Raw genomic sequence first — 81,105 nt, forward strand, 5'->3', positions numbered from 1 at the left:
GGTCGGTATCCTCGTCGACGACGCGACCGTGACGATCGAGAACATCAACTGGCATCTGGAGCAGGGCAAGGGGGTGGTCGAATCCATCCTTGATGGCGCGGCGCAGATCGTGACGCCGGCTTTCGTGTCGCTGCTGTGCATCTGTATCGTCTTCGTGCCGATGTTCTTCCTGCCGGGTGTCGCGGGCTACCTCTTCGTGCCGATGGCGCTGTCGGTGGTCTTTGCAATGATCGCATCGTTCATTCTGTCGCGCACGCTGGTGCCGACCATGGCGATGTACCTGCTCAAGCCGCATACCCCCCACGGCGAAAATCATCACAACGCAGGCGAGCCAGGATCGCGCAATGTCTTCGTGCGCTTGCAGCGCGGCTTCGAGGCGCGGTTCGAAAAGGTGAGGGCGGTCTACATAAGCCTGCTGCGCCGCGCACTGGGTTCGAGCAAGCCGTTCATGATCGGCTTCCTGGCGATCGTGCTGATTTCCTTCGGCCTGCTGCCGTTCCTGGGCAGCAACTTCTTCCCGGCCGTGGACTCCGGCCAGATCGCCATGCACGTGCGCCTGCCGTCCGGTACGCGCATCGAGACTTCTGCGGCGCAGTTCGAGAAGGTAACGCAGGAAATCCGCCGGATCATTCCGGCTGACCAGATCGGTACGATCACCGACAACATCGGCCTGCCGGTCAGCTCCATCAACACGATCTATTCCAACAGCGGCACCATCGGTCCGCAGGACGGCGACGTGCTTGTCAGCCTGACCGAAGGGCATGAGCCCACCGAACACTTCGTCGACAAGCTGCGCGCGGAACTGCCCCGCCGCTTCCCCGGCGTTACCTTCGCGTTCCTGCCGGCCGACATCACCAGCCAGATTCTGAACTTTGGCTCGCCTTCGCCGATCGATGTCCAGATCGGCGGCAAGGATCAGGACGCGGCGCGTGTCTATGCGCACAAACTGATGACCAGACTGGCGCGTATCCCCGGCATCGCCGACATGCGCCTGCAGCAGCCCGCGCGCTCTCCGCAGCTTGACGTCGAGGTCGACCGCGCGCGTATCGGCCAGTACGGCCTGAGCGAGCGTGACGTAACGACCAGCCTTGCCAATTCGCTGGCGGGCACGGCACAGACCGCGCCGGTGTTCTTCGTGAACCCCGAAAATGGCGTGTCCTACCCGGTCGTGGCGCAGGCGCCGGAATATCAGGTCGGTTCGATGAATGCGCTGTCGGATATCCCGATCTCTGGTTCCGCGGGCATCCCGACGCAGCCGCTGGGCGCGCTCGCCTCGCTCTCGCGGTCAAGCACCACGCCGATCGTATCGCACTACAACATCCAGCCGGTGATCGACATTTACGCAACGACCCAGGGGCGTGACCTTGGCGGCGTGGCGGCAGAAGTGCAGTCCGCGATCGATTCGCTGGCCAAGGAACAGCCAAAGGGCACGACGGTAACGATCCGCGGCCAGTACCAGACCATGAACACGGCGTTCTCCGGCCTTGGCTTCGGCCTGCTGGGCGCGATCTTCCTGATCTACCTGCTGATTGTCGTGAACTTCCAGAGCTGGGTCGATCCCTTCGTCATCATCACGGCGCTGCCCGCCGCGCTTGCCGGTATCGTGTGGATGCTGTTCGCGACGGGCACCACGCTTTCGGTGCCGGCCCTGACCGGCGCGATCATGTGCATGGGCGTGGCGACGGCGAACTCGATCCTTGTCGTCAGCTTCGCGCGTGAAAAGCTTGCCGAACTTGGCGATTCCACCAAGGCGGCAGTCGAGGCGGGCCTTGTCCGCTTCCGCCCCGTTTTGATGACCGCGCTGGCGATGATCATCGGCATGGCGCCGATGGCGCTCGGTCTGGGTGAGGGCGGAGAGCAGAACGCGCCGCTTGGCCGGGCCGTGATCGGCGGCCTGATCTGCGCTACTATCGCCACACTCTTCTTCGTCCCTACCGTGTTCAGCTTTGTCCACCGCCGCCGCACCCATGGCGACGAGCCGACCCGTTCGATGGAAATGCAGCCCAGCCATGCTTGACCCCGAAACCACCGAAACCGTCGCCGGATCTGAGTCCGGCCCCTCCAGCGGCACGCTCAAGAAGGTCGGCATCGGCGCGGCGGTCGTCGCGTTGGCCGTCGTGGCTTTCGGCGTCGCCAGCCGGATCAGCGCCACCAACGACCTGGAGGCCGTGGCGGCCGATGCGGCAGTTCCCACCGTCAGCATTGTCACCCCGGCGAAGGCAGAAGGCGGCGACGGGCTGGTGCTTCCCGGCAATATCCAGGCCTACAACAGCGCAGCGATCAATGCGCGGACCAACGGGTATGTGCGCCGTTGGCTTGCGGATATCGGCGATCACGTAAAGGCCGGGCAGACGCTCGCCATCCTTGACGCCCCCGAGATCGACCAGCAGCTGGCGCAGGCCAAGGCCGATTACCAGACCGCGCTGGCCAACCAGCGTCTTGCGGCGACGACGTCCAGGCGCTGGCAGTCGATGCTCGCGCAGGATGCCGTGTCGCAGCAGGAAGCCGATGAGAAGGCGGGCGACCTTGCCGCCAAGACGGCGCTGGCCAATGCCGCCCTCGCCAGCGTTCGCGAACTCAATGCCAAGCACGGCTTCACTCAGCTGGCGGCGCCGTTCAGTGGCGTGGTCACCAGCCGTTCGGCGCAGATCGGCGCGTTGGTGGTGGCGGGGAACGCTGCATCGCAGCCGCTCTTCACCGTCTCCGACGTCCATCGCATGCGTATCTACGTGCGCGTGCCGCAGGTCTATTCCTCGCAGATTCACGCCGGGATGAAGGCCAGCCTCAGCCTGCCTGAATTCGCGGGCCGGGAATTCGAGGCGTCCCTGACGCGCAGTGCCAACTCTGTCGATACACAGTCGGGGGCGATGCTTGTTGAGCTTCAGGCGGATAACTCCGACGGTGCGCTCAAGCCCGGTGCCTTTGCGCATGTGCGCTTCGCGATCGATGGCGCGGGCAATGGCCTGCGTCTGCCGGGCAGCACGATACTTGCCGCAGAAGATGGACCCAGCGTGGCGATCGTCGGCAATGATGGCAAGGTTACTCTGCGCCGCGTCACGATCGCGCGGGACGAGGGCAAGACCGTGCTGGTGTCGGTAGGTCTGAAGCCGGGTGACAAGGTGATCGACTCTCCGCCGGACTCGATCCGTACCGGCGACACCGTGCGGATCGCAGCTCCTGACGGCAAGGGTGCAAAGGGAGCCGGCGGCAATGGCTGATCGCGTGGCCTTCAGGGGAAGGGTCACGCTGGCCCGAACGCTGTCGCTGCCGATTGCTCTCTCGCTGGGGGCTTGTTCGATGGCGCCGGATTATCAGCCGCCGCAGACCGCCGCGCCCGCGCAGTTCAAGGAAATTGCTGGCTGGACAATGGCGGCACCGCGCGATGGCGAGGGCAGTGGGGCGTGGTGGAACGCCTATGCCGACCCCACGCTCGCTGATCTGGAATCCCGCGCAGCCAAGGCCAGCCCGACGCTGGCTGCAGCGCTGGCGCGCTATGACGCCGCTCGCGCTGCAGCGCGGGTAGAGCGATCTGACCTTTTCCCGCAGGTCGGGGTAAGCGGCCAGGCATCGCGTGAACGGCTGTCCGAAAATCGACCGCTCAGCACCGGCACTGCGCGCGAGTACAGCGACTATACCGTTGGCGGATCGATCGATTACGAACTCGATCTTTGGGGTCGTATTCGCAATCAGGTGAAAGCTGCGGGCGCTGAATCGGATGCCAGCCGCGCCGATCTCGCCTCTGCGCAGTTGAGCCTGCAGGCCGCGGTTGCCGATGCCTACTTCCGCTTGCGCGGACTTGATGCGCAGGCACAGGTGCTGGACCAGTCGGTGGAAGCGTTTGCGCGCGCCTATGACCTCACGTCAAAGCGGCATGATGGCGGCGTCGCTTCGGGCATCGACGTCAATCGCGCCCGCACGGTGCTTGGCAACGCCCGCGCGCAAGTTGCGACGATCGCCAACCAGCGCGCCGCAACCGAGCATGAGATCGCAGCGCTGGTCGGAGAAGTGGCTTCCGGGTTCACGCTGCCGGTCGCGGTCGATGATTTCGCGCCGCCCGCGCCACCCGCTGCGACGCCTTCCGATCTCCTGCAGCGGCGGCCGGACATCGCCGCTGCGGAGAGGCGCGTGTTTGCGGCCAATGCCCGGATCGGCGTTGCGAAAGCGGCCTTCTTCCCGTCTTTGACGCTCGGTGCGGCGGGAGGTTGGGAGACGACCAACGGGCAGCTGCTGACGACGCCGAACACGTTCTGGTCGCTGGGGCCGCTCACCAGTCTGCTGACGATCTTCGACGGTGGCCGCCGTTCGGCTCAGGTGAAGATCTCGCGCGCCGAGTACGAGGAAGTCGCCGCCAATTATCGGGAAACCGTGCTCACCGCTTTCCGGCAGGTCGAGGATGCGGTGGCGGCGATGCATCACTTGTCGTCTGCAGCCGTGGCGCAGAAAGAGGCTTCCGATGCCGCGCAGCGCACGCGCGACATTGCAATGTCGCGCTATCGCGATGGCGCTGCAGGCTACCTCGATGTGGTGACGGCGCAGACTGATGCGCTTGATGCGCAGCGGGCCTATATCTCGGTGCAAACCCAGCGGATGCAGGCAAGCGTGGCCTTCGTGAAGGCGCTTGGCGGTGGGGCCGAGGCCCCGTTGGCGGTGTCGGCGGGAGACTGAGTCCGGCTCAGTTCAGCCGCAGCTCTCCCTGGGCTCTGGACGGGGGCGCGTAGTTCGAGCGCCCCATCAGGCAACGGGCTCCGCCGACCAGCGTGTAAACCGCATGACGGCCAGCGCCCCGGTTGTGGTGATCGATGCGAAAGCCCTGATAGTGGCGCCGGATCAGTCCAGCCTGCACCAGTTCCGACACTGCGCGGCTGAGGTTCGTCTTGCCGGATTTGCGGACGCGTTCGTGCAGCTCAGCGGTGATGGCTGCCGCCGCGGCTTCGGGTTCAGATGGAGCCTTGCCCGATGCGAGCAATTCCGTGCGCACCTTTTCCGCAAGCATCAAGCGCTTGGGATCGCGCGCGCCCATGGGAGCCAGCGCGTCGCAAAGCCAGTCACGCAACAACGTCGTGCGCCCGTCGCGCTGGATGAAGGGGCCCGCGCTGCCGTCCGGCCGTGCGATCTCGGCGATCAGGCTAAGTACCATGAAGGCATAGCGCGGCCGCGAACTTGCCTGTGCCACGCGGTCCAGAAGATCCGCCATTTCGCTGGCCTGTCCGCGATGCGGAGGGAAGGGCGTGTGAAGGAACATAGCGTGGGAAAATAGAGCACATAAACGGAATCCTGAGAATCCCTTTTGCCGGCCGGGTTTTCGCTTTGTCAGTGATGACACTTTACCGAAGGGCAAAGTGTCACGGATGAGCCTTTGCAGGAGCGATCGCTTCAAGGCGATTCGGCCGCGCAAGTAATGGCGCAGACCAATTCCCGCCTTGCCCCGTGTCACTCAGAAGAAACGAATACTGGTCGGACCAATGCCGGATGCTCAAGTGCCGACGATGGCTCCGCATGCCTGCGGGCACCGGCAATTATGGCGGAATACTTTGGAAAAGTGTCATTCGCCGCACTTAACCTCGCCGTTCCGCAGGCCTGTGGGACAAATCGCTGTGGCGAATGGTGCCGCAGGCTTCATCGCGGGGAAGATGTTGGCGCTGCCTGCTTCAATACCCGTCAGCCCGCCCGTATGGTCCGCAGGCCGATAGCGGGATGGAACGTCTCGCGATTGGACGGACAGATTCCCCGGTCCAAAGGGGATCGCCGCAAGTGCCCCGCCGCAAAGGACGGGGATATCGCCAGTCGATTTTCGCGCCTTGCGGCCCTCGCCGTTGGACGTTTCGGCCGGAACGGTAAGACCAATGATGGGGATGATGTGATGAGGCTGCTTTCGTCTGTACTGCTGTGTTCCGCCAGTCTGGCTGGTCTTTCGGCGCCGGCTTTCGCGCAGGACGCGGACACTTCCGCCGACGAAGCGGTTTCCGGCAACGTCATCATCGTGCAGGCGCGTCGCCGCGATGAGGCGGTGCAGGACGTTCCGGCGGTGATCGATACGGTCACGGCGGACGATGTGGCCAAGCTCAACATCCGTGACTTCAAGGAAGTATCCACGCTGGTCCCCGGCCTTCAACTGACCACCGAGGCGAACGGCGTCGGCGGCGGCGGCCGCCTGCGCGGCGTGAACTTCGACGTATCCGCCAGCGGGACCAACCCGACGGTTGAATTCTACTTCAACGATGCTCCGATCACGGCGGGCGTGATCCTGCAGCAGATGTACGATATCGGCCAGATCGAAGTGCAGCGTGGCCCGCAGGGTACTTTGCGTGGCCGTGCTGCGCCGTCCGGTTCGATCACGATCGGCGCAAAGAAGCCCGATCTCTATTCGGTGGGCGGCTTCACCGACATGACCGCCAACGATATCGGCACGATCAACTTCAAGGGCGGCTTCAACCTTCCCATCATCGAAGGCATCGCCGCTATCCGCGTTGCCGGCGTATGGGATGAGAACGAGGCAGATCGGGTGCGCCCCATCACTTCGGGCCGCGATCCTTTCTCACGCACCAAGAGCGCACGCATTTCCGCGCTGATCCAGCCGACCGACTGGCTCAAGCTTGAAGGCATGTACCAGAAGATGGACCGCAAGGCCCGGCTGTATGACCAGGTGGCGTCGTTCAGCGAGGTGAACCCCGACGCGGTTGAGAGCCCGGTCTACATCGACAGTTCCGATCGTCGTTCGATCATGGAAGATCCGCGGCCGATCCATCAGGTCTATGATATCTACAACTGGCGTGCAGAGGCTTCGGGCTTCGGGCAGGTGCTGATCTATCAAGGGCAGCACTATACCCAGAAGATCACTGGCGTCGAAAATTCGGACGAAGCCAATTTCTTCCCCGGCACCACTGTGCAGGACACCTATTCGTCGCCGAAGGCGACGTCGCACGAACTGCGACTGCAGAATGATGCGCGCATCGCCGGCATCTTCGACTATGTCGTCGGCTTCTTCGACTACAAGAACGACAACCCGACTTCGCTCAACCGGCCGACCATTCTCGGCTTCCCGAACGGCACGATCTACGATCTGGTCAACACTCCCATCCGTCGCACCAACAACAGCCATGAACAATCGTTCTTCGGCAACCTGACCGCGCATCTGGGGGAAGGGACCGAAATCTCGGGCGGCGTGCGCCACATCTCCTACACTTCGCTTAGCGGTCTGTACGTCAACAACGCCGAAACCAATACCGTTGGGCAGGACTCCAAGAAGTGGATCTACTCGGCCTCGGTGAAGCACAATTTCTCGCCGGACTTCATGGTCTATGCCAGCACCGGCAGTTCATGGCGCCCCGGCATCAACGTGGTCGGCGATTTCAGCCAGCGCATGTCGGAACTGGAGGAAAGCTTCGTCAACCTGCCTCCGGAAAGTTCAAAGTCCTATGAACTGGGCTTCAAGAGCACGCTGATGGGCGGACGCATGCGCTTCAACGCCACCGCCTATCATCAGAAGTTCAAGAACTATCCCTATCGTACCGGTGGCCGCGGGGTCTACTTCGTCGACTACACCAATCTGAACAACCCGGTAGTCACGCAGTTCAACTTCGTCGGCGCGGTCCCGGTAGAGGTGAACGGCATCGAGGGCGACCTGTCGATCGACGTGATGCGCGGCTGGAATCTCGGCCTCGTTGCCAGCTATTCGATGGGCAAGATCAAGGGGGGCGTCATTCCCTGTACCGATCTGAACGGTGATGGCGTACCTGACACCGTGACTTCCGCCCCTTCGCTGGATGACCTTCGCGACGCGGTCGGCAGCGACAATATCGCCGCCTGCCAGGTCAACCAGCGCTCGGGCTTCCAGTCGCCGTTCAGCGCGACACTGACCAGCGAGTACAGCTTTGCCGTCAGTGACCACGTCGATGCTTATGTGCGCGGGCTGTTCAACTTCTTCGGCAATTCGCGCGTAGACCCGGTGAACATCTACGATAACGTCGGCTCTTACGGCCTCGTCAATGCCTTCACGGGTATCCGTGATGCCAAGGGGGCGTGGGAAGTCTCGCTCTTTGCCAAGAACCTGTTCGACACCACCAAGACGCTGACCCGGACCGACCCGTTGTTCACGTCCTATCGCAACGTCCAGGCGGGCGGCGCGGCGACGACATTCACCAGCACGTATACTGGTGTGACGACGACCGCTCCGCGCGAATTCGGCATCAACGTGCGCTACGCCTTCGGCAGTCGCTGACGGTCAGGTTGTCGTTGCTTGCCCGGTCAGGAGGCCGGGCAGGCGACGGCGCAGCAATGCCACGAACAGGCTGACCTTTGGGGACAGGTGCTTGAGGCGCGGGTATACCGCCCAGATCGGCTCGTCGTCCGGGCATTCCCCGGCCAGAATTTCCTCAAGCCGGCCATCGGCGATTGCTGCGGCCGTGTAGAAGGCGGGAAGCTGGCACACGCCCATGCCCTCCAGCGCGGCTTCCAGCACCATCGTGCCGTTGTTGCAGCGCCAGCGTCCTTCGGGGCGGAAAGTCTCGCCGCGCTGGAAGTGCCAGAGCGAGGCTGAGCCGACGAGGCAATCATGTTCCTTCAGATCGGCAGTCCGCTGCGGGCGGCCACGCTCTGCCAGGTAGGCAGGGGCAGCAACCGTAACCATCGCCCGCGAAGCGACGCGCGTGGCGACGAGCCGTGAATCTTCAAGATGCCCGGTGCGGATGGCGATATCGTAGCCGTCGCGGATCAGGTCTACGACGTCGTTATCGAGGTCGCACGCGATCGCGAGTTCGGGATATTCATGCGCATATTCACGAAGCACCGGGCCGATGAACCGTTCTCCCAGCGTGTAGGAACAGGTGATCCGCAGGTTTCCGCGCGGAGAACCCTGTGCCGCCACGGCCGCGATCGCGTCCTCGCGTTCGGAGATCAGGCGGCTGCCGGTCTCGTAGAAGATGCGGCCCGCTTCGGTCAGGCCCAGCGACCGGGTGGTGCGATGGAACAACTGGCTGCCCAGCTTCGCCTCAAGCCTGCTTACAGCGCGACTCATATGAGTCACAGAGGCACCGAAGCTGCGGGCACCGGCCGTAAAGCTGCCTTCCCGCGCGACCGTGACGAATTCCTCGATACCGTCCCATGCTCCAAGCATGATTTTCACTCACTAGTTATAATGCTTTGCCTAACAAGCCCATTCACGACAATCCTGCAAGGCGCTACAACCGCCGCCAACAGTCCATGGATATAGTGAGACACCCCGCATGAAGACCCGCGCCGCCGTAGCCTTCGACGCGAAGAAGCCGCTCGAAATCGTCGAAGTCGACCTTGAAGGTCCGAAGGAAGGCGAAGTCCTTGTCGAAATCATGGCAACCGGAATCTGCCACACGGACGCCTACACGCTGGACGGTTTCGACAGCGAGGGTATCTTCCCCTCGATCCTCGGCCATGAAGGCGCAGGCATCGTGCGCGCGGTGGGGCCGGGCGTCACCAGCGTGAAGCAGGACGATCACGTCATCCCGCTCTACACCCCCGAATGCCGCCAGTGCAAATCGTGCCTCAGCGGCAAGACCAACCTGTGCACCGCGATCCGCGCGACGCAGGGGCGGGGCCTGATGCCGGACGGCACCAGCCGTTTCAGCTACAAGGGGCAGCAGATCTTCCACTACATGGGCTGTTCGACGTTCTCGAACTTCACCGTGCTGCCCGAAATCGCGGTTGCCAAGATCCGCGAGGACGCGCCGTTCCAGTCGTCGTGCTACATTGGCTGCGGCGTCACGACGGGTGTCGGCGCGGTGATCAACACGGCAAAGGTGCAGGTCGGCGATAATGTCGTGGTGTTCGGCCTTGGCGGCATCGGCCTCAACGTGCTGCAGGGCGCGCGACTGGCGGGCGCCAACAAGATCATCGGCGTCGATATCAACCCCGACCGCGAAGAGTGGGGCCGCCGCTTCGGCATGACCGACTTCCTCAACACCAGGGGCATGAGCCGTGAAGATATCGTGGCGAAGATCGTCCTCATGACCGATGGCGGCGCGGACTACACCTTCGATGCCACGGGCAACACCGAAGTGATGCGCACCGCGCTTGAAGCCTGCCATCGCGGCTGGGGCACCAGCATCGTCATCGGCGTGGCCGAGGCGGGCAAGGAGATCGCGACGCGTCCGTTCCAGCTGGTCACCGGCCGCAACTGGCGCGGCACTGCGTTCGGCGGCGCCAAGGGGCGGACCGACGTGCCCAAGATTGTGGACATGTACATGGCCGGCAAGATCGAGATCGATCCGATGATAACCCACGTCATGGGCCTTGAAGAGATCAACAAGGGCTTTGAACTGATGCACGCGGGCGAATCGATCCGTTCGGTCGTGGTCTTCTGAAGAAGGAAATTTCGATGTTCACGCATATCATGGTCGGCGCCAACGACGTGCCGGCCGCCAAGACCTTCTATGACGCGGTGCTTGGCGCGCTTGGCCATTCCGAAGGCGGACTTTTCGGTGAAGGCCGCGGCGTCGGCTATCCCACCGAGGGCGGTTTCTTTGCCGCAGTGACCCCGCGTGACGGCAACGCGGCGTGCTTCGCCAACGGCGGCACGATCGGCTTTGCCGCATCCGGCCCCGAGGTAGTCGATGCCGCGCATGCTGCGGGCCTTGCTGCCGGCGGTACGTGCGAGGGCGCACCCGGCCCGCGTGAGATGTTCCCCGGCGCCTACGGCGCGTACCTGCGCGATCCCACCGGCAACAAGATCTGCCTCTGGCAGGCACCGAAGGCCTGATGCGATGAGCCTGGAGACGGTTTCGGCCAACCGCAGTCACGGCGGCACGCAGGGCGTCTATCGCCACCCCAGTGCTGAAACGGGAACGGAGATGACCTTCTCCGTCTTCGTGCCCGACCATGCGCCGGGCGCGCGGCTGCCGGTGCTATGGTATCTCTCCGGGCTCACCTGCACCCATGCGAACGTCATGGAAAAGGGGGAGTTTCGCGCAGCATGCGCGCAGCATGGCGTGATCTTCATCGCCCCTGACACCAGCCCGCGCGGTGATGATGTGCCCGACCATGACGGGTACGATTTCGGCAAGGGTGCGGGGTTCTATGTCGATGCCACGCGTGAGCCCTGGGCGCAGCATTTCCGCATGCGCGCCTACATCGAAACCGAACTGCCGGCGCTTGTGGCGCAGCACTTCCCCGTCGACATGGCGCGGCAGGGGATTACCGGGCACTCGATGGGGGGGCATGGTGCGCTGACGACCGCGCTGCGCAATCCGGATCGTTTTCGCTCGGTCAGTGCGTTCTCTCCGATCGTATCGCCGCTGCATTGTCCCTGGGGTGAAAAGGCGCTGGGCGGCTATCTGGGCGACGATCGCGGCAGCTGGCGGGAATATGATGCCTGCGCCCTGATCGAAGATGGGGCGCGTGTGCCCGATCTGCTGGTCGATCAGGGGACCGCGGATGGCTTCCTGGAAGAGCAGTTGCGCACGCCGCTGCTTGCCGCAGCGTGCAAGAAGGCAGGCCAGCCGGCGACGATCCGCATGCAGGAAGGCTACGATCATTCGTACTACTTCATCTCCACCTTCATGGCGGAGCATGTGGGCTGGCATGCGCAGCGGCTGAATGCCTGACCAGCGCGGCCTTCAGCCGAAGGCGCGCTTTTCGTAGACGGTGGCGATCGTGCTGCCGTCCCAGACGTAGCACAGGTGCCGTTCCTGACGGCAGTTGGAGAGCAGGCGCGGCCGGAACACCGCCGCGCATTCTCCGCCATCGTGCCTGACGCTGGCATAGACGATGCCGTCCGAGCCTTCCGCCCGCAGCGCCACGGCGAAGGCTTGCGATGCGCCGTATTGATCGGGGTGGTAGACCGCCGCCTTGTCTTCGCGGCGGTCGCGAATGTCATGCATCTGCGCGTCCAGATCGACCGCATAAACCCGCATGTCCAGTTCCTGCGCTGGCTCTGCAGTGAAGGCCATGAACCGCGCGCGGTGATAGCAGGTTTCGGCCACGGCCGTATCGACCGAGCGGGCGGCATAGAAGACGCCGAAAGACCCATCCGTGAACCTGTCCCCCCTGGGATTGAGGTGCGTGAAGGCGGCCATGATGGGCGTCGATCCGGGGCCGGACACGCGATCCTGCGGCGGCACCAGCGCGAGTTGGCCGGTCTCTTCACGCAAGCGGTCGTTCGTCAGCGCTTCCAGCGCGAACATGGCGTCAAGGTCCGCCGGATCTGCGACTTTATCGAACACCGAGATCGGAGGGAATCTGCTGGGGACGATGCGATAGCACGGCGTCCAGCGCAATGCAGTGATGGTGACGTCCATGGGCGTTTGTGTCGTCTGGCCGGTCAGTCAGCCGCGCTGCGCGTCGATGTATTGACGCACTACATACAGGTCCGCGACGTTGCCTGATGCCATTCGGTCCAGCGCCGAACGGCCATTAAACAATGGTGCGGCATTGGGCTTGCGCACCCAGTCGTCGGCCGTCTGCGGCAGCAGGATCTGCAGCCCCTTGTAGATGCCTAGAACGTAGGAAATCCGCTCCAGCGCATCCTTGGGGATGGCCGAGACGGCGCCGCGCTTCCAGGACTGGAATGTCGAACGACTGTCAAGGCCGAGCAGGCGCATCTGTTCGTTCTCCTTGAGCCCCCATGCATCGGAAATGCGAAAGAAGGTACGCAAGGCGGGGCCGGTGAGATCCTTCCGGCTGGGTTCGCGAGACTGGACAGCGGTAGCCATGCATTCAATATGTGTGAAATCTGATCAAAATTCAAGAAATGATCATAATTCTTGCGGGCGTTCTGGCTGGCAGCTTTTGGCGGTTCATGTTTGTGAACAGCTTGTGCGGATCAGGGCGCGAGTGCCTGCCGATTTTGGCCGCTTGCGCGAATTTTCCCGAAACCCCAGCGCCCTCGAACGCATCCATGGTCGATGCAATATCAGCCAATTCCCTGTTTACACGTAACAAACATGCGGCGATTGCCGCGAAACACAAACATTTGACACCTCCTGGCAAAGGGTGCACAAGTTGTTCACGGATATGAACGCGTCGTTCTGATTCATGAACGAGGGGCGTCCAGGCGATCAGGGGCCGCAATGACCAACGATATCAAGTCTGCCGCACGTGTGCTCGACATGCTCGAACTGTTTTCGACGCGGTGCGGCGGCCTGACCCTCAGCGAAGTGGCGCGCGGTCTGGACTTGCCCAAAAGCAGCACGCTGGGGCTGCTGCGCACGCTGCACAATCGCGGCTACCTTGTTCGCGAGGATGAGGACGATACCTATCGGCTGAACGACATCATCCGGCGCGATGGCTTCGCGCGACACGGCCGCATCCTGCGCGTGGCGCCTCCGGTGATGCGTGCGCTGGCTTCGGAGGCAGGTGAGACGGTGTTGCTGGGCATGCCCGATGCGCCCGGCCTTGTGCGCCTGATCGCCAAGGAGGCATCGCCCTCCGACATCCGTTACGACATCGAATTGCCGCGCAAGGTGCCGGCCTACTGTACCGCGCTGGGCCGGGTGCTGCTGACGCGGCTGGATGCTGCCGGCGTGGAAGCGGCGCTTGATGCGGTGCCACGTGCGCCGCTGACGGGTTCGACGCGGGTGGACCGGGCCGCAGTGATCGACGCTGTGGCTGCCGCGCGTGAAACCGGCTTCGCGGTCGTGGAAGATGAATTCGCGGTAGGCGGGACAGGGGTTGCCGCGGTCATTCCGCTCGGCCCTGGTCAGCCGCTGGCCGCGCTGGGCCTGGCCTGCATTTCGCAGCGCTACCGGCAGGATCCGGCCCGCCTGCAGGCCAACCTTGGAGCCGCCATCGCGCGCATTGCCGACGCGATGGTGGGTCAAGGGAATATGTAAAAAGCCAGCTTGATCAGAAACATGACGGTCGCAAACATCATGAATCATCCCTTCCGAAATATCGCGCGTTCCAGTGTGGCGCTTTGCGTCGCAGGCCTTGCGGGGGCGGCCATGGCAGCGCCTGCGGCGGATGCCGGACGCGAAGCATCGGTGCCACGCACCGACCGTCACGACTGGATCGTTCCCGGTGGCGACACCGACCATACTCCGCGCATGATCCCTGAACGGGCGGAGGCGCCGTCCGGCCGCGTCACGGTGCTGCGCGGCGGTCTTGTTTTTGACACGCAGTCCCTTCGGGTCGCACCGGGCAGCGTGGTGATGCAGGGGGAGAGGGTCATCGCGGTGCTTTCTCCCGACAGCACCGCATGGCCCGCCGATGCCAGGGTGATCGACGTTGCGGGCAAGTTCGTGATGCCCGGCCTCATCGACATGCACGTCCACCTGACGTACCCGGACAACGCGACGCCTTACGACGTGCAGGCCGAGGATGCCGACGGCGTGCTGCGTGGGGAGCGCAACTTGCGCTGGTTCATCGAAGCCGGATTCACGTCCGTGCGCGATCTTAACGGCGTGGGCGATGCGCCTTATCGTCTTGCGGACTGGGCAGCCGAAGATGCGATCGCGGCCCCGCGCGTGTTCACTGCGGGCCACATTATTACGGGCACGGGTGGGCATGCCACGGAGCGTCCGGTGCGCCCGTCGCATGGGCCGGACTATGCCTGGGAACGCAACGGCGCGGACGCCTGGCGCGCTGCCGTGCGCGAAACGTTCAAGAAGGGCGCCAGCGTCATCAAGGTGGCCAGTCATTTCGCCCCGGATGAAATCCAGGCGGCGGTCGACGAAGCGCACCGCCTTGGCCTGAAGGTCACGTGCGACTGCGAGACGATCTACACCCAGATGGCGGTCGAGGCCGGCATCGACATGATCGAGCACCCGCTGCCCCGCACAGACCGGACCATCGCCGAAATGGCGCAGCATCACACCGCCTCCGTACCGACACTGCAGGTCTACCAGAACGTGCTGGACCGCGCGGGCGGGTTCTGGGGATCGACTTCGCGCCGGTTCACGATGACGTCGGATGCGAACTTTGAACTGTTCCGCAAGATGAAGAAGGCGGGCATCGTCATGGGCGTCGGCACCGATACGATCGGCGATGCGAACAGGATGATCCCCAACATCTACATCGCCGAACTCAAGTGGTTCGTGAAGGGTGGCTATTCGATTCCCCAAGCTCTGCAGGCGGCGACGCTGACCAATGCGAAGTTGCTGGCGATGGATGACCTGATCGGCACGATCCAGCCGGGCAAGCTGGCTGACGTGATCGTCGTGGATGGCCGGCCTGACCAGGATATCGATGCGCTGCGCAAGGTATCGATGGTGTTCAAGGACGGCCGGATGATGGTGAAGGATGGCGCGGTCGTGATCCCGCCGCATGTCCCGGTGCCGCTGCCCAAGCCTTCGCCCGCCGAAGCTCCTTAAGAAGCGAGAAAGACTGCCATGACGACTACGGCGCTTCCCGCCGACGGGCCTGCTGTGCGCCCGGAAGCCGGCTATGTTCCTGGCCGCAAGGACATTGCACGGGCACTTGCCTCGGCGATGATCGGCAACTGGTTCGAACTGTTCGACTTCATCATCTACGGCTATTTCGCGGCGCAGATCGGCATTGCGATGTTTCCGGAATCCGATCCGGTGACGACGATCCTGTCGAGCTTCGCGACATACGGCGTAGGGTTCGTGATGCGGCCCGTGGGCTCGATGGTGCTGGGTTCGATGGGCGACCGCTTCGGGCGCAAGTCGGCGCTGGTGCTGACGATGATGCTGATGGCGGGTGCGACCTGCGCTACCGGGCTTATCCCGACCTACAATGCGATCGGCCTCGTTGCTCCGGCGCTGCTGGTCCTGTGCCGTCTGGTGCAGGGTTTCGCGGCTGGCGGCGAGTGGGGCGGGGCAACCACGTTCCTCGTCGAGTATGCGCCTGCCAACCGGCGCGGCCTGTTCGGCGCGCTGCAGCAGTTGAGCACAAGCCTTGCGGTGGTGTCCGCCGTGCTGGTGGCGCTGGCGCTCAACACTGCGCTGTCGCCCGGGGACTTGCAGGCATGGGGCTGGCGCGTACCTTTCGTACTGGGCATCCTTATCGCCCCGCTGGGCTTCTACTTGCGCGCCAAGGTGCCCGAGACGCCGCACTTCAAGGCCGAGCGTGACGTGCCCGAGCATCCGCTGCGCGAGGCGTTGACGATCCACCGTCGCACCGTGCTGACGATCGCGGGCATGGTCGTGATCTGGACCGTGGCGGGGTATACTTACGGCACGTTCCTTGTCAGTTTTGCCAGCCAGGTGCTGGAAGTGCCTTCGCGCTACGCCTTGCTCGGCACGCTGACCGGCGCGCTATGCAACGTGGCGGTGATCCCGCTGGCGGGGTGGGCTTCGGACAAGGTGGGCCGAAAGCCCTTCCTGCTGGCCAGCGCCGCCGGTTTCGCGTTCGTATCCATCCCGCTCTTTACCTTCATGGCCGAGGCGCGCAGCGGCATTTCCGTCATCACCGCGACGGCGGTGGCGGGAGTGTTCTCCGGCCTCTTCAGCGGCACCGCGCCCACGTACTTGTGCGAACTGCTGCCAACCCGCGTGCGCTACACCGCGCTGTCGGTGGGCTACAACGGGGCGGTCATGCTGTTCGGCGGCTTCGCGCCGTTCATCGCCACGCTGCTGGTGCGCGTGACGGGCGTGACGATCGCCCCGGCCTTCTACGTCACCGCAGCCGCCGTGCTCTCCTTCCTCGTGATTGCCTGCGTGCGGGCACCCGATCCTGCAAAGGCCATCGACCAATGAAGCTGACCCGCGCTCTCCTTCTTGCGACCTGCCTGACGCTGGCCACCCCCGCGCTGGCGCAGGAAAAGCCCGTCCCCACGCCCGAGCATGTTCTGGGTCACCGCATGGGCGAGGATCGCTATGTCCCGTCCTATGACGACATGATGGCCTACTGGCAGGCCGTGGCCGCCGTCAGCGACCGGGTGAAGCTGGTCGATATCGGGCCAAGCACCGAGGGCCGCCGGCAGGTGATGGCGGTGGTCTCCTCTCCAGAGAACCTTGCGAAGCTTGATGCATACCGCGAAACCAGTCGGGCGCTGGGTGCGGCGCAAGGCATCGATGCCGCGAAGGCGCGCGTCATGGCCGCAACCGGCAAGGCGATGGTCTGGATCGACGGCGGCCTCCACGCCAGCGAAGTAGAGGCGCAGACTGCGCTGATCGCGCAAGTTCACGATCTTGTTTCCGCCGACGATCCCGAAGCGAAGAAGATCCGCGACAACGTAGTTACCCTCTTCGTGCCGGATAACCCAGATGGCCAGCAGTTCGTGGCGGACTGGTACATGCGCTTCAAGGATCCGATGAAGCGAGAGCCGGACCTGAAATCGCTTCCGCGCCTCTACCACCCCTACGTCGGGCACGATAACAACCGGGACTTCTTCCTCGCCACGCAGGTCGAGACGCAGAACATGGTGCGCGTGCTCTACCGCGACTGGCGCCCTCAGATCGTGATGAACCAGCACCAGACCGGGCCTGCGGGCACGGTGCTGTTCCTGCCGCCGTTCCGCGATCCGTTCAATTATCACTACGAACCGCTGGTGATCTCCAGCCTCGATGAAGTGGGCGCCACGCTGCAGAGCCGCCTGCTGTCGGAGAACAAGGGCGGTGCAACCACGCGCAGCGGTGCGCACTACGATACGTGGTATAACGGTAACCTGCGCACTTCCACGTACTTCCATAATGCCGTCGGCATACTTGTAGAGATCATCGGCAGCCCCGTGCCGGAAACGATCCCGTTCGTGCCCGAACGGCAGGTGCCCGGAAACGATCAGGCGCTGCCCGCAAAGCCGGGGCCATGGTCGATGGCGCAGTCGGTGTCCTACAGCCTTTCGCTGGCGCGCGGGTTGCTGACATATGCGGCGAACAACCGCGAGAAGCTGCTGTTCGATCGCTGGCAGATGGGCGCCAATGCCATTGCCAAGGGCTCGACCGACAGCTGGACGATCTCGAAGGACCGTATCGAAGCGGCCCATACGGCTCTGGCCGAGCGAGGCGGCAAGCCCAGGCCAGTTCGCACCCGCGGCTGGAGCGAGATCGACGCGGACCTTTATGAAAAGGTGCTGCACGATCCTGCACAGCGCGATGCGCGCGCCTATATCGTGCCTGTCGACCAGCACGACTTTCCCACCACGGCAAAGTTCCTGACCTCGCTTTCAAGGCTGGGCGTGGAGATGAGCCGGGCGGAGGCACCCTTCACGGCGGCAGGCAAGACCTGGCCCGCAGGGACGTACATCGTGCCTGCCGCTCAGGCCTACCGCGCCCACGTGCTCGACATGTTTGAGCCGCAGCACTACCCGAACAACTTCGCTTATCCGGGTGGCCCGCCGATCCCGCCGGCCGACGCCTCGGGCTATACTCCGGCGTTTCAGGCCGGTGTCGAATTCACCCGCGCGCTCGACCCCTTCACCGTCAGGACACGTCCGGTCAGCGGCGATATCGCGCCGGATGCGCAGCCGATCGCGGATGCGGGCGTGGAGGGCACGTCCGGTGGGTGGCTTGTCAGCCACGACCAGAACGATGCCTTCCGCCTCGTCAACCGGTTGCAGGCGGCGGGCATCGCGGTCAGCGCCTACAAGACCCCGCTTGCCGTTGCCGGACGCCCGGCCGAACCGGGCGCGTGGTTCGTGCCTGCATCGGCGAAGGCGCGCGGCATCGTGGAGGACGGCGCGAAGTCGCTTGGCCTTGCCGTGCAGGCGGTTGCGGCGGCCCCTGCGGGCGAACGCCTTGCGGTGAAGAAGCCGCGGGTTGCGGTGATCGACCTTTACGGCGGGCTCCATCCCACCGGCTGGCTGCGCTGGATTCTTGATGGGCAGGAACTGCCTTACTCGATCGTGTACCCGCAGGAACTGGACAAGGGGGGCCTTGCGAAGAAGTTCGACATCGTCGTCGTGCCCGACGCGGCGATCCCCAATGCGCGTTCGGGCGTCGACGGCGGCATGTTCCGTGGTCGCTTCGACAGCCGCCAGCCCGATCCCAGGGACATGCCCGCCAAATACCGCGCGTCGCTGGGCGATATCAGCGGGGAAAAGACGATCCCCGCGCTGAAGGCTTTCGCGCAGGAGGGCGGCACGATCCTGGCGATGGGCTCGTCCTCGTCCGGGCTGGCATCGGTGCTCAACCTGCCTGTCTCCGATCCGCTGCTGGTCGAGAAGGACGGCAAGAAGGCACCACTGCCGAATACGCAGTTCTATGTGCCGGGCGCCGTGTTGACCGCCGATGCCAATACCGCCGATCCGATCGCCTGGGGCCTTAATCCCAAGGTCGACGTGTTCTACGATTCCAGCCCGGTGTTCCGTCCTACCGCGCCGGACGTGTCCGTCGCCGTCTCTTTCGGCGAAGGCAAGCTGCTGCACAGCGGCTGGGCCTGGCACCCGGAATACCTGAAGGACGCGGCCGCCGTGCTCACCGTGCCGCAGGGCAAGGGCAAGGTCGTGCTCGTCGGCCCCGAGATCGCCCTGCGCGCCCAGACTCAGGGCGCCTTCAAGATCCTCTTCAACGCCATCGCGCTGTCTGCTGCGCGGCCGGAAGGAAAGTAATATGCTGCGCGCAGCCGTTATCCAGCTCAACACCCGCAACGACAAGGTCGCTAACCTTGCCGCTATCGAGGCCGCCGTGCGCGAATGCGTGGCAAAGGAGCGCCCGGACTGGGTGCAGCTTCCCGAACATTGCGAATGGCTCGGCGGCTCTGTCGGTGCCCCTTTCGTTGCGGAACCTTACCGCGATGGAGACACGTGGACGCTGCTTTCGCGCCTTTCGCGTGAACTGAAGGTGTGGATCCACGGCGGTTCGTTCTACGAGCAGTCGGAAAATCCCGGCCGCGCCTACAACACCACCGTCGTCTTCGACCGCGACGGTGCCGAACGTGCCCGCTATCGCAAGATCCACCTGTTCGACGTGACGACCGCAGACGGTGCGAAGTTCCACGAATCTGCCACCGTCGATCCGGGCAAGGCCATCGTCACGTATGATTGCGAAGGCGTCAGTGTTGGCTGCTCGATCTGCTACGATGTGCGCTTCCCCGAACTGTACCAGCAACTGGCGAAGCAGGGCGCGCAACTGATCGCGGTGCCCGCCGCATTCACTTTGCTGACCGGCAAAGACCACTGGGAAGTGCTGCTGCGCAGCCGCGCGATCGAGACCGAGTGCTGGGTGGCCGCCGCAGGCCAGTGGGGCACTTACCAGACCCCCGCCGGAGAGCGGCAGTCGTTCGGCCAGTCGATGATCATCGATCCGTGGGGCACCGTCGTCGCGCGGGTGTCGGAAGGGCTGGGAAGTGCCTCGGCCGGCATCGACATGGGCATTCTTGACCGTGTGCGCAGCCAGATTCCGGTCGCGGCGAACAAGGCGATCCGCATCGAGGCGTCACTGGGAGTTGCAGGGCTGTGAACTGCGTTCGCCCGCACGCCCTGCAGGACTTGAGCCATGCGGCCTTTGCCGAACGGATCGCTGCCGACCGTCCGGTCATCGTGCTTCCGCTCGGCAGTCAGGAAGAGCAGGGCCCACATGCGCCGATGGGCGATTTCGTGGCGGCAGAGCGCATCGCCATGGCCGCTTCCGAAGCAGCCGGGGCCGTGTGCGCGCCGGTGCTGCCTTTCGGCTTTGCGGAGTTCTTTCGCGGCTTCCCCGGTGGCGTGCAGCTGCGTGGGGCCACCTTCCGCGCAGTGCTGCGAGACATGATCGACAGCTTCCTTGACCATGGACTGGATCGCATCGTCATCGTCAATGGCCACTCCACCAACGCGCCCTTGATAGCCGAGGTGGTCCATGCCGTGCGGCGCGAGACCGGCATCGTGGTGCCGGCGGTGCACCTGTGGCGCTCCTTGCCCGAAGCCGTGTGGCAGGATGCGCATGGTGACAAGACCGCTGCGGCGCGCGGGCATGGTGCTGATCCGGTCACTTCGGTCATGAAGTACCTTGCCCCCGGCCTTGTAGGAGAGGGCAAGTTCGGAGCGAGCCCGCGCAAGCCCGTGTTCGGCCTGCCGTCCGACCCCCACTTCGCCAGCGCGCAGTTCGGCGGCGTGTCGGTGGACCTGCCGCTTGACGCCACCGAAGTGGCTGACGACGGCGTGGGATCGGGCGATCCCTCGCTGTCCAGTGCGAGGGCGGGTCAGGTCTTCACCCGCTTTCTGGTCGGCCATGTAGGTGATTTCCTGCGCCATTTCGCGAAGTGCGATCCGCGCCGACCCGAAGCAGGGCCATCGGCATGACATTCGACCGCCAGCCGATGCCGCAACGGGCCGCCAACCATCTGGTCAGCGGCCTTTCGCGCGTGGAGACGTCAACGCTGGGCCACTGGCGCCTGTGGGGCTTGTGCGATCCCGGTTTGCGCCCGCTTGCGCCGCAAATGAAGGCGTGCGGCACCATCGTCACGCTGGCTTTGCCCGGCCCGGACGGGGCCTTGCTGCATGAAGCGCTGTCGCATCTGCGGCACGGTGACGTGCTGGTGATCGACCGACTTGGCGACCTGCGCCATGCGGCCGTGGGCGGGATCGTCGCCGCCGCCGCGAAACTGCGCGGTATCGCCGGTATCGTGGTCGACGGCCCGGTGGCCGATCTTGAAGAGGTCCTTGCCACCGGCCTTCCGGTATGGGCGCGGGGCGTAAGTGCGCGCACGACGCGGCGGCTGGGGCTTGGCGGGCGTTTCAACGCGCCCGTCAGCGTCGGAGGTGCCGTCGCCCGGCCCGGCGACATTGCGCTTTGTGATGGCGACGGCGTTGCTTTCGTTTCCACCCAAGAGGCTGCCGCCGATATCGATCGCGCCGAAGCCGCCGCCCGGCGCGAGACGCTGATCCGCGAAGGGCTGTCCAAGGGCATCGCCCTGGAAGACCTGCTGCCCCCTCCTCCTCTTGCGGGATCACGCTGATGGCCGTGGTCCCCTCCGGCCGGCTGTCTCTGGATGAAGCGGATATCCGCATCCTGGGCGCGTTGCAGAAGGACGGCACGCTGTCCGTCGCTGCGCTTTCAGAGGTGGTGCACCTTTCGCACAACAGTTGCTGGCGGCGGCTCAAGCGGCTGGAGGCGGCAGGTGCGGTCAAGGGGCGCGTGGCGCTGCTCGACCCTGAGAAGCTGGGGCTTGAGCTGACCGCCTATGTCTCGATCCGCACCAGCGAGCACAACGACGAATGGCTGCGCAGCTTTGCGCACGCGGTCGAGACGATGCCGGAGATCGTGGAACTGTACCGCATGACCGGCGACGTCGATTACCTGATGAAGATCAGGGTCGCCAACATCGCCGCCTACGATGCGGTCTACAAGAAGCTGATCGGCATGGTGAAGCTGACCGACGTGAGTTCGGCCTTCGCCATGGAGGAGATGAAGAACACCACCGAACTGCCCCTGTCCACATCGCCCTGCAGGACGGGGTGATGAATGTGCGGGAGATCCAGCTTCGATCGTGACGTTCATCACGACATTTCTCGAAACGACGAAAAATCTGGGTGAGATCGTCAACACCCGCTCCGACTAGAAGCAAGCCGACGCGACAAGGTTCGTGACGTGCGCGAATATACGACAGGATAGCAAAGTGAATATCGAAGACAGCGCCACGGGTGAAGCGACGCGGATGATACATCCCGAACAGGATGGCGAATTCGTGTTGCGCACTGCAGCGCCGGTTCTTCAGCGTGGTACGACAGTACTTCTCGATGACTATGGCTGTTTCGGACGGGCCGCGCCGACTTACGGCCGCGGGGGGCTTGCAACGCAGTCGGCACTGCGCCGGTCGCTGTGCGATCTGGAAGGCGGCGAAGTGGCGGAGCTGTATCCTTCGGGCCTTGCCGCGCTCTCGGGTGCGATCATGGCGGTATGCGGCGCGGGCGACGAGATCCTCGTGTGCGATACGATTTACGGCCCGACACGCCGCTTCGCGGAAACGACGATGGCCGATTACGGCGTGTCGACCCGCTACTTCCCAGCAGACATCGCGCTGGATGACCTTGCAGCGATGATCGGCGATGCGACGCGGCTGATCGTGCTGGAGGCGCCCGGATCGCTGACGCTCGACATGCTGGACATTCCTGCCATCGCTGCACTGGCGCGTTCGCGGGGCGTGCTGACCCTTGTAGACAACACGTATGCGGCGGGGGTGCTGTTCAAGCCGCTGGCGCACGGGGTCGATATCTCGGTCCAGGCGCTCACAAAGTACGTTTGCGGTCATTCCGACGTGTTCATGGGCAGCGCCGTTGCCAGCGGCGAAGTGGGCGCGCTGTTGAAGCGGGGTGCGCGCAGCGTGGGCTGGGCGGTGTCCTCCGATGACGCGTACCTTGCGCTGCGGGGTATGCGCACCCTGCATACGCGGTTGGCGCGGCATGGCGAGGCGGCGCTGACGGTTGCCGCATGGCTGCGCGATCAGCCGATGGTGCGCGAAGTGCTGTGCCCCCAGCTTGCGGGCGCGCCGGGGCATGACTTGTTCATGCGCGATTACAGCGCGGGCAACGGCCTTGTCACGATCGTGCTCGACGGTCCCGAGAGCGCCGAGCACGCGTTCCTCGATGCGTTGAAGTTGTTCGGCCTCGGCTTTTCGTGGGGTGGGTTCGAAAGCCTGGCCATCCCGTGCAACGGACAGATCCGCCAGCGGCGCTTTGCTGCTGACACGACATTCCCGGTGATCCGCCTCCACGTGGGGCTGGAGAACACCGCGGACCTCATTCGCGAACTCGACGGCGCGCTTTCCGCATTTGCGGCGGCGGTCGGCGAGGGCGCGCAAACCGGGACGGGACAACCCGCCGGACACGTAGGCGCCGTCGCCCCTTCGGGCTGCGATGCCCAGGGAGACAGCGTCATCAATCCGGCGGCAGCAGATACGCCGCCCACCATGGGGGTTTGAATGCGTAGAATACTCGTTACCTCGTCCATCCTTGCGCTCAGCGTCGCCACCGGCAACGCGGCGTTCGCCCAGAGCGCGGACGATGCCGCAGCACCGGGCGGTTCGGACATCGTCGTTACCGGCTCACGCGGACAGGCGCGCACTGTCGCTACCAGCCCGACGCCGATCGACGTCATCAGCGGCGAACAGATCGCCCAGCTTGGCGGCTCGATGCAGCTGCGTGATGTACTGACCCAGCTGGTTCCCTCGTTCCAGTCGCAGCAGGTCGGTTCCTCGTCGTGGAACTCGGTCTCGCGCCCGGCGGGCCTGCGCGGCCTTTCCGGCGTTCACGTGCTGGTGCTGGTCAACGGCAAGCGTCGCCACAACTCGGCGCTGATCGACCTCAATTCGGGCTCCACCTCGATGGGCGGCAATCCGGTCGACCTTGATCAGATCCCCGCCAGCGCGATCGCCCGCATCGAAGTCCTGCGTGACGGCGCGGCGGCGCAGTACGGTTCGGACGCCATCGCCGGCGTCATCAACGTTATCCTCAAGAGCAACCCCGATGCGGGCAGCGGCTCGATCGAGGTCGGTCAGCGCTACAAGGACAGCGTCAACGGCAGCGACGGCGAAACCGTCTCGGCGCAGCTTTCCAAGGGCTTCCACATCGGCGAAACCGGATCGATCGTGGTCTCGGCGGAGGCAAAGCGTCAGAAGGCGACGGTCCGCAATCAGGACTACACCGGCCGCATCTATTCGCAGGTAAACGGCGCCGACGACCCGCGTGAGGCGAGCGGCGACCGCCGCCGCTATCAGGGCGGCCTGCCCGATCTCAAATCCATCAACCTTGCCCAGAACAGCGAGTTCGAAGCGGGCGACCTGACGATCTACAGCAACGCCACTTTCGGTTACCGCGAGGCGCGCGTCGGCCAGGCGGGCCGTTATCCCGCCACCACCAGCGACATCGTGGAAATCTATCCTGACGGTTTCACGCCCTATTACACGATGGCCGAGACCGACTGGCAGGCGACCGCGGGCATGAAGCAGACGGTGGACGGCTGGCACCTTGATCTCAGCACCACGTATGGCCGCGACTACGTGCGTTCGGGTGCTGACAACACGCTCAACGCCTCGCTCGGCACCGAAAGCCCTACCACCTTCGACACTTTCAGCTCGGCGTTCGACCAGTGGACGACGAACTTCGATGTCACCAAGGGCTTCGAGGTTCTGGGCGGTCGCAACCTGCAGGTTTCGGCAGGGGCGGAGTTCCGTTACGAAAGCTACGTCACCAAGTCGCTCGACACGGCATCGTGGGAGAACGGGGGCTATCAGTACCCGGCAGATTCCGCGCTGGCAGGCCAGTACGGCGCCATCGGCGCGCAGGGCGCCACGGTTGTCACCCCCGACGATGAAGCGAAGGTGCAGCGCACGATCGGCGCGGCCTATATCGACCTTGCGCTCGACCTGACCGACCGGCTGCTGCTGACCGGCGCGGGCCGCTTCGAAACGTATGACGACAGTTCGGGCAGTGTGTGGAGCGGCAAGGCTTCGGCCTTGTGGAAGGCCACCGACTGGCTGAACTTCCGCGGCGCCTTCTCCAACGGGTTCCGTGCGCCCTCGCTGTCTCAGCAGGCCTACGCGCAGACCGCCACGCAGGTTTCGCTGATCGGCAACGCCTATCAGCTAATCGAATCGAAGATCGTGCAGACCGGTTCGGCCATCGCGCAGGCCCTTGGCCAGCAGCCGCTCAAGCCTGAAAAGTCGCGCAACTACAGCTTTGGCGTGACGCTGACCCCGCTGGCCGGCTTCACGCTGACGGTCGACGCCTATCAGATCAACATCGACGACCGCATCACCCTGACGGGTCTGCAGTCGAGCGCTGGCGTGCGCCAGATCCTGATCGACAACGGCTTCTCCGGAAATCAGTACGTGCGCTTCTTCACCAATGCGATCGATACCCGCACGCGCGGCATCGATGCGGTGGCGAACTACAGCTTCTCGCTGGGCGATTTCGGCAGCGTCCGGGCCAGTGCGGCGTACAACTACAACAAGACCAAGATCACGCACATCGCGGACGATCCCGATGCGCTGGCGGACCTTGGGCTGACCCTGTTCGACCGCCAGACGCAGGGCTATTTCACGGTCTTCAACCCGCGTGACAAGATCATCCTTGGCCTCAACTGGTCGAAGGGGCCGTTCTCGATCAACGCGAAGGAAACGCGCTATGGCAGCTGGAAGGCGCTGGCGAACAATGCCGCAAGCGATCAGAGCTACGGCGCGAAGTGGATCACCGATCTTGAGGTCGGCTACCAGCTGACCCAGAAGATGAAGCTTTCGGCCGGTGCCTACAATGTCTTCGATACCTACCCGGACAAGAACACCGTGACCAACACCATCGGCAGTTCGCCTTACGGCAGCAATTCGCCGTTCGGTGCCTATGGCGGCTATTACTACGGTCGCCTCTCCTTCGACTTCTAAGTACCCACCCAAGACTAGCGGCCGGCAGGGCAACCGACCCCGCCCGCCGGCCGCGCCTTTCCCCTACAATCCGACGTTTCCCCACGGGCGAAAGCATGGCTTTCGCGCGGGTGACGTCCTGCGCCCGGTCTGCTCCATGCTGTTCCTGCTTCACGCCCACCCCCTGATGACTGCGATCGGCTGCGGCAGCCTGATCGGCCTTGTGCTGGCGCTGATCGGCGGGGGCGGATCGGTGGTGGCGACGCCGATGCTGGTCTACGTGATCGGCCTTGGCAATCCGCACCTTGCGATCGGCACCGGCGCGATCGGCGTTGCCGCGAATGCCGCTATGGCTTTGGCCGGACATGCCCGCGCCGGGCGCGTGCGCTGGCGCAGCGGCATGCTGTTCGCCTGCTGCGGCCTTGCCGGAGCGAGCCTTGGGTCCAGCCTGGGCAAGCTGTGCGATGCCCAGTGGCTGCTGCGCGGGTTGTCGGTGCTGATGCTGGTGATCGCCTTGTCGATGCTGCTGCGCCGCGCGGTTCAAGCTGCCGACGGCGTGGAGCAGACCGGTTGGCGCCGTCTTGCCGGGTTCGGCGCGGGCAGTGGCTCGCTGGCGGGGTTCTTCGGCATCGGCGGCGGCTTCCTGATCGTTCCGGGGCTTGTCAGTGCCACCGGCATGTCGACGGCCGAAGCAGTGGCAACATCGCTGATCGCCGTCACCATTTTCGGCGCGACGACGGCTGCCAATTATGCGGTTTCGGGGCTGGTAGACTGGCCCGTCGCCGTGGCGCTCATCGCCGGGGGCCTCATCGGAGGCATCGGCGGCGGCGCGATCGCCGGGCGGCTTGCCGCAAGCCGCGACCTCCTGCGCTTCCTGTTTTCGACGCTCGTTGCGGCAATGGCGATGGCCATGCTGGCGAGCACATTCAACTGAAGGAAAATCCCCCATGTTCCGCAAGATCTTTCAGGAGCACCCCGAATCCGTTGGTGAAACCTACGGCCAGCACTTCCAGTCGGCGTTCGGCTTCGGCACTGCGATGGTCGTGGGCGGGGTGAAGTGTCTGATTCACGGCATATTGCCGCCTCTGTTCACGACTTCGGGCAGCGACGTGGTGCGGGTGCTGCACCGCCGAATGGTGACGCACCGCCACCGCGACCAGCAGCATGGTGACGCTGGCGCCGCGTTGCCGGCGTCACGGAAATGACCGATGATCTCGGTGCGGTAAGGCTCAGGCCGCCAGCGCTTCCGAGCGCGCATCGACGATGACGCGATTGCGCCCTTCGCGCTTGGCGCGGTAGAGGGCCGCGTCGGCGGCCTTGATCAGCGTGGAGCCATCGCGCTCCATGCTGTCTTCCCACGATGCGATGCCGAAGGACATCGTCATCGAACCCAGCGTGCGGCCGCCCTGATGCACGGTCAGTTCGCTGATTGCCTGGCGCACCGCGTCGACCCTGCTTGCCAGCACCAGCGCCGATGTGCCGGGCGCGATGATCGTGAACTCCTCGCCGCCAAAGCGGCACACCACGTCACCGTCGCGGAAGCGGCTGCGCATCTCGGCGGCGACCGCCTGTAGCACGGCATCGCCGGCATCGTGGCCGAATTCGTCGTTGAAGCGCTTGAAGTGATCGACGTCGCACATCACCAGGCTGAGCGGGCTGCCCGAGCGTGAAGCGCGGGCGATTTCCAGCGCCAGCGTTTCTTCCATGTAGCGGCGGTTGAACAGCCCGGTCAAAGGATCGCGGATGGTCTGTTCGCGCAGGCCGCGCTGCAGGCGATGGTTGACGAGGGCGGAAGCGATGTTCTCTGTCAGCACCGTCAGGCGGAAGCGGTTTTCGGTGCCGACCACGCCCTTGAGGTAGAGCACGCCGATCACCTCGCCGCCCGCCAGCAGCGGCTCGCAGTGATAGTGGTCGGCATCGTCGCCCACATGGGCGCAGACGATGTCGGAATCCGCCTCGATAACGAAGTGGCTCTGGCCCCGGCGCAGCGCCCAACACTGGTCGGGGGCGAATCCGGCCGTAGCGACTTCCAGTCCGCCCCACGCCGCGATCGGCACCAGCAGGTTGCGCGAATTGTTGTGCGCATAAAGCGCGCCGGGAATCTCCGGCAGCACGCGGGGCACGAAGACACGGATGATCGCGGCCAGTTCCTCATCGGTGCGGGCGGCCTGCATGCGATGCGCCATGCCGCCCAGCAGTTCGATAACCTCACCGCGTTCGCGCAGGGTTTCCGAATTGCGGCTGAGTTCCGCGTTGGCGACGTGGAGCCGATCCTGGCTTTCATGCTGGTCGGCAACGGCGGCTTCAAGTTCCTCGGCCATGGCGTTGTAGCCACCGGCGAGGCGTTCGAACTCTATGGATTCCATGTGCGCATCGATACGCGCCGTGCGGTCGCCTGCGCCAAGCTGGCCCATCACCGTCATCATCGCATCGACCGGGCGACGGATGCGGCGGATCAGCGTGGCGGCAGTGAAGGCGATGACGATCATCGTCAGCGGCACCCCGCCCAGCACCAGCCAGGTGATGTACTTCAGGCGCTGGTCCACCGCAGCCGTGCGAGTGGCCGAAAGGGCGCGCTCTTCGTTGAGCAGGTCGCCGACCCGCGCGTCGACCAGTTGCATCAGATAACGCCCGCGCCCTGAGCCGACAGCCGCCTGCGCGCCTGAAAAGTCACCGCTGCGGGTCTGCTTGGCGATCTGTTCAAGCAGGTCCGCGCGCTGGCTGATCAATGCACGGATCTGCACCGCGCGGTCGTTCTGCGCCGGATTGTCCTTGGTCAGGATGACGAGTTCGGCGGCGGCGGCCCGCGCGGCGCCGACTTCGGCCTCCACCGTCTCGCCGAATTCGGCGTTACGTGTCAGCGCGTAGCCGCGTTCGCCGGATTCGGCCTGCTGCAGGTGGCTCATCGCCCGGTTCGCGGTCTTGAGCACTTGCGCAGAGTGCGTGACCCACGCCAGACTGGCGCGGGTCTGCGCAGAGCCTTCCAGCAGCAGCCCGGCCAATAGCGCCAGCAACAGGCACAACAGGCTGCACAGGGTTACGATGCGGCGCGACAATGACCCGACCAAGGGAATCTCCGTATAAGCGGGAGTTTACGCCCTCGGCCATCTGCCGCCGCGTTGCAATCGAAATTACAAAATTGCAATGCGACGGCGCACGTGCAGGTGCGGCTTCAGGCGATGGTTGGAACGATGCCGCCTTCGACGCGGATCGCGGCGCCATTGGTGATCGCGCCCAGCGGACTGGCGAGCAGCGCAACCTGTGCGGCGATCTCGTCCGCTTCGATCAGGCGGCGGATGAGCGACAGGGGACGCATCTTGGCGAAGAATTCCGCCTCGCGCTCTGCCTCGGGGGCGTCCTTGTTGTCGACGACCGAGCGGATGAACTCGACGATGCCTTCAGAGCGCGTGGGGCCGGGCATGACCGAATTTACGGTTACGCCGGTGCCGCGCGTCTGTTCCGCCAGACCGCGCGCGATGGCCAGTTGGGCGGTCTTCGTCATGCCGTAGTGGATCATCTCGCCCGGAATCACGAGAGCGCTTTCGCTGGCGATGAAGATCACACGGCCCCAGTCCTTCTCCAGCATCCGGGGGAAGTAGTGCCGGGCAAGCCGCGCGCCGCTGACGACGTTGACTTCGAAGAAGTGATGCCAGTCCTCATCGCTGATCTCGGTGAAGGGCTTGGCCTCGTAGATGCCCAGATTGTTGATCAGGATATCGACTTCGGGCGCGGCGGCGATCAGCGCTTCGGCCCCCTCAGCGGTTGCGGGGTCGGCCAGAACGGCGCGTACCTTTCCCCCGTTCGCGGCGGTAGCGCTGACTTTCGCGGCCGCCTCGTCCAGCTTGGCCTGGCTGCGGCCGGAGATGACGACGTCGGCGCCCTCTGCGGCAAGGCGCTCGGCGATGGCGAGGCCGATGCCGGCGGTCGATCCGGTGACGAGCGCGGTCTTGCCGGCAAGTTTGAGATCCATGAAATGATGCTCCTGTTTCCGTTGAGGCCGGAATCTAGGTCGCCATCTTATTGATGCATAGTGAGCGGTCATGCATATCAGAAGTGATTTGGAATCACGGATGGGCGATGGACAACCGTTTCGGCGAAATGCAGATCTTCCTTGCGGTAGCGCAGGGCGGCAGCTTTGCGAAAGCGGCCACGGCGCTGCGGTTGACGCCGTCCGCGGTCAGCCGCGCCATGGCCCGGCTCGAAGGCAGGCTGGGGGTGCAGTTGGTGTCGCGGACCACCCGCGCACTGGCGCTGACGGCAGAAGGGGAAGTCTACCGCGCGCGCGTTGCCGGGCTCGTCGCGGAAATCGACGAGGTGGAGCGTGGCTTCGGATCAGAGGCAGAGGCGCCGCGCGGGCCGCTGCGTATCAATGCCTCGGTGCCGTTCGGGACGCAGTGCCTGCTGCCGATCCTGCCGCGCTTTCAGCACGCGTATCCTGCCGTCACGATCAACCTGGCCTTGTCGGATACGCTGGTCGATCTGGTTGAAGAGCGGGCCGATCTGGCCATTCGTATCGGCCCGCTGCGCGATACCGGGCTGAAGGCGAAGAAGCTGGGGCGCAGCAGGATGGCGGTGGTCGCCAGCCCCGGATACCTGCAGGACCGCGGGGTGCCCATGCATCCGCGCGATCTTGCGGGGCACGATTGCCTGCAATTCAGTTTCCGGCGCTCGATCGATACCTGGCCTTTCAGGGGCGATGGCGCCGTCGTGCAGCGGCCGATCGAACCGGCGTTTCTTGGCAATTCAGGGGAGGTGGTGCGGATGATGGCGGTGGCTGGCGGTGGCATCGCGCGCCTCGGTCGGTTTCATGTCGCCGCCGATCTGGCAGCGGGGCGGCTCGTCGAAATTCTGGGGCCGTTCAATCCGGGCGACCACGAGGATATCCATGCCCTTTACGTGGGGCATCGGCGGCTGGCTTCGCGAATCCGGGCGTTTCTTGATTTTCTGGATGCGCAGCTTGTTTTGCCGGGCGCCGATTAGCGGGCGCCGCGGCCTGCCTTGCGGTTGACCGCCCAGTTGATGGCGGTGACGGTCAGCCCGGCGCCGACGCTTGCCTCCCCGAACCAGACGATGGTGCCCATCGCACTGCCCAGAGCGGCAATGTTCACGCCCAGAGCACCGGCCAGCAGCAGCCACCCGCTGGTACGTGCCGCACGTGCCTGCTCGTCAGTCAGTGTCCGGCCGGTGAGGTCGCGTTGATGGCGCTTCATGGCCACCGCCAATGACAGGAAAGCGGCAAAGCTGAGGGCCAGCGCCAAAACGTGGATCATGCGCTTGTCACTTTCTGCGCTGCGCGGCGCGTTCTCGAGCCCTGGCCGGCGTTTGCTTTCGTTCTGACCTTCGCGCTTCTGACGGCGGCCATCGCGAACCCTGCGGCCAGCACCAGCATGACGAGGTCGAAGGCCACGAAAGTCCAGTCTCCCGCCAGCAGGCTGGGCAGCAACCCGCGCGATGTGGTGAGGGCATTGATTACCGGCACTGCGGCAAAGCAGGCGCCTGCGATTGCCAGCGTCTCCGTCCACGCGCGTCGGGCGGGGCGTATCATGCCCCACAAACCGATGCCGAGCCATGCGAGGAAAAGACTGTCGATCTCCCGCTCGGCGCGGCTGGCCATGTCCAGCGGCAGCAGCCGGTTGGCAAGGAAATAGACCGCGATGCCGGTGGCCAGTCCCGCGATCGCGGCGATGTTCAGACGCTCTACCATGCGGAAACCCAGATGCGGGCGGCTTGGATCGGGCAGCCGTGCGCGGCGCTTGACGGTCCACAGGACAAGGCCGCTGCCCACCATGATCGTGCCGCCAAGACCGCTCAGGAAGTAGAGCCAGCGCAGGCCCCACTTGGCGAAGCGGCCGGTGTGCAGGCCGATCATCACGCTTTCGGTTGCCAGCGCCGCGCCGTTGGCGTCGTGGGCCCCGATCAGGCGGCCGGTGGCGCCATCGAACGACGCGGTTTCGCCGCGTGCGCCGAAGGACGCTTCGGGAGAGCGGGTCATGTCGATCCGCGCGGCGGCATCGTTGGGGTTGGCGATGCTGATATAGCCTACGCGCTGGCCGTTCCAGCGATTTGAAGCCGCGCTCACCAGTGGTCCAAGGTCGGCCAGGGGCACGCGCTTGCCAGTCGGTTCTGCAGCGACCGCGCGGCCGAACACGGCCTCGTAGAAGGCGGTCGGCGCGGCATAGTTCGCGGCGATGCCCCAGGGCATGTACATCGATGCCAGCGTCACCAGCCCGGTGAAGGTAATCATCAGATGGAAGGGCAGGGCCAGCACGGCGGTGACATTGTGCGCGTCTAGCCAGCTCCGCTGTCCCTTGCCGAAGCGCAGCATGAAGAAATCGGCGAAGATCTTCTTGTGCGTGATGACGCCGGAAATGATCGCCACCAGCATGAACATCGCCGCAATGCCGACCAGATAGCGGGCCCAGAGCACGGGCATGTAATGCAGGTCGAAGTGGAAGCGATAAAGGAAGAAGCCGCCCCGCGTCTCACGCGTGGTGATACGGTTGCCATCGCGGTCGAGCACGGCGCTTGTCTCGCCGCGCGGGGCCGGTTTGGAAGCAGAGGGCTGCCAGTAGACCTGCGTGGTGGCGCTGCGGCTGTTGGGCAGCGTAATGTACCAGCTCTGCCCGTCAGGCGCGACCGTGTTGAGAAAGCGCACCGCGCCTTGCGCTGCCAGCGCCGGATTGGCGTCTCCAGCCACTTCCGGCTGCATCCAGCGGGTGATCTCGTCCTGGAAGTAGGCGGCGGTGCCGGTGGCGAACATCGCGAAGAGCAGCCAGCCCAGCAGCAGGCCGCTCCAGGTATGGAACAGCGCCATGGACTGGCGCAGGGTATCCCTCACAGCCGGGCTCCCGCCATGAGCGAGATCCACAGCCCGGCACCCAGCAGCAGCCCGCTTCCCGCCAGCCAGAGCCACAGCCTGCCAGCCGACCGCACGCCGAACGCGACAAGGGCCAGTACCGCGAACAGAAGGAAAGAGGTCAGCGTTGCTGCCACGCTGGCGTTCGCCGGATCGACGCCAAGGCCCTGCCAGAGCAGCCGCGCCAGGCAGGCGGTGGCCAGTGAAGTGAGCAGGTAATTGCCGGGGATGGCGGCAAGCAGCCGCGCGGCAATTTCGCCACGGCCGATGGTGCCGCTGCGCGGCTTCATCGACGGTCTCCGGCGATGCAAACTGTCACGAATCCCCCTGCGGCCCTACGCCCACGTTATTGCGACGCACTCGCAAAATTCGCTAGGCTTCGGGCGGGGGATTGTCAACGCACCGCAAGAACTGGTCAGCGCGCGTTTGCGAGCGGTTGCAGGTTTTGGGGCGATCGCTGGCGCGGGATGGGTATCCTCAGGGTGAAGTTTTGGCCCTGCCAATGGCGTTCGACCAGCCAGCTGTTCTCATTCGCCTGTAATACGTAATCGCCGTGGGTAAACAGATCAGGTCGTTCTTGACGCCGCGCCAGCAGCGCGCGGGTCAGGTCCAGTTTGCGCATGGACAGCGGCGCGAACTGCCCGGTCTGTAGCGCGGCCCAGTCCACCTTGCGGCGATTGTCAGGGTCGGTCAGGGCAATGGCAAGCGCTTCGCTGCCCTGATAGATGTCGGGTATGCCGGGCGCCGTCATCTGCAATGCGGCCTGTGCCAGCACGATGGCCTCTATCGTAGTGTCGATTTCGCCGCGCAAACTGGCTGGCAGAAGGTCGCCGACCGTGACATCGCGGTGTAGTGCAAGGCACAGGCGTGCGACTTGCGCCTCGGCGGCTTCGTCAGGCGCTTCGTGTCGGGACAATTCCTTGCCTTCGCGCATGGCCTTGGCAATGTGGGCGGTGATCCGGTCAGTTGCATCCGGTTCGTTCCGCATGATCAGAGCCGTTTGCAGAGCGTAGAGTCCCCATCGTTCCGGGAGGGCTGCGGCGTTCGCCCGCTGCCGGGCTTCGGCGTAGAGGGCACCGGCAAGATCTGGGAAATAGCCAAGGGCGATCAGGACAGCGCGCGCATCGGCCGACCTCTTCGTATCGTGAGTCGACAGCGCGTTCAGGGCCAGCGGGGTAACGCGGGCACGATCCGCCATTGTCGCGGCGAACGCGCTCGCCTCGACCGAGCCCAGATCGGGGGCAGCGCCGACTTCGCAGAACGGCAGGAAGGACACTTGCCGGAAGAACACGGTGTCCTCTTCGGATTTGGCCGTCAGCGCCCCGGTCAGCTGTTCGAAGCGGGCAGCGAAGGCGCGGGCCGGGGGATCGTCGGGCGCGCGCAGCAGGTCGCCAAGGGCAGCGGCCATCGGGGTATCGCCGACTTCCGCGATCGCCTGCGACACCGTTGCGCAAAGCGGGCACAAATCCGCCGCATATGACCGATAGACCGGCCAGACCGTTGCCAGCCTTGCGATCGCCTCCGAGGTTTGGGCGCGGGATTCCTCTTCCAGTGCCAGCGCGGCAAGTGCGGCTCTGGTCACGCGGGACAGTTCGGGCGTGAAGACCTGATCCAGCAGTTCGCGGCGCACCCGGCGCACCTCAAGCGCATAGTTTTCGGGAACCGCGCCGTGCGATGCATCGCGTACGGCCGCAAGACCGGCCGGATGCGCAAGCAGGCGGGAGAGCGGGGCCATGAATTCGTAGCCGCTCATCCCCTCGATCGGCCAGAATGAGGGAATCGCCTCGCCGTCCTTGACGATCTTCTCGACCCAGATCGGGGTGTCGCCTACGGCTTCGCGCAGGCGCTGGAGATAGGCGCCGGGGCGGGCAAGCCCGTCCACGTGGTCCACGCGCAGCCCCTGAATGCGCCCGGCTGCAACCTGCTCGATTATCCAGCGGTGCGTAAGGGCGAAGACCGCCGGGTCTTCCTGGCGTACCCCGATAAGGTCGGTGATGTTGAAGAAGCGGCGATGCGTGATCCGATCCGCGCTGTCCTGCCAGTCGCCCAGCGACCAGTGCTGCTCTGCCAGAAGCGCATCCAGGCAAGATGCATCCAGTGTGCGGCTGCCCCCGCAGATATGGCGCGACAGATCGGTCGGTCGCAGCGGGTATTCTCGCTCATATACCCGCAGGTGCGGATCGTCTGCCGTACCGGAAGGCGTGATTTGCCCTGCTGCCAGAAGGTCGGCGATGGTCCCGTCCAATACGGGAAAGTGCAGCGCTCCTGCGTCCCAGTCGATATCGAAGATGGGGGCGTTGGGACTTTCGGCGCCGTGGCGCAGCACGTCGGCAAGCCATGGGTTCTCGGGAGTGAAGGCCATGTGGTTCGGCACAATGTCGATGACAATGCCGATCCCTGCCAGTTGCGCCGCATCGCTCAGGGCGTCGAATGCAGGCTGCCCGCCCAGAACCGGATCGATCTGAGTCGGATCGATGACGTCATAACCGTGCGTTGACCCGCTGGCGGCATGGAACGGGGGGGCAAGATAGAGGTGGCTCACGCCAAGACTGCCGAGCCATGGCAGCAGCGCCCGCGCCGCGTCGAGGTCCACGCCGCCGCGAAGTTGCAGGCGATAAGTCCCGACAAAAGGCGGGGCAGCTTGCGACATGGTGGTCACTCCGATGAAACGGCGGCGATGAGCGCAAAGGGGCTCGACGCGTCCGAAAGGTGCAGGATCGTGCCGGGCAGTTCCGGGGCAGGCTGGTCGATATCCGGGCCGAGCCTTGCGTGCATGCGCAGCGTTGCCGGCCCAAACGACCATGCGGCATCGATCCGGCGCCCCTCCCGCCCGACGATGGCCGCGGGTTGCGGGTTGGTGGCGATCAAGGGGGTAACGTGGTTGCGCCGCAAGTGGAGCAGGTCGCGTACGAAGGCCACGTGGTCATGCTGTTCGGCGCGCACGGGCGCACCGATCCGCGAGGCGAGGAAGGTCTCTTCGGCCACCGGATCGGGCACTTCGCCCGCAAAGCTGGCGAAACGGGCGAACTCTCTGGCCCGGCCTTCGCGCACGGCATGGGCAAGATCGCCGGTGAAATCGACGAAGAAGCGGAAAGGGGCATCGGTCAGGAATTCGTCGCCCATGAACAGCATCGGCGTGAAGGGGGTAAGCAGGGTCAGGGCCGTGGCAATGCGGTAGGCATGGGGATCGCGGGCAAGGTGATGCAGCCGCTCTCCCAGCGCCCGGTTGCCGACCTGATCGTGGTTGCCAAGGAAGTTGACGAAGGCGGTGCGCGGCAGTTCGCCGGATGGTTCTCCGCGCGGCGGGGCGTCGCCATGTTCACGGATCTGGCCCTGTTCGACGTAACCGTCCGACAGGGCGGTGGCGATATCGCCTGCGGGGTCCACGGCGAAAGGCGCGTAGTAGCTTTCGGCCTCGCCGGTCAGCAGGCAGTGGAGCGCGTGGTGCCAGTCATCGTTCCAGGTGCCGTCGAACGGCGCATCGGCGGCGAAGTAGCGGGCAAGGTTGCGTTCGTCCTCGGTGATGAGGTGGATCGGCCGGTCCCATTCGACGGCGCGCGCGCGCTGGCCCAGTTCGTCGAGGAAATGGACAGGGGAGTGATCCTCTATCGCGTGGACGGCGTCCAGCCGCAGCCCGTCCAGGCGGTATTCGTCCAGCCAGTGCAGGGCATTGGCGATGAAGTATTCGCGCACGGCAGGTGCTTCGAAGGCTATCCCTGCGCCCCAAGGCGATGTGCGATCCGGATGGAAGAACGAAGGGCACCACCCGGAAAGGTAGTTCCCGGCCGGTCCGAAGTGATTGTAGACTACGTCCAGCAGCACTGCGATGCCGTGGCCGTGAGCGGCATCCACCAGCGCGCGCATGTCATCGGGCGATCCGTAGGCGGGATGGGGGGCGAAGGGCAGGACGCCGTCATAGCCCCAGCCGCGCGTTCCTTCGAATTGAGCGACCGGCATGATCTCTATCATCGTCACGCCAAGGTTCGCCAGCCGCGGCAGTTCGGCCATGGCGGCGGTGAACGTCCCTTCGGGCGTGAAGGTGCCGATGTGCAGTTCGTAGATCACCGCCTCGTGCCAGGGGCGCCCGCGCCATGGGTTGCGCCATGCAAAGGCGGCATGATCGACGAGGTTTGAGGAGCCGTGCACGTCCGCGATCTGCGCGCGCGCCGCGGGGTCGGGATAGGGAGTGCCGTCCAGCACCCAGCGATAGGCATCGCCTGCCTCAGCCTCGCCTTCGAACAGCCACCAGCCTTGTCCGGCCGCCAGTGCGGGCATCGCCAGACCGTTGATCTCGACGCGGGCCTCGGTGGCTTCGGGCGCCCACAGGCCGAAGCGCCAGTTGCCGCCGCCGATCGGCCTTGCGCCCCATTGCGTGGCCATCAGGCCGGACGGAACAGGCAGAGGCTGGCGGGCGATATCGCGGCCTGTTCCCGGTCCACCGCTTCTTCGGTGAATGGGTCGTCGCGGGCGGTATCGAGCACGCGGACCCAGTCTCCTTCGGGCAGGGTGAAATCCAGCCCGTCGCCCGCATTGATCACGGTGAACAGCGGCCGCCCGCCATCAAGGAACACCTCACGCGTGGAGTAGTCGACCAGCATGCCCAGCACGCGCAGGCCCGGCTGGCTCCACAGTTCCTGATCCATGGCCCGTCCATCGGGCTGGAACCAGGCGATTTCCACGCGCTCGTTATCGCCGGTCTCGCCCATCAGGAAGTTTTCCTGCGCCAGTACCGGGAACTGGCGGCGCAGCGCGATCATGCGGCTGCAGAAGTCAAGGAAGGCGTCGTCCTTCGCCTCCCAGTCAAGCCAGGCCAGAGCGTTGTCCTGGCAGTAGACGTTGTTGTTGCCTTGCTGGCTGTTGCCGATCTCATCGCCGGACAGCATCATCGGCACGCCCTGGCTGACCATCAGGGTGGCCACCATCGCGCGGCGGCGGCGGGCGCGCGCGGCTGTGATGACGTCATCGTCAGTGGCGCCTTCGGCCCCCATGTTGTCGGACAGGTTGTTGTCGTGCCCGTCGGCGCCGCCTTCGCCGTTCGCCTCGTTGTGGCGATCGTTGAAGGATACCGTGTCCATCAGGGTGAAGCCGTCATGGGCGGCAAGGAAGTTGATCGAACTGGTAGCGCCCCGGTCGGAATGGTTGAACTGGACCGGAGAGCCGATCAGGCGCTGGGCCATGTCACCCACCAGCCCTTCGTCGCCGCGCCAGAAGGCGCGCACGTCATCGCGGAACTTGTCGTTCCATTCGCGGAACGGGTAGGGGAAACCGCCGACCTGATAGCCGCCCAGCCCCACGTCCCACGGTTCGGCGATCAGCTTCACGGCGGCCAGGATCGGATCTTGCCGGATGGCGTCGAAGAAGCCGCCCTCCCGGTCGAAGCCGTGCCCTTCGCGGCCGAGCGTGGAGGCCAGGTCGAAGCGGAAACCATCGACGTGCATCACCTGCACCCAGTACCGCAGGGAATCGAGCACCATGCGCAGCACCATCGGATGCGCGACCGACAGGGTGTTGCCGGTGCCGGTATTGTCGAAGCTGAAGCGCGGGTTTTCGGGGCTCAGCATATAGTAGCTGGCGTTGTCGAGACCGCGGAAACACATCGTAGGTCCGCGTTCGGACCCTTCGGCGGTGTGGTTGTAGACCACGTCCATGATCACTTCGATCCCCGCCTTGTGGAACCGCTTCACCATGTCCTTGAACTGGCGGATGGCGCGCGGGGCAAGGTCGCCGGTGCGCAGGAAGCGCGGCTCGGGGGCGAAGAAGCCCAGCGTCTGGTAGCCCCAGTAGTTCGACAGGCCCTGGTCCAGCAGCATCCGGTCGTCGAGGAAGAACTGGCTGGGCAGCAGTTCGATCGCGCTTACGCCCAGCTTCTGCAGGTGAGCGATGATCGGTTCGCTGGCCATGCCTTCATACGTGCCGCGCAGGGCCTCGGGCACATCGGGGTGAGTCATCGTCAGGCCGCGCACATGGGCTTCGTAGATCACCGTTTCGGTCCAGGGGCGGGACAGCGCCTTGTCGCCTTCCCAGTCGAAATCGGGGTCCTGCACCACGCTTTTGACCATGAACGGGGCGGAATCGCGCGGGTCGAAGGTGGTGTCGTCGCCGGTGGAAAGGTCGTATCCCCACAAGGCGTCGTCCCACTGCACCGCGCCCGAAACCTCCCGTGCGTAGGGGTCCAGCAGCAGCTTGTTGGGGTTGAAGCGGTGCCCGTTCGCCGGGTCATAGGGGCCATGCGCGCGCAGGCCGTAGAGCTGGCCGGGCCGGATGCCGGGCAGGTAGCCGGAAAACACCGATCCTTCGCGTGAGGGCAGTTCGAGGCGCGCGGTTTCCTCTGCCCCGTCCTCGGAGAACAGGCATAGCTCGATCGCTTCGGCGTTTTCGGAAAAGACCGCGAAGTGAGTGCCTTCGCCGGTGAATTCCGCGCCCAGTTCATGGATCATTCGTTCGGGGCGGGAAAAGGAAATCCCGGCGTCGTCGGATGCGGTGCCCTGCGTCACGTGCTGCCTCCTGCAAGATGCTGCAACCGCTAACTCGCATGCGGGCACCGCGTTCCCGACCGGAGATGACGGGCCTTTGCAAAGCTCGTTCGCGCCGCACCGCAGAATTTTTTTACTCCGACTTGGAGGCAAGCGCCCGCCATCCCGTCATCCCCGCGAATGGCGCAGACGTTGTGCCATGTCGGGGGTTAGATTTCATGTCCGTCCGTACCGTCAATTCACTTGTTGCCGCGCTGGTGGCTTCCACCGCGCTTGTCGCCGCACCGGCGCAGGCAGCTGCTCAGGCTGCCGTCTATTTCGATGTTCCAGCGCAGTCGCTGGGGCAGGCGCTGATCGCTTTTTCCAAGCAGGCGAAGGTCAAGATCGTCTACCCGGCGGCGGAAATCCGCAAGCTGACCGCGCCTTCGGTGCGCGGCACGATGAGCCGGCAGGAAGCACTGGGTCGCCTGATTGCGGGTTCGGGACTGCGCGTGGTGGGCGATGACGGGCAGGTCGTCGCTCTGGCGCAGGATTCGGTGGGAAACGCGCCTGTTGCGGCGAATGAACCGCCGGCAGACCCCGATATCGTCGTCACCGGATACCGCGAATCGCTCAAGGAAAGCGTGAAGCAGAAGCGCGAGGCGAATGCCTTCGTCGATGTGATCACGGCCGAGGACATCGGCAAGTTCCCGGACAAGAACGTTGCTGACGCGCTGCAGCGCATGCCCGGCGTGGTCATCACCCGCGACGGCGGCGAAGGTTCGCGCGTCAGCATTCGCGGTCTGCAGCCGGGCCTGACGCAGACCCTGCTCAACGGCAACTTCCTCGCCGGTGCCGACAGCGGCGACCCGCAGCGCTCGTTCAACTACGTGATGCTGCCCGCCAACTTCATCGCCAGCACCGAAGTCTACAAATCTGCCGAGGCGCGGCTGGAAGAAGGCGGCGTGGGCGGCACCATCATCCTCAACACCCGCCGCCCGTTCGACGTGCCGTCGGGTTCCGGCTTCATCTCGGCGGAGGGCACGTACTCCGACAATAGCGAGAAGTTCGAACCGCAGATCGGCGCGCAGTATTCGTGGAAGAACGAAGATGAGACGATCGGCCTGCTGATCGGCGGCGTGTACCAGAAGCGCACCAACCGCGAGATGCGCTCCACCGCCGGAACCTGGCGCTGGTGGAGCGACCGTGGCGCGGACGGGCAGGTGCTGGAACGCGCGACCGACGTGAACGGCAACCCGATCGCCAACGATGCGGCCGTGTCCTACTGGACCGGCGGCGGCCAGAGCACGATCGGCGGCGATCACTACACCGGCTACTGGGCGCCGCAATCGGTCCGCGCCGAGATCTTCGATCAGGACCGTGAGCGCTTCGGTATCCAGGCCACCGCGCAATTCCGCCCGACCGACACGCTGACGCTGACCGCGAACTATTTCCGCTTCGAATACAGCAGCAACTACGTGATGAACCAGCTGACCATTCCCGAATGGGGCTATGGCAAGTTCTTCAGCGATGCCGTGTTCGACCAGAGCGGCACCGTGATGAAGTCTGCATCCTTCTCGGTCGATGGCGCGCCGTGCCTTGATGCGACGCCGATGTGCACGATGGAAACGCCGCGTCTGACCGGCTATTACTCCAAGGAAAAGCAGCACTCGCAGACGTTCGAGGGTGAGGCGCACTACAAGCTCGATCGCTTCGACGCGGTACTGAAGGTGGGCAAGACGGCATCGAAGGGCGGCCCTTCGATGCGCTTCCAGGTGGCCGCCAAGCCGCGTATCACGGTGACCGGGCAGGAGCAGAACGGCAACTTCCTCAGCGCCTGGGATCTGTCCAGCAAGGGCGTGGCGATGGAGTTTTCGCCCGAACTGCAGCAGAACCTGATGAACGGGATCGCCCAGATCGACATCGGCGGCACCAATTCCAGCTTCACCAACAGCGCGATCGACCAGCCTTACGTCCAGTTCGACACGACGCGTCAGTTCGACGGCGGGTTCCTGCGCTCGATCCAGCTGGGCGGCAAGTGGCGCAAGCTTGAGGTCCACCGCGAGACCGGCCGCAACGAATGGTATGCCGATGCGGCAAACAAGATCCGCTACCAGAACACGCCCGAAGGCGCCCTTGCGCAGCCCGAGTATTTCTATTCGACGCCGATGGGCAACATCAACGGCGGCTTCAGCGCCAACCTTTATCCCGGCGTGGATTTCAAGCGCTATCTGGAAATCATCAACGAGCGCTACGGCCCCTCGGTGCGCGAGCCTGAGCCGAACAACGTCTACGACCTGTCCGAAGAGACGCTGGGCGGCTACGCGCAGGCCAACTTCGCAACCGGGGGCCTGCGCGGCAACATCGGCGTGCGCGTGGTCAAAACCATCCAGCGCGACGAGACTTCGGACCGCCTGCAGTACCTTGTCGACTATTGCGTCGACGGACCGAATGGCCCGTTCGATCCCAACCGCCCGATCGGCGCGGACGGCAACTGCCAGGTTCTGCCGCTCGACCAGCGCGAGGTGATCGAGAACGTGCGCCTGCACGAACGCAAGAGCTACACCGACGTGCTGCCCAGCCTGAACGTGTCGTATGACCTGACGCCGGACCTGCTGGTGCGCGGCGCGGTGGCCAAGGTGGTGGCGCGTCCGTCTATCTCCGACCTCGCCGGCGCCCGCTCGCTGACCTACAGGTCGGAAGCCTATGCCTTCGACCGCGACCAGTTCGGCGAATTCGCGGGCTGGTCGGGCAGCGGCGGCAACTCGCAGCTCAAGGCGTTCAAGGCCTGGCAGTACGACCTGGGTATCGAGTGGTACTTCCGCCCCGGTTCGGTGATCGGCGCCACTGCGTTCCGCAAGGACGTGTCGAACTTCATCGTGCCGCTCGTCATGGACGTGACGCGCGATGTGGCGGGCGAACAGGTGGTGATCGAATCCTACTCCACCGTCGCCAACGGATCGAGCGCGGTGTCGGAAGGCGTCGAACTCTACGCCCAGCATACGCTGCCGATCGGGCTGGGGGCGCAGGTGAACTTCACCTACAACCACACCTCGACCGCAGACGTGACGCTGGACGGCCAGAAGGTTGGCACCTCGCCGCTGGTCGGCAGCGCCAAGACGCAGTTCAACGCCTCGGTCTTCTACGAAAATCGCCGCCTGCTGCTGCGCGCCTCGTACAACCGGCGCGGCACGGTGGTGGGCGGCCTGTCCTCGGGCCTTAACACCTATACCGCGCCTTATGAGCAGGTGGACCTCAACGCCTCCTACGAAATCCGCGACGGGCTGATGCTGACCGCTTCGGTCATCAACCTCACCAAGTCGCACGAATGGCAGTACCTGGGCAACGACACCAAGGACCGCCTGACCAGCTCGATCTACTCGGGCCGCCGCGCCTACGTGGGCGTATCGTACAACTTCTGACCCTTCCCGAACGGCCGGCCGCGATCATCGCGTCCGGCCGTATCGCATTCACGGAAAAAACGTTTCCTCATGACCAGACCCATCATTATTGCCCTGTCGCTGTTGGCAGCCGCTCATGCCCCTGCCGCGCTGGCCTGGGGCGGGCGGGGCCATGCGGTGATCGATCAGGCCGCGCTCGACACCCTGCCCGCAGACGGGCCTGTGTTCCTGCGCGACTATGCCGAATACATCGGCGAGGAAGCGGGCGCGCCGGACACCTGGCGATCCTCCTCCGAACCGTTCTCCAAGATCGACGAGGATCCCAACCACACCTGGTTCGTGGAGCGCGTGCGCTTTCTCGACCCCGTGCCGCGTTCGCGCCATGCCTTCCTGCTGGCGCTTTATCGTGAGCACCTGCGCGTCGCCAAGATCGATCCCAAGGCCGCGGAGCGCCTCAACGTGCGCTGGACCGGGACGATGCCTTACGCGATCATGGAGGGCTATGGCCGCATCGTCGCGGGAATGCGCGCGCTGCGCTCCAAGCGCTCGAAGGGAGAGCCCACCGCCAATATCGAGCGGACGCTGGCGTTCTATACAGCGTGGATGTCTCACTACATCGCCGACGGCACCAACCCGCACCACGTCAGCATCCATTGCGAAGGCTGGTTCGGGGACAACCCCAAGGGCTACAACCGCAGCGGCGGCATCCATGGCGGGTTCGAAATCGGCTATGCCGACGCGATCGACCTGCAGCCCGCCGACTTCGTGAAGCGCATCGGCGCCCCCAAGCGGCAGGACGGCGACCTGTTCGCCCACGTCCTCGCTTTCCTTGATGACAGCAACGCCGAAGTCGAGACGATCTTCGCGCTCGACAAGCGCGGGCTGCTGGCGGACCCGAAGAACAGCGAGGCACGCGATTTCGTCTATCATCGCAGTGCTGAAGGGGCGGCGATGCTGCGCGACCTGCTCACCCGCGCCTGGGCCGAGAGCGCGAAGCCCGGCACCGGCGACCCGCGCCCGCAGGACCCCGCCAATCCGCGCTACGATCCCGAAACCGGCACAGCGCCAGCGCCCTGACAGTCATAACTCGCTGATTGTCATACCAGCGTCAGCTTCTGCGTGAATGCGGGAGCGCGACGAACCAGACCCCCGGAACCGGAAACCCCAGTCATGACCATTGATCGCCGCACGCTTGTAAAATCCGGCGCAGGACTGCTGCTCATCAGCGGCCTTCCCGCCCGTGCGGCGGTGTTGGCCCGGCCGCTGGGCGCCAACCCTTTCACGCTGGGCGTAGCGGCGGGCGACCCCTGGCCCGACGGCTTCGTGATCTGGACGCGGCTTGCCCCGCGCCCGCTGGATGAGCACGGCGGGATGCCGCAAGTGGCCGTGCCGGTCGGCTGGGAGGTTGCCGAGGACGAGGGATTTTCCCGCGTCGTGCGCAAGGGAGAGGCGCTCGCGCGGCCGGAACTGGGTCATTCGGTCCATGTCGAGGTCGGCGGGCTGCGGCCGCATTGCCATTACTGGTATCGCTTCTCCGTCATGGGCAGCGACGTAAGCCCGACCGGCCTTGCCCGCACCGCGCCCGCCGCCGATGCCGCGATCGATCGCCTGCGCATCGGCGTTGCCGGATGCCAGCACTGGGAGGCTGGCTTCTACGACGCCTGGGGGGCTCTGGCGCGCGAGCCGGACCTCGATCTCGTGTTCCATTACGGCGACTACATCTACGAAGGCGCGGGCAAGCCGGTGGGCGGGAACGTGGTTCGCCGCCATGCCGGGGACGAGATCTACAGCCTCGACGACTATCGGCGCCGCTATGCGCAGTACAAGTCCGACCCGCATCTGCAGTCCGCACATCAGGCCAGTGCCTTCGCCGCCTCGTTCGACGATCATGAGGTGGACAACAACTGGGCGGGCGAATTCGATCAGGACGGCACCCCGCCCGAAGTGTTCCTGCTGCGCCGGATGGCGGGCTATCAGGCGTGGTATGAGAACATGCCGGTGCGCCGTGCACAAATGCCGGGCATGCAGGGGATCACCGCCTATCGCCGCCTCGATTACGGCCGGCTGCTGCGCACGCATGTGCTCGACACGCGCTCCTACCGCACCGATCAGTCGTGCAACGACGTGGCGCGCGCCGATGCCTGCACGCCCGAAGCGCATGCGAGCCCCGAAATGCTGGGCCGTCCGCAGGAGGCATGGCTGGACGAAGGACTGGGCAACGACCGCACGTGGAACCTGCTGGCGCAGCAGGTCATCGTCATGCCGCTGGACGTGCGCGCGCCGGGCGCGACAAAGCCGGTGTTCGAAACCGACCTGTGGGACGGCTACCGCCCTGCCAAGGCGCGCCTGATCGAAAGCATCAGGCGGCACGATCTCACCAATGTGGTCATCGCAACCGGCGATCACCACAAGCACGCCGCCGGCATCGTTCCCGAACGCGACGACACGCCCGACGGCAAGGGCGTGGCGGTTGAGTTCCTGGCCACCTCCATCTCGTCAGGCGGAAACGGCAACGGCGATGCGGGCCTTGCGCATATGCTGCAGAACAACCCCAACCTCGACCTTTACACCGACCGCCGCGGCTACCAGCTGTTCGATATCACGCCGACCCGCTGGACTACCGACGTGAAGGTGATGGACAGGGTGGAAAAGCCCGGCGGCAAGGTGCAGACGCTGGTGCGCTACGAAGTCACTCCCGACGCCGCGCAACTGCATCGGGCGTAATCCTTTTGGGGCACCGCCCTCAGCCCTTGTGATCGGGCAGTCCCTTGCGCTTGGTGGAGGCCAGGTCGGCAAGCTGCTTCTCGGTCATGGAGGCCGCCATCTCCTTTGATGCGCCTTTCAGTTTCGATCTGGGCGTTTCGCCACGCTTGGCTGAGAGAGCGGCACCGGCGGCCTTCTGCTGGGCTTTCGAACTGGCAGGCATTGGTCGCTTTCCTTGCACGTGCAAACGCCGGATTGGCATTTGCTTCACAGGAGTAACGCACAGACATCGTCTGGATTTCCCGCAGCCGTACCGCCATAGCCTGGGAAATCGCGTCAGTGCCGGGTGAAGGAAGGTTCGATGAAGACCGCGAAAGCCACAGGCGCACCGCACCGTCAGCCAGGAGCCGATCCGGCTGCCCGGCGCTATGGCAAGGGGGCGGCGATGCGCGAGAAGATTCTTGCGCAGACGCTGCAACGCTATTGCACCGATGCGGCAGCGCCTGCCAGCCTGCGGGCGCTTGCCCGCGAACTGGGCGTCGATGCGGCGCATGTCCTCTATTATTTCGGCACCTTCGAGCACCTGCTGGAATGCGTGCTGAACCGGTGGGACGAAGAGGCGGCCGACATCGAGGTGGACGGACACAGCGGTCTGGATGTGCTCAATCGTTATGTCGCTTCGGTACGCCGGAACCTGACTGCGCCGGGGATCGTGCGCCTCTACTTCCAGTTCGCCGCTGACGCGCTGGAGCCGGGGCACCCGGCGCATGCCTATTATACGGCGCGCTTCGAAGGTGTTCGTGCCGAACTTTCCGACGCGCTTCGACGCAGCCGGGAGGCAGGCATCATCGGCGCGCATGTCGATCCCGATTACGCGGCACAGTCACTCATCGCGCTATCGGACGGAGTGCAGCTTCAGGCGCTTCTGGGCGGCGCGATCGATGCCGCGGGGCACCTTGAGCGGGCGGTCGGGCAGTTGCTTGCCCGATCCGGCAAAGACCCGGTCACGCCGGGTGAAATCTTGCGGGCAGAAGATCGAGCGGCAGGGACTGCAGCTGCAAGTCATCCGAGTGATGCAAATTTTTAACACTGCATAAAAATAATGAAAGGAACCGTCCTTGTGCCCTTTCATTATCGGCATGAAGAGTGATGAGTGCCTGGAATGTCGAATGCGATAAGGATATTGTCCAGGTCATGCCGCTTATACATTGCAGTTTTGAGCGATTATTCCGAAAGATTTACGAAATAGATCTTTTGTAAGATGCGATAGCGAAAATATCCGACAGACGAATACGTGACTTAAACTGCTGCGAATTTCTTTATCGCTGGCGCAGTTTATATTGATCACGGAATCGGGCGGGTGCGTAATGCTGCGGTCAGGCATATTGGCGTTTTGTGCAGTGTCTATACTGAACAGCCTTTCGGCGGGGGCAGTTTATGCTGCGCCTGCTCCGGTGGCTGGAGTTGCGGCTGACAGTCTGGCCATCGAAGGCGGTTCGATCGCCGTCCGTCCGGCAGGGGCGGATGGCGTGCGCAGCTTCAAGGGCATTCCCTATGCGGCGCCGCCCACAGGTGACAGCCGCTGGAAAGCGCCTGCCGCCGTCATCCCCTGGCAGGGCGTGCGGTCTTCGGACAGTTTCGGCGCGGATTGCATGCAAGCGGTGAACGAGAACAGCCCGGTACAGCGACCGCGCTCGGAAGACTGCCTGTTCCTTAATGTATGGGCGCCTGCAAAGGCGGGGCGCTACCCGGTCTTCGTGTGGATCCATGGTGGGGGATCGCGCGTGGGTTCAGGTGCGCAGCCGACGTTCGACGGATCGGCGTTCGCGCGGCAGGGGATTGTGGTGGTGACGATCAATTACCGCCTTGGTGCGCTGGGATTCCTGTCAACCCCGGAACTGAGCGCCGAAAGCGGCTATGGCGCATCGGGCAATTATGGCTTCATGGACGTGATCGCGGCGCTTGGCTGGGTGCAGCGCAACATCGGCCGTTTCGGCGGTGATCCTGCGAAAGTCACCATCGGCGGGGAGTCATCAGGCTCTGTCACCACCAGCGTCATGATGGCATCGCCGCTCGCGAAGGGCCTGTTCGCGCAGGCGATCGGTGAAAGCGGCTCGTCGCTGCGCCGCGCGGAGCCTGCCAGCATGGGCGCAACGACACTGGCGTTCGAGGAAAGGCGCGGGCGTGCGCTGATGGACGATGTGGGCGCGCGCGATCTTGGCGGCCTGCGCCGGGTGCCCGCGGAACGTATCCTTGGCAGCGCCGCGAAGCTGGCGAATGGGCAGTTCTACAACCTGCCGGTGGTCGATGGCCATCTGTTACCCGATGCCCCTTGGCGGATCTTCGCATCGGGCCGGTTCAACGACGTGCCGTTGCTGGCCGGGTGGAATGCGGACGAAGGTTCGCTGATGCTGCTTGGTCCCCGGCGCAGTTTCGCGCAGATGATGCAGGACACCTATGGGGCGCAGGCGGACACCGTAGCCCGGCTCTATCCGCACGGATCGGGGGATGAACAGGCCGCGCTGATCGCTGCGGCGGGGCATCACAACATCGCTTACCCGACCTGGCTCTGGGCCTATGCGGCGGCGCGCTTTGGACGCAAGCCGGTCTATCTCTACGAATTCGACCACGCCCCGCCGCTGCCCCGGGGAACCTTCGGCCCCGACTTCGACGTGAAGCTTGCCGGTGCCTACCACGGTGCGGAAATCCCGTATGTCTTCGATACGCTGGACGCGCAGCGCGGCTGGCAACTGACTGCAGTCGATCGGGCGGTGGCCCGCCAGATGAACGCATGGTGGGCCTCGTTCATCCGCACCGGCGCTCCGCAGGGCGGGGGATCGGTCCGCTGGCCGCGCTACGTTCCCGGATATGGCGCGATGCGCATGCAGATCACCGAACATCCGCAGGCCGTGGCCGACCCCGACCGTGCGCGCTTCGACGGACTGATGAAGGCGCATGCGGTCATCGACCCGCCACTGCCGGGGCCACCCGCCCCGCATCCCTGATCACCCAATAACACAACCATAAGCCGACTTTCGCGCGCGCCTCTTCGGGGGAGGGCGGCGCGCGTCCGATACAAACCTACAGTGAGGATAACCGACCATGAAGTTGAGGGATTTCATCAAGCACGATGCCGCGTGCGTTTCCATCGCGGCGCTGGCCATTGCGGGAGCCGTTCCTGCGTTTGCGCAGGACACCGCCTCCACGCAGAAGCCCGCTCCTCAGCAGGAGCCCGCCAGCGGAGAGATCTTCGTCACCGCCCGCAAAAGCGCGGAAAGCATCCTGGAGACGCCGATCGCGGTCTCGGCGCTGACCGGCGAGGATATCCGTGCGCGCGGCATCGTCTCGGTGCAGGACATCGCGGCCTACACGCCCGGCATGAAGGTGGTGAACAACGGTGCGGGGCGTAACGACCGCTCCTTCCAGCAGATCATCATCCGCGGCTTCACGCCGCCCAATGCGGTTGCGCAGACCGCGTCGGTGTTCATCGACGGCGTTCCGGTCAGTTCGGCCACCGCAATCAACAACATCACCAACCCCGAACGCGTAGAAGTGCTGAAGGGCCCGCAGAGCGCCTATTTCGGACGCCAGACGTTCGCCGGCGCGGTCAATGTCGTCAGCAAGGCGCCCAGCGATTACTGGACCGGTACGGTCGATGCGATGGTCGGCACGCGCAACAGCTATGACGTCATGGGGGAACTGAGCGGCCCGCTGGTCAGCGATCTGCTGGGCATCCGAGCCACCGTGCGCAAGTATGCCAAGGACGGTTCGTATGAGAACGCGGGCGTTCCCGGCCAGACGCTGGGCGACCAGAAGACCCGCACCGGCACGCTTGCCTTGACGTTCACGCCCGCCTCCAATCTGACGGTCAAGGGCTTCGGCATGATCACCTACAACGACGATGGGCCAAGCGCGCAGGGGCTGATCGGCGCTTATGAGGCGACGGACGACAATGGCAACGTGATCGTGCAGGACCAGTCCAACTGCAGCCTCAACGTCACCAGTTCCAGCGGCGTGACCACCACCAACCGCTACATCTGCGGCAAGACGCCCAAGCTGGTGAACTCGCCGTCCGCCAACACCACCAACGACGCGTTCATCAGGAACTTCCTTGCCAACCCCACCGGCCGCCTGATCTCGCCGGACAAGGGCGTGCAGGGCTATGGGCTGCGCAGCCGCTTCTACCACCTCCACGCCTCGGTCGACTGGGAAGTGGCCGACGGGGTGACGCTCAGTTCGCTGACCGGCATGAACAGGGAGCGCAACAGCGAACTGGCCGACCTCGACAACTATTACGACGTCGGGCAGGCCAACATCTATGGCTCCGCCGGATCGCGCAGCTACTTCGACTTCCCGTTCCTGGTGGAGCGCAGGCAAAGCGACTGGTCGCAGGAATTGCGCGCCCGCTATGATACGGACCGCTTCAAGGGCACCATCGGTGTCAGCTATCTGGATGCGCGCTACCAGAACGCCAACGGCGGGGGCAACAATGCGCTGGGCGTGTCCACTTTCTCCGCCGTGTTCGGGCAGTCGCGCAACAAGACGATGGGCGCGTTCTTCGGGCTCAGCTACGATCTGACCGACAAGCTGACCGTCAGTGTCGACGGGCGCTACCAGATCGACAAGCTCTACGCCTATGCCCCGCCGGGCGGCCTGACCGTGACGACCGATGCCTTCGCCCCCGCCGGCTTCTACGCCGAAGGGCAGACGCTGGCGCACAAGAACTATCGTAACTTCATCCCGCGCGGCATCGTGCAGTACCAGTTCGATCCCGACACGATGTTCTATGCATCCTATGCCAAGGGCATCAATCCGGCGGGCTTCAACACCCAGTTCCTGACCGGCACGCCTTCGGTCCAGCAGACCGCAGCGGCATCAGGGCTGGCGATCGAGGTCGATCCCGAGAAGCTGGACAACTACGAGATCGGCCTCAAGGGTCGTCTGTTCAACAATGCGGTGCGCTATACGCTGGCGGCATACCGGGCGATCTGGAAGAACCAGATCAATTCCGCCGACGTGGTGTTCTTCGATGCGGAAACCAACACGCCTCAGGTGATCAGCGCGCTGCGCAATGCGGGCAAGGTGATCATGACCGGCGTGGAGGCGGAACTCTTCGCGGACGTGACCGACGACCTTTCCGTCACCGCCAGCGGGGCGATCAACGCCAGTTCGATCCGCAATCTGACCGCACCGTCATCCACCGCGCTTACCGGCATCACCGACTTCAGGGGCAACGAGAATCCGCTGACGTCCAAGTATTCGGCGGCAGTCAGCGTCAGCTACAGCCATCCGATCCCGGTGGCGGATGGTGCGAAGGCGTTCATCCGTGGTGATCTCAGCTACAAGTCGGGGGTCTATTCCGATGCGTCGAACGTGCTCAAGTCGCCCGACCTGACGCTGGTGAACCTGCGCACCGGGATCGAGACCGGCAAGGTCAACGTGGAAGTCTTCGTGAACAACGTGTTCAACACGCATGCCTACACCAGCGTCGCGTTGGGCACGCTGTTCACCAGCGACTTCCGCTATACGGGGACCAACACCGCCGCGATCGTCGGCCTGCCCGACTTGCGCACGGCGGGCCTGCGCATCCGCTACAGCTACTGAGGCCATGGTGGAGGCCGCGATTTGCCGGTCGGCCTCCACCACCTTTCGGCCATTTCGGTTCCTGTGCGATGGCAGGCGCGCCGATATGCTGTTAGAGCCCGCCGCCCGAACCAATTCAGGAATTCAGGCGATGATTGAACCGAGCGCGACCTTCAAGGACAACCTGCAGCAGCTGCCGTCGATCGAAGGCGTGCAGCGCATCGATCTTGTCGCACCGGACGGCACCGTGGCCGCAACGATCGAAAACGCGCCCGGCAAGCAGGGCTCGCTGGCAGTGTACCAGTACCTGGCGCAGTCGTTCGCCAGCCTTGATGCGAAGGCCGCCGCGCATGGCCTTGACGTGTTCGGCGAACACACCGCCGATGCCCGCAACCGTCCCGGCGCGCATCCCAACATCGACCGCCTGCTGGATATCGTTGCAGGCAGCGATGCGCTGGCGATCAAGGTGATTGCTGCCTAAGGCCGCCCCACCTGCCGAAGCCTCGCGCCATGCGGCCGGGGCTTCGACAAGCTCAGCCTGAGCGGTGTTGGAAGGTCTGATTTGGGTGGAGAGCGGACATCCCTATGGTCTTTGTCTTGGAAAGACTAAACGGTGTGCCCAGTCACTGACGAAGTAGATTATGATGCCAAACGCGATAAGTTCGAGGCTTCCGTAAAAACTCTCATCTGAATAACCAAAATTATATCCCCAAAACACATCTAGTCCGGACAAAACCGCAACTGCAGAGGTTACGAGCAGGAAAGCGCCGAAGATAAAATTCTTTATCATCTGCATATTTCTCATGGGTTTGAAGTCTAATGCAAGGGGTGCGGAAACATTAGCGGCGCATCAAGCATAATGCGGCGCACCTTAGAATGTTTTGTAATGAATTATTTGAAAAGCGTCAACTTTGGGGCGTAAGCCGCCATTGCTCCGCCTACCGCATTTTAACCCCACTCGCTCAGGCTGAACTTGTCGAAGCCTTCGCGCAACGCGCGCCTTTCAGCGCCTTCACGCGGGGGATCAGTTTTTCGCCGAAGAGCAGGGCATCGGGGATCGGATCGTAGCCGCTCACGATGAAGCGGGAAAAGCCCGCAGCGTGGTATTCCATAATCGCCGCCGCGACGCGGTCGTGGCTGCCGACAAGGCAGCCGAGCGCCGGGCGGCCGGTGGGAACGCGGGTGATGCCTGCCCACAGCAGGCCGTCCAGCGCGCCATCGTTGGCCTGTGCCTTTGCCCGCTCGATCGCGGCGCGGCGGGTTTCGCCGGGGCGGATGGGAAAGCGGCCGTTGTCGACCACTTCGGCGATAAGCCGGTCCTGGATCGCGTGGGCGCGTTCCCATGCCTGCGCATCCGTATCTGCCACAAGGACGCGTAGCGAAGTCAGCAGGGCAGGCGCGCGGCCCAGCGCGCGGGCACGGGTCAGGACTTCGCGTGCAGGTTCGCGCAGCGCGGCGGCCGGGAAGCCGGGGAAGGCATAGACGTCCGCCGCGCGCGCGCCATATTCGATGGAGGCGGGCGAACTGCCGCCCCAGAAGATCGGGATGCCCGCCTGCGGCCGCACATGTGCAAAGGCCCCTTCCACCCGGTAGAACTCTCCCGCATGGTCGAACGGGGCGTCGGCGGACCAGACCTTGCGCATCACTTCCACATATTCGTGGCTGCGGCGGTAACGGTCGTCCTTGGTGCTGTAATCGCCGTCGGCGCGCAGTTCGGTGTCGTCCGCCCCGGTGATGATGTGGACGGCGCAGCGCCCGCCGCTCATCCTGTCCAGCATCGCGAACATGCGCGCGGCCATTGTCGGCGCAATGAAGCCGGGGCGGTGCGCGATCATGAAGCCCAGCCGGGTGGTTACCGCCGCTGCCCACGTCGCGATCGGCAGGCTGTCGGGCCGGTGCGCGGAATTGGCGATCAGGACGCGATCGAACCCGGCGCTTTCATGCGCGCGGGCGCAGGCTTCGACGAAGTCCGGTTCGACCACGTCGAAGGGCTTGGGCTGCGCTTCGGAATAGTCGTTCCAGTGCAGGATGCCGAAGAATTCCAGCGTGTCATCGTTCATGGATCGGGTGCTCACCGCTTGGCCGGTTCCGGCGCCACGGGCCGGTACGGGGTGACGTCGTAGAGGAAGCCGTCAAGGATGCCGGCAAAGCGTTCGGGCGCTTCCAGCGGCGGATAGTGCCCGACATCGGGCAGGATCAGCGTGGAGACCTGCGCATTAACCAGCGCATCGCGCAAGGACGCGATGCTGGCGGGCGGCAGTACCGGATCGCGCGCGCCCCACACCAGCAGCACCGGCGCTCTCACCTTGCCCAGCGCATCGGCGGTCAGCGCGGCATCGTCCAGCGCCTCGACGATGGCCAGCCGGTCGGGCGCGGCGGGGCGTCGGTTCATGTCGTAGTATTCGTCGACCAGCCGGGCGTCGGCGCGTTCGGGTTCTCCGGTGTAGAAATCGAAGAAGGCGCGCCAGTAGGAGCGGGGGCGGTAGATCTTGCTCTTGCGGCCGGTCTGCGGGGTGGAGGCGGCCAGTTCGCGGGCCAGCGCGGCGCTGAGCGCCATGCCCTTGCCGTCGGCGCGGCCGGTGGGTGTGTTGGACAGGATCAGCCGTTCCACCCGCCCCGGATTGCGCGCGGCATAGTAGAACGAGATCGCCCCTCCGCTCGACACGCCGGCAAGGCTGGCGCGATCTATTTTGAGCCGGTCCAGCAGCGCCTCCAGCACCAGCACCGGGTAAAGCGGCCGGTCGTAAAGCGCGCGCGGCGGCGGGCCGGACAGGCCCATGTTGGGTTCATCCCAGGCGATCACGCGATAGCGACGGCTCAGTCGCTCTATCATCGGCGCGAAAGTGCGCAGCGATGAACTCGACCCATGAGTGAGCACCACCACTGGGCCGCTGCCGACATCGACGTAATGAATGCGCGCGCCCAGCAGATCGATGAACCGCGACTGGGGCAGGCGGTAGCGGCTCTCCAGTTCGGCGAGAGAGATGGTTTCGGGCGGTGCGGGCGCTTCCTGCGCATGGGCGGCGCTGCCAGCAAGCGACAGGGCGCACAGCATGGCGGCAAGGCACTTCATCGTGCGCAATCCTCTACTGTGCCGACAGGCGGGCGGGCGCCGGTGCTGCGGCTGGCGGGATCGAGAAACCACGCGATGTCTTCTGCGGCGCGGGGGGCTTCGATGGGCAGGAAGTGACCTGCGCCGGGGAAGCTGATCATCACCCGGCGCGACGCCCCGGCAGTGCGCGCAACTTCGCAGCCGATCGATACCGGCAGCATCGACCCGGCTCCGCCCCACAGCACCAGCGTCGGCACGCGGACGGCCGCCAGCTGCTGTGCGGTGGTTTGCGAACGCTTGCCGTAATCGCTCGCCTCGAAGCGCAGGGCGCTGGTGAAGCGGTCCAGCGTGGCGGCGTTGCCGGGCTTGCGGTGCGTGTCGTAGGTCTGCTGCACCAGATCCTCGGTCAGCACTGCCTTGTTGGCGATCAGGCGGTTCAGCAGGTAGCGGTAGAACGCCTTTGGCCGGTAGATCGGCCGGAACAGGTTGTTCTCCAGAAAGCCCAGCGTGGCCGATGTCCTGGGCTGCATGGCGGGCGGGATCGGCACCAGCGGGGCATTGACCAGGATCAGGCTTTCCACCTGATCGGGATGCGCCAGCGTATAACGCATGGCGATCGCGCTGCCGGTGGAGATGCCGCCGATGCTGAAGCGTTCAAGCCTTTCGTGCCGTGCCAGAAGCGCGATCAATTGCTCTACCCTGCGCGGGCTGTAGCGGCCTGAGGGGTCCGGGCCGGAGAGGCCGTAAGGCGGCATGTCGATGCGGATCACGCGGTGGTCGCGGGCCAGCCGCTGCGCCCACGCGTCCCAGATCCGCAGGGACTGGTAATGCCCGTGGATCAGCATGACGACCGGGCCGGAGCCCCTGTCATCGACGTGAAGCTGCACCCCGTCCAGCGTCACGTACCGCGAATGCGCGGTCTGGTAGCGATGGCGCAGCTCTCCCAGCGGAATGGCGAAGGCATCCATCCGCGCCGCCACCACGAAGGCCGTCAGCCCCGCCGCCAGCAGCGCCAGCGCCGCGATCCCGGCCATGACCGGACGTTTCAGCATGTCCCGTGTTTCCCCGCCTTCATCGCACGGACTATGCGCAGGGACACAGCCTGCAGCCCAATCGAAAGCATGCATCCAGTCATGCCCGTTGCGTATGGGAAGGGGCTGGAGGCTTTACAGCGCGTCGTGCAGCCGCTGGATCACCACGCGCAGCGCCCCGCTCATGTAAGTCCGCCGCCGGGTGACCACGCAGAGCGTCGCCTCTACCCGGCGCATGTCGGTGGCGATTTCCTGCAGGCGGCCATCGGCAAGGCAGTCGGCGATTTCGGTCCGGTCCATCAGGCCGACAAGGTCGGCGTTAAGCAGCAACTGCCGCAGCATCGCGGGGGAGGAACTGCGCACGCGGATGTTGTGCTCTTCTTCCGCCAGCCCCATCAACCCGCGATAGAACGCTTCTGCATTGGGCTGGTTGAAGATCGCCCAGGGCCAGTGCGCCAGATCGCGCGCGGCGATGGGGCCGCTTTTGCGGGCAAGGTCAAGGATCGGATGCCCGCGCCGCGCCACCAGTACCATGTCCAGCCGGGTGAGCGGCCGGAAGTTGAGGTCGCCGCTGTCCAGATCGACGCGCAGGGTGTCGATGATCGCGTCCAGTTCCCCGCGCCGCAGCCGCGCGAACTGCGTTTCGGGCACGTCGTAGTCCAGCGAAAGCGTGATGTTCTCGTCTGCCACGGCCATCTGCGCGCAGGCCTGCGCGATGCGCGGGTCGGTCGCGGTCGATCCGATGCCAAGGCGCACATGACCAAGCCCGCCCGCGCGCATCGCGCCGACATCTTCTATCGCCTGATCGACGCCGTGAATGATCGAGCGGGCATGCTCTGCCAGCAATTCGCCATAACGCGTGGGCAGCACGCCGCGATGACCGCGTTCGAACAGATCCACGCCCAGTTCCTCTTCCAGCGTATGGATACTGCGTGAAAGCGTGGGCTGGGTGATGTTCTGGGCGGCGGAGGCGAGCGTCATCGAGCCGGTTTCCACCGCCGCCAAAAAGTGCCGCAATTGCCGGATCTGCATGGTTCCGATTCCCCGCATATACGTTTTGTGCATGGAAGAAGCCGCGCTTTCGATTTCTCGCGCCAGCGCCCCGTGCCTAGTCTCCGGCTGGTAGGCACTGCGACTGCGCCGTGCGGGGGGAAGCTGCGCTTGATCGAAACCCGGACCATACCTGTCGCCGCGAAGGTCGGCTGGGCCTTCGGCTCGGCGGGCAGCACGACGATCCTCTACGTCGTCAATGTCATCCTGATGTATTATCTGGTGACGGCGACGGGCATGGATCCGGCGCTGGCGGGATCGTTCATGCTGGCAGGCCGTATCTATGACGGCATCGCGGACCTGCTCATCGGGCAGGGCAGCGACCGGACCCGCAGCCGCTGGGGCCGCCGTCGTCCGTGGATGGCGGCCGGCGCGCTGATGAGCGGGCTGGGCATGGCCTGGCTGTTCTCCGGCAGCGGAGAGGGCGGCTCGCAGGCGGTCATGGTGATGGCGGCGCTGCTGCTGACCTTTACCGGCTATTCGGCCTTCGCGATCCCGTCTTCGGCGATGCCCGCAGAAGTCACCGAAAGCGCGCAGGAGCGCACTTCGCTGATGGCCTGGCGGACGTTCTTCATCCAGCTGGCGGCGCTGGCGGGCGGGGCGCTGGCACCGGCGATGATCGCCTGGGGCGGCAGTTCCGCATCGGCCTTCGCGCGCATGGGCTATTGCATGGCGGCCTTCATCTTCGTGAGCATGGCGGTGGCGGTCATCGCCACTGCCGGCATGCGCGAACAGGCGGTGGATCATGAACGCGGCTCGGCCCTTGCCGGGTTCGGGCAACTGTTCGCCAACCGGCCGTTCCTGGTGCTCTTGGGCGTCAAGTTCTGCGGCTTCATCGCATCGGCGGCGGTGGGGGCGACCGGGCTGTTCTTCATGCGCGACATCCTTGCGCGCGGAGAGGCCGGCATGGCGCAGTTCGCGCTGGCCAGCGGCATCGTCGGCACCCTGAGCGTGCCCGTCTGGCGCCAGATCGCCCGCCATGCGCCAAAGCCCGCCGTCTGCGCCGTGGCGCTGGTGCTTTCCGCCGCGATCAGCCTCAGCTGGCTGGCGGCCTCCCCTGCGGAAAGCGACGCGGTGTTCCTGGCGCGCGGGGCCTTTGCCGGCTTTGCAACCACCGGCACGCTGCTGATGACGCTGTCGATGCTGCCTGACGCGATTTCCTATGGCGTCAGGCGCAGCGGCTTGCGCAAGGAGGGGCTCTATGCCGCCTTCTTCGAATTCTTTCAGAAGGCCGCCTTCGCGATTGCGCCGTTCCTTGTCGGGCTGTTCCTGCAGGCCAGCGGCTACCGTTCGGGCACTGGCCCTGCGCTGGTGCAGACCGACGCTGCGCGCGAGGCGGTGCGCCTGTCGATGGCGTTGATCCCCGCAGTCGCACAAGTGACCGGGATCGCGCTGTTGCTGTTCTACCGGATGCCCGCCGGATCACCGGCCGCATCGATCGAGGAAAACTGACGCGTCATGTCGATCGAGATCATCGGGACTTTCAACCACCGCGAATCCTCGGAAGCGAATCCGCGCTCGATGGGCATCGTGGAGCCCGCCTTCATCGCCCGCCTTGCCGCCGCGTTCGAGGCTGCGGATTTCGACCGCGTGCTGATCGCGCAGGCGGCGACCTGGCCCGATGGGCTGGTCTTCGCCACTCACCTTGCCGGGATCACCACTCGCCTCAGGTTCATGATCGCACACCGCCCCGGCTTCGTCGCCCCCACGCTGGCCGCGCGCCAGTTCGCCACGCTTGACCGGCTGAGCGAAGGGCGGGTGGGCGTTCACATCATCTCAGCGCCCAGCGATACCGAAACGCAGGCCGACGGCGATTTCCTCACCCGCGACGAACGGCATGTGCGCAGCGCCGAATACATCCCCTTGCTGCGAAAGACGTGGAGCGGTGAGCGGTTCGACCATGACGGAACGTTCTACACCCTGCGCGGCGCGCGTTCCGAAGTGGTGCCGGTGCAGGCAGGGGGCATCCCGGTGTTCTTCGGCGGCCAGTCCTCGCGCGCGCTGGAAGTCGCCGGGCGGCATGCGGACGTGTACGCATTCGGCATAGACCGGCTGGAGCCAAGCGCGGCGCTGATCGCCTCGGTGCGCGAAGAGGCCCGCAAGGCCGGGCGCGACGTGGATTTCTGCATGTCCACCCGCATCATCCTTGGCCGTACCGAAGCCGAAGCCTGGGACAAGGCGCAGGCGGTGCTCGAAGATGTGCGCCGCGGCGTGGAAGACATGGCGCGCAAGGGCGGCCAGCCGGGCGTACTCGGCAAGAACGAACTGGCCGAAGCGCGCGCCCGCGAAGGCGATGTGCTGGACGAACGGCTGTGGGTGGGCATTGCCCGCGCCACCGGGTTCCAGAAGGCGGCCAGCACTATCGTTGGCACGCCGGATTCGGTTGCCGCCGCCCTGCTCGCCTATCACCGGCTGGGGGTAAACCGGTTCCTGATCAGCGGCTTCGATCCGATCGCCGACGTACTGCAGCTTGGCGAAGATCTGGTGCCGCGCCTGCGGGCGTTTGCCGCGCAGCCGGCCTGATCCGGTGCGCGCGGCTTCACCCCTGCCATTATCCCGGAGGCGAGGAGAGTTCGCGGCGCAGCAGGTTGGCAAACTCCATGACGATCGGGCGCAGCGGGATATCGGGGCGGTAGAGCAAGCCGGTGGCCCGCGCGATGGGCAGCCCTTCTACCCGCAGTGGTTGAGCGCGGGCGCTCTTCATGTACTCGGCCGGCATGATGCCAAGGCACCCTTCGTCCTCGATCAGCGCGCGCATCATCCTTGGGGAATCGGTGCGAAAGACCTGGCTGGGAAAGCCTTTTCCGCCATTGGCGAAGAAGCGGTTCATGTCGAGATCGGCATGGAGGCAGTTTAGAGAAACCCACCGTTCTTTTGTCAATCGATCAAAAGTAATAACATCATCTATCTGCGATATGTGATGGTTGTCTGCTGAGTATAGATGATCTTTTGTAGTAAATAGTCGCTCATAGGCCAGTCCCTGTTGCATGCGGTCCGTTGGAACCATGCTGGCCAGCAGTTCGACCTTGCCTTCCAGCACCATCGGCACCAGATCCTCGATCATCCCGATCTTCAGATTGATCGACAGGTGGGGATAGCGCTGGGCGAATTCCGAGAGGATTTTCGGCAGTGCCAGGTCGGCCAGATGCGTGCCGATCCCGACGTTCAGCGCGCCCCCCAGACCCTTCGCCAGCCGGGCGATATCGGCCCGCGCATTGTCTGCCGTGGTGGTCAGCAGGTTGGCGTATTCGTAGAGGACCGCCCCCGCCGAAGTTGGCTCAATTCCGTTGTTTCTGCGCACCAGAAGCGGCGTTCCAACGCTCGCCTCAAGGGCGTTCATGCTGCGGGTGAGGGCGGGTTGGGTCAGGTGGACGGCCTTGGCCGCCGCGGAGAACGAGCGCTCCTCGATGATGGCGATCAGATGGCGCAGCTGGCGAAGGTCCATGATGCTCTCCGTTGGGGTCGGCCTGAAGCCGAGCCATGCGACGTTTGATAACTGATGGTTATGGGCGGACAACCCAAACTCAATTGAATATCCACTTTTATAATGAAAGCCTCCCGTTCGGAAGCAGCCGATGAATTGAAGTTCATCCGCGCCCGGATTTCTACAACAGGGAGAATTTTTCGATGCGATCGAAAACAAAGTGCTATGACTTTGGCGCATGTTGCAGCGCCATGATGCTCGCGCTGGCGGCTGCACCCGCCGTTCACGCGCAGGAAGCGCCGGTTTCCGCCGCTCCGCAGGCCGAGGCAGGCACGGACGGCGGGGTGATCATGGTCACCGCTCGTCGGCGTGAGGAATCGTTGCTGGAGACCCCGGTGACGCTGTCGGTGATGACCGCGGCCAACCTCGCCAAGCTCAACGTCAACAACGTGCTGGACCTGCAGGCATTCACGCCGGGGCTCTATGCGCAGCAGACCAGTTCCGGCCGCGTCGATCGCAGCTACAGCCAGATCACCATTCGCGGCATTTCCGATCCGCTGAACCCGACCGTCTCGGTGTTCCTTGACGGCACCCCGGTCAACTTCGACGTCATCAACAACCTGGGCAACGAAGTGTCCCGCGTCGAAGTGCTGAAAGGCCCGCAGAGCGCCGCCTTCGGCCGCCAGTCCTTTGCGGGCGCGATCAATGTGGTGACGCGCGATCCGGGCGATGCGTTCCGCTGGAACTTCGATGGCACACTGGGCAGCTATTCGCTGTATGACATCAAGGCGAATATCGAACTGCCGATCGTCAAGGATGCCATCGGCCTGCGCATCGGCGGCCGCCGCTATGGCTTCGACGGGCAGTACACCAACCCCTATGACGGCAGCCGCCTCGGCGCGCAGCAGACCGAGACGATCAACGGCACGCTGGTCATCAAGCCGTTCGACGGCCTGCGCCTGAAGGCGTTCGGCATGTATCTGGAAGATCATGACGGCGCGGGCGCGGCGGGCTTTTCCAGCCGCCTGCCGGTCAACACGTTCAACTGCAACGCAGGCGCGGCGCCGACCGGCGTGAACAACTTCTACTGCGGCAAGATCCCGCAGTTCCCGACCAGCCAGATGGGCCAGAACCCGGCGACGCCTGCATTCATCGACCAGGTCGTCAACAATTCGCTGGGCATCCTCAACCCGACCTACAAGGCGATCAACGACCACGCCGGGCTTGAGCGCCGCGAGATCGTGACCAACCTTGCGGTGGATTTCACGATCCCCGGCACCGATATCGTGCTGTCTTCGCTGACCGGCTACAACAAGACCCGCATCCAGAGCAATCAGGACCTGGATGGGCGCGATACCAGCGACATGCCCAACACCACGGTATCGACGATCCCCGGCTTTGTGGGCGATCCGTTCATCAACTATCCGACTATGGCGATGTACAAGCAGCGCGCCGTAAGCCAGGAATTCCGGGCAACGTCGGGTTCCAATCAGCCGCTGCGCTGGATGGTGGGCGCCAACTATTTCAAGGTCAGCAACCGCAGCTACACCGTGGCGCTCTATCCCAACACCATCCAGGTTTTCGGTGACGGGTCGCTCAACACGCTGGTCGACAAGAGCGTGTTCGGCAGCCTATCCTACGATTTCTCGCCGCAGTTCACGCTGAACGCGGAAGGGCGCTATATCGAGGAGGAGCTGAAGGTCTATTTCCGCAATCCGCAGACGCTGCGGACCAGCGGCAAGTACCGCCGGTTCGTGCCCCGCGTTTCGGCGCAGTACAAGTTCACGCCCGATCTCATGGGCTATGCCACTTATTCGCGCGGCATGAACAAGGGCGGCTTCAACCTTTCGGTCCTGCCGCTGACGGCGGAGCAGCGCGCCTATCTGGAAGAGCGGGCGTCGGTCACCAACATCTACAAGCCGGCGATCATCGACAACTACGAACTGGGCCTCAAGGGCACTATCGCGCAAGTGTTCTCGTTCAGCGCGGCGGTCTTCTACGCCAAGTGGAAGGACCAGGCGATCACCAACAGCATCCAGGTGCCCAACGCGACGCCGGGTGCCAGCGACATCGGCGTGGGCGTGACGCAGAACAGCGGCCGCAGCACGGTGAAGGGCGCCGAGATCGAGGGCAACCTCAAGGTGACGAACGCGCTGTCGATCAACTTCAACGCCGGTTACAACAAGGTGGAACTGGATACCGCGATCCCTTGCGCATCATGCGTTGCGATCACCGGCAATTCGACCGTGGCGGCAGGGGCGCAGAACCCGGCGGCGCCGGTCTTCACCAGCAATATCGGCGCGGAATACGGCGTTGATATCGGCGATGGCTATCGCTGGTTCGTGCGCGGCGACTATGCACACCGCAGCCGTATCTACACGACTTATGAGAACATCTCGTGGATCGGCGATGCCAACAAGGTGAACCTGCGCACCGGGATCGGCAGCGAGAACCTGGACGTGCAGCTTTTCGTGAACAACGTGTTCAACGACAAGAGCTACACCGGCGTGCAGTCCACCACCAGCCTGCTGGGCGGCAATGCGGTTGTCCTGTCCATGCCGGTCAAGCGCAACGGCGGCATCCGCATCCGTTTCGGGTTCTGATCACGCCCCTGCCCCTGCCCCTGCCCCTCCCCCGGTTTGTCGGGGGAGGGGTATTCCTACCGGCGCTGCCGTCGGTTCCCGTCACATCCTGACGGTGGTCGCTGCCAGTGCGCGCCGCCAGCCCGACAGCAGGCGATCGCGAACATCGTCGGCCATGGCGGGGTGATAGCAGGTCTTTTCCTTGCGGGCAGAAGCGATGGCATCGGTATCCGGCCAGACGCCCACCGCCAGCCCGGCAAGGAAGGCTGCGCCCAGTGCGGTGGTTTCAAGGTGCGCGGGGCGCTCCACCGGGATGCGCAGCACGTCCGCCAGGAACTGACACAGCCAGGCATTGGCGGCCATGCCGCCGTCAACGCGGATTGCGGACGGAACCGCGCCGCCATCCGCGATCATCGCTTCGATCAGGTCCAGCGTCTGATAGGCGACCGCCTCCAGCGCGGCGCGGGCAAGGTGCGCGGGTTCCGTATCGAACGTCAGGCCAACGATCGTGCCGCGGGCATCCGGGTCCCAGTGCGGCGCGCCAAGGCCGACGAAGGCAGGGACCATGTAGACGCCGTGGTTGTCGGCGATGCGCGTTGCCATGTCGTCGGTCTGGCGGGCGTGGGTGATGATGCCAAGGCCGTCGCGCAGCCATTTCACGGCCGCCCCCGCCGCGAAGATCGATCCTTCCAGCGCATAGGTCATCCGCCCGCCGATGCGGTAGGCGGGCGTCGTCAGCATGCCGTGGGCAGACTTCACGGCAGTCTCGCCGGTGTTAAGCAGGACGAAGCAGCCGGTGCCGTAAGTCGACTTGACGGTGCCGGGTGCGAAACACGCCTGTCCTACCAGCGCCGCCTGCTGGTCCCCGGCGATGCCCGCCAGCGTTACCGGCGCGCCGAACAGTTCGGGCAGCGTCTGGCCGAAGATATGGCTGCTGTCCTCCACTTGCGGCAGCATCGCCATGGGTACGCGCAGCAGGGCGCAGAGGTCTTCGTCCCAGCGCTGGGCGTGGATATCGTAAAGCAGGGTGCGGCCCGCGTTGGTGACGTCAGTGGCGTGGACCTCTCCGCCGGTCAGCCGCCAGAGCAGGAAGCTGTCGATCGTCCCGAACGCCAGTTCGCCGCGTTCCGCCCGTTGGCGGGCGCCGTCCACCGCGTCCAGAATCCAGGCGACCTTCGTGCCCGAAAAATACGGATCGAGCAGCAGGCCGGTGCGTTCGCGCACCATGGCCTCGTGCCCGGCCTCGCGCAGTTGCGCGCAAGTGCGGGCCGTGCGCCGGTCCTGCCAGACGATGGCGCGGTGGATCGGTTCTCCGGTGGTGCGATCCCAGACCACCACCGTTTCGCGCTGGTTGGTGATGCCGATGGCGGCAAGATCGGCGGCGGTGATGCCGGCCAGCGCAATGGCCTCGCCCACGGTGGCGATGACATCGCGCCAGATATCATGGGGGTCATGTTCCACCCAGCCGTCTTCGGGATAGTGCTGTGCGAATTCGCGCTGCGCGGTGGCCAGGGGATGCCCTTGCGCATCGAAGACGATGCTGCGTGTGGATGTGGTGCCTTGGTCGATGGCAAGGACGTAGGAATCGGCTGACACTGGACATCTCTCCACGCGGCATTGAGGTCAGTTGACTTCGGGAAGATATTTTTCTTCTGGTAAGGCCAATCTACTACTCATATAGAGCGGGACGTCAATCGCCTGAGCGGGGCGCCCAAAACGAGGCGGTGCCCGGAAAGAGGATGTCGAATGCCTTCTTCGGACAGTTCGGTGCCGCTGGGTGCCGCTTGGGTGCCGTTAGGTGCCGTTGAGTGCACCTACGATCTGCTCGTCGTCGGCGGCGGAATCAATGGCGCGGGGATCGCCCGTGACGCCGCAGGGCGCGGACTTTCGGTGCTGCTGGTGGAGAAGGAAGACCTTGCCCAGCACACTTCCTCGGCCAGCACGAAGCTGATCCACGGGGGCCTGCGCTACCTTGAATACGGCGAATTCCGGCTCGTGCGCGAAGCCCTGATAGAGCGCGAACGGCTGCTCTCCATGGCGCCGCACATCATCTGGCCGCTGTCGTTCGTCCTGCCGCAAGTCAACAGTCTGCGCCCCGCCTGGCTGGTGCGGCTGGGCCTGTTCCTTTACGATCATCTCGGCGGCCGCAAGGTGCTCCCCGCCACCCGCACGATCCCGCAGCTGGACCGCGATCCGTGCGGTAACGGACTGAAATCCGGGGCAAAAGCATTCGTCTATTCGGACTGCTGGGTAGAAGACAGCCGGCTCGTCGTGCTCAACGCAATGGACGCCGAAGCCCGCGGCGCCCGCATCCGCACCCGCACCCGCCTCGTCTCCGCAGAGCGCGCCGACGGCCTGTGGACCGCGAAGATTTCCGACGCGCAAGGGGAGCACAAAGTCCGCGCCCGCGCCCTCGTGAACGCCGCCGGGCCGTGGGTGGCGGACGTGATCGCCCGCGTCCCCGATGGCCGCAGCGATCGTGGAGTGCGGCTGATCAAGGGCAGCCATATCGTGGTCCCGCGCCTATACGAAGGCGACCATGCATTCCTGCTGCAAAACCCCGACAAACGCGTGGTTTTCGCGATTCCCTATCAGGGCGAATTCACCCTTGTCGGCACCACTGACGAAGCCTGGAACGAAGCTCCCGGCGCCGCCGCGATCTCGGCGGCGGAGACGCGCTATCTCCTCGATACGGTGGCCCGCTACTTCACCCGTCCGGTGGGCGAGGGCGATCTTGTCTGGAGCTATGCCGGCATCCGGCCGCTCTACGATGATCGCGCCAGCAGCGCATCGGCAGTGACCCGCGACTATGTGCTTGATCTTGACGCAGAAGATGGCCGCGCGCCGATGCTCAACATCTTTGGCGGCAAGATCACCACTTATCGCAAGCTGGCGGAGCACGCGCTGGAAAAGCTGGCCCCGCTGCTCTCACCCAAATCCGGCGCCTGGACCGCCGCGGCCACGTTGCCCGGTGGCGACATGCCCGATGCGGACTTCGAGCGCTTCGCCGCCGCCCTGATCGCCGACCGCCCGAATCTGCCCGTCGCCCTCCTTCGCCGCCTTGCCCGTGCCTACGGCACTCGCGTCACCACCTTGCTGGAGGATGCGCACGATCTGGAGGGACTCGGCCACCACTTCGGCGGCGACCTTTATGCCGCCGAGGTTGATTATCTGGCGCGCCACGAATGGGCACGCACTGGCCGCGATGTGCTGTTCAGGCGCTCCAAACTGGGCTTGAAACTCGACAATTCGGTCGAATCCGCGCTCGACGACCACCTTGCAGAGTGGTCATAATTTGGCTTGTCCAGAATGGTAAGACCTCTCTGGACATGGCGGTTTTCCGCGACTAATCAACGATAAGAATCTTGGGAGACAGAGCATGAAGGCGGTCGGAAACCGGACGCGGGCCAAGGGAGCGGGGCGGTGAGAACCGTGCGTCACTTGCGCTGGTGGATCGTCGCGCTGATCTGCGTGGGCACGATCCTCAACTACCTCGCTCGCAATTCGCTGGGCGCACTGGCTCCCGAACTGACGAACGTGCTGCACATCTCCACCGAGCAGTATAGCTACATCGTCGGTGCCTTTCAGTTGGCCTACACCGTGATGCAGCCCGTATGCGGCTGGATCGTTGATCGAGTGGGCCTGCAGGTCGGTTTCGCGCTTTTCGCCGCAGCATGGTCGCTTGCCAACATGGCCCACGCTTTCGCTGGCGGCTGGATGGGGCTGGCCTTCTTCCGCGGTTTGCTGGGTATGAGCGAGGCTGCGGCGATTCCCTCGGGCATGAAGGCCATCGCTGAATGGTTCCCCGCAAAGGAGCGCTCGGTCGCCACCGGCTGGTTCAATGCGGGCACCTCGCTGGGCGCGCTGATCGCGCCGCCGCTGGTCATCGCCGTCTCGCTTGCGGCGGACTGGCGTGCGGCCTTTCTCGTCACCGGCGGCGTAGGCCTGTTCTGGGCCTATGGCTGGTATCGCCTTTATCGGTCTCCGCAAAAGCACTGGGCGATCACCCCTGAAGAGCGTGCTTATATCGAGCATGATCGCCCGCTCGTGCCCGCCCGGCGCGCCTCCGCGAAAGAGATCGTGTCCAGCCCGCGCTTCTGGTCGATCGCCATCCCGCGCTTCCTGGCGGAGCCGGCCTGGCAGACTTTCAGCTTCTGGATTCCGCTCTATCTCGCGCACGAACGCGGGATGGACATCAAGCAGATCGCGATGTTCGCCTGGTTGCCGTTCCTTGCTGCGGATCTTGGCGGGGTGCTGGGTGGCTATCTTTCCCCGTTCTTCATGAAGCGCTTCGGGATGAGCCTCATCCCCTCACGCGTTACCGCGATCAGCCTTGCCGCCGTTCTGATGATCGCGCCGGGCTGCATCGGTCTTGCCGCCGATCCTTATACCGCGATCGCTCTGTTCTGTATCGGCGGCTTCGCGCACCAGATCATTTCGGTGCTCATCAACACGCTGAGCGCTGACGTTTTCTCGCCCGAGGAAGTGGGCACCGCCAATGGCTTCGTCGGACAGGCGGGCTGGCTGGGCGGGCTGCTGTTCTCGCTGCTGATCGGACAACTGGCCGACAGCGTGGGCTATGCGCCGCTGTTCGCCTGTCTTTCGGTTTTCGACCTTGTCGGCGCCGCCGTGCTGATCGCCATGATCGGCCGCCTGCGCCCTGCCGTTTCGGAGTAAGTTCATGCGTCAAGCGACCCTCTCCCGCCCGCCGCTGTTCCACGTCGCCGAGCGCGATACCGGCCGTGTAACCCTGCGCAGCGACACGTCTGCCGTGGCGCACGTTTTCGTGCTGGAGGAGGACGTTGTGCGCCTGCTTCTGCTGCCCGAAGGCAGTGTGAAGGGGCCGCCCAGCTGGGCTGTCGCGCCCGGTGCAGAGGACGTCGCTGAACCCGGCCGCGATCGCATGAGCGTGGAGGGCTTCGCCTGCCCCGACTACCGCCTTGACGAAACAGGCGGCACGCTGGTCATCGAGACAGCGCACATGCGCCTGACCATCCGCCTCGACGGTTTCCACTGCCGCTGGGAGCAGCGCTTTGGCGACGGTTGGCAGCTGATGATGGCCGACCGCCCCACCCAAAGCTACGACTTCGGCTGGTGGGACGGGCGCGTTGCTCACTACGTCGCGCGTCCGGCGGGGGAGCGCTACTACGGGCTGGGCGAGCGTTCGGGCGGCATGGACCGGGCAGGGCGTCGGCTGCGCATGACCAACCTCGACCCGATGGGCTACGACGCGCAGAGTTCGGACCCGCTCTACAAGACGATCCCCTACCTGCTCGTCGCCGATGCGCAGAACGTGTGCCATGGTGCGTTCTACGACATAATGGCCGACGTGACCGTCGATCTGGGCGAGGAACTGGACAACTACCACGGCCATTACCGCTCTGTAGTGGCGGAAAGTGGTGACCTTGACCTCTACATGATCGCCGGGCCGGATGCGCTGGCGGTGACGCGCCGGTTCACCTGGCTGACCGGCCGCCCCGCGCTGATGCCGCGCTGGGCGCTGGGCTATTCCGGCTCGACGATGACCTATACCGACGCCCCCGATGCGCAGGCGCGGATGCAGGACTTCGTGGACAAGCTGGAGGAGCACGACATCGGCTGCACCTCGTTCCACTTGTCTTCGGGCTACACCTCGATCGGGCCGAAGCGGTACGTTTTCAACTGGAACCGCGACAAGTTCCCCGATCCCGCCGCCTTCGTCGAGGGATACCGCGCGGCGGGGATCGAACTCGTACCCAACATCAAGCCTGCGTTCCTGCGCGATCATCCGCGTTTTGCCGAACTGGCCGAGGCGGGCCTGCTGGTCGCCGATGCGGATGGTACGCCGACAGAGGTGCAGTTCTGGGATGAACTGGGCTCGTTCATCGACCTGACCAAGCCGGAAGGCGCGGCCTGGTGGCGGGCGCAAGTGAAGGAGGCGTTGCTGGACTACGGCATCCGTTCGACTTGGAACGACAACAACGAATATGGCGTGTGGGATCGGCGGGCGCTGTTCGATTTCTTCGGCTCCCCCCGACCGGCTGCCGAGGCGCGGCCGCTGCAGTCTCTGTTGATGATGCGTGCCTCGCGGCGGGCTCAGGTGGAACATGATGGCGCGCGGCGCCCTTATGTGGTGTCGCGCAGCGGCATGGCGGGGCTCCACCGCTATGCGCAGACGTGGACGGGCGATAACCGCACTGACTGGAAGACGATCCGCTATAACGCCAAGATGGGGTTGGGGCTGGCGCTTTCGGGTGTGTCCAACAGCGGGCATGACGTGGGGGGCTTCGCGGGCCGCAAGCCCGAACCGGAACTGTTCCTGCGCTGGGTGCAGGCGGGCGTACTGATGCCGCGCTTCTCGATCCATAGCTGGAACGATGACGCCAGCGTCAATGAGCCTTGGATGTACCCGGAACAGCTGCCCGCCATGCGCCGCCTGATGGCGCTGCGCCAGACGCTGATTCCGTACTTTTCGGACCTGTTGTGGCGCTATCATCGCGATTACGAGCCGGTTTCGCGCCCCCTATGGCTGGACTTCCCCGAAGACGCGGCCGCCTGGAAGGACGATGACACGCATCTGCTGGGCCGTGACCTCCTGGTCGTTCTTGCCTGCGAAGAGGGTGTGGAAACCGTTGAGGCGACGTTGCCGGCGGCGGCCGACTGGATCGATCCCTGGACCGGCGCTGTCCGTTCGGGCGGCGAGGCCGTAACTCTTGCGGCGCCCCTGGAGGGTTTGCCGCCGGTGCTGGCACGTGCGGGGAGCGCTATTCCGGTCAATCTTGCCTCTGGCGGTGTAAAGCCGGGCGTCTTCGAGCGCGGCCTCTGGCTGTTCCCGCCGACGCGCGGGGAAGCTGCCGAATGGTCTTTCCACGAAGACGACGGCGAAGGATACGGCGATGCCGACGTGTGGAGCGGCACTTGCCGCGCCACTCCGGACGCCGTTACCGTGACCTTGGCACGAAGCGGCAGAGGCGTCTTTGGGGACGAAACGATCACGCTGCTTCTTCCACCCGGCGATTCGCGAAAGCTGACGGTGGATGGCTATGCCTGCACGGCATTCGAGCATGACGGACGTAAGGCCGTTCGCATCACGGTGGCCTGACCGCGCAGGATACTGGTCAACACGTGGCTTGGCGGTGCCTAGCCCTATGAAAACACGATAATATATTGGTTGTATGCTCTCCTGGATGCCCGCGCGTCCGGGGGATCCTACGCGTGATCGCGTTTGGCAGCGTACCGCTTTGAGACAAATTATACGAATAGAGCAAAACATTTATTGCTATTGGTAAGGTCAGTTGATAATCCGCTGACCACAGGCTGAAAAAGCCGCTGGGATGACCTTCGCTGGACGAAGGGGAGGAGAAAATAGATGAAACTTTGGCATCACCTCTGCGCAACCACGATCATTGCGGGCGCCGGCGCGTTCGCCGTGCCTGCAATGGCACAAGATGCGACGGCTCCCGCGCAGGCAAGTGCGGCGGCTGACAACTATGGCGGCGACATCATCGTGACCGCCAACAAGCGCTCCGAAAGCGTGCAGGAAGTGCCGCTGGCCGTCTCGGTCGTGGCGCCTGGCAAGCTTCAGACGGCGGGTGTCAGCGGGTTTCAGGATCTTTACAAGGTCGCGCCTTCGCTGCGCATCAACCCGGCCCAGCAGCCGCAGAGCGCCAACATTTCGCTGCGCGGTGTCGGCACTTATGCCTTTGGCATCGGCGTGGAGCCCAGCGTCGCGGTTCTGATCGACGAAGTGCCGCTGGCCTTCCAGGCACGCGCCTTCACCGACCTGCCCGACGTGGAGCGCCTTGAAGTGCTGCGCGGTCCGCAGAGCACGCTCTACGGCAAGGCCGCTTCGGCGGGCCTCATCAACCTCATCACCCGCGGGCCCACCGACACGCTTGAAATGCGCGTCAACGGCAAGGTCACCAGCGACGATGAAGTCGCCAGCAGCTTCAGCGTTTCCGGCCCGCTCACCGATACCCTCGGTTTCATCGTCTCTGGCAGCTATTCGTGGTGGGACGGCAATGTCCGCAACATCACGCTGAACAAGGACGTCAACAGCCGTAAGGCGTCCAGCTTCCGTGGCAAGCTGAAGTGGGAGCCCAGCAGCGACGTCGCCATCACGCTGGCGGCCAACTACAACGACGGCGAAACCCATTCGGGCATGCCGTTCATCAATCTGGCTGACGGCGCGCTCTATCGCGGCCGGGCCGGGTACACGGCCGACGTTGCGCTGCCCGGCATCACGGTCGGTCCCAACAACCAGCAGGTTGTAGACAATGTCGATTCGGGCACCGACTACCACGGATACGGCGGCTACCTGCGCGGCGAATTCGGCATCGGCGACATGACGCTGACTTCGATCACGTCCTACGACCGTTTCAAGCTGCACGATTTCGTCGACCAGGATCAGACCGTTGCTCCGATCGACGGAAACAACATTGAGCGCGGCACCTTCAACTCCGAAATGGTGACGCAGGAAGTGCGCCTGCAGTCGCCTGCGGAGGACAAGTTCCGCTATACCGTTGGCGTCTACTTCGCCGATACCAGCTTCAACCGCCCGTTCTATCGCGGCCCTGAATTCTCGCTGGCACAGTGGTTCGCCACTGCCAAGCAGCGTCAGATCGCCGGTTTCGTGCAGGCGGACTGGGAACTGGTGCAGGGCCTGACGCTGACCGGCGGCGCGCGCCTGCAGAACGAGAAGGTGTCGTACACCTTCAACGACATCTACAACGGCAACGGCTACTGGTCGGGCAATGCCAGCGACACCGCCGATACCTACAAGGCCAGTGTCCGATACGAATTTACGCCTGATATCAGCATGTTCGGCACCTTTGCTACCGGCTACAAGGGCCAGACCTACGATTTGTCCACCGGCTTCAACGCGACCCGTGCGGCGGCTGGGGCGATCAAGCCCGAAACGTCGAAGGACTGGGAACTGGGCCTGCGTAGCCAGTTCCTTGACCGCGCCGTCACGCTCAACGTCACGCTGTTCAACACCACGTACAAGAACCTGCAGGCACAGCAGATCGAAACGATCGGTGACACGCAGTACTTCCGCCTAACCAACGTGGGCGGACTGCGCACGCGCGGTATCGAAACCGAAATCTTCCTGCGTCCCGCGCAGGATCTGACGCTGAGCGCGGCCGGCACCTATCTTGATGCCAAGTACACTTCGTTTGAAGGCGCTGCCTGCTACGTCGGCCAGACCGAGGCGCAGGGCTGCACCGGAGGATCGGTGAAGAGCCAGGACCTGACCGGTGAGCGGCTGACCTCGCCCACCTGGAACCTGCAGGCCAGCGCGGACTTCACGCCTGCATTGACTGACGCCTTGCGTGGTGTCGCTCAGGTCGGTTGGCAGTACCAGAGCGCGACCCACGCCAATGATCCGGCGACCCAGATGGATGCCTTCCATATCGTCAACCTTGGGATTGGCGTGCGCGCCGAGGACAAGGCCTGGGAAGTGGTGGCCTTCGTCAACAACGTGTTCGATCAGCAGTATTACGCCACCATCATCAACCGTGCGAGCTTCTTCGGAAACAGTGCAGCAGCCAACGCGATCCTCCCGCGTGATTTCCGCCGCTATGGCGGGGTCCGGTTCAACCTGAATTTCTGAAGCAGGGTCGGGGGCGCTGGTCGCCCCCGATTTCGTTGGGAGGTGCGGGCAGCGCAAGGTCCGCACCTCCTGCCTTCTGCCAGGGAGATGACGATGCTTCGCGTGCTGTTGCCTCTGATGCTTGCCGCTGCCGCTCCGCTGGCCATTGCTGCCGGACAGGCTCCTGCCTCACCCACCATTCCCGGACCAGATGCGCCGGAACTTGCGGCGCTTGGCAGCCTTGCCGTCGGCACAAGCAGCATCGAGCTGGTTCAGCCGGACCAGCTTGACCCGCTGCACGGCACTGACAAACCCGCGACAGTCGATCGCCATCTGAAGGTTCGGTTGTGGTATCCCGCAGGTGCTGGCGGCCCCGCGATAACTTATCAGGCGCCGTTGCCCGGAGAAGACGGTGAGGACGTGTCGTTCACCGTCCCCGGCGTGGCGGCAGAAAATGTGCCCGTCGCAAAAGGGCGCTTTCCGCTGGTCATCCTCGCGCACGGTTACAGCAACAGCCCCGAAGTGCTTGCCTGGCTGGGCGAGAACCTTGCGAGCAAGGGCTACATCGTCGCCGCGCCCGCTTTCCGCGATCCGGCGATCAGCATCCGCACCGATGCGGCAAGAGCAGGGCCGCTCTCTCGCCGCCCGCTAGACATAGCCTTCGTTGCGTCAGAGGTGGCGCGGCTGGCCGGGCGAGGAGAGGGTGTCTTCGCCGCCGTTGACATTAGCCGCACGGCGCTGGTTGGCTATTCGATGGGCGGCTACGGCGTGCTCACAGCGGCAGGAGCGCCGCTAGATCCCGCCATGGCCGACAGAACGCGCGGCGTGCTGGCGCCTTACGTAAAGGGCGGCGCAAAGGCCGGTACTCTCAAGGTGCCCCATCTCAAAGCGGTCGTGGCGATCGCGCCTGCGGGTGGAGCGCCGGGGCTGCAGCCATGGGCTGCGCCCGGTGTGGCGGCGATCAACGCGCCCACGCTCTACATCGTCGGCAGTCAGGACAGGGCGGTCGGTTACGATCCCGGCGTGCGCAGCCTGTTCGACGCGCAAATCCATGCCGCACGCTATCTACTGACCTTCCGCGAGGCCGGACACAGCATCGCCCTGACTGGCGCTCCGCCTGAAGCCCGCGCGAAGTTCTGGGATTTCGAGTGGTTCGAGGATGCGGTCTGGCGCAAGGACCGTTTGCTGGCGGTGCAGGCGCATTTCATCACCGCCTTTCTCGACCGCACGGTCAAGGGAGACGAGGCCAAGGCCGGCTACATGGACGGGCTGGTGGTGGATTCCAACGCGGGAAAATGGGCCGATGCCCCCGGAGGGCGCTACTCCGGCTACAGCCCCGGCGCTCCGGCGGCCAGCTTGTGGAAAGGCTTCCAGCCCAACAAGGCGGCAGGCATGTCGCTGGAGTTCAAACCCGCTTCCTGAGCATCCGCGCAACCGGGAGATGACTATGCACAAGTTGACGATCACGCTGGGCCTGCTGGCCCTCGCCTCCGCTGGCCACGCCGAGGATGTCCCTCCGCCGCTGGTGACGGTCGAGCAGGGCACGGTCTCGGGCGTAGATGCCGATGGCGTGACCGCGTTCAAGGGGATCCCCTTCGCGGCGCCGCCGGTGGGCGACTTGCGCTGGCGCGCGCCGCAGCCTGCCGCGATGTGGGAAGGCGTGCGCAATGGCGCGGCTTACGGCCACGATTGCATGCAGAACTACAGCGCAGTGCCGCTGCCGCCGGGTTCGGCGCCTTCGGAGGACTGTCTCTACGTCAACGTCTGGCGCCCCTCGGGCGAGGCGACGAAGCTGCCGGTGCTGGTGTGGATCTATGGCGGCGGCTTCGTGAACGGTTCGGCCTCACGCCTGATCTACACGGGTACGCGCCTTGCGCAGCAGGGGGTGATGGTCGTCAGTTTCAACTACCGCCTCGGCCGCTTCGGGACTTTCGCGCATCCGGCGCTGACCAAAGTCAGGGAGGATGGCAACCGCCTCGCCAACTATGGTTTCATGGACCAGATCGCGGCGATGGAGTGGATCAAGCGCAACGTCGCTGCCTTCGGCGGTGATCCGCATAACATCACTATCATGGGAGAAAGCGCGGGCGGCATGTCGGTACACAACCTCGTTACCGCACCGGCGACCCAAGGCAAGGATCTCTTCCAGCGCGCGGTCGTCATGTCAGGCGGCAGTGGATCGGCGATCAAGACTGCCACCCTCAAGGACGCCGAGGCGATCGGGCTGGCCTTTGCCAAGGCAGAGCGCGTAGCCGCCAACGATCCGCAGGCACTGGCAAAGCTGCGGGCGATCTCCGCGAAGAACGTTACTGGCGATATCAAGCTGGGCACCGTGTTGACGGGTGGCCCGCGCACGTTCTCATCCCCGTTTCCTCTGGGCGATGCAGCGGCAGATGTGGCTGCGGCCTACAAGGCGGGGCGCTTCGCAAAGGTGCCGACCATCATCGGCGCAACCAGCGGTGACCTTGGCGGCAAAGATGGCATGATGATCAAGGGCGCGCGCGACCTTGCGGGGACCATCGCCGCGCAAGGCGTGCCGACGTGGTACTATCGTTTCTCCTACGTCTCCGATGCGGCGGTCACGCCCAAGAGCGACGGCGCCATTCACGCCGACGACCTGCCCTATTTCTTCGACACTGTGGACATCAAGTACGGCGCGAAAACCCGCGCCGCCGATCAGGCAATGGGCCACACGATCGCGACTTACGTCGCCAACTTCGTGAAGGCGGGCAACCCCAACGGCAAGACCGTGCCCCAGTGGCCCGGCTATGCCGGAGCAGGCGGCCAGATGATGGATTTCACGATCGATGGCAATGCCCAGGTCGGCCCCGATACCTGGGCTACGCCTGCGCCCTGAACAAGCTCTCCCAACCTGCTCTGACGGCAGGACTTCGCCGGGCGGTCTCCGAGATCGTCCGGCGTCTTTTTTCAACATTTCGGAGTCATCTGACGTATTGCATCAATGAGGTAAGGCCAATATGAAGATGCAAGAAGGCGAGTCAGTGCGGGCAGGGGTCCGCCCGGCTCTCAAGGGAGATCACCAGTGAAGATCACTTCGGCCAAGGTCATCGTGACCTGCCCCGGTCGCAATTTCGTGACGCTCAAGATCATGACCGATCAGGGTGTCTACGGCATCGGTGACGCCACCATGAACGGGCGTGAGAAGGCGGTCGTCGCGTATCTCGAAGATCACGTCATTCCCTGCATCGTCGGCATGGACCCGCGCCGGATCGAAGATATCTGGCAGTATCTCTATCGCGGGGCTTACTGGCGTCGTGGCCCGGTGACCATGCGCGCGATCGCGGCTGTCGATGTGGCCCTGTGGGATATCAAGGCCAAGATGGCAGGCATGCCGCTTTACCAGCTGCTTGGCGGCCGCAGCCGCGACGGCGTAATGGTCTACGGCCATGCCAACGGCAGCGACATTGCCGAGACCGTCGACGCGGTCGGCCAGTACATCGATCTTGGTTACAAGGCGATCCGCGCGCAGACCGGCGTTCCGGGCATCAAGGATGCTTATGGTGTCGGCCGTGGCAAGCTGTTCTACGAACCGGCGGATGCGGCGCTTCCCTCGGTCACTGGCTGGGATACGCGAAAGGCACTGAACTATGTGCCCAAGCTGTTCGAAAAGCTGCGCGAGACGTATGGTTTCGATCATCACCTGCTGCATGACGGCCATCACCGCTACACCCCGCAGGAAGCCGCCAACCTTGGCAAGATGCTTGAGCCTTACCAGCTGTTCTGGCTGGAAGACGTTACCCCTGCCGAGAACCAGGAGGCGTTCAAGCTGATCCGTCAGCACACCGTCACTCCGCTGGCGGTGGGCGAGATCTTCAATACGATCTGGGATGCCAAGGATCTGATCCAGAACCAGCTGATCGACTATGTCCGCTGCACCATAGTCAGCGCGGGCGGCGTCACGCATTTGCGCCGCATCGCCGATCTTGCCGCGCTCTACCAGATCCGCACCGGCAGCCACGGCGCCACCGACTTGTCGCCGGTAACGATGGGCACCGCGCTGCATTTCGACACGTGGGTTCCGAACTTCGGCATCCAGGAATACATGCGCCACACCGAAGAAACCGACGCGGTGTTCCCTCATGACTACCACTTCGAGGCAGGCGAACTCTTCTGCGGTGAAACGCCCGGCCATGGTGTCGACATCGACGAGGAACTGGCCGCCAAGTATCCCTACAAGCCCGCCTATCTGCCGGTTGCCCGGCTGGAAGACGGGACGATGTGGAATTGGTAAAAAGCCGTCCCATGGCAAGGATCGTGTGTCTTGGCGAGGCGATGGTTGAATTGTCCGGCTCCGGTCCGGCGGCGGGTTGGAATGTAGGGTTCGGCGGCGATACGCTGAACACGGCTGTTCATCTTGCCCGCTTTGGGCACGACGTTGCCTATATGACGGCTCTTGGTAAGGACGCATTCAGCGCAGGTCTGTGCAAGGCATGGGCGGCGGAGGGGATCGACTGCGGGCTCGTCCTGCGGCACCCCACGCGACAGTCGGGGCTCTACGCGATCACTACCGACCTTTCGGGCGAACGCAGCTTCACCTACTGGCGCGAGACGAGCGCGGCACGGGCGCTGTTCGAACTTGAAACGGTGAGCGAGGCGATGGATGTGGCCGAGACTGCCGATCTCCTGTGCTTTTCCCTGATATCTCTGGCCATCCTGCCGGCAGCGGGGCGCCAGCAACTGTTGCGGCTGGCAGGGCGCGTTCGCGATCACGGAGGGATCGTCGCCTTCGACGGGAATTACCGCCCACGGCTTTGGGAATCGGTCGAGGCTGCCGCGAACATGCGGGACAAGGCGATCGCTTTTGCCGACATCGGCCTGCCGACCTTCGAAGATGAGGCGCAGCTGGACGGAGCGGCCTCGCCGCAGGCGGTCGCGGCGCATTGGCAGCGCCTTGGGTGCGGCGAAGTGCTTGTCAAGCTGGGTGCGCAAGGTTGCCTGCTGCCTGACGGCTCTGCCTGTCCGGTGCCAAGCACGCTGAGCCCTGTCGACACCAGCGGTGCAGGCGATGCCTTCAACGGCGGCTACCTTGCCGCGCGCATGCAGGGGGTTCCAGTGGCGCAAGCGGCTCTGGTCGGGCATCGTTTGGCAGGCTGGAATGTCATGCGGCCCGGCGCCATCCCAGCTGTTGACGAAGAGGCGCCTTACGCGACTTGAAGTGGTAAGATATCTTGCGACTGCCTGCTGCTTGTGACATTCAGGTTGCATGGCGGAACGCTTGAAACTCTACCAGCGCGTGGCGCACGAGATCGAACAAGGGATCAGGAGCGGGCAATATGCGGCGGGCAGTCGTCTGCCCGCTGAGCGCGACCTTGCCGAACAGTTCCACGTCAGCCGGCCCACCATCCGCGAAGCGATGATCGCGCTTGAAATCCGCGAACTGGTGGAAGTACGCCACGGTTCGGGCGTCTATGTCACGGAAGATATGCCGGCGGATCGTACCCCGGCGGAACTCAACGTCGGTGCCTTCGAACTGATCGAAGCACGTATCATGTTCGAGGGCGAGGCCGCCGGCCTTGCCGCCACCGTCATGTCTGACGAGGAAGTGGCCCGCGTTGGTGAAATTCTCGCGCGGATGGAGGCTCTGGACCCTGCGACGGCGGAAGAACTGGCGCTCGACCGCCAGTTCCACATGGCCATCGCTGAGGGCACGCAAAGTTCGCTTGTCGCCCAAACCGTCGAGCACTTGTGGGATTTGCGCGAACAGTCTCCGCTGTGCCGCCACATGTTCGAACAGGCGCGGCAGGTGGGCATCAACCCGCGGCCCGACGAGCATCGCCGTGTTTACGATGCGCTTGTACAGCGCGATTCCGAGCAGGCGCGCTCTGCCATGCGTGCGCACCTGATGCGCGTGTCCGAAGATCTGTTGGCTGTCACCGAACTTCAGCTGATCGAAAAGGCGAAGCAAGAGATCGGCGAAAAGCGGCGGCGCATAGCGCGCAGCCCGCTGGCGGATGCCTCGCACTGAACGGTATTTGACGCACCTGTCGGCCACCGCTACCGCACGACGCGATGATTGCCCTCCTGTCCCCAGCCAAGACGCTCGACTTCGAGCGTGAGCTTCCTCCGCTCGCCGTCTCGACCCCGCACTTCGTCGAGGAGGCTACGGGCCTTGCGCGTTCGGCAGCGAATCTGACGCAAAAGCGCCTGTCGGAACTCATGCATATATCGCCGCGGCTGGCGAAGCTGAACGCCGATCGCTTCCGCGACTTTGCCGACCTGCCGGAACGTCAGGCGCTGTTCGCATTCGCCGGGGACGTTTACACCGGGTTCGAGGCGCATACGCTGGATGAGCCGGGCGTCACCTTCGCGCAGGATCACCTGCGCATGCTCTCGGGCCTCTATGGCTTGCTGCGCCCGCTCGACACGATCAAGCCCTATCGCCTCGAAATGGGTACCCGCTGGGCGCCTCGTCACAAAAGCCTGACCGACTGGTGGGGCGATCGCATCGCTGCCCATCTACGCGAACAGGTGGCCGAGGAAGGATCCGGCGTCATCCTCAACCTCGCCAGCCAGGAATACTTCGCAGCTGTCTCCGGGCGCCTTGCCGGTATCCGGGTGATCGAGGTGGAGTTCCGCGAACCCGGCCCCAATGGCCCCCGTTTCATCAGCTTCAACGCCAAGCGCGCGCGGGGGATGATGGCCCGCTGGATGTGCGAGCATCACATCACCGACATCGATGCAATGCGCGGCTTCGATGCCGATGGCTATCGCTTCGATGCAGAAGAAAGCGACATCGACCGCTGGCGTTTCACGCGAGCCTGAGGGGGCGCCGGGTCATCGTAAAGCTCAGGCGACTTTCGCGAGATCGTCCTGAGCGTTCGCGAAGTAGCCAGGCACTTCGCCCGCCTCGATCGGCTTGCTATAGTAATAGCCCTGAAGGTGCGTACATCCGGCCGATTTCGTCGCGCCGATCAGGTGCGCTTCGCTGATCCCCTCCGCCACCACTTCGGCACCGACATGGCGGGCCATGGTCACGGCAGCTTCCAGCACTGCCACCGACGCCGGATCCTGGCCAAGATCCATGACAAGGCTGCGATCCAGCTTCATCCGGTCGAACTTGAAGCTCTTGACCATCGACAGCGACGAATAGCCCGTCCCGAAATCGTCGAGCGCGATCCGAAAGCCCAGCGTGCGCAGCAGGTTAAGCGTCAGCAGTGCGCGCGTGTTGCGCTCTATCGAAAGCGACTCGGTAACTTCAAGGAACAGGCGATGCGGCGTGACGCCATGGCGCTTGCAGGCATCCAGCAGAAAGCCGCTGAAGCCATCGTGCTGCAACTGCAGGGGCGACAGGTTGATGCTGAGATGCAAGTCTGGCCAGTGCGCGAAATCGGCCAGTGCGCGTTCGATTATCCATTCACCAAGCCGCACCATGAGCCCGCTACGCTCCGCTGCAGGAATGAAGCTTGAAGGTGGTACATCCCCCAGTTCCGGATGACGCCAGCGCACCAATGCTTCAACTTCCTGTGAATCGTCGATGACCGAGTGGATCGGCTGGTAGACCATGCGCAATTGGTTGCGCTCGAATGCGAACTCAAGATCCTTCTCAAGCGCGCGATCGACGGAACGTTCCTGCGCCATAGACTGGTCGAAAGCCGTCGCGCTGTTGCGGCCGCTTTTCTTCGATGCGTAAAGCGCCATGTCGGCATTGCGCAGAATGTCGTCCACCTCATGATCGTGACGGCCGGCGGTAACATCGACCACACCGATCGAGCAGGTCACAGCTACCGCATACCCGCCAAGGCAGAAAGACGGGCGAACCGTATCGACGATCCGCGAAGCGTGGGCGATGCCTTGGGTGTGTTGATCAAGGGGGATGCATGCGGCGAACTCGTCCCCGCCGACCCGCGCCACAATGCCGCCCTTGCCCAGCTGCGCCTTGATCCGTTCGCCGATCAGCCGGACAAGTTCGTCGCCTGCGGCATGGCCGTAGTCGTCGTTGACATGCTTGAAGCGATCCACATCGACGAGCATGCAGGCGAAGCGTCGCCCGTCGCTTGCCGCCAGCAGTTTTGCGACAGCTTCCTGAAAGGCGCGTCGGTTGGGCATGCCGGTGGCAGGGTCGCTGAAGGCCAGATTCTTCACCGCTCGTGCGTTCTGGCGAAACGTCTCCAGTGGACGGGACAGTGCCTGCAATTCCTTGAGGCGGAACGTGCCAATCTCGATGTCGAGATCTCCTTCGGCAAGGCGCTGGACGTTGCCATGCATGCGGCGGATCGCAGGCAGGATGTTGCGGGTAATATCGAAAAGGGCGAGCAGCACGACAAGGATTGTGACTGTGCCGGTGATAAGAACCAACATTTGCCATCGTCCTACCGAGGCGGCCAGCAGTCGCTGCGCGTTTCGCCGCTGGGCATGTGCTCTGTCAACGATCCGTGTGGCAAGGGCCGCCATTGCCGCATTGCGGGCCTCTACCTGAAGGGCAAGCGGCACGCTGGCAGCGCCGTGTTTCTGGATTTCGCGAATCTCTGCAACGTGCCGGTCCAGTTCGGCGAACGGGTTTACTGCCTGCGGGCTTTCATAAGCCGTGATGCCGCTGCTGCGCAGACGTCCCAGTTGATCGCCGATTGCGATCGCCTGATCGGTCAATTCGTCGCTACTGCCGCCCGCGTCGCTTGCGACGAGTCCACGATTGGTCGCCATGCGTAATTTATCGACCGCATCTGCGAACTGGTCGGCGTTTTCAGCGATAGCGGACGAGACGATCAGTGCGGCGCTCTGTTCACGCAGGGCATAGGCTTCACGCTGAGTAACGACCTGCAGCAAGACGGTGAGCGCGACAATAAGCGCAAGGGCACCGATCAGCCGCGTCTCGAGCGACGCGAAAACGCGGGAAAACTTAGAATTATCGTTGAACATCTTGCCCCCGATTGTGTCGGAAACCTTCGGGCTCCCGTACAGTCTTGGGTGCGTGCTAGGTTCTATTTACTAAGAAAATCTGATAAATTCAGTTGCTTAACTGTCATAATACGTCACAAAAATGACGCATTACGAGGATTGGGGTTTGACCTGAGGGGAGTACGGCTAAACGCCGGGCCGGACCAGCTAACGCGCGGTGGTGTGATGGCGTCCGATGTATTGTGGCTCTGTTGGCCATTTGAGTGTGGCTGTTGAAAAGTTTTTTGAATTTAGTGTTTGACCGAATCGTGAGTGGGTCTTAGAGGCCGCTTCACCGCAGCGAAGCACGCTTCTGCAGCGGTCGCCATTCACTGACGGGCACCATGCTCTCCGAGGTTAAAG

At 64.3% G+C, this 81,105-nt stretch carries 61 protein-coding genes (1 of these 61 running past the window's edge); 40 read left to right on the plus strand and 21 right to left on the minus strand.

Translation table 11 applies throughout. From position 1 onward, the window contains the following. The 3 genes in view from A8V01_RS18795 to A8V01_RS18805 are tightly spaced (each overlapping or abutting the next) and all read left to right on the plus strand, a layout consistent with a single transcriptional unit that may run on beyond the window. Positions 1-2,017, plus strand: the 3' portion of a protein-coding gene (locus A8V01_RS18795) for an efflux RND transporter permease subunit (RefSeq protein ID WP_103097914.1). It extends 1,187 nt beyond the left edge of the window; the window shows 2,017 of its 3,204 coding nt (coding positions 1,188-3,204); its start codon lies off the left edge, out of view; its stop codon occupies positions 2,015-2,017. Next, positions 2,010-3,218, plus strand: a complete 1,209-nt coding sequence (locus tag A8V01_RS18800) for an efflux RND transporter periplasmic adaptor subunit (RefSeq protein WP_103097837.1) — start codon at positions 2,010-2,012, stop codon at positions 3,216-3,218. Before A8V01_RS18795 ends, A8V01_RS18800 begins: the two co-directional genes overlap by 8 nt. Continuing rightward, a complete protein-coding gene (locus A8V01_RS18805) occupies positions 3,211-4,665 on the plus strand; it encodes an efflux transporter outer membrane subunit (protein WP_245892721.1) in 1,455 nt (484 codons plus the stop codon). Before A8V01_RS18800 ends, A8V01_RS18805 begins: the two co-directional genes overlap by 8 nt. 7 nt (positions 4,666-4,672) lie before the next feature. Here A8V01_RS18805 and A8V01_RS18810 read toward each other — a convergent pair whose 3' ends face one another. Next, a complete protein-coding gene (locus A8V01_RS18810; RefSeq protein ID WP_103097916.1) occupies positions 4,673-5,194 on the minus strand; it encodes a hypothetical protein in 522 nt (173 codons plus the stop codon). Positions 5,195-5,860: 666 nt separating this feature from the next. On the opposite strand from A8V01_RS18810, the gene A8V01_RS18815 reads away from it, so the two are divergent. Next, positions 5,861-8,218 (plus strand): TonB-dependent receptor, encoded by a 2,358-nt coding sequence (locus A8V01_RS18815; protein WP_103097917.1) that lies wholly within the window; start codon positions 5,861-5,863, stop codon positions 8,216-8,218. 3 nt (positions 8,219-8,221) lie between these two features. Here A8V01_RS18815 and A8V01_RS18820 read toward each other — a convergent pair whose 3' ends face one another. Next, a complete protein-coding gene (locus tag A8V01_RS18820; RefSeq protein WP_103097840.1) occupies positions 8,222-9,112 on the minus strand; it encodes a LysR family transcriptional regulator in 891 nt (296 codons plus the stop codon). Between the two features lie 109 nt (positions 9,113-9,221). Here A8V01_RS18820 and A8V01_RS18825 point away from each other — a divergent pair, with 109 nt between their 5' ends. From A8V01_RS18825 to fghA, 3 genes are read left to right on the plus strand one after another with little or no spacing between them, the layout of a single operon-like run. Next, positions 9,222-10,334 carry an S-(hydroxymethyl)glutathione dehydrogenase/class III alcohol dehydrogenase gene (locus A8V01_RS18825; protein ID WP_103097842.1) on the plus strand — a complete coding sequence of 371 codons (1,113 nt, stop codon included), beginning with the start codon at positions 9,222-9,224 and terminating at the stop codon, positions 10,332-10,334. A 14-nt stretch (positions 10,335-10,348) separates the two neighbouring features. Beyond that, positions 10,349-10,729: a VOC family protein gene (locus A8V01_RS18830; protein WP_103097843.1), complete on the plus strand. Its 381-nt coding sequence runs from the start codon at positions 10,349-10,351 to the stop codon at positions 10,727-10,729. 4 nt (positions 10,730-10,733) lie between these two features. Next, a complete protein-coding gene (gene fghA / locus A8V01_RS18835) occupies positions 10,734-11,573 on the plus strand; it encodes an S-formylglutathione hydrolase (protein ID WP_103097844.1) in 840 nt (279 codons plus the stop codon). A 12-nt stretch (positions 11,574-11,585) separates the two neighbouring features. On the opposite strand, the gene A8V01_RS18840 is transcribed toward fghA, so the two are convergent. From A8V01_RS18840 to A8V01_RS28725, 3 genes are read right to left on the minus strand one after another with little or no spacing between them, the layout of a single operon-like run. Continuing rightward, positions 11,586-12,266 carry an RES family NAD+ phosphorylase gene (locus A8V01_RS18840; RefSeq protein ID WP_103097845.1) on the minus strand — a complete coding sequence of 227 codons (681 nt, stop codon included), beginning with the start codon at positions 12,264-12,266 and terminating at the stop codon, positions 11,586-11,588. A gap of 27 nt (positions 12,267-12,293) precedes the next feature. Continuing rightward, positions 12,294-12,680 carry an MbcA/ParS/Xre antitoxin family protein gene (locus A8V01_RS18845; RefSeq protein WP_103097846.1) on the minus strand — a complete coding sequence of 129 codons (387 nt, stop codon included), beginning with the start codon at positions 12,678-12,680 and terminating at the stop codon, positions 12,294-12,296. Between the two features lie 31 nt (positions 12,681-12,711). Next, positions 12,712-12,888, minus strand: a complete 177-nt coding sequence (locus tag A8V01_RS28725; RefSeq protein ID WP_170065989.1) for a hypothetical protein — start codon at positions 12,886-12,888, stop codon at positions 12,712-12,714. Positions 12,889-13,037: 149 nt separating this feature from the next. Between A8V01_RS28725 and A8V01_RS18850 the strand changes: the two genes are divergently transcribed. The 12 genes from A8V01_RS18850 to A8V01_RS18905 all read left to right on the plus strand — a co-directional run bounded on the left by A8V01_RS18850 (position 13,038) and on the right by A8V01_RS18905 (position 27,347). Beyond that, the gene (locus tag A8V01_RS18850) at positions 13,038-13,799 is read left to right on the plus strand and encodes an IclR family transcriptional regulator (protein WP_103097847.1); all 762 of its coding nucleotides are present in this window, start codon (positions 13,038-13,040) and stop codon (positions 13,797-13,799) included. Positions 13,800-13,910: 111 nt separating this feature from the next. Then, positions 13,911-15,278 (plus strand): amidohydrolase family protein, encoded by a 1,368-nt coding sequence (locus A8V01_RS18855; RefSeq protein ID WP_245892722.1) that lies wholly within the window; start codon positions 13,911-13,913, stop codon positions 15,276-15,278. Positions 15,279-15,296: 18 nt separating this feature from the next. Continuing rightward, positions 15,297-16,625, plus strand: coding sequence for an MFS transporter (locus A8V01_RS18860; protein ID WP_103097848.1), 1,329 nt, complete (start codon positions 15,297-15,299; stop codon positions 16,623-16,625). Then, complete coding sequence (locus A8V01_RS18865) at positions 16,622-19,417, plus strand: M14 family metallopeptidase (RefSeq protein ID WP_103097849.1); 2,796 nt, start codon at positions 16,622-16,624, stop codon at positions 19,415-19,417. The genes A8V01_RS18860 and A8V01_RS18865 overlap by 4 nt, the downstream gene beginning before the upstream one ends. A 1-nt stretch (position 19,418) precedes the next feature. Next, positions 19,419-20,267 carry a carbon-nitrogen hydrolase family protein gene (locus A8V01_RS18870; RefSeq protein WP_103097850.1) on the plus strand — a complete coding sequence of 283 codons (849 nt, stop codon included), beginning with the start codon at positions 19,419-19,421 and terminating at the stop codon, positions 20,265-20,267. Then, positions 20,264-21,088 carry a creatininase family protein gene (locus tag A8V01_RS18875; protein WP_103097851.1) on the plus strand — a complete coding sequence of 275 codons (825 nt, stop codon included), beginning with the start codon at positions 20,264-20,266 and terminating at the stop codon, positions 21,086-21,088. The genes A8V01_RS18870 and A8V01_RS18875 overlap by 4 nt, the downstream gene beginning before the upstream one ends. Then, the gene (locus A8V01_RS18880; RefSeq protein WP_245892723.1) at positions 21,085-21,744 is read left to right on the plus strand and encodes an RraA family protein; all 660 of its coding nucleotides are present in this window, start codon (positions 21,085-21,087) and stop codon (positions 21,742-21,744) included. Before A8V01_RS18875 ends, A8V01_RS18880 begins: the two co-directional genes overlap by 4 nt. Next, positions 21,744-22,247: an Lrp/AsnC family transcriptional regulator gene (locus A8V01_RS18885; protein ID WP_211295074.1), complete on the plus strand. Its 504-nt coding sequence runs from the start codon at positions 21,744-21,746 to the stop codon at positions 22,245-22,247. Before A8V01_RS18880 ends, A8V01_RS18885 begins: the two co-directional genes overlap by 1 nt. A 157-nt stretch (positions 22,248-22,404) precedes the next feature. Further along, positions 22,405-23,706 (plus strand): cystathionine beta-lyase, encoded by a 1,302-nt coding sequence (gene metC / locus A8V01_RS18890; RefSeq protein ID WP_103097852.1) that lies wholly within the window; start codon positions 22,405-22,407, stop codon positions 23,704-23,706. Beyond that, positions 23,707-26,163, plus strand: coding sequence for a TonB-dependent receptor plug domain-containing protein (locus A8V01_RS18895; RefSeq protein ID WP_103097853.1), 2,457 nt, complete (start codon positions 23,707-23,709; stop codon positions 26,161-26,163). Between the two features lie 136 nt (positions 26,164-26,299). After that, a complete protein-coding gene (locus A8V01_RS18900) occupies positions 26,300-27,076 on the plus strand; it encodes a sulfite exporter TauE/SafE family protein (protein ID WP_103097854.1) in 777 nt (258 codons plus the stop codon). Positions 27,077-27,089: 13 nt separating this feature from the next. Then, positions 27,090-27,347 carry a DUF6356 family protein gene (locus A8V01_RS18905; protein ID WP_103097855.1) on the plus strand — a complete coding sequence of 86 codons (258 nt, stop codon included), beginning with the start codon at positions 27,090-27,092 and terminating at the stop codon, positions 27,345-27,347. A gap of 24 nt (positions 27,348-27,371) precedes the next feature. Here the strand turns inward: A8V01_RS18905 and A8V01_RS18910 are convergent, their stop codons facing one another. Then, positions 27,372-29,210 carry a sensor domain-containing diguanylate cyclase gene (locus A8V01_RS18910; RefSeq protein ID WP_211295075.1) on the minus strand — a complete coding sequence of 613 codons (1,839 nt, stop codon included), beginning with the start codon at positions 29,208-29,210 and terminating at the stop codon, positions 27,372-27,374. Between the two features lie 104 nt (positions 29,211-29,314). Next, complete coding sequence (locus A8V01_RS18915; protein WP_103097856.1) at positions 29,315-30,112, minus strand: SDR family NAD(P)-dependent oxidoreductase; 798 nt, start codon at positions 30,110-30,112, stop codon at positions 29,315-29,317. Between the two features lie 107 nt (positions 30,113-30,219). On the opposite strand from A8V01_RS18915, the gene A8V01_RS18920 reads away from it, so the two are divergent. After that, entirely contained in the window at positions 30,220-31,122 is a 903-nt protein-coding gene (locus A8V01_RS18920) for a LysR family transcriptional regulator (protein WP_103097857.1), read from the plus strand. Here A8V01_RS18920 and A8V01_RS18925 read toward each other — a convergent pair. The 6 genes from A8V01_RS18925 to glgX form a co-directional block, all read right to left on the minus strand. Continuing rightward, entirely contained in the window at positions 31,119-31,412 is a 294-nt protein-coding gene (locus A8V01_RS18925) for a DUF3325 domain-containing protein (RefSeq protein ID WP_103097858.1), read from the minus strand. The genes A8V01_RS18920 and A8V01_RS18925 overlap by 4 nt on opposite strands. After that, positions 31,409-32,980: a PepSY-associated TM helix domain-containing protein gene (locus A8V01_RS18930; protein ID WP_103097859.1), complete on the minus strand. Its 1,572-nt coding sequence runs from the start codon at positions 32,978-32,980 to the stop codon at positions 31,409-31,411. Before A8V01_RS18930 ends, A8V01_RS18925 begins: the two co-directional genes overlap by 4 nt. After that, positions 32,977-33,288: a hypothetical protein gene (locus A8V01_RS18935; RefSeq protein WP_103097860.1), complete on the minus strand. Its 312-nt coding sequence runs from the start codon at positions 33,286-33,288 to the stop codon at positions 32,977-32,979. The genes A8V01_RS18930 and A8V01_RS18935 overlap by 4 nt, the downstream gene beginning before the upstream one ends. A gap of 125 nt (positions 33,289-33,413) precedes the next feature. After that, a complete protein-coding gene (treY, locus tag A8V01_RS18940; RefSeq protein ID WP_103097922.1) occupies positions 33,414-35,648 on the minus strand; it encodes a malto-oligosyltrehalose synthase in 2,235 nt (744 codons plus the stop codon). A gap of 5 nt (positions 35,649-35,653) precedes the next feature. Then, the gene (treZ, locus tag A8V01_RS18945; protein WP_103097861.1) at positions 35,654-37,378 is read right to left on the minus strand and encodes a malto-oligosyltrehalose trehalohydrolase; all 1,725 of its coding nucleotides are present in this window, start codon (positions 37,376-37,378) and stop codon (positions 35,654-35,656) included. Next, positions 37,378-39,492: a glycogen debranching protein GlgX gene (glgX, locus tag A8V01_RS18950; protein ID WP_103097862.1), complete on the minus strand. Its 2,115-nt coding sequence runs from the start codon at positions 39,490-39,492 to the stop codon at positions 37,378-37,380. Before glgX ends, treZ begins: the two co-directional genes overlap by 1 nt. Before the next feature lie 197 nt (positions 39,493-39,689). Here glgX and A8V01_RS18955 point away from each other — a divergent pair, with 197 nt between their 5' ends. The 3 genes from A8V01_RS18955 to A8V01_RS18965 all read left to right on the plus strand — a co-directional run bounded on the left by A8V01_RS18955 (position 39,690) and on the right by A8V01_RS18965 (position 45,575). Further along, entirely contained in the window at positions 39,690-42,872 is a 3,183-nt protein-coding gene (locus tag A8V01_RS18955) for a TonB-dependent receptor (RefSeq protein ID WP_245892724.1), read from the plus strand. 69 nt (positions 42,873-42,941) lie between these two features. Next, the gene (locus A8V01_RS18960) at positions 42,942-43,928 is read left to right on the plus strand and encodes a phospholipase C/P1 nuclease family protein (protein WP_103097863.1); all 987 of its coding nucleotides are present in this window, start codon (positions 42,942-42,944) and stop codon (positions 43,926-43,928) included. 93 nt (positions 43,929-44,021) lie between these two features. Next, positions 44,022-45,575 carry an alkaline phosphatase D family protein gene (locus A8V01_RS18965; RefSeq protein ID WP_103097864.1) on the plus strand — a complete coding sequence of 518 codons (1,554 nt, stop codon included), beginning with the start codon at positions 44,022-44,024 and terminating at the stop codon, positions 45,573-45,575. A gap of 19 nt (positions 45,576-45,594) precedes the next feature. Here A8V01_RS18965 and A8V01_RS18970 read toward each other — a convergent pair whose 3' ends face one another. Continuing rightward, complete coding sequence (locus tag A8V01_RS18970; protein WP_103097865.1) at positions 45,595-45,777, minus strand: DUF3008 family protein; 183 nt, start codon at positions 45,775-45,777, stop codon at positions 45,595-45,597. A gap of 138 nt (positions 45,778-45,915) precedes the next feature. On the opposite strand from A8V01_RS18970, the gene A8V01_RS18975 reads away from it, so the two are divergent. From A8V01_RS18975 to A8V01_RS18990, 4 genes are all read left to right on the plus strand, one after another. Continuing rightward, complete coding sequence (locus tag A8V01_RS18975; protein ID WP_146037319.1) at positions 45,916-46,641, plus strand: TetR/AcrR family transcriptional regulator; 726 nt, start codon at positions 45,916-45,918, stop codon at positions 46,639-46,641. A 313-nt stretch (positions 46,642-46,954) separates the two neighbouring features. Continuing rightward, complete coding sequence (locus A8V01_RS18980) at positions 46,955-48,559, plus strand: carboxylesterase/lipase family protein (protein ID WP_170065990.1); 1,605 nt, start codon at positions 46,955-46,957, stop codon at positions 48,557-48,559. Positions 48,560-48,656: 97 nt separating this feature from the next. Continuing rightward, on the plus strand, positions 48,657-51,158 hold the full coding sequence (locus A8V01_RS18985; protein WP_103097868.1) for a TonB-dependent receptor: 2,502 nt from the start codon (positions 48,657-48,659) through the stop codon (positions 51,156-51,158). 130 nt (positions 51,159-51,288) lie between these two features. Beyond that, positions 51,289-51,618 carry a DUF2322 family protein gene (locus tag A8V01_RS18990; protein WP_103097869.1) on the plus strand — a complete coding sequence of 110 codons (330 nt, stop codon included), beginning with the start codon at positions 51,289-51,291 and terminating at the stop codon, positions 51,616-51,618. Positions 51,619-52,099: 481 nt separating this feature from the next. On the opposite strand, the gene A8V01_RS18995 is transcribed toward A8V01_RS18990, so the two are convergent. From A8V01_RS18995 to A8V01_RS19010, 4 genes are all read right to left on the minus strand, one after another. Continuing rightward, a complete protein-coding gene (locus A8V01_RS18995; protein ID WP_245892725.1) occupies positions 52,100-53,212 on the minus strand; it encodes an LLM class flavin-dependent oxidoreductase in 1,113 nt (370 codons plus the stop codon). Then, positions 53,209-54,210, minus strand: a complete 1,002-nt coding sequence (locus A8V01_RS19000; protein ID WP_103097871.1) for an alpha/beta fold hydrolase — start codon at positions 54,208-54,210, stop codon at positions 53,209-53,211. Before A8V01_RS19000 ends, A8V01_RS18995 begins: the two co-directional genes overlap by 4 nt. Beyond that, positions 54,207-55,241 carry an alpha/beta fold hydrolase gene (locus tag A8V01_RS19005; RefSeq protein WP_103097872.1) on the minus strand — a complete coding sequence of 345 codons (1,035 nt, stop codon included), beginning with the start codon at positions 55,239-55,241 and terminating at the stop codon, positions 54,207-54,209. Before A8V01_RS19005 ends, A8V01_RS19000 begins: the two co-directional genes overlap by 4 nt. Positions 55,242-55,355: 114 nt before the next feature. Then, complete coding sequence (locus tag A8V01_RS19010) at positions 55,356-56,252, minus strand: LysR family transcriptional regulator (RefSeq protein ID WP_103097924.1); 897 nt, start codon at positions 56,250-56,252, stop codon at positions 55,356-55,358. Between the two features lie 129 nt (positions 56,253-56,381). Here A8V01_RS19010 and A8V01_RS19015 point away from each other — a divergent pair, with 129 nt between their 5' ends. Together A8V01_RS19015 and A8V01_RS19020 are read left to right on the plus strand one after the other, a co-directional pair. Continuing rightward, positions 56,382-57,722, plus strand: a complete 1,341-nt coding sequence (locus A8V01_RS19015) for an MFS transporter (RefSeq protein WP_103097925.1) — start codon at positions 56,382-56,384, stop codon at positions 57,720-57,722. 6 nt (positions 57,723-57,728) lie between these two features. Beyond that, positions 57,729-58,793 carry an LLM class flavin-dependent oxidoreductase gene (locus A8V01_RS19020; protein ID WP_103097873.1) on the plus strand — a complete coding sequence of 355 codons (1,065 nt, stop codon included), beginning with the start codon at positions 57,729-57,731 and terminating at the stop codon, positions 58,791-58,793. Positions 58,794-58,821: 28 nt separating this feature from the next. On the opposite strand, the gene A8V01_RS28305 is transcribed toward A8V01_RS19020, so the two are convergent. Then, a complete protein-coding gene (locus tag A8V01_RS28305; protein WP_170065991.1) occupies positions 58,822-59,715 on the minus strand; it encodes a LysR family transcriptional regulator in 894 nt (297 codons plus the stop codon). A 182-nt stretch (positions 59,716-59,897) separates the two neighbouring features. Between A8V01_RS28305 and A8V01_RS19035 the strand changes: the two genes are divergently transcribed. After that, entirely contained in the window at positions 59,898-62,297 is a 2,400-nt protein-coding gene (locus A8V01_RS19035; protein ID WP_103097875.1) for a TonB-dependent receptor, read from the plus strand. A gap of 81 nt (positions 62,298-62,378) precedes the next feature. Here the strand turns inward: A8V01_RS19035 and glpK are convergent, their stop codons facing one another. Further along, complete coding sequence (gene glpK / locus A8V01_RS19040; RefSeq protein ID WP_103097876.1) at positions 62,379-63,872, minus strand: glycerol kinase GlpK; 1,494 nt, start codon at positions 63,870-63,872, stop codon at positions 62,379-62,381. Between the two features lie 150 nt (positions 63,873-64,022). On the opposite strand from glpK, the gene glpD reads away from it, so the two are divergent. The 10 genes from glpD to yaaA all read left to right on the plus strand — a co-directional run bounded on the left by glpD (position 64,023) and on the right by yaaA (position 78,630). Next, on the plus strand, positions 64,023-65,570 hold the full coding sequence (gene glpD, locus A8V01_RS19045) for a glycerol-3-phosphate dehydrogenase (RefSeq protein ID WP_103097877.1): 1,548 nt from the start codon (positions 64,023-64,025) through the stop codon (positions 65,568-65,570). A gap of 129 nt (positions 65,571-65,699) precedes the next feature. Then, the gene (locus A8V01_RS19050) at positions 65,700-66,953 is read left to right on the plus strand and encodes an MFS transporter (RefSeq protein WP_103097878.1); all 1,254 of its coding nucleotides are present in this window, start codon (positions 65,700-65,702) and stop codon (positions 66,951-66,953) included. 4 nt (positions 66,954-66,957) lie between these two features. Further along, the gene (locus A8V01_RS19055; protein ID WP_103097879.1) at positions 66,958-69,357 is read left to right on the plus strand and encodes a glycoside hydrolase family 31 protein; all 2,400 of its coding nucleotides are present in this window, start codon (positions 66,958-66,960) and stop codon (positions 69,355-69,357) included. Between the two features lie 267 nt (positions 69,358-69,624). Next, positions 69,625-71,868 carry a TonB-dependent receptor gene (locus A8V01_RS19060; RefSeq protein ID WP_103097880.1) on the plus strand — a complete coding sequence of 748 codons (2,244 nt, stop codon included), beginning with the start codon at positions 69,625-69,627 and terminating at the stop codon, positions 71,866-71,868. A gap of 87 nt (positions 71,869-71,955) precedes the next feature. Continuing rightward, positions 71,956-73,269, plus strand: a complete 1,314-nt coding sequence (locus A8V01_RS19065; protein ID WP_103097881.1) for an alpha/beta hydrolase family protein — start codon at positions 71,956-71,958, stop codon at positions 73,267-73,269. Positions 73,270-73,294: 25 nt separating this feature from the next. Beyond that, positions 73,295-74,704 carry a carboxylesterase/lipase family protein gene (locus tag A8V01_RS19070; RefSeq protein WP_170065992.1) on the plus strand — a complete coding sequence of 470 codons (1,410 nt, stop codon included), beginning with the start codon at positions 73,295-73,297 and terminating at the stop codon, positions 74,702-74,704. A gap of 186 nt (positions 74,705-74,890) precedes the next feature. Next, positions 74,891-76,099, plus strand: coding sequence for a D-mannonate dehydratase ManD (gene manD, locus A8V01_RS19075; protein WP_103097883.1), 1,209 nt, complete (start codon positions 74,891-74,893; stop codon positions 76,097-76,099). Between the two features lie 11 nt (positions 76,100-76,110). Continuing rightward, positions 76,111-77,022, plus strand: coding sequence for a sugar kinase (locus tag A8V01_RS19080; protein ID WP_103097884.1), 912 nt, complete (start codon positions 76,111-76,113; stop codon positions 77,020-77,022). Positions 77,023-77,083: 61 nt separating this feature from the next. Beyond that, positions 77,084-77,833: a FadR/GntR family transcriptional regulator gene (locus tag A8V01_RS19085; RefSeq protein WP_342747401.1), complete on the plus strand. Its 750-nt coding sequence runs from the start codon at positions 77,084-77,086 to the stop codon at positions 77,831-77,833. Between the two features lie 44 nt (positions 77,834-77,877). Continuing rightward, complete coding sequence (gene yaaA, locus A8V01_RS19090) at positions 77,878-78,630, plus strand: peroxide stress protein YaaA (protein ID WP_103097886.1); 753 nt, start codon at positions 77,878-77,880, stop codon at positions 78,628-78,630. A 24-nt stretch (positions 78,631-78,654) separates the two neighbouring features. On the opposite strand, the gene A8V01_RS19095 is transcribed toward yaaA, so the two are convergent. Further along, positions 78,655-80,724, minus strand: coding sequence for a putative bifunctional diguanylate cyclase/phosphodiesterase (locus tag A8V01_RS19095; protein ID WP_103097887.1), 2,070 nt, complete (start codon positions 80,722-80,724; stop codon positions 78,655-78,657). Positions 80,725-81,105 lie beyond the last annotated feature (381 nt).

The sequence above is a fragment of the Novosphingobium guangzhouense genome (assembly GCF_002896965.1).
In the GTDB taxonomy this organism is placed as follows: Bacteria; Pseudomonadota; Alphaproteobacteria; order Sphingomonadales; family Sphingomonadaceae; genus Novosphingobium; species Novosphingobium guangzhouense.

Coding starts and splice junctions, on each gene's coding strand:
- A8V01_RS18800 (WP_103097837.1), top strand. CDS start 2,010: ATGCTTGACCCCGAAACCACCGAAACCGTCGCCGGATCTGAGTCCGGC.
- A8V01_RS18895 (WP_103097853.1), top strand. CDS start 23,707: ATGCGTAGAATACTCGTTACCTCGTCCATCCTTGCGCTCAGCGTCGCC.
- A8V01_RS18850 (WP_103097847.1), top strand. CDS start 13,038: ATGACCAACGATATCAAGTCTGCCGCACGTGTGCTCGACATGCTCGAA.
- A8V01_RS18920 (WP_103097857.1), top strand. CDS start 30,220: ATGGACAACCGTTTCGGCGAAATGCAGATCTTCCTTGCGGTAGCGCAG.
- fghA (WP_103097844.1), top strand. CDS start 10,734: ATGAGCCTGGAGACGGTTTCGGCCAACCGCAGTCACGGCGGCACGCAG.
- A8V01_RS19080 (WP_103097884.1), top strand. CDS start 76,111: ATGGCAAGGATCGTGTGTCTTGGCGAGGCGATGGTTGAATTGTCCGGC.
- A8V01_RS18815 (WP_103097917.1), top strand. CDS start 5,861: ATGAGGCTGCTTTCGTCTGTACTGCTGTGTTCCGCCAGTCTGGCTGGT.
- glpD (WP_103097877.1), top strand. CDS start 64,023: ATGCCTTCTTCGGACAGTTCGGTGCCGCTGGGTGCCGCTTGGGTGCCG.
- A8V01_RS18870 (WP_103097850.1), top strand. CDS start 19,419: ATGCTGCGCGCAGCCGTTATCCAGCTCAACACCCGCAACGACAAGGTC.
- A8V01_RS19005 (WP_103097872.1), bottom strand. CDS start 55,241: ATGCTGAAACGTCCGGTCATGGCCGGGATCGCGGCGCTGGCGCTGCTG.
- A8V01_RS19065 (WP_103097881.1), top strand. CDS start 71,956: ATGACGATGCTTCGCGTGCTGTTGCCTCTGATGCTTGCCGCTGCCGCT.
- A8V01_RS18925 (WP_103097858.1), bottom strand. CDS start 31,412: ATGATCCACGTTTTGGCGCTGGCCCTCAGCTTTGCCGCTTTCCTGTCA.
- A8V01_RS18845 (WP_103097846.1), bottom strand. CDS start 12,680: ATGGCTACCGCTGTCCAGTCTCGCGAACCCAGCCGGAAGGATCTCACC.
- A8V01_RS18915 (WP_103097856.1), bottom strand. CDS start 30,112: ATGGATCTCAAACTTGCCGGCAAGACCGCGCTCGTCACCGGATCGACC.
- yaaA (WP_103097886.1), top strand. CDS start 77,878: ATGATTGCCCTCCTGTCCCCAGCCAAGACGCTCGACTTCGAGCGTGAG.
- A8V01_RS18865 (WP_103097849.1), top strand. CDS start 16,622: ATGAAGCTGACCCGCGCTCTCCTTCTTGCGACCTGCCTGACGCTGGCC.
- A8V01_RS18955 (WP_245892724.1), top strand. CDS start 39,690: ATGTCCGTCCGTACCGTCAATTCACTTGTTGCCGCGCTGGTGGCTTCC.
- treY (WP_103097922.1), bottom strand. CDS start 35,648: ATGTCGCAAGCTGCCCCGCCTTTTGTCGGGACTTATCGCCTGCAACTT.
- A8V01_RS18820 (WP_103097840.1), bottom strand. CDS start 9,112: ATGCTTGGAGCATGGGACGGTATCGAGGAATTCGTCACGGTCGCGCGG.
- A8V01_RS18855 (WP_245892722.1), top strand. CDS start 13,911: ATGGCAGCGCCTGCGGCGGATGCCGGACGCGAAGCATCGGTGCCACGC.
- A8V01_RS18960 (WP_103097863.1), top strand. CDS start 42,942: ATGACCAGACCCATCATTATTGCCCTGTCGCTGTTGGCAGCCGCTCAT.
- A8V01_RS18935 (WP_103097860.1), bottom strand. CDS start 33,288: ATGAAGCCGCGCAGCGGCACCATCGGCCGTGGCGAAATTGCCGCGCGG.
- A8V01_RS18880 (WP_245892723.1), top strand. CDS start 21,085: ATGACATTCGACCGCCAGCCGATGCCGCAACGGGCCGCCAACCATCTG.
- A8V01_RS18810 (WP_103097916.1), bottom strand. CDS start 5,194: ATGGCGGATCTTCTGGACCGCGTGGCACAGGCAAGTTCGCGGCCGCGC.
- A8V01_RS18805 (WP_245892721.1), top strand. CDS start 3,211: ATGGCTGATCGCGTGGCCTTCAGGGGAAGGGTCACGCTGGCCCGAACG.
- A8V01_RS18885 (WP_211295074.1), top strand. CDS start 21,744: ATGGCCGTGGTCCCCTCCGGCCGGCTGTCTCTGGATGAAGCGGATATC.
- A8V01_RS19035 (WP_103097875.1), top strand. CDS start 59,898: ATGCGATCGAAAACAAAGTGCTATGACTTTGGCGCATGTTGCAGCGCC.
- A8V01_RS19070 (WP_170065992.1), top strand. CDS start 73,295: ATGCACAAGTTGACGATCACGCTGGGCCTGCTGGCCCTCGCCTCCGCT.
- A8V01_RS19010 (WP_103097924.1), bottom strand. CDS start 56,252: ATGCAGATCCGGCAATTGCGGCACTTTTTGGCGGCGGTGGAAACCGGC.
- A8V01_RS19000 (WP_103097871.1), bottom strand. CDS start 54,210: ATGAAGTGCCTTGCCGCCATGCTGTGCGCCCTGTCGCTTGCTGGCAGC.
- A8V01_RS19020 (WP_103097873.1), top strand. CDS start 57,729: ATGTCGATCGAGATCATCGGGACTTTCAACCACCGCGAATCCTCGGAA.
- A8V01_RS18905 (WP_103097855.1), top strand. CDS start 27,090: ATGTTCCGCAAGATCTTTCAGGAGCACCCCGAATCCGTTGGTGAAACC.
- A8V01_RS28305 (WP_170065991.1), bottom strand. CDS start 59,715: ATGGACCTTCGCCAGCTGCGCCATCTGATCGCCATCATCGAGGAGCGC.
- A8V01_RS18860 (WP_103097848.1), top strand. CDS start 15,297: ATGACGACTACGGCGCTTCCCGCCGACGGGCCTGCTGTGCGCCCGGAA.
- A8V01_RS19055 (WP_103097879.1), top strand. CDS start 66,958: ATGCGTCAAGCGACCCTCTCCCGCCCGCCGCTGTTCCACGTCGCCGAG.
- A8V01_RS18840 (WP_103097845.1), bottom strand. CDS start 12,266: ATGGACGTCACCATCACTGCATTGCGCTGGACGCCGTGCTATCGCATC.
- treZ (WP_103097861.1), bottom strand. CDS start 37,378: ATGGCCACGCAATGGGGCGCAAGGCCGATCGGCGGCGGCAACTGGCGC.
- A8V01_RS18985 (WP_103097868.1), top strand. CDS start 48,657: ATGAAGTTGAGGGATTTCATCAAGCACGATGCCGCGTGCGTTTCCATC.
- A8V01_RS18900 (WP_103097854.1), top strand. CDS start 26,300: ATGCTGTTCCTGCTTCACGCCCACCCCCTGATGACTGCGATCGGCTGC.
- A8V01_RS18990 (WP_103097869.1), top strand. CDS start 51,289: ATGATTGAACCGAGCGCGACCTTCAAGGACAACCTGCAGCAGCTGCCG.
- A8V01_RS19095 (WP_103097887.1), bottom strand. CDS start 80,724: ATGTTCAACGATAATTCTAAGTTTTCCCGCGTTTTCGCGTCGCTCGAG.
- A8V01_RS18965 (WP_103097864.1), top strand. CDS start 44,022: ATGACCATTGATCGCCGCACGCTTGTAAAATCCGGCGCAGGACTGCTG.
- A8V01_RS18825 (WP_103097842.1), top strand. CDS start 9,222: ATGAAGACCCGCGCCGCCGTAGCCTTCGACGCGAAGAAGCCGCTCGAA.
- A8V01_RS19060 (WP_103097880.1), top strand. CDS start 69,625: ATGAAACTTTGGCATCACCTCTGCGCAACCACGATCATTGCGGGCGCC.
- A8V01_RS18830 (WP_103097843.1), top strand. CDS start 10,349: ATGTTCACGCATATCATGGTCGGCGCCAACGACGTGCCGGCCGCCAAG.
- A8V01_RS18970 (WP_103097865.1), bottom strand. CDS start 45,777: ATGCCTGCCAGTTCGAAAGCCCAGCAGAAGGCCGCCGGTGCCGCTCTC.
- A8V01_RS18975 (WP_146037319.1), top strand. CDS start 45,916: ATGAAGACCGCGAAAGCCACAGGCGCACCGCACCGTCAGCCAGGAGCC.